General features: G+C 64.6%; 95 protein-coding genes and 3 tRNA genes (1 of these 98 cut by a window edge). 55 read left to right on the top strand and 43 right to left on the bottom strand.

Annotation, left to right across the window (positions count from 1 at the left end):
• The first annotated feature begins 15 nt into the window (after window positions 1-15).
• From ACWKV7_RS03235 to ACWKV7_RS03225, 3 genes are all read left to right on the top strand, one after another.
• The gene (locus ACWKV7_RS03235) at window positions 16-555 is read left to right on the top strand and encodes a TetR/AcrR family transcriptional regulator (RefSeq protein ID WP_483856188.1); all 540 of its coding nucleotides are present in this window, start codon (window positions 16-18) and stop codon (window positions 553-555) included.
• A gap of 12 nt (window positions 556-567) precedes the next feature.
• On the top strand, window positions 568-1,404 hold the full coding sequence (locus tag ACWKV7_RS03230; protein WP_483856187.1) for an alpha/beta fold hydrolase: 837 nt from the start codon (window positions 568-570) through the stop codon (window positions 1,402-1,404).
• Between the two features lie 184 nt (window positions 1,405-1,588).
• Complete coding sequence (locus ACWKV7_RS03225) at window positions 1,589-2,038, top strand: acyl-CoA thioesterase (RefSeq protein WP_483856186.1); 450 nt, start codon at window positions 1,589-1,591, stop codon at window positions 2,036-2,038.
• Between the two features lie 31 nt (window positions 2,039-2,069).
• Here the strand turns inward: ACWKV7_RS03225 and ACWKV7_RS03220 are convergent, their stop codons facing one another.
• A complete protein-coding gene (locus ACWKV7_RS03220) occupies window positions 2,070-2,399 on the bottom strand; it encodes a hypothetical protein (protein WP_483856185.1) in 330 nt (109 codons plus the stop codon).
• A 136-nt stretch (window positions 2,400-2,535) separates the two neighbouring features.
• Between ACWKV7_RS03220 and ACWKV7_RS03215 the strand changes: the two genes are divergently transcribed.
• Complete coding sequence (locus tag ACWKV7_RS03215) at window positions 2,536-3,504, top strand: tRNA dihydrouridine synthase (protein ID WP_483856184.1); 969 nt, start codon at window positions 2,536-2,538, stop codon at window positions 3,502-3,504.
• 129 nt (window positions 3,505-3,633) lie between these two features.
• Window positions 3,634-4,077, top strand: coding sequence for an Hsp20 family protein (locus ACWKV7_RS03210; RefSeq protein ID WP_483856183.1), 444 nt, complete (start codon window positions 3,634-3,636; stop codon window positions 4,075-4,077).
• Between the two features lie 42 nt (window positions 4,078-4,119).
• Here the strand turns inward: ACWKV7_RS03210 and ACWKV7_RS03205 are convergent, their stop codons facing one another.
• Both ACWKV7_RS03205 and ACWKV7_RS03200 read right to left on the bottom strand, forming a co-directional pair.
• Complete coding sequence (locus ACWKV7_RS03205; RefSeq protein WP_483856182.1) at window positions 4,120-7,797, bottom strand: PAS domain S-box protein; 3,678 nt, start codon at window positions 7,795-7,797, stop codon at window positions 4,120-4,122.
• 116 nt (window positions 7,798-7,913) lie between these two features.
• Entirely contained in the window at window positions 7,914-8,795 is an 882-nt protein-coding gene (locus ACWKV7_RS03200; protein WP_483856181.1) for a LysR family transcriptional regulator, read from the bottom strand.
• A gap of 185 nt (window positions 8,796-8,980) precedes the next feature.
• On the opposite strand from ACWKV7_RS03200, the gene leuC reads away from it, so the two are divergent.
• The 16 genes from leuC to ACWKV7_RS03120 all read left to right on the top strand — a co-directional run bounded on the left by leuC (window position 8,981) and on the right by ACWKV7_RS03120 (window position 31,489).
• A complete protein-coding gene (gene leuC / locus ACWKV7_RS03195; RefSeq protein WP_483856180.1) occupies window positions 8,981-10,408 on the top strand; it encodes a 3-isopropylmalate dehydratase large subunit in 1,428 nt (475 codons plus the stop codon).
• Between the two features lie 11 nt (window positions 10,409-10,419).
• Complete coding sequence (leuD, locus tag ACWKV7_RS03190; RefSeq protein WP_483856179.1) at window positions 10,420-11,067, top strand: 3-isopropylmalate dehydratase small subunit; 648 nt, start codon at window positions 10,420-10,422, stop codon at window positions 11,065-11,067.
• 84 nt (window positions 11,068-11,151) lie between these two features.
• On the top strand, window positions 11,152-12,234 hold the full coding sequence (gene leuB, locus ACWKV7_RS03185) for a 3-isopropylmalate dehydrogenase (RefSeq protein WP_483856178.1): 1,083 nt from the start codon (window positions 11,152-11,154) through the stop codon (window positions 12,232-12,234).
• Window positions 12,235-12,288: 54 nt separating this feature from the next.
• A complete protein-coding gene (gene asd, locus ACWKV7_RS03180; protein WP_483856177.1) occupies window positions 12,289-13,401 on the top strand; it encodes an aspartate-semialdehyde dehydrogenase in 1,113 nt (370 codons plus the stop codon).
• A gap of 134 nt (window positions 13,402-13,535) precedes the next feature.
• Window positions 13,536-14,546, top strand: coding sequence for an aspartate-semialdehyde dehydrogenase (locus tag ACWKV7_RS03175; RefSeq protein WP_483856176.1), 1,011 nt, complete (start codon window positions 13,536-13,538; stop codon window positions 14,544-14,546).
• Window positions 14,547-14,700: 154 nt separating this feature from the next.
• Entirely contained in the window at window positions 14,701-17,529 is a 2,829-nt protein-coding gene (locus tag ACWKV7_RS03170) for a motility hub landmark protein FimV (RefSeq protein ID WP_483856175.1), read from the top strand.
• Window positions 17,530-17,532: 3 nt separating this feature from the next.
• Window positions 17,533-18,390: a tRNA pseudouridine(38-40) synthase TruA gene (gene truA / locus ACWKV7_RS03165; protein ID WP_483856174.1), complete on the top strand. Its 858-nt coding sequence runs from the start codon at window positions 17,533-17,535 to the stop codon at window positions 18,388-18,390.
• A gap of 83 nt (window positions 18,391-18,473) precedes the next feature.
• Window positions 18,474-19,124 carry a phosphoribosylanthranilate isomerase gene (locus tag ACWKV7_RS03160; protein WP_483856173.1) on the top strand — a complete coding sequence of 217 codons (651 nt, stop codon included), beginning with the start codon at window positions 18,474-18,476 and terminating at the stop codon, window positions 19,122-19,124.
• 207 nt (window positions 19,125-19,331) lie between these two features.
• Entirely contained in the window at window positions 19,332-20,216 is an 885-nt protein-coding gene (gene accD, locus ACWKV7_RS03155; protein WP_483856172.1) for an acetyl-CoA carboxylase, carboxyltransferase subunit beta, read from the top strand.
• A complete protein-coding gene (folC, locus tag ACWKV7_RS03150; RefSeq protein ID WP_483856171.1) occupies window positions 20,213-21,508 on the top strand; it encodes a bifunctional tetrahydrofolate synthase/dihydrofolate synthase in 1,296 nt (431 codons plus the stop codon). The genes accD and folC overlap by 4 nt, the downstream gene beginning before the upstream one ends.
• Window positions 21,492-22,085, top strand: coding sequence for an SPOR domain-containing protein (locus ACWKV7_RS03145; protein ID WP_483856170.1), 594 nt, complete (start codon window positions 21,492-21,494; stop codon window positions 22,083-22,085). Before folC ends, ACWKV7_RS03145 begins: the two co-directional genes overlap by 17 nt.
• Before the next feature lie 97 nt (window positions 22,086-22,182).
• Window positions 22,183-22,695 carry a CvpA family protein gene (locus ACWKV7_RS03140; RefSeq protein ID WP_483856169.1) on the top strand — a complete coding sequence of 171 codons (513 nt, stop codon included), beginning with the start codon at window positions 22,183-22,185 and terminating at the stop codon, window positions 22,693-22,695.
• Between the two features lie 76 nt (window positions 22,696-22,771).
• A complete protein-coding gene (gene purF, locus ACWKV7_RS03135; RefSeq protein WP_483856168.1) occupies window positions 22,772-24,277 on the top strand; it encodes an amidophosphoribosyltransferase in 1,506 nt (501 codons plus the stop codon).
• 43 nt (window positions 24,278-24,320) lie between these two features.
• Window positions 24,321-25,532, top strand: coding sequence for an O-succinylhomoserine sulfhydrylase (locus tag ACWKV7_RS03130; RefSeq protein ID WP_483856167.1), 1,212 nt, complete (start codon window positions 24,321-24,323; stop codon window positions 25,530-25,532).
• Between the two features lie 458 nt (window positions 25,533-25,990).
• A complete protein-coding gene (locus tag ACWKV7_RS03125; RefSeq protein ID WP_483856166.1) occupies window positions 25,991-28,600 on the top strand; it encodes a winged helix-turn-helix domain-containing protein in 2,610 nt (869 codons plus the stop codon).
• A gap of 138 nt (window positions 28,601-28,738) precedes the next feature.
• Window positions 28,739-31,489, top strand: a complete 2,751-nt coding sequence (locus tag ACWKV7_RS03120) for a peroxidase family protein (RefSeq protein WP_483856165.1) — start codon at window positions 28,739-28,741, stop codon at window positions 31,487-31,489.
• 60 nt (window positions 31,490-31,549) lie between these two features.
• Here the strand turns inward: ACWKV7_RS03120 and gspD are convergent, their stop codons facing one another.
• Both gspD and ACWKV7_RS03110 read right to left on the bottom strand, forming a co-directional pair.
• Window positions 31,550-33,523, bottom strand: a complete 1,974-nt coding sequence (gene gspD, locus ACWKV7_RS03115; protein ID WP_483856164.1) for a type II secretion system secretin GspD — start codon at window positions 33,521-33,523, stop codon at window positions 31,550-31,552.
• A 4-nt stretch (window positions 33,524-33,527) separates the two neighbouring features.
• Window positions 33,528-34,094 carry a type II secretion system protein N gene (locus ACWKV7_RS03110; protein ID WP_483856163.1) on the bottom strand — a complete coding sequence of 189 codons (567 nt, stop codon included), beginning with the start codon at window positions 34,092-34,094 and terminating at the stop codon, window positions 33,528-33,530.
• A gap of 449 nt (window positions 34,095-34,543) precedes the next feature.
• On the opposite strand from ACWKV7_RS03110, the gene ACWKV7_RS03105 reads away from it, so the two are divergent.
• Window positions 34,544-34,619 (top strand) — tRNA-Val (locus tag ACWKV7_RS03105).
• Window positions 34,620-34,637: 18 nt separating this feature from the next.
• A tRNA-Asp gene (locus ACWKV7_RS03100) sits at window positions 34,638-34,714 on the top strand.
• A gap of 247 nt (window positions 34,715-34,961) precedes the next feature.
• On the opposite strand, the gene ACWKV7_RS03095 is transcribed toward ACWKV7_RS03100, so the two are convergent.
• A complete protein-coding gene (locus ACWKV7_RS03095; protein ID WP_483856162.1) occupies window positions 34,962-35,999 on the bottom strand; it encodes an AraC family transcriptional regulator in 1,038 nt (345 codons plus the stop codon).
• The gene (locus ACWKV7_RS03090; protein WP_483856161.1) at window positions 35,996-36,937 is read right to left on the bottom strand and encodes a hydrolase; all 942 of its coding nucleotides are present in this window, start codon (window positions 36,935-36,937) and stop codon (window positions 35,996-35,998) included. The genes ACWKV7_RS03095 and ACWKV7_RS03090 overlap by 4 nt, the downstream gene beginning before the upstream one ends.
• A 183-nt stretch (window positions 36,938-37,120) precedes the next feature.
• Here ACWKV7_RS03090 and ACWKV7_RS03085 point away from each other — a divergent pair, with 183 nt between their 5' ends.
• From ACWKV7_RS03085 to ACWKV7_RS03065, 5 genes are all read left to right on the top strand, one after another.
• The gene (locus ACWKV7_RS03085) at window positions 37,121-39,157 is read left to right on the top strand and encodes an oxidoreductase (protein WP_483856160.1); all 2,037 of its coding nucleotides are present in this window, start codon (window positions 37,121-37,123) and stop codon (window positions 39,155-39,157) included.
• A 62-nt stretch (window positions 39,158-39,219) separates the two neighbouring features.
• Window positions 39,220-39,657, top strand: coding sequence for a nuclear transport factor 2 family protein (locus ACWKV7_RS03080; protein ID WP_483856159.1), 438 nt, complete (start codon window positions 39,220-39,222; stop codon window positions 39,655-39,657).
• Window positions 39,658-39,871: 214 nt separating this feature from the next.
• Window positions 39,872-41,239 carry a zinc ribbon domain-containing protein gene (locus ACWKV7_RS03075; RefSeq protein WP_483856158.1) on the top strand — a complete coding sequence of 456 codons (1,368 nt, stop codon included), beginning with the start codon at window positions 39,872-39,874 and terminating at the stop codon, window positions 41,237-41,239.
• 13 nt (window positions 41,240-41,252) lie between these two features.
• Window positions 41,253-42,206: a 1-aminocyclopropane-1-carboxylate deaminase/D-cysteine desulfhydrase gene (locus ACWKV7_RS03070; protein ID WP_483856157.1), complete on the top strand. Its 954-nt coding sequence runs from the start codon at window positions 41,253-41,255 to the stop codon at window positions 42,204-42,206.
• 40 nt (window positions 42,207-42,246) lie between these two features.
• Window positions 42,247-43,356 carry a cyclic nucleotide-binding domain-containing protein gene (locus tag ACWKV7_RS03065; protein WP_483856156.1) on the top strand — a complete coding sequence of 370 codons (1,110 nt, stop codon included), beginning with the start codon at window positions 42,247-42,249 and terminating at the stop codon, window positions 43,354-43,356.
• Between the two features lie 30 nt (window positions 43,357-43,386).
• Here ACWKV7_RS03065 and ACWKV7_RS03060 read toward each other — a convergent pair whose 3' ends face one another.
• Window positions 43,387-44,346 carry a DUF1853 family protein gene (locus ACWKV7_RS03060; protein ID WP_483856155.1) on the bottom strand — a complete coding sequence of 320 codons (960 nt, stop codon included), beginning with the start codon at window positions 44,344-44,346 and terminating at the stop codon, window positions 43,387-43,389.
• A gap of 94 nt (window positions 44,347-44,440) precedes the next feature.
• Between ACWKV7_RS03060 and ACWKV7_RS03055 the strand changes: the two genes are divergently transcribed.
• The 6 genes from ACWKV7_RS03055 (at window position 44,441) to pepN (ending at window position 51,078) form a co-directional block, all read left to right on the top strand.
• On the top strand, window positions 44,441-45,331 hold the full coding sequence (locus ACWKV7_RS03055; protein ID WP_483856154.1) for an NAD(+) kinase: 891 nt from the start codon (window positions 44,441-44,443) through the stop codon (window positions 45,329-45,331).
• A 3-nt stretch (window positions 45,332-45,334) separates the two neighbouring features.
• Window positions 45,335-46,306, top strand: a complete 972-nt coding sequence (locus ACWKV7_RS03050; RefSeq protein ID WP_487249192.1) for a metallophosphoesterase — start codon at window positions 45,335-45,337, stop codon at window positions 46,304-46,306.
• The gene (locus ACWKV7_RS03045; RefSeq protein WP_483856152.1) at window positions 46,303-47,175 is read left to right on the top strand and encodes a rhomboid family intramembrane serine protease; all 873 of its coding nucleotides are present in this window, start codon (window positions 46,303-46,305) and stop codon (window positions 47,173-47,175) included. The genes ACWKV7_RS03050 and ACWKV7_RS03045 overlap by 4 nt, the downstream gene beginning before the upstream one ends.
• A gap of 68 nt (window positions 47,176-47,243) precedes the next feature.
• Window positions 47,244-47,507: a YeaC family protein gene (locus ACWKV7_RS03040; protein ID WP_483856151.1), complete on the top strand. Its 264-nt coding sequence runs from the start codon at window positions 47,244-47,246 to the stop codon at window positions 47,505-47,507.
• Window positions 47,507-48,334, top strand: coding sequence for a DUF2797 domain-containing protein (locus ACWKV7_RS03035; RefSeq protein ID WP_483856150.1), 828 nt, complete (start codon window positions 47,507-47,509; stop codon window positions 48,332-48,334). The genes ACWKV7_RS03040 and ACWKV7_RS03035 overlap by 1 nt, the downstream gene beginning before the upstream one ends.
• A gap of 86 nt (window positions 48,335-48,420) precedes the next feature.
• Window positions 48,421-51,078, top strand: coding sequence for an aminopeptidase N (pepN, locus tag ACWKV7_RS03030; RefSeq protein ID WP_483856149.1), 2,658 nt, complete (start codon window positions 48,421-48,423; stop codon window positions 51,076-51,078).
• Between the two features lie 283 nt (window positions 51,079-51,361).
• Here the strand turns inward: pepN and ACWKV7_RS03025 are convergent, their stop codons facing one another.
• Entirely contained in the window at window positions 51,362-51,601 is a 240-nt protein-coding gene (locus ACWKV7_RS03025) for a hypothetical protein (protein ID WP_483856148.1), read from the bottom strand.
• 12 nt (window positions 51,602-51,613) lie between these two features.
• Here ACWKV7_RS03025 and ACWKV7_RS03020 point away from each other — a divergent pair, with 12 nt between their 5' ends.
• From ACWKV7_RS03020 to ACWKV7_RS03005, 4 genes are all read left to right on the top strand, one after another.
• A complete protein-coding gene (locus ACWKV7_RS03020; protein ID WP_483856147.1) occupies window positions 51,614-53,641 on the top strand; it encodes a DUF1302 domain-containing protein in 2,028 nt (675 codons plus the stop codon).
• Between the two features lie 62 nt (window positions 53,642-53,703).
• Window positions 53,704-55,071, top strand: coding sequence for a DUF1329 domain-containing protein (locus ACWKV7_RS03015; protein ID WP_483856146.1), 1,368 nt, complete (start codon window positions 53,704-53,706; stop codon window positions 55,069-55,071).
• A gap of 195 nt (window positions 55,072-55,266) precedes the next feature.
• Entirely contained in the window at window positions 55,267-56,361 is a 1,095-nt protein-coding gene (locus tag ACWKV7_RS03010) for a WD40/YVTN/BNR-like repeat-containing protein (RefSeq protein ID WP_483856145.1), read from the top strand.
• A 15-nt stretch (window positions 56,362-56,376) separates the two neighbouring features.
• A complete protein-coding gene (locus tag ACWKV7_RS03005; protein ID WP_483856144.1) occupies window positions 56,377-58,728 on the top strand; it encodes an efflux RND transporter permease subunit in 2,352 nt (783 codons plus the stop codon).
• A 340-nt stretch (window positions 58,729-59,068) separates the two neighbouring features.
• Here the strand turns inward: ACWKV7_RS03005 and ACWKV7_RS03000 are convergent, their stop codons facing one another.
• From ACWKV7_RS03000 to ACWKV7_RS02975, 6 genes are read right to left on the bottom strand one after another with little or no spacing between them, the layout of a single operon-like run.
• Window positions 59,069-60,706, bottom strand: coding sequence for a BatD family protein (locus ACWKV7_RS03000; protein ID WP_483856143.1), 1,638 nt, complete (start codon window positions 60,704-60,706; stop codon window positions 59,069-59,071).
• Complete coding sequence (locus tag ACWKV7_RS02995) at window positions 60,703-62,514, bottom strand: VWA domain-containing protein (protein ID WP_483856142.1); 1,812 nt, start codon at window positions 62,512-62,514, stop codon at window positions 60,703-60,705. The genes ACWKV7_RS03000 and ACWKV7_RS02995 overlap by 4 nt, the downstream gene beginning before the upstream one ends.
• On the bottom strand, window positions 62,511-63,530 hold the full coding sequence (locus tag ACWKV7_RS02990; protein ID WP_483856141.1) for a vWA domain-containing protein: 1,020 nt from the start codon (window positions 63,528-63,530) through the stop codon (window positions 62,511-62,513). Before ACWKV7_RS02990 ends, ACWKV7_RS02995 begins: the two co-directional genes overlap by 4 nt.
• On the bottom strand, window positions 63,523-64,014 hold the full coding sequence (locus ACWKV7_RS02985) for a DUF4381 domain-containing protein (RefSeq protein ID WP_483856140.1): 492 nt from the start codon (window positions 64,012-64,014) through the stop codon (window positions 63,523-63,525). Before ACWKV7_RS02985 ends, ACWKV7_RS02990 begins: the two co-directional genes overlap by 8 nt.
• Window positions 64,011-64,976, bottom strand: a complete 966-nt coding sequence (locus tag ACWKV7_RS02980; RefSeq protein WP_483856139.1) for a DUF58 domain-containing protein — start codon at window positions 64,974-64,976, stop codon at window positions 64,011-64,013. The genes ACWKV7_RS02985 and ACWKV7_RS02980 overlap by 4 nt, the downstream gene beginning before the upstream one ends.
• Window positions 64,977-65,936, bottom strand: a complete 960-nt coding sequence (locus ACWKV7_RS02975; RefSeq protein ID WP_483856138.1) for an AAA family ATPase — start codon at window positions 65,934-65,936, stop codon at window positions 64,977-64,979.
• A 173-nt stretch (window positions 65,937-66,109) separates the two neighbouring features.
• Here ACWKV7_RS02975 and ACWKV7_RS02970 point away from each other — a divergent pair, with 173 nt between their 5' ends.
• A complete protein-coding gene (locus ACWKV7_RS02970) occupies window positions 66,110-70,972 on the top strand; it encodes an NAD-glutamate dehydrogenase (RefSeq protein WP_483856137.1) in 4,863 nt (1,620 codons plus the stop codon).
• Window positions 70,973-71,081: 109 nt separating this feature from the next.
• Here the strand turns inward: ACWKV7_RS02970 and ACWKV7_RS02965 are convergent, their stop codons facing one another.
• Both ACWKV7_RS02965 and ACWKV7_RS02960 read right to left on the bottom strand, forming a co-directional pair.
• The gene (locus tag ACWKV7_RS02965) at window positions 71,082-71,348 is read right to left on the bottom strand and encodes a hypothetical protein (protein ID WP_483856136.1); all 267 of its coding nucleotides are present in this window, start codon (window positions 71,346-71,348) and stop codon (window positions 71,082-71,084) included.
• Window positions 71,345-71,563 (bottom strand): DNA-binding protein, encoded by a 219-nt coding sequence (locus ACWKV7_RS02960; RefSeq protein WP_483856135.1) that lies wholly within the window; start codon window positions 71,561-71,563, stop codon window positions 71,345-71,347. The genes ACWKV7_RS02965 and ACWKV7_RS02960 overlap by 4 nt, the downstream gene beginning before the upstream one ends.
• 128 nt (window positions 71,564-71,691) lie before the next feature.
• On the opposite strand from ACWKV7_RS02960, the gene ACWKV7_RS02955 reads away from it, so the two are divergent.
• A complete protein-coding gene (locus tag ACWKV7_RS02955) occupies window positions 71,692-72,099 on the top strand; it encodes a helix-turn-helix domain-containing protein (protein WP_483856134.1) in 408 nt (135 codons plus the stop codon).
• Window positions 72,100-72,149: 50 nt separating this feature from the next.
• Here ACWKV7_RS02955 and ACWKV7_RS02950 read toward each other — a convergent pair whose 3' ends face one another.
• Window positions 72,150-73,022 (bottom strand): DUF6685 family protein, encoded by an 873-nt coding sequence (locus tag ACWKV7_RS02950; RefSeq protein WP_483856133.1) that lies wholly within the window; start codon window positions 73,020-73,022, stop codon window positions 72,150-72,152.
• Window positions 73,023-73,172: 150 nt separating this feature from the next.
• Here ACWKV7_RS02950 and ACWKV7_RS02945 point away from each other — a divergent pair, with 150 nt between their 5' ends.
• Together ACWKV7_RS02945 and ACWKV7_RS02940 are read left to right on the top strand one after the other, a co-directional pair.
• Window positions 73,173-73,394 carry a DUF2835 domain-containing protein gene (locus ACWKV7_RS02945; RefSeq protein WP_483856132.1) on the top strand — a complete coding sequence of 74 codons (222 nt, stop codon included), beginning with the start codon at window positions 73,173-73,175 and terminating at the stop codon, window positions 73,392-73,394.
• Window positions 73,395-73,479: 85 nt separating this feature from the next.
• The gene (locus ACWKV7_RS02940; RefSeq protein ID WP_483856131.1) at window positions 73,480-74,505 is read left to right on the top strand and encodes a quinone-dependent dihydroorotate dehydrogenase; all 1,026 of its coding nucleotides are present in this window, start codon (window positions 73,480-73,482) and stop codon (window positions 74,503-74,505) included.
• Window positions 74,506-74,620: 115 nt separating this feature from the next.
• Here the strand turns inward: ACWKV7_RS02940 and rmf are convergent, their stop codons facing one another.
• Window positions 74,621-74,836 carry a ribosome modulation factor gene (gene rmf, locus ACWKV7_RS02935; RefSeq protein ID WP_483856130.1) on the bottom strand — a complete coding sequence of 72 codons (216 nt, stop codon included), beginning with the start codon at window positions 74,834-74,836 and terminating at the stop codon, window positions 74,621-74,623.
• Window positions 74,837-75,303: 467 nt separating this feature from the next.
• On the opposite strand from rmf, the gene rlmKL reads away from it, so the two are divergent.
• Window positions 75,304-77,496 (top strand): bifunctional 23S rRNA (guanine(2069)-N(7))-methyltransferase RlmK/23S rRNA (guanine(2445)-N(2))-methyltransferase RlmL, encoded by a 2,193-nt coding sequence (rlmKL, locus tag ACWKV7_RS02930; protein ID WP_483856129.1) that lies wholly within the window; start codon window positions 75,304-75,306, stop codon window positions 77,494-77,496.
• 105 nt (window positions 77,497-77,601) lie between these two features.
• Here the strand turns inward: rlmKL and dacB are convergent, their stop codons facing one another.
• From dacB to ACWKV7_RS02915, 3 genes are all read right to left on the bottom strand, one after another.
• Window positions 77,602-79,068, bottom strand: coding sequence for a D-alanyl-D-alanine carboxypeptidase/D-alanyl-D-alanine endopeptidase (gene dacB, locus ACWKV7_RS02925; RefSeq protein WP_483856128.1), 1,467 nt, complete (start codon window positions 79,066-79,068; stop codon window positions 77,602-77,604).
• A 133-nt stretch (window positions 79,069-79,201) separates the two neighbouring features.
• Window positions 79,202-80,254 (bottom strand): FUSC family protein, encoded by a 1,053-nt coding sequence (locus tag ACWKV7_RS02920; RefSeq protein WP_483856127.1) that lies wholly within the window; start codon window positions 80,252-80,254, stop codon window positions 79,202-79,204.
• A 69-nt stretch (window positions 80,255-80,323) separates the two neighbouring features.
• Entirely contained in the window at window positions 80,324-81,655 is a 1,332-nt protein-coding gene (locus tag ACWKV7_RS02915) for a deoxyguanosinetriphosphate triphosphohydrolase (protein WP_483856126.1), read from the bottom strand.
• A gap of 446 nt (window positions 81,656-82,101) precedes the next feature.
• On the opposite strand from ACWKV7_RS02915, the gene ACWKV7_RS02910 reads away from it, so the two are divergent.
• The 5 genes from ACWKV7_RS02910 (at window position 82,102) to ACWKV7_RS02890 (ending at window position 87,135) form a co-directional block, all read left to right on the top strand.
• Window positions 82,102-82,674, top strand: a complete 573-nt coding sequence (locus tag ACWKV7_RS02910; protein ID WP_483856125.1) for a COG3904 family protein — start codon at window positions 82,102-82,104, stop codon at window positions 82,672-82,674.
• Window positions 82,675-82,737: 63 nt separating this feature from the next.
• Window positions 82,738-83,694: a class I SAM-dependent methyltransferase gene (locus ACWKV7_RS02905; protein WP_483856124.1), complete on the top strand. Its 957-nt coding sequence runs from the start codon at window positions 82,738-82,740 to the stop codon at window positions 83,692-83,694.
• Window positions 83,695-83,780: 86 nt separating this feature from the next.
• A complete protein-coding gene (locus ACWKV7_RS02900) occupies window positions 83,781-84,275 on the top strand; it encodes a hypothetical protein (RefSeq protein ID WP_483856123.1) in 495 nt (164 codons plus the stop codon).
• Window positions 84,276-84,367: 92 nt separating this feature from the next.
• Window positions 84,368-85,801, top strand: coding sequence for a TldD/PmbA family protein (locus tag ACWKV7_RS02895; protein ID WP_483856122.1), 1,434 nt, complete (start codon window positions 84,368-84,370; stop codon window positions 85,799-85,801).
• Complete coding sequence (locus ACWKV7_RS02890; RefSeq protein WP_483856121.1) at window positions 85,798-87,135, top strand: TldD/PmbA family protein; 1,338 nt, start codon at window positions 85,798-85,800, stop codon at window positions 87,133-87,135. Before ACWKV7_RS02895 ends, ACWKV7_RS02890 begins: the two co-directional genes overlap by 4 nt.
• 6 nt (window positions 87,136-87,141) lie before the next feature.
• Here ACWKV7_RS02890 and ACWKV7_RS02885 read toward each other — a convergent pair whose 3' ends face one another.
• The 4 genes from ACWKV7_RS02885 to ACWKV7_RS02870 all read right to left on the bottom strand — a co-directional run bounded on the left by ACWKV7_RS02885 (window position 87,142) and on the right by ACWKV7_RS02870 (window position 89,584).
• Window positions 87,142-88,347: an EAL domain-containing protein gene (locus tag ACWKV7_RS02885; RefSeq protein WP_483856281.1), complete on the bottom strand. Its 1,206-nt coding sequence runs from the start codon at window positions 88,345-88,347 to the stop codon at window positions 87,142-87,144.
• Between the two features lie 138 nt (window positions 88,348-88,485).
• Window positions 88,486-88,824, bottom strand: coding sequence for a hypothetical protein (locus ACWKV7_RS02880; RefSeq protein ID WP_483856120.1), 339 nt, complete (start codon window positions 88,822-88,824; stop codon window positions 88,486-88,488).
• A complete protein-coding gene (locus ACWKV7_RS02875) occupies window positions 88,821-89,201 on the bottom strand; it encodes a phage holin family protein (protein ID WP_483856119.1) in 381 nt (126 codons plus the stop codon). The genes ACWKV7_RS02880 and ACWKV7_RS02875 overlap by 4 nt, the downstream gene beginning before the upstream one ends.
• 11 nt (window positions 89,202-89,212) lie before the next feature.
• Window positions 89,213-89,584, bottom strand: coding sequence for an ElaB/YgaM/YqjD family protein (locus ACWKV7_RS02870; RefSeq protein WP_483856118.1), 372 nt, complete (start codon window positions 89,582-89,584; stop codon window positions 89,213-89,215).
• Between the two features lie 380 nt (window positions 89,585-89,964).
• Here ACWKV7_RS02870 and ACWKV7_RS02865 point away from each other — a divergent pair, with 380 nt between their 5' ends.
• Entirely contained in the window at window positions 89,965-91,173 is a 1,209-nt protein-coding gene (locus ACWKV7_RS02865; protein ID WP_483856117.1) for an ammonium transporter, read from the top strand.
• Window positions 91,174-91,357: 184 nt separating this feature from the next.
• Here the strand turns inward: ACWKV7_RS02865 and ACWKV7_RS02860 are convergent, their stop codons facing one another.
• The 4 genes from ACWKV7_RS02860 to ACWKV7_RS02845 form a co-directional block, all read right to left on the bottom strand.
• Window positions 91,358-92,602: an OprD family porin gene (locus ACWKV7_RS02860; protein ID WP_483856116.1), complete on the bottom strand. Its 1,245-nt coding sequence runs from the start codon at window positions 92,600-92,602 to the stop codon at window positions 91,358-91,360.
• A 115-nt stretch (window positions 92,603-92,717) separates the two neighbouring features.
• Complete coding sequence (locus ACWKV7_RS02855; RefSeq protein ID WP_483856115.1) at window positions 92,718-93,575, bottom strand: MBL fold metallo-hydrolase; 858 nt, start codon at window positions 93,573-93,575, stop codon at window positions 92,718-92,720.
• Window positions 93,576-93,577: 2 nt separating this feature from the next.
• Window positions 93,578-94,507, bottom strand: coding sequence for a flavin-nucleotide-binding protein (locus ACWKV7_RS02850; RefSeq protein WP_483856114.1), 930 nt, complete (start codon window positions 94,505-94,507; stop codon window positions 93,578-93,580).
• A gap of 24 nt (window positions 94,508-94,531) precedes the next feature.
• The gene (locus tag ACWKV7_RS02845) at window positions 94,532-95,125 is read right to left on the bottom strand and encodes a glutathione S-transferase family protein (protein ID WP_483856113.1); all 594 of its coding nucleotides are present in this window, start codon (window positions 95,123-95,125) and stop codon (window positions 94,532-94,534) included.
• Between the two features lie 152 nt (window positions 95,126-95,277).
• Here ACWKV7_RS02845 and ACWKV7_RS02840 point away from each other — a divergent pair, with 152 nt between their 5' ends.
• A complete protein-coding gene (locus tag ACWKV7_RS02840) occupies window positions 95,278-95,835 on the top strand; it encodes a TetR/AcrR family transcriptional regulator (RefSeq protein WP_483856112.1) in 558 nt (185 codons plus the stop codon).
• Window positions 95,836-95,844: 9 nt separating this feature from the next.
• Here ACWKV7_RS02840 and ACWKV7_RS02835 read toward each other — a convergent pair whose 3' ends face one another.
• Window positions 95,845-97,803, bottom strand: a complete 1,959-nt coding sequence (locus ACWKV7_RS02835) for a cation:proton antiporter domain-containing protein (RefSeq protein WP_483856111.1) — start codon at window positions 97,801-97,803, stop codon at window positions 95,845-95,847.
• Between the two features lie 171 nt (window positions 97,804-97,974).
• On the opposite strand from ACWKV7_RS02835, the gene ACWKV7_RS02830 reads away from it, so the two are divergent.
• The 3 genes from ACWKV7_RS02830 to ACWKV7_RS02820 all read left to right on the top strand — a co-directional run bounded on the left by ACWKV7_RS02830 (window position 97,975) and on the right by ACWKV7_RS02820 (window position 100,214).
• Window positions 97,975-99,123, top strand: a complete 1,149-nt coding sequence (locus ACWKV7_RS02830; protein WP_483856110.1) for a DUF5610 domain-containing protein — start codon at window positions 97,975-97,977, stop codon at window positions 99,121-99,123.
• 78 nt (window positions 99,124-99,201) lie between these two features.
• On the top strand, window positions 99,202-99,438 hold the full coding sequence (locus ACWKV7_RS02825) for a glutaredoxin family protein (RefSeq protein ID WP_483856109.1): 237 nt from the start codon (window positions 99,202-99,204) through the stop codon (window positions 99,436-99,438).
• Window positions 99,439-99,461: 23 nt separating this feature from the next.
• Window positions 99,462-100,214, top strand: coding sequence for a TIGR01458 family HAD-type hydrolase (locus tag ACWKV7_RS02820; RefSeq protein WP_483856108.1), 753 nt, complete (start codon window positions 99,462-99,464; stop codon window positions 100,212-100,214).
• A gap of 441 nt (window positions 100,215-100,655) precedes the next feature.
• Here the strand turns inward: ACWKV7_RS02820 and ACWKV7_RS02815 are convergent.
• The 3 genes from ACWKV7_RS02815 to mobA form a co-directional block, all read right to left on the bottom strand.
• Window positions 100,656-100,732: transfer RNA gene (locus ACWKV7_RS02815), tRNA-Pro, on the bottom strand.
• Window positions 100,733-100,842: 110 nt separating this feature from the next.
• Window positions 100,843-101,064: a YgdI/YgdR family lipoprotein gene (locus ACWKV7_RS02810; protein ID WP_483856107.1), complete on the bottom strand. Its 222-nt coding sequence runs from the start codon at window positions 101,062-101,064 to the stop codon at window positions 100,843-100,845.
• A 68-nt stretch (window positions 101,065-101,132) separates the two neighbouring features.
• On the bottom strand, window positions 101,133-101,735 hold the full coding sequence (mobA, locus tag ACWKV7_RS02805) for a molybdenum cofactor guanylyltransferase MobA (protein ID WP_483856106.1): 603 nt from the start codon (window positions 101,733-101,735) through the stop codon (window positions 101,133-101,135).
• Between the two features lie 66 nt (window positions 101,736-101,801).
• Here mobA and moaB point away from each other — a divergent pair, with 66 nt between their 5' ends.
• Together moaB and ACWKV7_RS02795 are read left to right on the top strand one after the other, a co-directional pair.
• Entirely contained in the window at window positions 101,802-102,341 is a 540-nt protein-coding gene (gene moaB / locus ACWKV7_RS02800; protein ID WP_483856105.1) for a molybdenum cofactor biosynthesis protein B, read from the top strand.
• Entirely contained in the window at window positions 102,338-103,543 is a 1,206-nt protein-coding gene (locus tag ACWKV7_RS02795) for a molybdopterin molybdotransferase MoeA (RefSeq protein ID WP_483856104.1), read from the top strand. Before moaB ends, ACWKV7_RS02795 begins: the two co-directional genes overlap by 4 nt.
• Before the next feature lie 170 nt (window positions 103,544-103,713).
• Here ACWKV7_RS02795 and ACWKV7_RS02790 read toward each other — a convergent pair whose 3' ends face one another.
• The 9 genes in view from ACWKV7_RS02790 to ACWKV7_RS02750 are tightly spaced (at most 30 nt apart) and all read right to left on the bottom strand, a layout consistent with a single transcriptional unit that may run on beyond the window.
• Complete coding sequence (locus ACWKV7_RS02790; protein WP_483856103.1) at window positions 103,714-104,082, bottom strand: hypothetical protein; 369 nt, start codon at window positions 104,080-104,082, stop codon at window positions 103,714-103,716.
• A 30-nt stretch (window positions 104,083-104,112) separates the two neighbouring features.
• Window positions 104,113-105,519, bottom strand: coding sequence for a lipid II flippase MurJ (locus tag ACWKV7_RS02785; protein ID WP_483856102.1), 1,407 nt, complete (start codon window positions 105,517-105,519; stop codon window positions 104,113-104,115).
• A 10-nt stretch (window positions 105,520-105,529) separates the two neighbouring features.
• Window positions 105,530-106,351 (bottom strand): acyltransferase, encoded by an 822-nt coding sequence (locus tag ACWKV7_RS02780; RefSeq protein ID WP_483856101.1) that lies wholly within the window; start codon window positions 106,349-106,351, stop codon window positions 105,530-105,532.
• Window positions 106,348-107,742: an O-antigen ligase family protein gene (locus ACWKV7_RS02775; protein WP_483856100.1), complete on the bottom strand. Its 1,395-nt coding sequence runs from the start codon at window positions 107,740-107,742 to the stop codon at window positions 106,348-106,350. Before ACWKV7_RS02775 ends, ACWKV7_RS02780 begins: the two co-directional genes overlap by 4 nt.
• Window positions 107,733-108,848: a glycosyltransferase family 4 protein gene (locus ACWKV7_RS02770; protein WP_483856099.1), complete on the bottom strand. Its 1,116-nt coding sequence runs from the start codon at window positions 108,846-108,848 to the stop codon at window positions 107,733-107,735. The genes ACWKV7_RS02775 and ACWKV7_RS02770 overlap by 10 nt, the downstream gene beginning before the upstream one ends.
• The gene (locus tag ACWKV7_RS02765) at window positions 108,839-110,053 is read right to left on the bottom strand and encodes a glycosyltransferase family 4 protein (RefSeq protein ID WP_483856098.1); all 1,215 of its coding nucleotides are present in this window, start codon (window positions 110,051-110,053) and stop codon (window positions 108,839-108,841) included. The genes ACWKV7_RS02770 and ACWKV7_RS02765 overlap by 10 nt, the downstream gene beginning before the upstream one ends.
• 8 nt (window positions 110,054-110,061) lie before the next feature.
• Complete coding sequence (locus tag ACWKV7_RS02760; RefSeq protein ID WP_483856097.1) at window positions 110,062-111,399, bottom strand: beta-galactosidase; 1,338 nt, start codon at window positions 111,397-111,399, stop codon at window positions 110,062-110,064.
• Window positions 111,389-112,567 carry a glycosyltransferase gene (locus ACWKV7_RS02755; protein ID WP_483856096.1) on the bottom strand — a complete coding sequence of 393 codons (1,179 nt, stop codon included), beginning with the start codon at window positions 112,565-112,567 and terminating at the stop codon, window positions 111,389-111,391. Before ACWKV7_RS02755 ends, ACWKV7_RS02760 begins: the two co-directional genes overlap by 11 nt.
• Window positions 112,567-113,165, bottom strand: the final stretch of a protein-coding gene (locus ACWKV7_RS02750; RefSeq protein WP_483856095.1) for a GumC family protein. It continues 1,390 nt past the right edge of the window; only the last 599 of its 1,989 coding nucleotides appear in the window; its start codon lies beyond the right edge, outside the window; the stop codon is at window positions 112,567-112,569. Before ACWKV7_RS02750 ends, ACWKV7_RS02755 begins: the two co-directional genes overlap by 1 nt.

Below are 113,165 nucleotides of genomic sequence, written 5' to 3'. Positions count from 1 at the left end.
TCCGAGGGCAGGCTCATGAGTGGCAAGAAAACCCAGACCCGAGAGCGCATTCTTTCCGCGGCCGGCGCGGCCTTGCTTCAGCGTGGTCCCGCCGAACCCAGCGTGGGAGAGGTCATGGGGGCAGCCGGCCTGACGGTCGGTGGCTTCTATGCGCATTTCGACAGCAAGGATGCGTTGATGCTGGAGGCCTTCTGCCAGTTGCTCGGGCGTCGCCGTGAGCTGTTGCGTGACGTCGATCGCAGCCTGCCGGCGACGGAGCGGCGTGCGCTGGTGGCGGCATTCTATCTCTCTCGCAAGCATCGCGACGCCAAGGTCGAGGGGTGTCCATTGCCCAGTTCCCTTGGCGAACTCGCGCGCTTGCCCGACGGGTTTCGCCAGGCGTTGGCAGAGCATCTGGAGCTGATGATGGCTGAACTGGCTGGCAGCCCCGAAGAGGCCGACAGCGTGCTGGCCGATTTTGCGTTGATGGTGGGCGGACTGGCTTTGGCGCGGGCCCTGGGTCCGAGCGAGTTGTCCGACCGCGTCCTGCGTGCCGCCAAGTCGGCGGTAATCTGAGGAGGTGCCGAAGTGAGCAATCTGACCTGGACCCGAGGAATCAACGCCACCGTTGGCCGGTTGGCTCCGCATGCGCTGGCGAGCAGGATGCGCCGGGCCTTCATGACGCCGCGCGCGCTGCCGCCGCAAGACTGGGAGCTGCCGCTGTTGGCCAATTCCGAGCGCATCACCCTGCGTTTCGGATTGTCCGCGCTGCGCTGGGGGCAGGGGCCGACCGTGTTGCTGTTGCATGGCTGGGAAGGGCGGCCGACCCAGTTTGCCGCCCTGATCGAGGCGCTGGTTGCCCATGGCTATGGTGTGGTTGCCTTGGATGCGCCAGCCCATGGGCGCTCGCCGGGGCAGGAGGCCAGCGTGGTGCAATTCGCCCGCGCCTTGTTGGAAGCGTCCAGCGAACTGCCGCCGCTGAGGGCGGTGATCGGCCACTCCCTGGGCGGCGCCAGTGCGCTACTGGCGACCCAAATGGGGTTGAAGGCCGATGCCCTGGTCACCATCGCGGCGCCGAGCCGGGTGCTGACCATGCTGCGGCGCTTCGCCAACTTCATGGGGTTGCCGCCGCAGGCGCGCTCGCATTTCATCCGCCAGGTCGAACAGTACGCCGGCATGCCGGCGGCACAGCTCGATGTGCAGCGCTACCAGCTGGACCTGCCAGGGCTCATCGTGCACGCCGAGGACGATGTGATGGTGCCGGCAAGCGAGTCGCAGATCATCCATGACGCCTGGTTCGACAGTCGCTTGCTGCGTCTGGAACAGGGTGGGCACCGGCGCGTGCTGGGCGATCCCCGGCTGGTCCAGGCGGTGCTCGAGTTGCTTGCCCGGGCACGTCAGGCGGAGCCGGCGCTGGCGTCCTAGCAGGGCTGCCCGCCCGCGATGCGCATGCGCGCGGGCGTGCGGACGATTCCGGTCAATTCATTTCGGGGATGGCAGGCAAGGGGCGATGCCTGCCGCGGTTTGCCCTAAACTCTTGCGCATTCGCGCCAGGGCGCAGCGAGAACAGGGAATCGCATATGGCACTTTCAACAGAGGCAGTCCGGGCATGAATTGGGATCTGCCTACGCCGTTCGTTATCGACATCCAGGCAGCGGACGAGCACATCGATGGACTTGGTCATGTCAACAATGCCGTCTATGTCAGTTGGCTGGAGCACTGCGCGTGGCGCCACTCCCAGTCGCTGGGCTTGGATCTGGATGACTACCGTCGTCTGGATCGCGCCATGGCGGTCCGGCGCCATGAGATCGATTACCTGGCCAGTGCCTACCGGGACGAAGCGCTGCAACTGGCGACCTGGATCGTCGAGTCCGACCAGCGGTTGAAGATGACGCGCCGCTTCCAGCTGATGCGGCCTGGCGACGGCACCACGTTGTTGCGGGCGCAGACTACGTTCGTCTGTATCGAGCTCTCCACCGGCAAGCCCAAGCGAATGCCGGTGGAGTTCATCGAGGGATACGGCAGGGCGCTGATGGAACCCTATCCGCTGCAGCTATGAGGCCACCGACTCATCGCTGCCCCCGTGCGCATCATTCGCTGGGGTTGCGCAGGTCGTTCTCCTTGCGCTCTTCGGCGTTCTTCCGCCAATCCTGCTGGATGCTCTCGCGGTCGGTGGGGTCGTTGTCCATTCGGTTACGCTGGTTGTCATAGCGGTCGTCCTGGGTGCGATTGCCGCTCGAGGTCGGGCCGTAGGGGGCCTCGTCCAGATCGTCGTTCATGTTGCGCTGATCGTTAGGGCGGTCCTGCTGCATCTGGCTGTCGCCCGTCGGCGTTCCGTAGGTTTTGTCGTCGGCTTGAACCAGGGCGGCGCTCACCAGCAGGCTGGCACCCAGCAACAGGGGAATGGAGCGAATAGTCATGTCACACCTCCAGATAATGGGCTACTGCCTCAATTCGGACCCTGCTGCACCGAAAAGGCTCACTACGTTCATCGCTTGGTTCCCCGGCGCGCGCATGGCCCTTTAGAATGACGCCCCTTTTTCCGAGGCTGGATGTATGCAGATCGCCCTGGCGCCCATGGAGGGGCTGGTCGATGAAATTCTTCGTGATGTGCTGACCCGCGTGGGCGGCATCGACTGGTGCGTGACCGAATTCATTCGCGTCTGCGATCGTCTGCTGCCGGCGCCGCATTTCCTCAAGTTGGCGCCGGAGCTGGCACAAGGTTCATGTACGCCGGCCGGAACGCCGATGCGCGTGCAGCTGCTGGGCTCCGACCCGGCGTGCCTGGCCGACAATGCGGCGTTTGCCTGCACCCTGGGGGCGCCGGTGATCGATCTGAATTTCGGTTGCCCGGCCAAGACGGTGAACAAATCCCGCGGCGGGGCTGTGTTGCTGAAGGAGCCTGAATTGCTGCATGCCATCGTGCGCGACGTGCGCCGGACGGTTCCGCCGGGCGTTCCGGTGACGGCGAAGATGCGTCTGGGCTTCGACAGTCCCGACGGCGCCCTGGATTGCGCCCGGGCGTTGGCGGAGGGTGGTGCCGCGCAGATCGTGGTGCATGCGCGTACCAAAGTGGACGGCTACAAGCCGCCCGCCCACTGGGAATGGGTAGCGCGGGTGCAGGAGGCGGTCGGGGTTCCGGTTTTCGCCAATGGCGAGGTCTGGAGCCTCGATGACTGGCGTCGTTGCCGGGAAATCAGCGGCGTGGAGGACATTATGCTCGGCCGTGGGCTGGTGTCGCGTCCCGACCTGGCCCGGCAGATCGCCGCCGCTCGGGCCGGCCTGGCGGTGCAGCCGATGAGCTGGCACGAGCTGCTGCCCCTGCTGCGCGAATTTTGGCGCCAGGCACGGGGCAAGCTGTCGCCGCGCTATGCGCCGGGGCGGTTGAAACAGTGGTTGGCGATGCTCACCCGCAGCTACCCCGAAGCGGTGCAGATGTTCGCCGAGCTGCGCCGGGAGAACGATTGCCAGCGTATCGACGCTCTGCTGGGCGCGCAGCCGCGGCAGTGCCTGGCGACAGCCTGATTGCCGCGCGTTGCACGTTCATCCAGGGTTGCCCTTGAAATCGTTTCGCCTGTCCCTATTTCGGTGAGTGTCGGGATGCCGCTAGCGGGTCCCGTCATCAACCCCTCGCTGAAAATCAGGAGAATCTTCATGACTACCGCCTTTTCCCTGGCTCCCTTGTTCCGCCACTCGGTCGGTTTCGACCGCTTCAACGATCTGTTCGAGTCCGCGCTGCGCAACGAGAGCGGCAGCAGCTACCCGCCCTACAACGTCGAGAAGCATGGTGATGCGCTGTACCGCATCGTCATCGCCGCCGCCGGCTTCCAGGACGAGGATCTCGATCTGCAGGTCGAGCGTGGGGTGCTGACCGTCACCGGCGCCAAGCGCAATGGCAACGAGGAGGTCACCTACCTGCACCAGGGCATCGCCCAGCGCTCCTTCAAACTGTCGTTCCGCCTGGCCGACCACATCGAAGTCAGGAGCGCGACCATGGCCAACGGTCTGCTGAACATCGACCTGGAGCGTGTCGTTCCGGAAGAAGCCAAGCCCAAGCGCATCCCGATCCAGGGACAACAGCCAGCGCTGCAGTCCTGAGTGATGCATAGTGAACAGGGCGCCTCCGGCGCCCTGTTTCGTTCATAGAGCCTGCGGTTTGTCCGCCGTCTCGAGCAGGCTGCGGAACCCCGCCAGCGGCAGCGGCTTGCTGAACAGGTAGCCCTGGTAGAGGTGGCAACCTTGCTGCTCGAGAAACTCGAGCTGCTCCGCATGCTCGACGCCTTCGGCGATCATCTCCAGACGCAGGCTGCGGGCCATGGCGACGATGGCGCGGATAATCTCGGCGTCGTTGGGGTCCTTGGTAGCGTCGCGTACGAAGGATTGGTCGATCTTCAGCACATCCACCGGTAGCCGCTTGAGGTAGGTCAGCGACGAATAGCCGGTGCCGAAATCGTCCATGGCGAAGCTGACGCCGAGCTTCTTCAGGCGGTTCATCTTGCCGATGGTGTCTTCCACGTTCTGGATGACGATACCTTCGGTGATCTCCAGTTTCAGCATATGCGGCGCCAGGCCGCTGCTGCGCAGGCTGTTCTCGACGCGTTCAACGAAGTCGCTCTGGCGGAACTGCCGTGGGCTGATGTTCACGCACAGGCTGAACTCCCGACTGTTGACCAGGCCATCCGCCAGCAGTCGCGCGCAGGCGTGGCAAGCCTCCGCCAGCACCCAGGCGCCGACCTCCAGGATCAGGCCGCTTTCCTCCAGCACCTGGATGAACTGCGCCGGCGATTGCGGGCCCAGCGTGGCGTGTTGCCAGCGCAACAGCGCTTCGGCGCCGATGATGCGCTGGTTGCGCGCATCCACCTGTGGCTGGAAGTGCAGCTCGAACTCGCCTCGCGCCAGCGCCAGGCGAAGGTCACTCTCCAGCCGCAGCCGCTCGCTGGCGGCCTGCTGCATGGTGCTGCGGAACAGCTGGATGGCGTTGCGGCCGGAGTCCTTGGCGCGATAGAGCGCGATGTCCGCGCGCTTGAGCAGGTCGGCGGGCGTATCGCCGTGGTCGGGAAACAACGCCATGCCGATGCTCGGCGTGACCTGCAGGCGCTGGCCGTCGAGCAGCATCGGCTCGCCGAGCAACTGGCGCAGCTTTTCCGCCACGTGGCGAATATGGCGGGTCACTTCCGAGCGTCGCCCCTCCAGCCCGGACAGCAGGACGACGAATTCGTCGCCGCCCAGGCGCGCCACGGTGTCCTCCTGGCGCACGCTGGCTTCCAGGCGCGCGGTGATCATTTTCAGTACCGCATCGCCCACCGGATGGCCGAGCGAGTCGTTGATGTTCTTGAAGTGATCGAGGTCGAGAAACAGCAGGGCTCCGCGCAGGTCGTGGCGCTTGTGCAGGGCGATCTGCTGGGTCAGGCGATCCATCAGCAGTGCGCGGTTAGGCAGGTTGGTCAGCGAGTCGTGGTAGGCCAGGTGCTGGATCTGCGCCTGGGCATCCTTCAGTTCGCTGACGTCGCGGGCGGTCAGCAGCAGGCAATCCTTGCCGTTCAGCTCGATCGGCTCTACCGACACCTCCACCACCTTGACCTGGCCGCTGCGGTGTTGGCCGAGCATTTCCATGTGCAGCACGTGACCGTCGCGGTGCAGCCGCTCGAGCAGGCGGGCCCGTTGCGCCGGCTCGGCCCAGACGTTCAGGTCCAGCGAGCTGCGGCCGATCACTTCCTCCGGGCGGTACCCGGTCAGGCGGCAGAAACCTTCGTTGACTTCGATGTAGCAGCCGCTGTCGCGCTCGGTGATGGTGATGGCGTCGGGGCTGGAGTGGAAAGCCTTGGCGAACTTCTCCTCGCTGGCCTTGAGCGCCGCCTCGGCTTCCTGGCGCTCGCTGACATCGCGGAACGTCGAAAGGATGCACAGCTGGCGCTCGACGCGGATGAAGCGGCTGGAAACCACGCAGGCCAGCTCCCGGCCATCGTGGGTGAAATAGCGCACCTCCTCGTTGTTGAGACCCTGCTGGGCGGTGAGCTTGTCGTACAGCCGGCGGCGCTCCTGCGGGTCGGCCCAGAAGCGCACCTCGGGCGCACTGCGGCCGACGATCTCCTCGGGGCGCCAGCCGAAGACTTCGCTGAAGGCGGGGTTGACCTCGATGAACACCCCGTCGCGAATACGGGAGACGCAGATGGGGTCCGGGCTGGCCTGGAACAGCGTGGAGAATTTTTCCTCGGAGGCCGCCAGGCGTTGCTCGCGGTGCACCCGCTCGGTGATGTCCATGAGAATGCCCGCCATACGCACGGGCTGGCCGTTTTCGTCCCGGTAGAGCTTGGCGGTGCTCTCCAAATGGTGGGTTTCGCCGTTGGCGAAGCGTGCCCTGTAGATGATCTGGTATTCGCGGCGCCGGCCGCTGATCAGCTCCTGGTAGGCCAGGCGCATGCGCTGCTGGTCCTCGGCAGGTACCTGGCTGAAGAAATGGCCGAAGTCGCCATGGTAGGGCTCGGCGGTCAGTCCGTGCAGGGCCGAGGCGCGCGCCGAGCCGTACAGGGTGTCGCTGGGTATGTGCCAATCCCAGTTGCCCAGGTCGGCCGATTCCAGCGCCAGGGTCAGGCGTTCCTGGCTGTCCTTCAGCGCTTGCTCCTGTGCGCGCTCGTGGGTGATGTTGCGCACGCTGAGCAGCAGGCAGGGCACGCCGTCCAGCTCGATCTCGCCGCCGTGGATCAGGTTGGTGCTCGATTGGCCGGTGCGGCTGGTCAGGCAGGCTTCGACTGGCTTGAGCGTGCCGTCGTCCTGCATGGCGTCGAGCATGCGCTGGCGATCCTCTGGGTTGGCCCATAGGCCGAGTTCCAGCGAGGTGCGGCCGACCGCCTCGGCCTGGCTCCAGCCGAACTGGCGTTCGAAGCTGGGGTTGATCTCGACGAAACGGCCGCTGGCTTTTTCAGTGATGACGATGGTGTCGGGTGAATTGCGAAAGGCCTTGGCAAACTTGTTTTCGCTCGCCCGCAGCGCCGCCTCCGCACGTTTGCGTTCGCTGGCATCGAGAAAGCTGCTGAGCAGAAACGGTTGCTCGTCCAATTCCAGGTATTGGCTGGATAGCATGCCGTCGAGAATGCGCCCGTCGCGGGTGCGCAATTGCACCTCCTGTACATGCGGCTCGCGGTGGGCGCGGGCCTGCTGGCGCAGGCGTTCGCGCTGGCCGGTGTCCACCCAGAGGCCCAGGTCGACACTGGAGCGGCCGATCACGTCCTCCGCGGGCCAGCCGAACAGGCTCTGGAAGTGCTGGTTGGCCTCGGTAATCACGTCATCGGCGAAGCGCTCCAGCAGGACCACATCCGGGCTCAGGCGGAACAGGCTGGTAAAGCGCTTTTCCGAGCTGGCCAGCTCCTGCTCGCGCTCTTGCTGTTCGGTGATTTCCCGTGCCACACCGATCATCATCGGCTTGCCGTCGCTGTCCTGCTGCAGGCAGCCGCTGATTTCCAGCCAGTGCAGGCTGCCGTCGGGCCAGCGAATCCGATGACGCAGCCAGCGGGTTTCCGGCTCGCCGTCGAGCACCGCTTGGAATGAGCGCATCACCGCCTGGCGGTCTTCCTCGGGAATCATTTCGATGTAGTTGACCGGTATGCGCACCGGTCGCTTGGGGTCCAGGCCGAAGAGCGCCTGGGCGCCGCGGGACCAACTGACTTGCCCGCTGTGGATGTCCCAGGACCAGGCGCCCAGCCGCGCTGCGTTCAGCGCCGCCAGCAGACGCGGTGCGTCCTGCCAGGACTGCTCGAACTCGACGGGGTCGAGGGCAGGAACATAGGGGAGGGGCGGGAAGCGGTCACTGGCGTTGGCCATCGGCGGCCCGTCCTGTGTGCTGAAGGGGTGGATTGCCAGCCAGGGGCTGTCCGGATCGAAGCATGCCGTACCTTCTTATTATCGTTATGGCTTCACGTTAGCCTCTGCCTCGGCGCCTACGCAAGGCTGTCGCGCTGCCGGTCGAGCAATGCCATGAAGGCTTTGGCCGCGTTCGACAGGGTGCGTTCCGTGTGCAGGATGTAACCGAGCCGGCGCTGTAGCTGGATGCCCGGCAGCGGCAGGCGGGCGACCTGCTCGTCGAGCATGGTGCGCGGCAGCACGCTCCAGGCCAGGCCGATGGAGACCATCATCTTGATGGTCTCCAGATAGTTGGTGCTCATGGCAATGTTTGGCGTCAGTCCCTCCGCCTCGAACAGCCTGCGCACGATGTGGTGGGTAAAGGTATTGCCGCCGGGAAACACCGCCGGATGCAAGGCGACATCGGCCAGCGTCACCGCCTCGTTGCGGGCCAGCGGGTGCTCGGGGGCAACGACGAAGTCCAGCGGGTCGTCCCAGACTGTCACGGCCTTGACCAGCGTTTGCTCTTCCGGCGCCAGGGTGATCACCGCCAGCTCCGCGCGCCCGTGCAGTACTTCCTCGTAAGCCACTTCCGAATCGAGGAACTGGATATCGAGGGCGACCTGCGGATAGGCGCGGGTGAAGGCGCGCAACAGCGGCGGCAGACGGTGCAGGCCGATATGGTGGCTGGTCGCGAGGGTCAGCCGGCCGCCGATCACACCGGTCAGGTTGGTCAGGGCGCGGCGGGTGTCGTCCAGCACGTTGAGAATCTGGTAGGCCCGCGGCAGCAACGCTCGTCCCGCCTCGGTCAGGCTGACCTCGCGTCCGAGGCGATCGAACAGGCGCACGTCGAGCTGCTGTTCGAGGCTGGCGATGCGCTTGCTGACCGCCGGTTGGGTCAGGTGCAGGCGCTCGGCGGCGCTGGAAAAGCTGCCGGTTTCGGCGATGGCGATAAACGCGTTGAGGTTGGCGAGGTCCACGCGGGCTCCGGGCGTTGGCATCGAGAGGGAAGATAGGCCAGGCTAGCTTAGCGGCATTCTCTGTGGGAATGCATTGAATAAAAAATATGAATTTGAGTTATCGGGGCGCAAGCCATAGCATCTTCCCCCATAAGCCAAAGGGCTATTCGCCCCCAGGCATAGAAACACCTGATGAGGGAAACCGAATGGCCGGCAGAACGCTCTACGACAAACTCTGGGATATGCATGAGGTCAAGCGCCGCGACGATGGGTCGTCGCTGATCTACATCGACCGCCACATCCTTCACGAAGTGACGTCGCCGCAAGCCTTCGAAGGCTTGCGCCTGGCCGGCCGCAAACCCTGGCGCATCGACGCCAACATCGCCACTCCGGACCACAACGTGCCGACCACGCGCAACGAGCGCCAGGGCGGCCTCGAGGCCATCGCCGACGAAGTCTCGCGCATCCAGGTGCAGACCCTCGACGAGAACTGCGACGACTTCGGCATCCTCGAATTCAAGATGAACGACGTCCGCCAGGGCATCGTGCACGTTATCGGCCCGGAGCAGGGCGCCACCCTGCCGGGCATGACCGTGGTCTGCGGCGACTCGCATACTTCCACCCATGGAGCCTTCGGTGCGCTGGCTCATGGCATCGGCACCTCTGAAGTGGAGCACGTGCTGGCCACCCAGTGTCTGGTGGCCAAGAAGATGAAGAACATGTTGGTCTCGGTCGAGGGCCAACTGCCTTTTGGCGTTACCGCCAAGGACATCGTGCTGGCGGTGATCGGCAAGATCGGCACCGCGGGCGGCAACGGCCATGCACTGGAATTCGCCGGCAGCGCGATCCGCGACCTGTCCCTCGAAGGCCGCATGACCCTCTGCAACATGGCCATCGAGGCCGGCGCCCGGGTCGGGCTGGTCGCCGTCGACGAGAAGACCATCGATTACGTGAAAGGTCGGCCCTTCGCGCCGAGCGGCGAGCATTGGGACATGGCCGTTGCCCAGTGGCGCGGGCTGGTTTCCGATGCCGACGCGCACTTCGACACCGTGGTCGAGTTGCGTGCCGAGGAGATCAAGCCGCAGGTGAGCTGGGGGACTTCGCCGGAAATGGTGCTGGCGGTCGACCAGAACGTGCCGGACCCGGCGGCCGAGGCCGATCCGGTCAAGCGCGACTCCATCGTGCGGGCCTTGAAGTACATGGGGCTCGCCGCCAACCAGCCGATCACCGACATCCGCCTGGATCGCGTGTTCATCGGTTCCTGCACCAACTCGCGTATCGAAGACCTGCGTGCCGCGGCCGAAGTCGCCAGGGGGCGCAAGGTCGCCCCGACCATCAAGCAGGCCCTGGTGGTTCCGGGTTCCGGCCTGGTGAAGGCCCAGGCGGAGAAGGAAGGGCTGGACAAGATATTCATCGAGGCCGGCTTCGAATGGCGTGAGCCGGGCTGCTCCATGTGCCTGGCGATGAACCCGGACAAGCTGGGCAGCGGCGAGCATTGCGCGTCCACCTCCAATCGCAACTTCGAAGGCCGCCAGGGTGCCGGTGGTCGTACCCACCTGGTCAGCCCGGCGATGGCCGCTGCGGCTGCGGTGACCGGTCGCTTCATCGATGTGCGCGAACTGATCCAGGCCTGAGGAGACCGAACATGAAAGCCTTTACCCAGCACACCGGTCTCGTCGCGCCGCTCGATCGCGCCAACGTCGACACCGACCAGATCATCCCCAAGCAGTTTCTCAAGTCGATCAAGCGCACCGGCTTCGGCCCCAACCTGTTCGACGAATGGCGCTACCTGGATGTCGGCCAGCCGAACCAGGATTGCTCGCAACGCCCGGTCAACCCGGAGTTCGTGCTGAACTTCCCGCGCTACCAGGGCGCCAGCGTGCTGCTTGCCCGGGAGAACTTCGGCTGCGGTTCGTCCCGCGAGCACGCGCCCTGGGCGCTGGACGAGTACGGTTTCCGGGCCATCATCGCGCCGAGCTTTGCCGACATCTTCTATAACAACAGCTTCAAGAACGGCCTGTTGCCGATCGTGCTCGACGAGCAGGATATCGACGAACTGTTCCAGCAGTGCGAGGCTGCCGAAGGCTACCAGCTGACCGTCGACCTCGCGGCGCAGACCGTGACCCGTCCGGACGGCAAGCAATACCGCTTCGAGGTAGACGCCTTCCGCAAGCACTGCCTGCTCAACGGGCTCGACGATATCGGCCTGACCTTGCAGGACGCCGAAGCGATCAAGGCCTTTGAAACCAAACACCGGCAGGGCAGCCCCTGGCTGTTCGGCGCGATCAAATAACTGGAGCGGCAAGCTACAAGCAAAGGCACCGGCTACTTGTGGCTTGCAACTCGCAGCTTGCAGCTATTTCCGAAGGAAATCCCCATGTCCAAACAGATTCTGATTCTTCCCGGCGACGGTATCGGTCCGGAGATCATGGCCGAAGCGGTCAAGGTCCTGGAGCTGGCCAACGACAAGTTCCAGCTCGGCTTCGAGCTGGCCCATGACGTGATCGGCGGGGCCGCCATCGACAAGCATGGCGTGCCGCTGGCCGACGAAACCCTGGCGCGCGCACGCCAGGCCGATGCGGTGCTGCTCGGTGCGGTCGGCGGGCCGAAGTGGGACAAGATCGAGCGCGACATCCGCCCCGAGCGCGGCCTGCTGAAGATCCGCTCGCAGCTTGGCCTGTTCGCCAACCTGCGGCCGGCGATTCTCTACCCGCAACTGGCGGCGGCGTCCAGCCTCAAGCCGGAGGTGGTGGCGGGGCTGGACATCCTCATCGTTCGCGAACTGACCGGCGGCATCTACTTCGGCCAGCCGCGCGAACAACGCGTTCTGGAAAACGGCGAGCGCCAGGCTTACGACACCTTGCCATACAGCGAGAGCGAAATCCGTCGTATCGCCCGGGTTGGCTTCGACATGGCCCGTGTACGCAACAAGAAGCTCTGCTCCGTGGACAAGGCTAACGTACTTGCTTCCAGCCAGCTGTGGCGCGAGGTGGTGGAGGAGGTGGCCAAGGACTACCCGGACGTCGAGTTGTCACACATGTACGTCGACAATGCCGCCATGCAACTGGTGCGGGCGCCCAAGCAGTTCGACGTGATGGTCACCGACAACATGTTCGGCGACATCCTGTCGGACGAGGCCTCGATGCTCACCGGCTCCATCGGCATGCTGCCGTCGGCCTCGCTGGACGCCAACAACAAGGGTATGTACGAGCCGTGCCACGGCTCGGCGCCGGACATCGCCGGGCAGGGCATTGCCAACCCGTTGGCGACCATTCTTTCGGTATCGATGATGTTGCGTTACAGCTTCAATCAGACGGCCGCGGCGGATGCCATCGAGCAGGCGGTCAGCAAGGTGCTCGACCAGGGCCTGCGTACCGGCGACATTCATTCCGAAGGCACCACCAGGGTCGGAACCCGAGCCATGGGCGATGCGGTAGTCGAGGCGCTGCGGAATCTGTAATCTCTTGGGTCCGCTGCCCGGCAGCGGTCCACTTCTTTTTTAGGGTGTGTTGCAATGAAACGTGTAGGTTTGATCGGTTGGCGCGGCATGGTGGGCTCGGTCCTGATGCAGCGGATGCTGGAAGAGCGGGATTTCGATTTGATCGAACCGATCTTCTTCACCACCTCCAATGTCGGCGGGCAGGGTCCGGACATCGGCAAGGACACCGCAGCGCTGAAGGATGCCTACAACATCGACGAGCTGAAGAGCCTCGATGTGATCCTCACCTGCCAGGGCGGCGACTACACCAACGAAGTCTTCCCCAAGTTGCGCGAAGCCGGCTGGCAAGGCTACTGGATCGATGCTGCCTCCAGCCTGCGCATGCATGACGATGCGGTGATCGTGCTGGATCCGGTCAATCGCAAGGTGATCGACCAGCAGCTGGATGCCGGCACCAAGAACTACATCGGCGGCAATTGCACCGTCAGTCTGATGCTGATGGCGCTTGGCGGCTTGTACGAGGCCGGCCTCGTCGAATGGATGAGCGCGATGACCTACCAGGCAGCGTCGGGTGCCGGCGCGCAGAACATGCGTGAGCTGATCAAGCAGATGGGCTCGATCCATGGCGCAGTGGCCGACGACCTGGCCAACCCGGCCAGTGCCATCCTCGACATCGACCGCAAGGTGGCCGAAACCATGCGCGGCGACGCCTTCCCGGTGGACAGCTTCGGCGTGCCGCTGGCCGGTAGCCTGATTCCCTATATCGACAAGGAACTGCCGAACGGGCAGAGCCGCGAGGAGTGGAAAGCCCAGGCCGAAACCAACAAGATTCTCGGCCGCTTCAAGAACCCGATCCCGGTCGATGGTATCTGCGTGCGCATCGGCGCCATGCGCTGCCACAGCCAGGCGCTGACCATCAAACTGAACAAGGATGTGCCGATCGCCGATATCGAAGGCATGATCAGCCAGCACAACCCCTGGGTGAAGCTGGTGCCGAATCAACGCGACGCCAGCATGCGCGAGCTGTCGCCGACCGTGGTCACCGGTACCCTGAGCGTTCCGGTAGGCCGCCTGCGCAAGCTGAACATGGGCTCGCAGTACCTTGGCGCGTTCACCGTCGGCGACCAATTGCTGTGGGGCGCAGCCGAGCCGCTGCGGCGCATGCTGCGCATCCTGCTGGAGCGTTGATCCACCGGTCTTGCCGGCGAAAGCGGGTTTCGCGATGTGAAAAGGGCGTGCTGTCCATCGCATTGCGGGATTCGCTTCTACCTTTTCCCTCGACTGATCTATAAAGTGCCTCTCCTTTTCGCTGAGGCAGTTTCATGAGCCAAACCTTCGATGTCGCCGTCATCGGCGCCACCGGCACCGTCGGCGAAACTCTTGTCGAGCTGATGGGCGAGCGCGACTTTCCCGTAGCCAACCTGCATCTGCTGGCCAGCGGCGAGTCCGCCGGGCGCTCCTTGCCGTTCAAGGGCAGGAATCTGCGGGTACGTGCCGTTGATGAATTCGATTTCTCCCAGGTTCAGCTGGCATTTTTCGTCGCTGGCGCGGACGTCACCCGGAATCACGCCCCCCGAGCCGCGGCAGCGGGCTGTTCGCTGATCGATCTATCCGGTGCGCTGCCGGCCGCGCAAGCGCCGTGCATCGTGCCGGAGGCCAACGCCCGTTTGCTCGATACCCTCAATGCGCCTTATCTGCTGAGCAGCCCAAGCGCTGCAGCGACCGCCCTGGCGGTGGTGCTTGCGCCACTGCGAGCGCTTCTGGAATTGAAGGCTATCTATACGACCGCTTGTCTGGCCGTTTCCAGCCAGGGTCGCGAAGGCGTCAACGAGTTGGCCCGGCAGACCGCCGAGCTGCTCAACGCGCGCCCCCTTGAGCCACGGTACTTTGACCGACAGATCGCCTTCAATTTGCTGGGGCAGGTCGGGGAAATCGACGAAAGCGGACACAGTCGACTGGAGCGACGTCTGCTCAGTGAGCTAAAGCAAATAATGGATGCTGCCGACTTGGTAGTATCCACCACCTGCGTGCAGGCTCCGGTTTTCTTTGGCGATAGTCTCAGCGTGTCGCTGCAGGCAAGCGCCGAAGTGGACCTCAAGGCGGTCAAGGCGGCCCTGGAGGCCGCGCCGGGCGTGGAGTTGGTCGAAAACGACGATTATCCGACAGCGGTCGGCGATGCGCTCGGCCAGGATGTCGTTTACGTTGGGCGGGTACGCAGCGGATTGGACGACAAGACCCAACTCAATTTGTGGATCACGTCTGATAATGTGCGAAAAGGCTCGGCGCTCAACGCTGTGCAGTTAGGTGAGTTGTTGATAAAACACTATCTGTAAAAGATACTTACCTGAAAATTTGAAGAACTATTCTAGCTTGGCAATACTGGCTTAGCTGATCGCTGACGGGGAACCACCCTTGGGTGGGAGCAGGCAGCGACGAATAAGACCCTCTCGACTATCGAGAAAAAAAGATAAAACAAGGGATAACGCTATGGTTCGGGTTCGCAAACTGGTGCTGGCAATCGCAGCTGCTTCGGCGCTGACCTCCGGTATGGCGCAAGCGCTGGGGCTGGGTGAAGTTAACCTGCAGTCTGCGCTGAATCAGCCATTGGTGGCTGAAATCGAACTGGTCGAGGTGCGCGATCTGGCCTCGAACGAGTTGATTCCGAGCCTGGCTTCGCCGGATGAGTTCAACAAGGCAGGCGTCGACCGTCCCTACTTCCTCACCGATCTGAAGTTCACTCCGGTGGTCAAGCCCAATGGCAAGAGCGTCATTCGGGTGACTTCCAGCAAGCCGGTACGTGAGCCCTACCTGAATTTCCTCGTCGAAGTGCTCTGGCCGAATGGCCGTTTGCTGCGCGAGTACACCCTGCTGCTCGATCCGCCGCTCTATTCTCCAGACGCCGCTCCGGCACCGCAGGCGCCGGTCGTTGCTGGCGCAGCTACGCGCAGCACTGCGCCGGTCACGGCAACCCGTCCTGCGACTGCGCAGCCGACCACTGCCGCGCCGCGTACCCTCGAAGGCAACGAATACAAGACCACCCGTAGCGATACGCTGTGGGAAATCGCCGAGCGTGTGCGTGGCGGCAACTCCGTTCACCAGGCCATGCTGGCGATTCAGGATCTCAACCCCGACGCCTTCATCGATAACAACATCAACCTGCTGAAGAGTGGCCAGGTCTTGCGCCTGCCCGACGAGCAGCAGATCAAGAGCCGTTCGCAGAGCGAGGCCATTGCCCAGGTCACCGCGCAGAATGCTGCATGGCGTGAAAGCCGCGGTGTAGCGGGCGGCGCTCGTCAGCTGGATGCCACCAAGCGGACCGCCGCTGGCGCTACTCCGGCGCAGAGCGCGAGCAAAGACAGTCTGCGACTGGTTTCCGGCGAAGCCGGCAAGACCACCGCAGGTAGCGACAAGGGTAACAAGGGTGACAGCAAGGTCCTGGCCGACAAGCTGGCGGTGACCCAGGAAAGCCTGGATTCGACCCGTCGCGAAAACGCCGAACTGACCAGCCGCGTCAGCGATCTGCAGAGCCAGTTGGACAAGCTGCAGCGCCTGATCCAGTTGAAAGATGCCCAGCTCGCGAAGTTGCAGGCCGATCTGGCGGCGCAGGCCGAGAAATCGGGTGAGGCGGCACCGGCTCCGGTGGTGCCGGAGCAGCCAGCGGTCGAGACTCCTGTCCAGGCGCCGGCCACGCCCGGCGAGCAGGCGGTTACGCCAGAGGTAAAGCCGGCGCAGACGCCGCCGGCTGAACCGGACTTCAACTACGAGGAGCCGGTCAAGCCCGATGCGGCGGCCGCAGCAAACCCCCAGCAGCCGGCCAGTGAGCCGGCTGGCGCCGTTAAGCCGGCAGAGAAACCTGCAGCCGCCAAGCCCGCGCAACCCGCCCCTGTTCCTCAGCCTGAGCCGACCAGCTTTCTGGACGATCTGCTGGCCAATCCGATGATGCTCGGCATCGCCGGTGGTGGCGTGCTGCTCCTGCTGTTGGTGGGGCTGATGGTGCTCTCCCGTCGCAATGCGATGAAGGAAGCCGAACTGCAGAACAGCTTGATCGCCGAGGATGAAGACGACGCTTTCTCCAGCTTGGACATGCCTACCAGTGACTTGGGCGGCCTGGAAAGCGCCAGCGAGCCCGCTGCCGCTCCGGCGGCGATGGAAGAGCGTGTATCGGCGCAAACTGGCGATGCGCTGGGTGAGGCCGATATCTATATCGCCTACGGTCGTTTCAGCCAGGCCGCGGAGTTGCTGCAGAACGCGATCAACCAGGAGCCGCAGCGCAGCGATCTGCGTCTCAAGTTGATGGAGGTCCAGGCTGAATTGGGGGACCGTGAAGGTTTCGCCCGTCAGGAAAGCGAGTTGCGCGAGATCGGCGGCTCCAACGCCCAGGTCGAGCAACTGAAGGCCAAGTACCCGGCCATGGCTACTGCCGCCGCTGCAGGGTTCGCCGGTGCAGCGGCAAGCGATGACCTGGATAGTTTCAGCCTTGATGACCTGACCCTTGATGAGCCTGCGGCCGCCCCTGCCAGCCAGGATATGGACGATGCCTTCGAACTGAGCCTGGATGACCTGGAAGCCGACTTGGATCGCGATGTCCGTGCAGCGGCTGCCAGCGATTCGACCCTCGACCTGGATGATCTGGCACTGGATAGCGACCTTGACTCGCCGGCTGTCGCCAGTGGCCCTGTCGAGGAAGATCTCGATTTCGATCTCGAACTGGCGAGCGAAACGACGGCCGAGGGAGTGGGTGACGATCTGGCTGACTTCAGCCTGGACCTGCAAGAAGAGGCTGCCCCGGCGCCCGCTGCGCCAGTGGAAGAAGACGATTTCATGCTCAGCCTGGATGAGGACCTGAGTCCCGCTCCGGCTGCCGCTGACGACTTTGCCGACCTGAGCCTTGATCTTCCGCAGGAAGAGCCGGAGCCGGTGGCTGACCTTGATCTGCCCGCGGACTTCGATCTTTCCCTGGCTGAGGAGGGCTTGTCCGAGCCTGAGGCGCCGGAGGCCGATACCTTTGGGGCCCAGCTCGATGAGGTCAGCGAAGAGTTGGATCAACTGTCCGGTAGTCTGGATCAGCCGTTCGACGAGCCTGAGCCAGCTGCTCCGGCGGCAGCGAGTGCGCCGGCTATGGCTGGCCTCGATGCGGACGACGACTTCGATTTCCTCTCCGGCACCGATGAGAGCGCGACCAAGCTGGATCTGGCTCGTGCCTACATCGACATGGGCGATACCGAGGGGGCCCGCGATATCCTCGATGAGGTGATGAACGAGGGTAACGACAGCCAGCAGCAGGAGGCGCGCGAAATGCTCGCCCGTCTTGCCTGATCCATGAGCGAAGCAGTACCCGCAGCGGCAGCCGAAACGGCTGCCGCTGGCGTTTTCAGAATCGCTCTTGGCGTCGAATACAAGGGCTCCCGTTATCGTGGTTGGCAACGCCAGCGTGCCGGCGTGCCTTCCGTGCAGGAGCATGTGGAAAGGGCGCTTTCCAAGGTTGCAGGCGGCGGCTCCGTCACCCTCAGCTGTGCCGGTCGCACCGATGCCCTGGTACATGCCAGCGGCCAGGTGGTGCATTTCGATACCCCGGTCGAGCGCAGCATGCATAGCTGGATCATGGGTGCCAACATGAACCTGCCCGGGGACATCAGCATCACCTGGGCCAAGCAGATGCCGCTGCACTTCGATGCGCGTTTCAGTGCCGTGGCACGGCGTTACCGCTATGTGATCTATAACGACCATATCCGCCCAGCGCATATGGCCGAGGAAGTCACTTGGAACCATCGGCCGCTGGATGTCGAGCGAATGCGCCTGGCGGCCAAGGCCCTGGTCGGTACCCACGATTTCAGTGCTTTTCGTGCCCGTCAGTGCCAAGCCAAGTCGCCGGTCAAGACCGTGCATCATCTGCACCTGCTCGAGCACGGACGCTTCATCGTCCTCGACATACGGGCCAATGCCTTCCTCCATCATATGGTGCGCAACATTGCTGGCGTGCTGATGACTATTGGCGCTGGCGAGCGGCCAGTGGAATGGGCCGAAGAGGTGCTCGCGAGTCGAGTTCGTCGCACTGGCGGTGTGACGGCCCATCCTTACGGGCTCTATCTGGTACGGGTCGAATACCCCGAAGAGTTCGTTCTGCCCGAGCGCTATCTGGGGCCGCACTTTCTCTCTGGGTTGCCGGAAAGCTTCTGAGACGGCATGGGAATGCCTTGCTGGCTTGCAGGTTGCATTCCTTTTGTTACCATCCAAGTCCCTATTGCGCAGGTGCCGGCACGTTGTCAGTCGTTCGCAGCAAAATCTGTGGCATTACCCGCGTCCAAGACGCTCTCTCCGCCGTGGAGGCCGGTGCGGATGCCATCGGCCTGGTGTTCTATCCGCCGAGCCCCAGAGCGCTGGGCGTGCAGCAGGCGCGGGAAATCCTGGCAGCCCTGCCGCCGTTCGTGACCGCGGTTGGCCTGTTCGTGAATGCCACTCGGTGCGAGCTGGGGGAAATCCTCGATGCGCTGCCGCTCGACCTGCTGCAATTCCACGGCGATGAGCAGCCATCGGATTGCGAGGGTCATGGCCGCCCGTTCATCAAGGCTCTGCGAGTCAAGCCGGGCGAGGACATCGCCGCTCAGGTGGCCAGCTACGCCAATGCCTCGGGCATTCTTCTCGATACCTATGTACCTGGCGTGCCTGGCGGCACCGGCGAGGCGTTCGACTGGTCGCTGATCCCGTCGGGGCTGGACAAGCCGATAATCCTGGCCGGCGGTCTCTGTGCGGAAAATGTTCGTGCGGCCATAACCCAGGTGCGGCCCTACGCCGTCGATGTCAGTGGCGGGGTGGAGGCCGGTCGGGGGATCAAGGACCCGGAAAAGATCCGCGCTTTCCTGCGCGAGGTGCGGCGTGGTCCGCTTGATCGCTCTGGAAAGGGCCAGCCTTGATCGGTCATGTGACGGGCTGTGCCCACATGCCGTCCATTAGCGTACGTCGGCGACAAGCCGGCGCCATTTCGTTGGGCCGACCGGGCTGTGGATGGGTGCAGGACCGGGACGGCCTTGGCCAAGGCCATCACCATGAATTTTTTCAAGGACTTGCGCGGGGCCCTTGGCGCAGCGCGTCTGGGTCTGACAGCTAAGGAGAACTGAAGCATGAGCAACTGGCTGGTCGACAAACTGATTCCCTCGATCATGCGTTCCGAGGTGCAGAAGAGTTCCGTGCCCGAAGGGCTCTGGCACAAGTGTCCGTCCTGCGAGGCGGTGCTGTACAAGCCGGAGCTGGAAAAGACGCTGGATGTCTGCCCGAAGTGCCACCACCACATGCGCATCGACGCCCGCAGTCGCCTGGACATCTTCCTGGATGCCGAAGGTCGCGAGGAGATCGGTGCGGATCTCGAGCCGGTGGACCGTTTGAAATTCCGCGATGGCAAGAAGTACAAGGATCGCCTCGCCGCTGCGCAAAAACAGACCGGTGAGAAGGATGCGCTGATCGCCATGCGCGGCACTCTGCAAGGCATGCCGATTGTCGCTGCCGCCTTCGAGTTTTCCTTCATGGGCGGCTCGATGGGGGCGGTGGTTGGCGAGCGCTTCGTGCGGGCCGCCAATGTCGCGCTCGAACAGCGTTGCCCGCTGGTGTGCTTCTCTGCCTCGGGGGGCGCACGCATGCAGGAGGCGTTGATTTCCCTGATGCAAATGGCCAAGACCTCCGCCGTTCTGGCGCGGCTGCGTGAGGAAGGCATTCCATTCATTTCCGTGCTGACCGACCCGGTCTATGGCGGGGTTTCCGCCAGTCTGGCCATGCTCGGCGATGTGATCCTGGCCGAGCCGCGCGCGCTGATCGGCTTCGCCGGCCCACGGGTAATCGAGCAGACCGTACGCGAGAAGCTGCCGGAAGGCTTCCAGCGCAGCGAGTTTCTCCTCGATCACGGCGCCATCGACATGATCGTGCCGCGCGCCGAAATGCGCCCACGACTGGCGCAACTGCTGGCCCAGTTGATGGGGCAGCCATCGCCGCTGCAACTGCCGGCCAGCGCATGACTTCGCGCTCCCTGGCCGACTGGCTGGCCTATCTTGAGCAGCTCCACCCCGCGGCGATCGACATGGGGCTGGAGCGCTTGCAGGTTGTTGCCGGCCGACTCGGCCTGGGACGGCCAGCACCGCTGGTGATTTCGGTCACCGGTACCAACGGCAAGGGCTCGACCTGCGCAATGCTCGCCGCGCTGCTCGAAGAGCAGGGACTGAAGGTCGGCGTCTACAGCTCTCCGCACCTGCTGCGCTACAACGAGCGGGTGCAGATCGCCGGCCAGGAAGCGAGCGATGCGGCTTTGTGCGAGGCCTTCGCTGCCGTCGAAGCGGCGCGTGGCGACGTCACCCTGACCTACTTCGAGATGGGTACCCTGGCGGCATTCTGGCTGTTCGAGCGGTCCTCACTCGATGCGGCGGTGCTGGAGGTCGGTCTTGGCGGTCGCCTGGATGCAGTCAATCTGGTCGACGCCGACCTGGCGCTGGTGACCAGCATTGGCCTGGACCACGCCGAATGGCTGGGCGACACCCGCGAATCGGTGGCCACGGAAAAGGCCGGTCTGTTCCGTGCCGGAAAGCCGGCGCTGTGCGGTGATCTGGACCCTCCGGCGCCGCTCTTGGCGCGCGTGGCGGAGCTGGCATCGCCGTTCTTCCTGCGTGGGCGCGACTATGACCTGGCCATTGGTGAACACGGCTGGCACTGGCGAGGCCTGGATCGTGCCGGGGAAATGCTGGAACTGCATGACCTGCCATTGCTCGACCTGCCGATGGAAAACGCCGCGCTGGCGCTGCAGGCCTATGCCTTGCTCGATCTGCCCTGGCAGCCGGCGCGACTCGCTGGCGCGCTGGGACGGGCGCGGGTCAGTGGGCGCCTCGAAAGACGTCGCGTGAATTGGCGCGGCAAGTCACTCACGCTGTTGCTCGATGTTGGGCATAATCCCCATGCTGCCGAGTACCTGGCGCGGCGTCTGGACGGCAAGCCATTATCGGGGCGGCGCCTGGCGGTATTCGGTCTGCTAGCCGACAAGGATCTACAGGGCGTGACCAGAGCCCTGGCCGGTACGATCCACCACTGGGCGGTTGCACCGTTGCCTACCGAGCGCAGCCGCCCCGCGGCCGAACTCGAGGCGGCGCTTCTGAATCTCGGCGCGAGCGTCAGTTCGCATGCCGACGTGGTGGCTGCTATCGAGGCGCAATGCGCCGAGGCTAGCGCCGAGGATGAGATTCTGGTGTTCGGGTCTTTCTATTGCGTGGCCGAAGCCTTGGCTTGGCTGGAGGGGGTTGCGGGGGATGGCTTTGCTGGATAAGGGGCTCAAGCAGCGAATGGTCGGCGCCTTGGTGCTGGTGGCGCTGGCAGTGATCTTTCTACCAATGTTGTTTTCCCGCGAGGATGAGACTCGGCGGGTAGTGGTGGATGCTCCGCCGATGCCGGATACCCCTGCCATGCCGGCGATCGAGTTGCAACCGGTGGCCGTGCCCGAGCCCCAGGTCCTGCTCGAGGAGCCCGTGCCGCTAGAGCCGGAGTCCAGCGCGGTGGAGCCCGCCGAGCCGCCGACCCCGCCTGAGCAGGCTACTCAAGCGCCGGTCGTCGAGCCGAGCGCCGTACCTGCGTCGGCAACGGCCAGCCGTCTTGACGAAAACAGCCTGCCCATCAGTTGGTCGGTGCAGCTTGCCAGCCTGTCCAATCGTGACAGCGCGGAAAAACTGCAGAAGACCCTGCGCAGCCAGGGCTATAACGCCTATATCCGCACTGCCGACGGCATGAACCGTGTGTTCGTCGGCCCGGTGATCGAGCGCGCCGAGGCCAATCGCCTGCGCGATGTGCTCGGTCGCCAGCACAAGCTCGACGGTTTCGTGGTGCGCTTCCAGCCGGAGCGAGGTTGAACCGCGCGGCGCCGCCGGCCCTCGCTGCAATCCCTGGCTTACCCCTCGGCAAGGGCTCTGCTAAAATGCAGCGCCTTTTCTGTCTGTAGGCTGCACCGTGACTTTCACCTGGGTCGATTGGGCATTCATTGCCATCATCGCCGTTTCCAGCCTGATCAGCTTGAAGCGTGGCTTCGTCAAGGAAGCCCTGTCGCTGGTTACCTGGATCGTTGCCGGGATCGTCGCCTGGATGTTCGGTGGCGCGCTGTCGCAGCATCTCACCGAATTCATCGAAACACCGTCTGCGCGGGTGATAGCCGCTTGCGCGATACTCTTCGTCGCTACCCTGCTGGTGGGCGCCCTGATCAATTTCCTGATCGGCGAGTTGATCCGCGTCACCGGACTTTCTGGTACCGATCGCCTGCTTGGCATGGTTTTCGGCGCGGCGCGCGGAGCCTTGCTCGTGGTGGTCCTGGTCGGCCTGCTCAGCCTGGCACCGGTACAGCAGGACCCGTGGTGGCAGCAGTCGACCCTGCTGCCGCATTTCCTCATGGTCGCAGACTGGTCGAAGAACCTGATTCTTGGGCTCTCCAGCCAATGGATCGCCAACGGTCTCGGTTCGCAGAGCTGAGGCCGCCGATAGAAGGGCGTGTGGCGTTCGCGCCAGCGTCCAGAATTAGCTGAACTACTAGCAGGGGTTGCGTCACATGTGTGGCATCGTCGGAATCGTCGGTAAGTCGAACGTCAACCAAGCGCTGTACGACGCGCTTACCGTCCTTCAGCATCGCGGCCAGGACGCTGCCGGTATCGTGACCAGCCATGACGGCCGGTTGTTCCTGCGCAAGGACAACGGCTTGGTGCGCGACGTGTTCCAGCAGCGCCACATGCAGCGCCTCGTCGGCCACATGGGCATCGGGCATGTGCGCTATCCCACCGCCGGCAGCTCCAGTTCGGCCGAGGCACAGCCGTTTTATGTGAACTCGCCTTACGGCATTACCCTGGCGCACAACGGCAACCTGACCAACGTCGAGCAGTTGGCCAAGGAAATCTACGAGTCCGACCTGCGCCATGTGAACACCAATTCCGATTCGGAAGTGCTGCTCAATGTGTTCGCCCATGAGCTGGCCCAGCGCGGCAAGCTGCAGCCGACCGAGGAAGACGTGTTCGCCGCGGTGAGCGAGGTGCACCAGCGCTGCCGGGGTGGTTACGCAGTGGTGGCGATGATCACCGGCTACGGCATCGTCGGTTTCCGCGATCCCAATGCCATTCGCCCGATCGTCTTCGGCCAGCGCCACACCGACGAAGGCGTCGAATACATGATTGCCTCGGAGAGCGTGTCCCTCGATGTGCTCGGCTTTACCCTGATCCGCGACCTGGCGCCGGGCGAGGCCGTCTACATTACCGAGGACGGCAAGCTCTATACCCGCCAGTGCTCGACCAATCCGGTCTACTCGCCGTGCATCTTCGAGCATGTCTACCTCGCTCGCCCCGACTCCATCATGGATGGCATCTCGGTATACAAGGCGCGCCTGCGCATGGGCGAGAAGCTGGCCGAGAAAATCCTGCGCGAGCGCCCCGAGCACGATATCGACGTGGTCATTCCGATTCCCGATACCAGCCGTACCTCGGCGCTGGAGCTGGCGAATCGTCTCGGCGTGAAATTTCGCGAAGGCTTCGTGAAGAACCGCTACATCGGCCGTACCTTCATCATGCCGGGGCAGGCAGCGCGGAAGAAATCCGTGCGGCAGAAACTCAATGCCATCGAACTGGAGTTCCGCGGCAAGAACGTGCTGCTGGTGGACGACTCCATCGTGCGCGGTACCACCTGCAAGCAGATCATCCAGATGGCCCGCGAAGCCGGGGCGAAGAACGTCTATTTCTGCTCGGCCGCGCCGGCGGTGCGTTATCCGAATGTCTATGGCATCGACATGCCCAGCGCCCACGAACTGATCGCCCATAACCGCAGCACCGAGGAAGTGGCCGAGCTGATCGGTGCGGACTGGCTGATCTACCAGGACATCGAGGACCTGATCGAGGCGGTGCAGGAAGGCAACCCGAACATCCAGGGCTTCGACAGCTCGGTGTTCGATGGCCGCTACATCACCGGCGACGTCAACGAAGTCTATTTGAACAAGATCGAGCAGGCGCGCAACGACGCCTCCAAGGTCAAGGCCAACGCGGTCAGCGCCATTATCGATCTGTACAACAACTGAGCCGGCAGCCAGGTGGCTTGCGGCTGGAAGCAGGGTAGGTGAGATGAGTCAAGACTGGGATGCCGGACGCCTCGACAGCGATTTAGAAGGCGCGGCCTTCGATACCCTGGCGGTACGCGCCGGCCAGCACCGCTCGCCGGAAGGCGAGCATGGCGAGCCGTTGTTCTTCACGTCCAGCTACGTGTTTCGCAGCGCTGCCGATGCGGCGGCCCGCTTCGCTGGCGAAGTGCCGGGCAATGTCTACTCGCGCTATACCAACCCGACGGTGCGGGCGTTCGAGGAACGTATCGCCGCGCTGGAAGGGGCCGAGCAGGCGGTGGCGACCGCCTCCGGCATGTCGGCGATTCTTGCCACGGTGATGAGCCTGTGCAGCGCGGGTGACCATATCCTGGTTTCCCGCAGCGTGTTCGGTGCCACGGTCACGCTGTTCGAGAAGTACTTCAAGCGCTTCGGCATCCAGGTGGACTACGTGACGCTTGGCGATCTGGGTGCCTGGGAGAAGGCCTGCAAGCCGAACACCCGATTGCTGTTCGTCGAGTCGCCCTCCAATCCGCTGGTCGAGCTGGTGGATATCGCGGCGCTGGCGGAAATCGCTCATGCCAAGGGCGTTCTGCTGGCCGTGGACAACTGCTTCTGTACCCCGGTGCTGCAGAAGCCGCTGGCCCTCGGCGCAGATATCGTCATCCACTCGGCGACCAAGTTCATCGACGGCCAGGGGCGTTGCCTCGGCGGGGTGGTGGCCGGTCGTGCCGAGCAGATGAAGGAAGTGGTCGGTTTCCTGCGCACCGCCGGTCCGACACTCAGCCCGTTCAATGCCTGGGTGTTCCTCAAGGGGCTGGAAACGCTGCGCCTGCGCATGCAGGCCCATTGCGCCAGCGCCCAGGCCCTGGCCGAGTGGCTGGAAACCCAGCCCGGCGTGGAGAGGGTCTACTATGCCGGCCTGGCCAGCCACGCCCAGCAGGAGCTGGCCAAGCGTCAGCAGAGCGGCTTCGGCGCGGTGCTCAGTTTCGAGGTGAAGGGTGGCAAGGAGGGCGCCTGGCGCTTCATCGACGCCACCCGGTTGATCTCGATCACCGCCAACCTCGGCGACAGCAAGACCACCATCACCCATCCGGCGACCACCACCCACGGCCGGCTTTCGCCGGAGGACCGGGCTGCCGCCGGCATTCGCGACAGCCTGATCCGCGTGGCGGTCGGGTTGGAGGATGTGGCGGACCTCAAGGCTGACCTGGTCCGCGGGCTCGCCGCGCTCTGAGCCCTGCCCGGCAAGCGGCTGCCGTCGTTTGCCGGATTTGCGCCGCCTGTCACATATCCCCGAGCCTGGTACTCAGCACAGGCAGTCCTTGTTGCTGAGAAATAAGGAAACACCTGTTCACTGAAAGGCCGCTCCCCGCGATGCCTGGCGTCCCTTGCGCAGCGCGTAGCCTAGACGACGTGCGCCTACCAGCCTAACGGCGACCTGCCGACCTCACTCTCCGAGCACAACGGCCGCGTGCTTCTTTTCGTACCGAGTGCCCGTTGCGGGGAACTTGGCTGCCGGCCGGAAGTTCGGCAGCGCCGGGGGAATGCCGTGGGAAATGATCTGTCCCAACTGCGTCCGGTGCCCTGGTTTCGCTGGTCCGCCGCGACGGGTTCGCCCAGGGCGTTGCAACCGTTCAGGCCCTGGCGAGAAGAGGACAAGCCTGACAGGTATCGAGTATGGATTGCCGAGACATGGCCGCCGTGCTTCCCGGCGGCATTCCACGGGAAGACCTGCTGAAACTGCTGTGCCGTGCCGAGCACTATCCGCTGACATTGCTCCTGGCCCCCGCGGGGTCGGGCAAGTCCACCCTGTTGGCGCAATGGCAGGCCCGCCATACCACCCGGGCGGTGGTGCACTATCCGGTCCAGGCGCGGGATGACGATCCGGTGCGCTTCTTCCGCCGTCTGCTGGTGCGCATTCGGGCCCAGGTAACGGACTTCGACCTGTCCTGGTTCAACCCGTTCGACAACCAGATGCCCTTGTCGCCGGTCATCGTCGGCGAATACCTGGCCGATGCGCTGGAGCGCATCGACGATGGCTTGTTCATCGTGCTCGACGACTTCCAGCACGTCCGCCAGCCGGTCATTCTGGACGTCATGGCGTCGCTGCTGGAGCGCTTGCCGCCGAACGTGCGGATGATCATCTCCAGCCGCAACCATCCGGACATCGCCCTCAGCCGCTTGAAGCTGGAGAACCGCCTGCTAAGCATCGACCAGCACGACCTGCGCATGGATGCCTCGCAAATCCGCCAACTGAATGCCCATCTGGGTGGGCCGGAGCTGACCGACGGCTACATCGACAGCCTGCTGGTGATGACCGAGGGCTGGATGACCGGTATCAAGATGGCGCTGCTGGCCTGCGCACGCTTCGGCACCATCGCGCTGGAGCGCTTCAACGGCAGCCAGCCGGAGATCGTCGACTACTTTGGCCATGTGGTGCTGAAGCGGTTGTCGCCATCGCTGCGGGACTTCTTCCTGCGCAGCGCGATATTCGAGAAATTCAACGGCGCCATCTGCGACCGTGTGCTGCAGCGCACAGGGTCTGCGCTGTTACTGGAGGACATCGCGGCACGCGAGCTATTCATGCTGCCGGTGGACAACCAGCCTGGCTGGTATCGCTATCACGCATTGCTGCACGACTTGCTCAGCAAGCGGCTGGTGGTCGAACAGCACGGGCACATCGGCGACCTGCATGCCCGCGCGGCGCACTTCTACCTGGAGCAGGGCGAGTACGACCAGGCATTGCACCATGCGCAGCTCAGCGGCGATGGCGCGCTGTTCAATCATCTGTTGGAGCGGGGCTGCGATACCTGGATTCGCTGCGGCCAGTTCAGCGAAATCCTCAAGTGGGTCGAGCCGCTGCCGGAAAGCGAGGTATTGGCCAACCCCCGACTGATCTCCCCGCTGATCGGTGCACTGACTCTCTCGCGCCGCTTCCATCAGGCCCGCTACTATCTGGATGCGCTGAAGGAGCAACCGGCGTCCCGCCTCGATGCGCCGACCCAGCAGCTCCTGTCCCTGAATCTGCAGTTGTTCCAGCAGGACACGCTGGACGAGTCATGCCATGCCTTGCTCGAGCCGGGCATGCCGAGGGAGGTGCGCGGGCCGGCGCTGACCGTCATCGCCTATCACCACCTGATGGATGCCCGCGTCGATTCCTCCATTCGCCTGGCGGTGCAGGCCAAGGACCTGCTGGCCCAGGGCGGGCACAGTTTCCTGGAAAGCTATGCCGACCTGATCATCGCCCTGTGCCATCGCAACTCCCTGCGTGCCACCAGCGCCCGCAAGGAGGTGTCGTTAGACTACGAGCGCACAGACAAGGCCAGCCCGGCCTGGGTCAACCGAGCAACGGCGATGGTCGTTGCGCTCTATGAGCAGAATCAGTTGGGCCAGGCCCAGCAACTGTGCGAGGACCTGATTGCGGTCGTCAGCTCGTCGTCGGCCACCGAGGCCATCGTTACCGTCTACATCACCCTGTCGCGGTTGCTGCACAGGCGTCAGCTGCATGTGCGTGCCGGCCGGCTGCTGGACCAGCTTTCCAGCATCCTGCAACTGGGCAGCTACGGGCGTTTCGTCAGCCAGGTCGCCCAGGAGAGCCTCAGGCAGGCCTATGTCAGTGGCAAGAGCAGCGCCATGGAGGTGATCGCCCAGCGCTATCGCATTGCTGAGATGATCGACGAAGGCTGCTGGGAAAACGCCAGGCCATACGACGAGAGCTGGGAACGCTACGGCCTGGCGGCCGCCTACTGGTTGCAGGCCCGCGGCGCGCAGGCACGAGCACGGCGGATTCTCAAGGTGCTCGCCGAGTCGCTGCGGCAGAGCGAGGTCAAGGCGCGGGCGTTGGTGGTCGAAGCCAACCTGCTGGTGATCAACGCCCCCGAGCTGGGGCGCGATGGCCAACTGCTCGCGCTGCGGCGGCTGGTGGAGGAGTACGGCATCGTCAACATCAGCCGTTCGGTGTTCGACGAGGCGCCCGGCTTCGGCGAGGGCATGCTCGGGCTGTTGCAATCCGCCCCGTTGGACATTCCCGAACGCTACCAGGAGTTCTATGCCGAATTCCTGGTCGCCGAGTCGTGCACCTCGGCTCCCCGCGACCGTCTCGATGTGGCGGCGGTCCTGACCGGCAAGGAAATCCAGATCGTCGACCACCTGCTGGGCGGCCTGTCCAACAGCGAGATCAGCGCCCGCATGGGCATTGCGCTATCCACCACCAAGTGGCACCTGAAAAACATCTACTCGAAGCTGGACGTCTCCGGGCGCACCGACGCCATTCTCTACCTGCACGCTCGCCGCCAAGCGTAGCGGCTCTGCCTTCCCTGGCCTTGGGCCATTGCCAGCCACCCCTCCGCAGGGAGGGGGGAGGGCTGGTCGCCCCCGCATAAGCTCCGAATGCCGCGACCGCGGCACCCGATCATGAACAATAAAAATGGGAGATTAGCCATGGCTGTCTGGGTAACTTGGCCGGCTTTGACCAAGCTGGGAACCTTGGGAATTCTGACTGGATTGATCACCCTGGCGGTGGAGCGCCAGGCGCTATTCGAAAACAACCTGTTCGACGTGGAGGATTATTCGCGCTACAACCCGGACATTGTCTGCGACGAGCGCAGCCTCACCGCTCGTACCGAGGATGGCACCTGCAACATCCTCGAAAACCCCGCCGAGGGGTCGGCGCTGCGCCGCTTCGGGCGCAACGTCGATACCGCCATCACCCACGGGGAAACCGAGGCCGACACGTTGCTCACACCCAACCCACGGGACGTCAGCAACAGCCTGATGGCACGCAAGGAATTCAAGCCGGCCACCAGTCTCAACTTCATCGCCGCGGCCTGGATCCAGTTCATGATCCACGACTGGGTCGACCACGGCCCGAGCGTCGCCGACAACCCGATCCAGGTCCCGCTGCCGTCGGGCGACCCTCTGGGCAGCGGCAGCCTGGCCGTGCGCCGTACCCAGCCGGACCCGACCCGCACCGCCGGGGAGAGCGGTAAGCCGCAGACCTATCGCAACATCAACACCCACTGGTGGGACGGCTCGCAGCTGTATGGCAGCAGCAAGGAGGTCAACGATGAGATCCGCGCCTTCGTCGACGGAAAGCTAAAGATCAATCCGGACAACAGCCTGCCTACCGAGCTGCTCAGCGGCAAGCCGATCACCGGCTTCAGCGAGAACTGGTGGCTGGGCCTGAGCATGCTGCACCAGTTGTTCACCCTCGAGCACAACGCCATCGCCAGCATGCTCAAGCAGAAGTACCCCGGGCGGAGCGACCAGTGGCTCTACGACCGCGCGCGACTGATCAACTCGGCGCTGATGGCCAAGATCCATACGGTGGAATGGACCCCGGCGATCATTGCCAATCCAATCACCGAGCGCGCCATGTACGCCAACTGGTGGGGCATTCTCGGCGCCGGCGGGCCTCGGGATCAGTACCAGGCCGAAGTGCGCATGTTGCTGGAGGACCTGGAGCGCTCCGACTCCTTCGTCAAGCGCATCCTCGGTTTCGACCCGAATCTCTCCGACGGCGTCGGCGGCTCGGCCATCGACCATGCCTTCGCTGGCATCGTCGGCTCGGCCAAACCGAACAACTACGGCGTGCCGTACTCGCTGACCGAGGAGTTCGTCGCGGTCTATCGCATGCATCCGTTGATGCGCGACAACGTCGAGGTCTACGACATCGGTTCCAACAGCGTGGCGCGCTCCATTGCGCTGCAGGACACCCGTGACCGCAATGCGGAGAACATCCTGCACGATGAGCGCCCCGAGCGCCTGTGGTACTCCTTCGGCATTACCAATCCGGGCTCGCTGACGCTGCACAACTACCCGGAGTTCCTGCGCAACCTGTCGATTCCGCTGGTGGGCAATATCGACCTGGCGACCATCGACGTGCTGCGCGATCGCGAACGGGGCGTGCCACGCTACAACGAGTTCCGCCGTGCGATCGGCCTGAACCCGATCACCCGCTTCGAAGACCTGACCAAGGACCCGGAGACCCTGGCCCAGCTCAAGCGGCTGTACAACAACGATGTGGAACTGATCGACGCGCTGGTCGGGCAGCTCGCCGAAACGGTGCGCCCGGATGGCTTCGGCTTCGGCGAGACCGCGTTCCAGATCTTCATCATGAACGCCTCGCGCCGCCTGATGACCGACCGCTTCTATACCAAGGACTATCGGCCGGAGGTCTACACCCAGGAGGGAATCGACTGGGTAGAGAACAACGGCATGGTGCAGGTGCTTGAGCGCCACTATCCGCAACTGGCCAGCACCCTCGTTGGCGTCGATAACGCCTTCAAGCCCTGGGGGCTGAACATTCCCGAGGACTACGAAAGCTGGCCGGCAGCCGCCAAACAGGAAAACCTGTGGGTCAACGGCGCGGTGCGCACCCAGTACGGCAATGATCAGTTGCCGGCCCTGGCGCCGGTGGATGTGGGCGGCTTGATCGGTTCGATCCTGTGGAGCAAGGTCAAGGACCGCAAGGATGTGGCGCCGGAAGGCTACGCCAAGCCGATTCATGCCCATGGTGCGCTGGCCAAGGTCAAGTTCGTGCCGGTTGCCGGCAATGGCTATTCCGGCCTGTTCGAAGGCGCGGACAACGGCCTGCTGCGCCTCTCGCTGACCGGCGATCCAGCCGATCGCGGCTTCGCCCCCGGGCTGGCCTGGAAGCTGTTCGTCGATGGCAAGCCGTCGGAGAACGTATCGGCGCTGTATACCCTGTCAGGACAGGGTGGCAACCATGACTTCTTCGCCAACGAGCTGACCCAGTATGTGCTGCCGGAGGTGAACGATACCTTGGGCACCACGTTGCTGTTCTCGGCGGTCAGCTTGCGGCCCACCCAGCTGCGTCTGGACGATCTGGCCGAAGTGCGCCAGGACGGCACGCCGGTAACCCAGGTCAAGGCACCGACGCAGATCTATTTCGTGCCGCGCACGGAAGTGAAGAATCGCTTCACCAGCGCCCCGCACGATTTCCGCCAGGATTTGCTGTCGCTCGAGGCGGGAACCAAGCTGTACGACGTGTATGCCACCTCGGCGAAGATCAAGCTGTCGATCATTCCCTCGATCAGCCAGAGCTACGCAAGCCAGCGCCGCGCCAGTGCCACCAAGATCGGTGAGCTGGAGCTGACGTCGCCCTTCATAGCCTCGACCTTTGGCGACAACGGCATCTTCTTCAAACACCAGCGCTACGAAGACAAGTAAGTCGACAAACGAAAAGCCCCGGCCTTTGCGGGCCGGGGCTTTTTCATGCGAGTCGCACCGTTACGGCGCGGGGGCTTGATCGCGCAGGTCGATGGCCGGCTCGCCCTGGCCATCGAACAGTTGCATCGGCGTCTGCGGCAGGATGCTCGGCCGCTGGTCGGTGGTCTGCTCCTCGATCACCCGGATATCGCTGTACTTCTTCCCGGACAAGGCAGCCAGGCCGGCGCCGTCGCGGACCACGGTGGGCCGCAGGAACACCATCAGGTTGCGCTTGACGTGGGTGTCCTTGGTCGAGCGGAACAGGCCGCCAATCAGCGGCAGGTCGCCCAGCAGCGGGACCTTGGAGTTGCTCTTGGTCACGTCATCCTGAATCAGACCGCCGAGCACGATCACCTGGCCGTCCTGGGCGAGGATGGTGCTCTTGATCGAGCGCTTGTTGGTGATCAGGTCCACGGCTCCCAATCCCTGGGTCTGGGCGCTGGGAGCGATGGAAGAAATCTCCTGCTCGATCTCCAGGCGCAGGGTGGCGCCCTCGTTGATGTGCGGGGTGACCTTGAGGGTTACGCCGATGTCCTGGCGTTCGATGGTGGTGAACGGATTGTTCGCGCCATCGGTGTTGGTGGTATAGGAGCCAGTCTGGAACGGCACGTTCTGGCCCACCAGGATTTCTGCTTCCTGGTTGTCCAGGGTCAGCAGGCTCGGGGTAGAGAGCAGGTTGCTGCGGCTGTTGGCGGACAGTGCGGTGATCAGCATGCCGAACTTGTCGGTGCCGACGCCGATGATGGCGCCGTCCGGGAGTTGCTCCGGCACTTTCGGATCGTCATCCAGCAGGGTGCTGAGTACCGTGCCCACTGACAGGTTGGTGCCGCTGAAATTGGTTCCGCCGAGGCCGCCCTTGCCTTTGCCACGGCCGTCGATGGCCCATTGCACGCCGAGGGCGTCGGTGATGTCGCCGGAAATCTCGACGATGGCCGCCTCGACCATGACCTGGGCGCGCGGCACGTCGAGCTGGCGCACGATGTCTTCGAGGGTCGCCACCAGATCGGGCTCGGCCAGCAACACCAGGGCGTTGAGGCTTTCGTCGGCGCGAATCAGGATGTTCTGCGGCTTGCCGCCGGCCTGGCCTTCGCCGCTGCCGGCGGCAGTCTTGAGGTTCTCGGAAATGTCGCCGAGGGTCTCGGCCAGGGTCTTGGCGTCGTTGTGGCGCAGACGGATCACTCGGGTATTGGCCGAGCGGGTGGTCGGCGTGTCCAGCGCCTGGGCCAGTGAAACCAGCTTGGCGCGCGCGTCCGGCGGGCCGAGGATGATCAGCCGGTTGGTGCGCGCGTCGGCGATCACCTGGGTGCTCGATCCCGCGCCCTTGCCCTGGCCGCGGGCAATGGCGTTGTTCAGCACTTCGGCGGCGTCCATCACCCAGGCGTGTTGCAGATTGAGCACGCTGTAGTCATGCGCACCCTTGCGGTCCAGCTGCTTGAGCAGGTCTTCGATGCGCTCGATATTGGCGCTGCGGTCGCTGATGATCAGCGCGTTCGCCGACGGCACGGCGGCCAGATGGCCGTATTGCGGCACCAACGGCCGAATCAGCGGGATCAGCTCGGCCACCGGGCTGTGCTGGACTTGCAGCAGGCGGGTTTCCAATCTGTCCGGCGCGGTGCGGCCGGCGGCGCCTCCTTCGGCCTTGGCCTCGGCATTGGGCACGATGCGCGCCTGTTCGCCATGAGTGACGATGCTGAAGCCATGGGTGGCCATCACCGACATGAACAACTGGTAGACCTCGCTCAGGGTCAGCGGCGTACTGGAGACGACGCTCACCTGGCCCTTGACCCGAGGGTCGATGATGAAGGTCTCGCCGGTGATGTCGGCGATCTGCTCGATGAAGACGCGAATGTCCGCATCCTTGAGGTTGATGGTCCAGCGTTCCTGCTGCTGGTCGCCCTGGCTGGCGGGTACCGGCTCGACGGCGGCGGACAGCGGTAGCGGGGCGACGGCCAGGCCGGCGATCAGGAGGGCAAAAGTCAGACGCGAGAGGGTCATCAGTTCATTCGCTTTCCATAGACGGTTCGAGAGGGGAGTCGTCGGGCAGGGTGCCGGCCGCCTCCATCTGTTGGTACAGCTCCTTCATTCTTTCGCGCAGCAGTTCGGCGTTCTCTTCTTCGAGTTCGTCGAGCTGGCCGACCGGGTCGACGGTTTGCGGAGCGATGCCGTAGCTGCTGTTGCCGCGGCTGCTGGAACGGGGGAAGGGCAGGGTTTCCAGCCGACCGTTGCGTTCCAGCTCGATGCGGTCGGGATAGATGGCATGCAGGCGAATGCCATCGCTCAGTTCGCTGCCCAGCGTATAGCGCTGCGGCTTGCCGCCTTCCTGCTGGATGATCGCGCTGGAGCGTTTGGGGTCTTCGCGTACGAAGCTGCCGAGCAGGGTCAGGCGCAGGTTGGTGGGGGGCGGGGGAGCGTCGTCGCGGCCGCGAACGGTGGGACCGAACAGCGGTGCGATGCGATCCAGTTCAGGTGCGGCGAGCGAGGTCGGAGCGCTGCTGTCGCCGACTTGCGCCGGAGCGCGGACCAGGCGCAACCAGTCTGCGGTTTGCCAGGCCAAGCTGGCACTCATGACGAGAATCAGCGCTGCGCCTGCCAACAGCGGGGCCTGCCGCCGCAACTGGTCTGAGGCGCCTGGGATGGACAAGGGTGCTTACTCCATGAATTTCTATAGTAATAATTGTGATCAGGTAAGACCGCGCGTCGATCATAACAGTTCGAGTGCGCCATTCCGCAACCGCTGCAGTCGTTTCCGCTAGTGCAAATTTCCAAGTCATACAGAGAGTTGCTTCACGAACTTAAGGAGCACTCGGCGACATGGCAATCCTGGCCATTTGCTTTCATGGGGCGTGACTGCGGGCTGCTCTGCGATGGCGCCCAGGGCGGGGCACTGCACCCGGATGGGACAACCTCGGAGACCTCCTCATCTCCTGCCAAAAAACGGCGAGCGAAGAAAAAATTCAAGCAGGGTGTTGACTTAGCGCAGGCGCCTGCGTAAATTGCGCGCCTCGCAAGGCGATCGGCTGATTAGCTCAGCTGGGAGAGCACCTGCATCACACGCAGGGGGTCGGCGGTTCGATCCCGTCATCAGCCACCACTCTTGCGAGACCGACGCGCAGCGGTAGTTCAGTCGGTTAGAATACCGGCCTGTCACGCCGGGGGTCGCGGGTTCGAGTCCCGTCCGCTGCGCCATATTCGAAAGCCCTCAGGTAGCGATACCTGAGGGCTTTTTCGTTGGCGGTGTTTTTCATTTTCTCGTCATCTGGGAAATTTACGCTCCCTGGCATGGTCTTTGTTTGGGCTCGCATGTCAGCCAGGAGGATTGCCTATGGACGAGTATCAAGAAGAGCTGCTCGAGTACCATGCCTACGAGCAGGACCCGGTAGAGCCCGCGGAGGACGCTACCGAGCTATAGCCGGCAGGAGTCGCGCCTGGCTGTCTAGCCGGTCTGGCGCTGGGTGCGGCGAAACTCTCCGGGTGTCTGCCCGCTCCAGCGCTTGAAGGCGCGCTGGAAGGCTTCCGCCGAGGCGAAGCCGAGCAGGAAGGCGATCTCGCCGAAGGCCAGCTCGGTATCGCGGATGTAGGTCATCGCCAGGTCGCGCCGCGTGTCGTTGAGGATGCTGCGGAATTGCGTGCCTTCTTCGGCCAGCTTGCGTCGCAGCGTCCAGGTCGGTAGCTGCAGGCGGGCGGCCACTTCTTCCAGGTCCGGTTCGCGGCCATTGAGCAGCGGTCCCAAGAGTTGGGTGATGCGTTCCCGCAGGCTGCGGGTGCGGGTCAGCTGCTCCAGTTCCCGCTCGCAGATTTCCAGCAGATGGCGCCAGGTGCTCGGGCAGTGCTCCGGGTTGCGCTTGGCCAGGGTTGCCTGGTTCAGGCGCAACTGGTTGGTGCTGGCGGCGAACTCCACCGGGCAGGCGAACAGCTCTCCATAATGCTGCGCGTAGTCAGGCGCCTCGAATTCGATCTCCACCTTTTCCAGGGCAAGCGGCTCGCCGACCAGCGTGCCGAGCTGGCAGAGCCAACTGGCCAGCACCGAGTCCACCACGAAGCGGTTGTAGGCGTTGTACGGGCTAATCGAATAGAAGCGCAGCCAGGCCCCTCGCGCGTCCTCATGAAAGCTCGAATGACCGCGATAGTTGGCGGCATACAACGGCTCGTAGCGAATCAGCGCGCGTGCCGCTTCTCGCACGTTGGGTGCCTGGGCCGCCGTGATGCCGGCCAGCCCGACCTGGCTGAGGCGGGCCTGGCGCCCCATGTGCAGGCCCAACGCCGGCTCGCCGGTCAGTTGGATGGCGGCATGGCCAAGGCGCATGTAGCGCGGGATCGACAATCGCGCCCGTGGCTCGGCGAGGCGCTCGGGGTCCAGTTCGTACTGGTCGAGCAGGTCGGCGGGGTCCTGGCCCAGGCTGCGTACCGCATCGGCCAGGCAGTGGACGAAGCCCACCGACAGATCGCCGAGGCGCACGCGCTTGGGGTTCACTGAGGCACGATCCAGGTGTTCAACAGATGGCTGCCCGGCGCGTCGCTGTCTTGCTCGACCCGCTGCGGAGTCAGTTCGATATCCCGCGAGGCGCCGCCGATCGGCCAGCTCAACTTGCCGCGCAGGAACAGCGGGGCGCTGCTGCGGCCATCGGGCAGGCGTACCCAGCTCTGGGGATAGCCGGGGCGCCAGTCGCGCTCGACTATATAGTCCTGGCCATCGAGCGATAGATGCTGCTCCTGGGCGGCGCTCAAGCGCCAGGGCCAGCGGCCGCTGTAAGGCTCGCCGGCGATCGAACCGTCGGGAGAGAACACCAGGCTGATATTGCGCAGCGCGCCGGTGCCGCTGTGCAGTTGCCCTGCTTTTACGGAGGGCTCCGGCAGCAGGATCGAGCCGGCGAGCAGGGTGACGCGGTATTCCTTGGCGAGCCCGCCGAACAGCTGCTGGTAGTCCTTGGCCATCTGCTCGGCCTTCATGCGCAGCAGCGCTTCATCGAGCCGGTCGGCATCCAGGTTGCGCAGCAGCACGCGGATCGCCAACAGCGGGTTGCCGAGCAGCAGCCAGTCGCGCACCTCCTGGCGGCTGCGTGCCTGGTAGAACTCGACCTTTTCGCCATTGGCCAGCAGCCAGGTGCCAATGTGGTCCGGCAATACCACCAGTGTGCGCGGCCCAAGCAACCCGGCCTGCCCGGCGTGATCCAGCGCGGCGGCTAGCTTCAGCCGCAGGTGGGCCGGGCTCTGGTAATCCAGTGGATACAGTTGCGGGCGGACCAGCAAGACGTTGCCTTGCGCATCGTCCGGTGCGGGCTCGCTGCTGATGTGGCTGCGCAAATCGGACAGGTAGTGGGCTGGTGGACGCCGTTCGGCCCAGATCAGAAAGGCCGCCAGGCAACCGGCGGCCAGCAGCAGGACGGAAAGAATCGAGAATCTACGCATCATGGTCGACAGGGTAGGCAGGTGCGGGTTCGTTGCCAAGGGTTAGCTGCGCGATTCGATCAATAAGTTGTCACTTCTGATCATTGAGCGCGCTGCGGCAGCTCTTTATCGTCGCCACATAACCGATCGCGGTCCGCTTCGAGGCCGCGACATATCCGTGAATCAGCGCCTGCTGTGGAGAACCCCATGACCGCCTCCCCCTATCCGCATCTGCTCGCCCCGCTGGACCTGGGCTTTACCACCCTGCGCAACCGCACCCTGATGGGGTCGATGCATACCGGTCTGGAAGAGAAGCCCAACGGCTTCGAGCGCATGGCCGCGTACTTTGCCGAGCGTGCCCGTGGCGGCGTCGGCCTGATGGTGACCGGCGGCATCGGCCCGAACGAGGAGGGTGGCGTCTATTCCGGCGCCGCCAAGCTAACCACCGCCGAAGAAGCCGAGAAGCACCGGATCGTCACCCAGGCCGTGCATGAGGCGGGTGGCAAGATCTGCATGCAGATCCTGCATGCCGGCCGCTATGCCTACAGTCCCAAATCGGTCGCACCCAGCGCCATCCAGGCGCCGATCAACCCGTTCAAGCCGAAAGAGCTGGACGAAGACGGCATCGAGAAGCAGATCCAGGATTTCATCAACTGCTCCGTGCTGGCCCAGCAGGCCGAGTACGACGGCGTCGAAATCATGGGTTCGGAAGGCTACTTCATCAACCAGTTCCTCGTGGCCCACACCAATCACCGCACCGATCGCTGGGGCGGCAGCTACGAGAACCGCATGCGCCTGCCGGTGGAAATCGTACGCCGCGTGCGCGAGGCGGTGGGACCGAACTTCATCATCATCTATCGCCTGTCGATGCTCGACCTGGTGGAAGGCGGCAGCACCTGGGACGAAATCGTCACCCTGGCCAAGGCCATCGAGAAAGCCGGTGCGACCCTGATCAACACCGGTATCGGCTGGCACGAAGCGCGCATCCCCACCATCGCCACCAAGGTACCGCGCGCCGCCTTCACCAAGGTCACCGCCAAGTTGCGCGGCGAGATCGGCATTCCGCTGATCACCACCAACCGCATCAATACCCCGGAAATCGCCGAGCAGGTGCTCGCCGAGGGGGACGCCGACATGGTGTCCATGGCCCGTCCGTTCCTTGCCGACCCGGATTTCGTCAACAAGGCCGCCGAAGGGCGCAGCGATGAGATCAACACCTGCATCGGCTGCAACCAGGCCTGCCTGGACCACACCTTCGGCGGCAAGCTGACCAGTTGCCTGGTCAACCCGCGTGCCTGCCACGAGACCGAGCTGAACTACATCCCGACCGCCACCGTGAAGAAGATCGCCGTGGTCGGCGCCGGCCCGGCGGGCCTGTCTGCCGCCACCGTGGCCGCCGAGCGAGGCCACAGCGTGACCCTGTTCGATTCGGCCGGCGAGATCGGCGGTCAGTTCAACGTGGCCAAGCGTGTGCCGGGCAAGGAAGAGTTCTACGAGACGTTGCGCTACTTCAAGCGCAAGCTGGAAACCACCGGCGTCGATGTGCGCCTGAACAGCCGTGTTGGCGTCGATGAGCTGGTCCAAGGCGGCTTTGATGAAATCATCCTGGCCACCGGTATCGCTCCGCGCACCCCGGCGATTCCGGGTATCGACCATCCCAAGGTGATCGGTTACCTGGATGCCATTCTCGAGCGCAAGCCGGTCGGCCAGCAGGTGGCGGTGATCGGCGCCGGCGGCATCGGTTTCGACGTCTCCGAGTTCATCACTCATCAGGGCGAGGCCACCAGTCTCAATCGCGAGGCGTTCTGGAAGGAGTGGGGCATCGATACCCGGCTGGAAGCCCGCGGCGGCATCGCCGGCATCAAAGCCGAGCCCCATGCGCCGGCGCGCCAGGTGTTCCTGCTGCAGCGCAAGAAATCCAAGGTCGGCGACGGGCTGGGCAAGACCACTGGCTGGATTCACCGCACCGGGCTGAAGAACAAGAACGTGCAGATGCTCAACAGTGTCGAGTATCTGAAGATCGACGACGCCGGCCTGCATATCCGCATCGCCGAGGGTGAGCCGCAGGTGTTGCCGGTTGACACCGTGATCGTCTGCGCCGGCCAGGACCCGCTGCGCGAGCTGCACGATGGACTGGTCAGCGCCGGGCAGAGCGTGCATCTGATCGGCGGTGCCGATGTCGCCGCCGAGCTGGATGCCAAGCGCGCGATCAACCAGGGATCACGCCTGGCGGCGGAACTCTGATAGACGACGCCCCGCCTTGTGCGGGGCGTTTGCTATGGGCCGACAAAAACAAGGAGAACCCCATGTCCACCAATCTTCGCTTGCAGCCGGCAGCGGCTGCTACCTTGCAACGCTGGCATCAATTCGTCGCTGCCAAGGACCTGCGCCAGTTGCCCGATCTGCTGCACCCGCAGGCAGTGTTCCGCTCGCCGATGGCGCATAAACCGTATCCTGGTGCGCCGATGGTCAATGTCATCCTCAATACCGTGCTGCAGGTGTTCCAGGACTTCGCCTATCACCGCGAACTGGCCAGTGCCGATGGGCTCAGCGTGGTGCTGGAATTCAGCGCGAGGGTGGGTGAGCGGGACCTCAAGGGCATCGACATGATTCGCTTCGACGAGACCGGCAAGATCGTCGAGTTCGAGGTCATGATTCGCCCCATGAGCGGCTTGCAGGCCCTGGGAGCCCAGATGGCCGAGCGCCTGGCCCCATTCCTGGCAGCCGCCCAGGCCAAATTCTGAGACGAAGCACCAAGCGCATCACAGTTTGATTCGGCTTTCACTGATCAAGCGGGGCGGAAAGGGTGTCTGCCAACCCGGTCACATTGCCCGCCTCGCTTTTTCCCCTAGACTTGATTTGAACTAGGGTAAGCGCCTGTTATCCCCCAGGCTCCGCGGTCCAGCGGGTCGCGCCTCCCAGTGAATCCCATACCCCTGTCGGCCTAGAGGGAACCCGATGAGCATGCAGAACAAAGCGCAGATGGTCGAGGCCGTCATGTTTTTCAATGAGCGCGGCATCTGCAAGGAAATGCTCTTCGCCGAGTTCGAGGCATTGCTCGACGGTGTAGTGAACCTGCCGGAATTCGCCGATCAGCAGATGCGTCTCGCCTATGTGCTGATCAATCCTCGGCTGATGCTGCGCGCCGCAGTCTTCTTCTACCTGGATTTCGACGAGAACGGCGCGACCGACAGCGGCTGGAACCTGCCGCTGCGCCATCTGGCCGATCGCGCCGGCCGTGGTCCCGATCTGGGCGCCGGGCCGATCCGCCTGGCTTGTCGTAGCCAATGCCCCGTGTCCTGGCACCAGATGCACCTCTGGGACCCGAATCTGGCGCCCGGTCAAAACGATCTGGCGCTGCTGCGCGATGCGGCCAAGCGCAACCACCTGGGCTTGCTGGTCGAGGATGACACGCCGCAAGCGGTGGCCCCCGAGCGCCTGCAGATGGCGGCCGAGGACAAGTGGTACGCCGCCGACCCGTCGAAAGAAGTCGCCGACAAGCTCGCCGAGAAAATGGATCAGGAGCATCGGCTGAAAACGGCCCAACTGATCAAGCAGCAGCGTCTGCGTCTCAGCAGCCTGGCCAAGCAGCATGAAGACGAACTGGCCAAGCTCAAGCTGGACTATGCGGAACAAGGCAAGGCCCGCCAGGCCGAAGTCCAGAAGCTCCAGCAAGCCCTGCGCCAGCAGGAGGCCCTGAATGCCAGCCTGAAGGCGGAGATGGCTGCCCAGGCTCTGAGCTTGCAGAAGGCTCGCGAGGACATGGCCAAGCAACTGCGCACGTTGGAAAGCCACGGGCGAACCGAGTCGGACATTCTGCGGGCGCAAATGGATAGCGAGCTGAACGCTCGGGTGGCCGCCGCGGTGGCCGAATACAAGGAACAGGTCGCCATCCGCGATGTCGAGCTGGCCTACCGCAACGAGCATGAGGCCCAGCTGCATCGCGATATCGAGCGCCTGAAGCAGGAACGCGACCAGTACGCCAGCCATGGCGGCGACCAGATTCTCGACCGGTTGTCGAAGCTGGGCGTGGTGTTCGTGGTCTACCATCCGGGCGCCGGTCACCTGACCATCCCCCTGCAGGACATCGCCAGCTACCAGGACAACCCCATGGCCTATGCCGCGGCCAAGTGCTTCGTCTCCGAGGGGCAATACCGCGAGTGGCTGGCCCACTACCAGCAGCCGACCTGCAACGCGCCGCTGTCCAATGGGGAGCGTTGCGCCATGCCGATCGACCGGGTCGATACGCCGAGCCGCTTCGTGATTGGCGAGTCCAACTGCTGTGCCCGCCACAAGGCTGGCAGTCGCCTGCGCACAGTCAGCTAGGCCCGACCTACCTTTGCCGTTCGCTGCTCCTGCCTGGACGCCGGAAGCGCCGCTCCATCGGTTGCATTTCGACTGGCTGGAGCGTGCCGGCGTGCACCTCGCAGCCTTGCGCCTCGATCTCATCGATCCCCTGGTTTCCGGCAACAAGTGGTTCAAGCTCGCGCCGTACCTGGCGCTGGCCGCCGAGCAGGGTGCCGAAGGGGTGATCAGCCTCGGCGGTTCCCATTCCAATCATCTGCATGCCCTCGCTGCCGCCGGCCAGCGCTTCGCTTTCGCGACGGTCGGCCTGTTGCGCGGCGAAGCTCAGGATACCCCCACCGTTCGTGACTTACGGCGGTTCGGCATGCAACTGCACTGGCTCGGCTACGGCGGCTATCGAGCCCGTCACCACGCTGGCTTCTGGGAGCCCTGGCAAATGCGATATCCGGACTTTTACCCAGTGGCCGAGGGCGGCGGCGGGTTGCCGGGGGCGCAGGGCTGTGGCGTGCTGGTGCAGCAGGCGCGCCGGCAGCTGGCCGCGATAGGTTGGCCTGACTACGAGGGCTGGTGGCTTGCCGCCGGGACTGGTACGACCCTGGCCGGCTTGGTCCTGGCCGAGGCAGGCGCCCGTCCGGTGTTCGGTGCCATGGCGGTACCCGACACTCATGGTGTCGCTCGACGCGTAGGTGAGGTGCTGGACCAGGCAGGCGTGGCCGATACCGGCTACTGTCTGCTGGATGCCAGTCGTGGCGGCTTCGGCAAGCTCGACGCTGACCTGGCGCGGTTTGCACAAGGGTGCGAACGCGACAGTGATTTGCCACTCGAACCCTTGTATACCGCCAAAGCGTTAATGGCGTTGCGCTATCATGTCGAGGCCGGTTACTTTGCGCCCGGCACGCGCCTGCTGTTCGTCCACACCGGTGGTTTGCAGGGTTGCCGGGCCATGCTGCCGCGCTTGCAAAGCCTGATGGCCAGCGGTAGCAGCTAGAGTGAGAATTGACGTTGGGCCGGCGGAGCCGCAAGACAGCATGAATGAACCCCTGAACCCCGAGCAATTGCGCAGCCTGACTCCGCTCAACGTGCTGTCCGAGCCGCAGTGGCGCGAGCTGCGCGGGCAACTGGTGCCGCAGCCGCTGCTGGCGGGACAGTTGTTGTTTCGCCATGGCGATCAGGCCCGCCTGACCTACTACCTGCTCTCCGGCGAGTTGCTGTTGCGCTCGGCCGATGGCCAGCAGCAGCGACTGGTGGCTGGAACCGAGGCCAGCTGCCATCCTCTGTCTCCGAGCTTGCCGCGTTTGCACGCGGCAACGGCGGTGAGTGACTCCAGCGTGCTGGCGATAGACAGCGCCGTGCTGGCACGCCTGCTCACCTGGCGGCTGACCTACCAGGATCTGTTGCTGGAACTGGAGCGCAGCGGCGAAGACGTTGAGTGGGTCGGCCGCCTGCTGGAAAACCCATTGTTCGCCAAGGTGCCGCCTTCCAATGTGCGGGCCATGCTCGAACGCCTGCAATGCCTTGAGCTACCCGCGGGCAGTACCGTGCTGCGCGAGGGTGAGGAGGGCGATTGCTGCTATTTCCTCAAGACCGGCCGAGCCGAGGTCATCCGTGGTGCCGGCAGTGCCCAGCAGGTGCTGGCGGAGCTGGAGGTGGGAGCCTGCTTCGGCGAGGAGGCGCTGCTGGCCGATCGCCCGCGCAATGCCACGGTGACCATGCTGGAGGCAGGCACGGTGCTGCGCCTGGCGCGCCAGGACTTTTTCTCCCTGCTCAAGGCACCGGTGGTAAACGAGGTTTCCCTTGGTGAGGCTTCGCGGCTGCTGGCCCATGGTGCGCAGTGGCTGGATGTGCGGCTACAGGATGAGTACGAGCGCGGTCATGCCTTGCAGGCACTGAACATGCCGCTGCACCTGCTGCGGCTCAAGGCCCGTCTGCTTGACAAGACGCGCACCTATCTCTGCTATTGCGATGCTGGCAAGCGCAGTGCCAGCGCCGTGTTCCTGCTCTCCCAACTTGGCTTCAGCGCCTACGTCTTGCGCGACGGATTGGATGCCCTGCCGGTGGTGCAGCGCGATGCGTTGCTCTGCGAAAGCGGTTCGGGCTACCTGGCGCGTTCCGGTGGTCGGGTCGAGCGCAGTCGCTAGTCGCCTGGCCCCGCCCGCCCAGCGGCGGCATCAGGTGGATGCTACCGTGTCCGTCAGGAGCGGCCATCGATCGCCGACCAGGAACACCCGCTCGGCTTCCTGCCAATCCCCCGTGCCATCAGGTGCGAACCTGACCAACAGGTGCGCCGGAGCGTCGATCGGTAGGGCGCACAGCCATTCCTCTAGTTGGGTTTTCGACCAGACCTCCTCCGCGCGAGCACACGCAGGTGCCAGCCAGGCATGGCGGGGCAAGGGCTGCCAGCGTCCGTCGCCACGCATGGCGGAAAAGGCCCGCCAATCCCCATGGCGCAACCAGCGTCCGCGCAAGTGCTGCGGGTTGCTGCCAAGCGGCGCCGCGCATTCGGTCGGCCACGGGTAGAACAGATAGCCGCCGAGCCAGAGGGCGGCCCGAGGCGGCGGCAGGTCGAGAGCGGCCAGCGCTGCTTCGGCTTGCGGGCGGGATGACAGCGGCAGTTGATGATGACCCAGGTGGCTCAGCTTGAGATCGAGTCGGTCATGACAGCCGGGACCGAGCCAGCCCGATGACTGGTTGCCGTCACTCTCGCTCGGCCCCAGGTAAAGCTTGATGGCCAGCTCCAGATGGTGCACGCCCTCGCCATCACGCAGCAGCAGGTCTAGTTCGCCCAGCGTATGCCCACCCTGGCGGATCGGCAGGTTGGCGGCGAGCAGCTCGATGCCTGGCGCCTGGCTCAAGGCGAATTGCCAGAGTCGCTCGTAGTACAGGCCCAGCCGGCGAACCGGCGACCGGGCCAGCCAGGCGTGCAAGGCATCGCCATGCTCGTCGAGAGCGAGCAGCCAGTCGGCCAGCTGTCCCGGTCGTCGCGACCAGTCACAGGCGACCAGCGGATGGCGCTGCGGCCAGGGCGTGCTGCTGAGTAGCGGCGGCGACAATAGTGCCCAGGCCAGATCGCGCACCGGTGGCTGGCGCAGGCGGCGGGGCAGGTCGGCGAGTTCGGCTAAGGGCATCATCCTGCGAGCATAGCGTCTTGCCGGGTCATGGTTTGCCGCTGCCGTCGGCTTTCGCCCATAATCGCCCCATTCCGCCCGCCGCAGAGCCCGCCCCATGGAGCAATTCCGCAATATCGGTATCATCGGCCGCCTCGGCAGTACCCAGGTGGTCGACACCATTCGCCGGCTGAAGCGATTCCTGCTAGACCGCCACCTGCATGTGATTCTCGAGGACAGCATTTCCGAGGTGCTGCCCGGCCATGGCCTGCAAACCTCTTCACGCAAGCTGCTCGGCGAAGTCTGCGACCTGGTGATCGTGGTCGGCGGCGACGGCAGCATGCTCGGCGCCGCGCGCGCGCTGGCCAAGCACAAGGTGCCGGTGCTGGGCATCAATCGGGGCAGCCTGGGCTTTCTCACCGATGTGCGCCCGGACGAACTGGAGATCAAGGTCGCCGAGGTGCTCGACGGGCAATACAGCGTCGAGAGTCGCTTCCTGCTGGAGGCCCAGGTGCGCCGCGAGCAGGAGTCCATCGGCCAGGGCGATGCGTTGAACGACGTGGTGCTGCACCCCGGCAAGTCGACACGCATGATCGAGTTCGAGCTGTATATCGACGGCCATTTCGTCTGCAGCCAGAAGGCCGACGGCCTGATCGTCGCCACGCCCACCGGCTCGACGGCCTATGCGCTGTCCGCCGGCGGGCCGATCATGCATCCGAAGCTGGATGCCATCGTCATCGTGCCGATGTATCCGCACACGCTGTCCAGCCGGCCGATCGTGGTCGATGGCAACAGTGAGCTGAAGATCGTCGTGTCGCCGAACATGCAGATCTACCCGCAGGTCTCCTGCGACGGGCAGAACCACTTCACCTGCGCCCCCGGCGATACCGTGATGATTCACAAGAAGCCGCTGAAGCTGCAGCTGATCCATCCGCTGGACCACAATTACTACGAAGTCTGCCGGACCAAGCTCGGCTGGGGCAGCCGTCTCGGTGGCGGGGGCGACTGAATGCTGCTCGACCCAGCCCGTAGCTATGACCTGATCGGCGACATCCACGGCTGCGCCCATACCCTGGAGCGGTTGCTGGATCAGCTTGGCTATCGGCAGCAGGAAGGCGTCTGGCGCCACGCCCGACGGCAAGCGGTATTCCTCGGCGACATCGTCGACCGCGGCCCGCGCATTCGCGAGGCACTGAACCTGGTGCACGACATGGTCGAGCACGGCCAGGCGTATTGCATCATGGGCAACCACGAGTTCTATGCCCTCGGCTGGAGCATCCCGGCCCCGCCTGGCAGCGGCCGGCAGTTCGTCCGCGAACACACGCCGCGCCATGGGCGGTTGATCAAGGAAACCCTGGAGCAGTTCGAACGACATCCCGGCGAATGGCATGACTTCCTCGCCTGGTTCAGGGAGTTGCCGCTGTTCATCGATGCGGGGCGTTTTCGCGTCGTGCATGCCTGTTGGGACGAGCGCCTGATCGCCCCGCTGCGCAGCCTGTTCCCCGACGGTCGGGTCGACGAACACTTTTTCCAGGCCGCGGCGGTGCCCGGCAGTTTCGCCGCCACCGTGTTCAATCGGCTGTTGCGCGGCACCGACATGCGCCTGCCCGATGGCCTGACCCTGACCAGCGAAGAGGGCTTCCCCCGCGCGTTCTTCCGCACCAAGTTCTGGGAAGAGAATCCGCAGACCTACGGCGACATCGTCTTCCAACCGGACGCGCTGCCCGATCACGTCGCCCAGACCCCACTCAGCGAAGACCAGAAGGGCCTGCTGCTGCGCTATGGCACGGATGAGCCCTTGCTCTTCGTTGGCCATTACTGGCGCCGTGGCAAGCCGGCGCCCATCCGCCCGAACCTGGCCTGTCTGGACTACAGCGCGGTGAAATACGGCAAGCTGGTGGCCTATCGGCTAGACCAGGAGATCCGCCTGCAGCCCGACAAGTTCGTCTGGGTCAGGGTCGAGCGGCCGGAGGAGTCGCGATGAGTTCGGTGGAGGCCCTGCGTTTTCCACTGTCTGTCGACCTCGGCGGATTCGTCCAGCTGTTGCGGCGGCTGCATGTTCCCCATCGGGTAGTCGAGCAGGGTGGCGAACAGGTGTTGTGGGTGCCCAGCGCCGCCTTGGCGGAGCAGGTGCGCGAGCTTTACGCACACTATCCCCAGGGCGATGCCGAGCTGACCCTGACTCCGAAGCCGCGCATCGGCCCCGGTTTCGCCCGCCAGTTGCGTACCCATCCAATGACGGCAGCGGTGTTGCTGCTGACCTTTTTCGTCGCGCTCGTCACCTTGCTCGGCGACAACCTGGCGATGGTGCGTTGGCTGACCTTCCAGGATTTCCAGATCCAGGGCGAGTACCTGTCTTTCAGCTCCGTCTCGGACGGCCTGGCCGCCGGACAGTGGTGGCGGTTGCTGACGCCGATGCTGCTGCATTTCTGGATACCCGGTCTCGGTCCGATGCATCTGTTGTTCAATGCGCTCTGGTACTGGGAGCTGGGACGGCGCATCGAAGCCCGGCAGGGGCGCTTCACGTTGCTCGGGCTGACCCTGCTGTTCGGCCTGGTTGCCAACGTGGCGCAGTACCTGTTCTCAGGGCCGGGCATCTTTGGCGGACTCTCCGGCGTGCTCTATGGTCTGCTCGGGCATTGCTGGTTGTTCCAGCTGCTGGCGCCGCAGGTCGATTTCCGCCTTCCCAAGGGCGTGATCGCGCTCATGCTGATCTGGTTGGTGATCTGCCTGACCGGCGTGTTCTCTAGTCTCGGGATTGTTTCCATCGCCAACGCGGCCCACGTCGGCGGTCTGCTTGCCGGATGTGCGACCGGTCTGCTCGGCGGGCTGTGGGTCCGGCTGCGCAGATGAAACCGTCGTGCCTACTGTTCCGCCGCCATGGCCGTTAGAATGCACCGCTGTTTTTTCTGGAGTCGCCCATGTCGTCCTTCGCTGAAATGATCGAAAACATCACCCCCGAGATCTACCGGAGCCTCAAGCTGGCGGTGGAAATCGGCAAGTGGCCGGATGGCCGAGCGCTGACCCAGGAACAGAAAGAACTGAGCCTGCAGGCGATGATCGCCTGGGAGGTGCAGAACCTGCCCGAGGAAGAGCGCACCGGTTACATGGGCGAGCAGGCGTGCGAGTCCAAGCATGAGCCGATCCCCAATCTGCTGTTCAAGTCCTCGGATACCCTGCACTGATGGCCGAACTCGCGAGGGGCGCGCTGAACAAGATGTCGGCGCGCCTGGAGGACACGGTGCAATACGCCTTTCGACTCGATGAAGCCGAGGTGCCGGTCAATCCACTGATCGGGCAGCACCTGCGGCTGGAGTACCTGGGCGCAATCTATTGCAGCCACTGCGGTCGCAAGACCAAGAAGAGCTTCAGCCAGGGCTACTGTTACCCGTGCTTCACCAAATTGCCGCAGTGCGACAGCTGCATCATGAGCCCGGAAAAGTGTCATCACGAACTCGGCACCTGTCGCGACCCAAGCTGGGGCGAGCAGTTCTGCATGACCGACCACGTGGTCTACCTGGCCAACTCGTCGGGGGTCAAGGTGGGCATCACCCGGGCCACTCAGCTGCCGACCCGCTGGCTGGACCAGGGTGCCAGCCAGGCGCTGCCGATCCTGCGGGTTGCCACTCGCCAGCAGTCCGGGCTGGTGGAAGACCTGTTGCGCAGCCAAGTGGCCGATCGCACCAACTGGCGTGCATTGCTCAAGGGTGATGCGGTGCCGGTGGATCTGGCCCATGTGCGCGAGCAACTGTTCGATGCCTGCGCCGAGGGGTTGAGTGCGTTGCAGCAGCGCTTCGGCCTGCAGGCTGTGCAGCCGCTGGCGGACGCCGAGCCGGTGGAAATCCGCTATCCGGTCGCGACCTATCCGGCCAAGATCACCAGTTTCGACCTGGAGAAGACTCCGGTGGTCGAAGGCATCCTGCAGGGGATCAAGGGGCAATACCTGATCTTCGACACCGGGGTGATCAATATCCGCAAGTACACGGCTTACCAGATCGCCGTGCATGGTTGAGAAGCGGGCACGCCTGTGCCTACGCTTTATCCGAACTCGCCAATCCGCGACCTGACCAGGGGCGCATCAGACAAGGGCCACAAGCCATGCGTACCGAACAACCGAAGATGATCTACCTGAAGGACTACCAGGCTCCCGACTACCTGATCGACGAGACCAACCTGACCTTCGAACTGTACGAGGACCGCACGCTGGTCCATGCGCAACTGGTCATGCGCCGCAACCCGGCGCGCGGGCCCGGCCTGCCGCCGTTGACGCTGGATGGCCAGGACCTGGAGCTGCTGTCCCTGGCCATGGACGACCGTCCCCTGCAGGCGGACGAGTACGAGGTGAGCGACAGCCACCTGACCCTGCAACCCAAGGCCGAGCGTTTCGTCATCGACAGCAGCGTATGCATCCACCCGGAAAGCAATACCGCGCTGGAAGGCCTGTACAAGTCCGGCGGCATGTTCTGCACCCAATGCGAGGCCGAGGGCTTTCGCAAGATCACCTACTACCTCGACCGCCCGGACGTGATGAGCAAGTTCACCACCACGCTGTCGGCGGCGCAGAAGGACTACCCGGTGCTGCTCTCCAACGGCAACCCGGTGGCCAGCGGCTCGGAGGAGGGTGGGCGGCACTGGGCGACCTGGCAGGACCCATTCATGAAACCGGCCTACCTGTTCGCCCTGGTGGCCGGCGATCTCTGGTGCGTCGAGGACAGCTTCATCACCATGAGCGATCGCGAGGTGACCCTGCGCATCTATGTCGAGCCGGAGAACATCGACAAGTGCCAGCACGCGATGGACAGCCTGAAGAAATCCATGCGCTGGGACGAAGAAGTCTATGGCCGCGAATACGACCTGGACATCTTCATGATCGTCGCGGTCAACGACTTCAACATGGGCGCCATGGAGAACAAGGGGCTCAACATCTTCAACTCCAGCTGTGTGCTGGCCAAGGCCGAAACCGCCACCGATGCCGCCCACCAGCGGGTCGAGGCGGTGGTCGCCCACGAATATTTCCACAACTGGTCGGGTAACCGCGTCACCTGTCGCGACTGGTTTCAGCTGTCGCTCAAGGAAGGCTTCACGGTGTTCCGCGACGCGGAGTTTTCCGCCGACATGAATTCGCGCACGGTCAAGCGCATCGAGGACGTCGCCTACCTGCGCACCCATCAGTTCGCCGAAGATGCCGGTCCGATGGCCCACCCGGTGCGCCCGGATGCCTTCATCGAGATTTCCAACTTCTACACCCTGACCGTCTACGAGAAGGGCGCGGAAGTGGTGCGCATGATCCACACCCTGCTCGGTGCGGAGGGTTTCCGCAAGGGCACCGACCTGTACTTCGAACGCCATGATGGCCAGGCGGTGACCTGTGACGACTTCGTCAAGGCCATGGAAGACGCGAACGGCGTGGACCTCACCCAGTTCAAGCGCTGGTACAGCCAGGCCGGCACCCCGCGCCTGGCCGTCAGCCAAGCCTATGATGCACAGGCCAGGACCTATACGCTGACCTTCCGCCAGAGCTGCCCGGCAACACCCGGGCAGGTGAGCAAGGAGCCTTTCGTCATTCCGGTGGCCATCGGAATGCTGGACGATCAGGGCGCCGAATTGCCGCTGCGCCTGCAGGGTGAGGAGCAGGCGCTGGGTACCAACCGGGTGCTCTCGGTCACCGAGGCCGAGCAGTCGTTCACCTTTGTCGACATCGCCACGCAACCGTTGCCCTCGCTGCTGCGCGGTTACTCCGCGCCGGTCAAGCTGAACTTCCCCTATAGTCGCGACCAACTGATGTTCCTCATGCAGCACGATCGCGATGGCTTCAATCGCTGGGAGGCCGGTCAGCAGCTTTCCGTGCAGGTTTTGCAGGAGCTGATCGGCCAGCAACAGCGTGGCGAGCCGCTGGCGCTCGACCCGCGGCTGCCCAGCGCCTTGCGCAGCGTGTTGGAAAACGAGGCGCTGGACCAGGCGATGGTGGCGGAGATGCTGTCCTTGCCAGGCGAGGCCTATCTCATCGAGATCAGCGAAGAGGCCGATGTCGAGGCGATCCACGCCGCCCGCGAGTTCGCTCGTCGGCGATTGGCTGACGAATTGTTCGAGCCGCTCTGGCGGCGCTACCAGGCCAACCGCGAAGCGTCCCGGAACAGCCCTTATGTCGCCTCTGCCGAGCATTTCGCCCGGCGTGGGCTGCAGAACATCGCGCTGTCCTACCTGATGCTCAGCGAGAAGCCGGACGTGCTGGCCGCCTGCCTGGAGCAGTACGATGCCGCAGACAACATGACCGAGCGGCTGGCCGCCCTGGCGGTGCTGGTCAATTCTCCGTTCGAGGCGGAAAAGACCAAGGCGCTCGACGTGTTTGCCAGCTATTTCCGCGACAACCCGCTGGTCATGGACCAGTGGTTCAGCGTGCAGGCCGGTTGCCCGTTGCCTGGCGGCCTGGAGCGCGTGCAGCACCTGATGCAGCACCCGGCGTTCACCCTGAAGAACCCCAACAAGGTCCGGGCGCTGATCGGTGCCTTCGCCAGCCAGAACCTGGTCAATTTCCATCGCGCAGATGGTGCCGGATACCGCTTCCTCGCCGACCAGGTGATCATGCTCAACGCGCTCAACCCGCAGATCGCTTCACGGCAACTGGCGCCGCTGACCCGCTGGCGCAAGTACGATGCGAGTCGCCAGGCACTGATGCGCGCGGAACTGGAGCGCATCCTGGCGTCGGGCGAGTTGTCCAGCGATGTCTATGAAGTGGTCAGCAAGAGCCTGGCGTGAGCAATGTCAGTCGCTTGTGAAACAGGCTGCTGACGAACTTCTGTTTCATCTCCTCGACAAGTGTTACCGATCTCTGGTCGGTAACACTTTTTTGTTACTCACCTCGGTAGACCCGTATTGATGGCTTTGGCCCAGCCTAAAGTTTGCCTAACTTGCTTGACTAGATAGTGTCCGGCTGAGTTCCTGCTCACCCGTTCAGGTGATTTGACTGACTCATTGGGCCAGATCGTAGGACAGGATTAATTCCTTCGCGCCAGTTTTCTGTTATTTGCTCGGTGGCTGATCAGTCATAAATAGAACGATTTAGTGGGTGGTAAAATTCACTTACTTTTTCCCAATAAATCCATTGCTTGGCACTTTGGTTGCAAAGGCAGGCCGGGCCTCGGTCTCTGCGCTGCTGCATGGCGCGCCTGGGAATGCCGAGTGCATGGGATGTTTTCCCGCTGCCGACATGAAGTCGCCAATATGCGACCGAATCGCCACCGACCACCGGCTGGCAATAAAGAAGAATGATCTGCCCCACGGAGTAGTCTCGATGGAAATCAAGTCCCGCAAGCCTCTGCTGCGCTTTGCGCCAGCCAAGGCCGGTTATGCGTTTGCCGGTATTCTGCCCTTGCTGGTTGCCGCTCATGTTCAGGCGGTCGAGTTCAGTTTCGCCGATGACGAGATCACCGGCTCCATCGATACCACTGTTTCCTACGGCCAGCTTTGGCGCGTCCAGGGTCGCGACAAGACCAACGACGACATCAATACCAACGACGGCAACCGCAACTTCGATACCGGCCTGGTATCCGAGGTCTACAAGATCACTTCCGATATGGAAGTGACCTACCAGAACTACGGCGCTTTCATTCGCGGTACTGCGTCCTATGACACGCAGATCATGGACAAGCGCAACGACTACTACGACAACAACAATCCTGCACAGCCGAGCCAGAGTTACCCGAACGACGACCGTTTCACTTACGAGACCCGTCACAAGGCCGGGCGCAACGCGGAAATTCTCGATGCCTACCTGTATGGCAACTGGGATATCGGCGATATGCCGATCACCGGCCGTATCGGCCGCCAGGTATTCAACTGGGGCGAGGGCATCTTCTACCGCGGTGGCGTCAATACCACCAATCCGGTCGATGCTGCCAAGTTCCGCCTGCCGGGTGCTGAGCTGAAGGAAGTGTTGGTGCCGGTCGAGGCGCTCAGCTTCAATATCGGCCTGACCGATAACCTGTCGATGGAAGCTTTCTACCAGTGGAACTGGAAGGAAAGCGCGGTCGATCCGGTGGGTACATATTTCTCCGAGACTGATCTGTTTGCGGCGGGTGGGAATACTGCATACAACAATTATTCTGGTACCTCTCTTGCTAGTGATTTAAGCCCTGCTCCAGGTGTTCAGTCAGTGATCAGCACTTATGGGGCGTTGTTTCCTCTGATCAATGGTGTGGGTGGAATTGGGCAGAAGGGTCAGAACTTTGCTTTCGCTGATGGTACAACCCTCAAGGTTGCTGATATTTCGTCGGATCTCAACGCCAAGAATGACGGGCAGTATGGTTTTGCATTTCGCTATATTGCTGAGGAGTTAAATAGCACGGAGTTTGGGTTCTACTTCGTAAACTATCACTCTAAAGAGCCGTCGATTTATGCGGATTTGAATGGCTATAGTGGCGTTGATGTCGCCGCATTGGCTGGTAGCGCTCCGGTGCAAGCAGCCTGCGGTGGGGGTGGTCTCAATGCTGCTTGTTTGGGTTTGGCAGGCGGTCTGGCGACAGTCGATGCGCTTGGAAGTGTTCAGGGTAAGCGCGAATATGCTGAAGATATTCGAATGTTTGGCCTTAGCTTCAATACTACCCTAAATGAAACATCGGTTTTTGGTGAGCTTACTTATCGGCCTAACCTGCCGGTTGGTATTTCGGCCACTAATGACCTTCTTGGGGATCTGACGGCTCAAGCCGCCAAGCTGGTTAACACGAATCCTGTGCTGGCAAATCCAGCGTTCGGCGGTCTTAATGGTACTGCCATTCTGGCAGGGCAGGACGTTACCCGTGCTGGTTCGGTAAGTAATTATGAGCGAGTCGAGGCTTTCAATATGTCTCTTGGCGCGATTCATAACTTCGGTCCAAGCTTGGGTTTTGATTCTTTAATTGGTGTTGCTGAGCTAGCATCGGAGCATTTGCGTGGCAGTGACCTCCAGTACACGGCATATAACGGCAGCACTCGTTATTTTGCCGGTCGCCCCAACGGCTCCTATGTTTCCAACTACGGCCGCGACGCCCAGATCAACAAGAACGCCTACGGCTACACCCTGGCCGTCAACGGCACCTGGAACGACGTCTATGCCGGCGTCAACCTGAGCCCGTTCGCCGTGTTCAAGCATGATTTCGAAGGCAACTCGCACCAGACCGGTAACTTCATCGAAGGGCGCATGGCTTATACCGTGGGTCTGCGTGCCAGCTACCTGAGCAGCCTGGAAGCGGAAATCCAGTACACCGAGTTCTACGGCGCCGGCCAGAACAACTCCGGCCGCGACCGCGACAACATCGGCGTCAACGTCAAGTACTCCTTCTAAGTCCATTACAAAAATGCCGGGCGCCGATGAGCGCCCGGTCTGTTAGATCACGGAGAAGCATCATGCTGAAAAAGCACAGGCTGATCGGCGCCGCAGTCGCACTGGCGCTATCCACCGGCGCGTTCGCCTCGGTTTCGTCGCAAGAAGCGGCCAAGCTGGGCAACACCCTGACGCCGTTCGGCGCCGAAAAGGCCGCCAACGCCGCGGGCACCATTCCTGCGTGGACCGGGGGTATCACCCAGCCCCCGGCCGAGTACAAGAAGGCCGGCCAGCACCATCCGGACCCGTTCCCGGGCGACAAACCGTTGTTCACCATCACCAAGGCGAACCTGGAGCAGTACAAGGCTAACCTGACGCCGGGCCAGATCGCGCTGTTCAACGCTTACCCGACTACCTACCAGATGCCGGTGTATCAGACTCGCCGCTCCGGCTCCGCGCCGCAGTGGGTGTACGACAACACCATCAAGAACGCCACCAGCGCCAAGCTGCTGGACGGCGGCAACGGCTTCTCCGATGCCTATGGCGGTATTCCGTTCCCGATGCCGCAGAACGGCGTCGAAGCCCTGTGGAACCACATCGCGCGCTATCGCGGCAGCTACATCGTGCGTCGCGCCTCGGAAGTGGCGGTGCAGCGCAACGGCGCCTACAACCTGGTGACCTCCCAGCAGGAAGCCCTGTTCAAGTTCTACGATCCGAAGGGCTCGTACGCCGACCTGAACAACATCATGTTCTACTACCTGTCCTTCACCAAGAGCCCGGCGCGTCTGGCCGGTGGTGCGGTGCTGGTACACGAGACCCTGGACCAGGTGAAGGAACCGCGGCAGGCCTGGGGCTACAACGCCGGCCAGCGTCGCGTGCGCCGCGCGCCGAACCTTGCCTATGACACGCCGATCGCTGCCGCCGACGGCCTGCGTACCGCCGACGACACCGATATGTTCAACGGTGCCCCCGATCGCTACGACTGGAAACTGATCGGCAAGAAGGAAATCTACATTCCCTACAACAACTACAAGCTGACCAGCCCCGAGGTGAAGTACGAAGACCTGCTGCAGGTCGGCCACCTGAATCCGGCGTTCACCCGCAATGAACTGCACCGCGTTTGGGTCGTCGAAGGCACGTTGAAGTCCGGTGCCCGTCATATCTATTCCAAGCGCACCCTGTACCTCGACGAGGATAGCTGGCAGGCTGCCGTGGTCGATCAGTACGACGGTCGTGGCGAACTGTGGCGCGTGTCTATGGCCTACCTGAAGAACTACTACGACCTGCCGACCACCTGGTCCGCGCTGGACGTGTTCCATGACCTTCAGGCTCGCCGCTACCACGTGCAGAACCTGGACAACGAAGAGTCGAGCACCATCGACTTCAGTCAGCCGGTTCCGGACGATGGCTACTTCAAGCCGTCCGCGCTGCGCCGTCGCGGAACTCGTTAATCCTTGTAGTCCTGCGAAAAGGCCGCTACACAGGTAGCGGCCTTTTGCATTGGGGGACTGAATGAAGGCTCAATCATGCGGGTTTGCCTTAACAAAACATAACGTCGTGCCGATTGTCAGGTCTTTTGAAAGCTGGATAGCATAGGAAGTCTGCCACCTGGCAGGCCCACCTATAACAATAAAGGGGGAAGGTGTATGAGTGAGCCCGTCATGCGGCGCACCCAGGTCGACCAAGCCGCGGAATTCCACCGCGCGCCGGCGTTCCGCTTCAACTCGCCGCTGGCTAAAGCGCTCTCGCTATGCAGTGTGCTTTCCGTACTGGCCTTTGCAGGCTCGCCCCTCCAGGCGCACGCCGCCAGCGAATCCGCCACGCTGTACGCCATCGAATCGCCCAGGGCCGTGAGTCGCCTGTTGCTCGACGTGAGCCGGGTCGGCAAGCGCCTGGTGGCTGTCGGTGATCGCGGCCATATCCTTTATTCCGACGACAACGGCAAGCAGTGGAGTCAGGCCAAGGTGCCGACCCGGCAGATGCTGACGTCCGTATTCTTCGCCGATGACAAGCATGGCTGGGCCGTCGGTCACGATGCGCTGATCCTGGCCACCACCGACGGCGGACAGACCTGGACCCGGCAGTTCCAGGACCTCGAGCGCGAGGCGCCGTTGCTGGATGTCTGGTTCCGCGATGCCAGCACCGGTTTCGCCGTCGGCGCCTATGGCGCGTTGCTGGAAACCACCGATGGCGGCCAGAACTGGGAAGACGTCAGCGACCGCATGGATAACGAAGATGGCTATCACCTCAACGCCATCATCGCGGTCAAGGATTCCGGGCTGTTCGTCGTCGGCGAGCAGGGCAGCATGTTCCGTTCGGCGGACTGGGGGCAAACCTGGGAATCCGTGAAAGGCCCCTACAAGGGCTCCCTGTTCGGTGCCGTGGGCACCGAGGAAGCCGGCACCCTGCTGGTCTATGGTTTGCGCGGGCACCTGTTCCGTTCCACGGACTTTGGCGATAGCTGGCAGCAGATCGAGCTGAACAGCGAGCACAACGGCCCGCTGGAGTTCGGTCTGGCGGACGGCAATCTACTGGCCGACGGCTCCATCGTGGTGGTCGGGCATGGCGGCAGCGTACTGAAGAGTACCGACCATGGCCGCAGCTTCAGCGTGATCAACCGACCCGACCGGCTCTCGCTGGCGGGAGTCACCGCGTCCGAGGATGGCAACCTGATCCTGGTGGGGCAGGGCGGCGTGCACGTCGCTTCGCCGACTGGCGCCGATCTGGGCCAAAAACAATAAGCCGGGAGCCTTTGCATGAGTAAGCATCAACAAGTACCCGCTTCCTTTCTCGAGCGGCTGATTTTCAACAACCGCCCGGCGGTTATCCTGCTGTGTCTGCTGATCAGCATTTTCCTCTTCTACCAAGCATCCCAGGTCCGCCCGCAGACCAGCTTCGAGAAGATGATTCCGCTGGGGCATCCATACATCCAGAAGATGCTGGAGCACCGCAACGACCTGGCCAACCTCGGCAACACCGTGCGTATTTCGGTGGAAGCGGTGGACGGTGACATCTTCACCAAGGAATACATGGAGACGCTGCGGCAGATCCATGACGAGGTGTTCTACATCCCCGGCGTCGATCGTTCCGGCCTGAAGTCGCTCTGGAGTCCCAGCGTGCGCTGGACCGAAGTGACCGAGGAGGGCTTCGCCGGCGGCGAGGTCATCCCGCAGACCTACGACGGCTCCGAAGATAGCCTCGAAGAGTTGCGCAGCAACATCCTCAAGTCCGGCCAGATCGGCCGCCTGGTGGCGAACAACTTCAAGTCGAGCATCATCGACGTGCCGTTGCTCGAGTCCTACCCCGACCCGAACGACCAGAGCCAGCAGATCAAGCTGGACTACCAGAAGTTCTCCCACGAACTGGAAGAGAAGATCCGCGACAAGTACCAGGCGCAAAATCCCAACGTGAAGGTGCACATCATCGGTTTCGCCAAGAAAGTCGGCGACCTGATCGATGGCCTGATCGGCGTGGCGCTGTTCTTCGCCGTCGCCATCGGCATCACCCTGGTGCTGCTGCTGTGGTTCACCCGCTGCTTCAAGAGCACGCTGGCGGTGGTCTTCACCACTCTGGTGGCTGTGGTCTGGCAGCTTGGTCTGCTGCATACCTTCGGTTTCGGCCTGGACCCGTACTCGATGCTGGTGCCGTTCCTGGTATTCGCCATCGGTATTTCCCACGGGGTGCAGAAGATCAACGGCATCGCCATGGCCTCGGGTGAGGCGACCGACGCCCTGTCCGCGGCACGCATGGCCTTCCGCCAGTTGTTCATTCCCGGCCTGGTGGCCTTGCTGTCCGACGCGGTGGGCTTCATCACCCTGCTGCTGATCGACATCGGGGTGATCCGTGAGCTGGCCATCGGCGCGTCGATGGGCGTGGCGGTCATCATCCTGACCAACCTGATTCTGTTGCCGGTGACCATTTCCTATGTCGGCATCAGCAAGCGTGCGGTGGAAAGGAGCCGCGAAGAGGCGGCGCGCGAGCATCCGTTCTGGCGCACGATCTCCAACTTCGCCCATCCGGTCGTGGCGCCGCTTTCGGTGGTCATCGCCCTGGCAGCCTTCGGTGGCGGCCTGTGGTATGGCCAGAACCTGAAGATCGGCGACCTCGACCAGGGTGCGCCGGAGCTGCACCCGGACTCGCGCTACAACCTCGACAACGACTTCGTCATTCGCAACTACTCGACCAGTTCCGATGTGCTGGTGGTGATGGTCAAGACCGGGCCGGAAGGGTGCTCGAGCTATCAGACCCTGGCGGCGATGGACCAGTTGATGTGGAAGATGGAGAACACGCCGGGCGTGCAGTCGGCGATCTCCATGGTCACCGTGTCCAAGCAGGTGATCAAGGGCATGAACGAGGGCAACCTGAAATGGGAAACCCTATCGCGCAACCAGTATGTGTTGAACAACTCCATTTCCCGCGCGGAAGGGCTGTACAACACCGATTGCTCGCTGGCCCCGGTGCTGGTCTTCCTCAATGACCACAAGGCCGAGACACTGGAACGTGCCATCGATGCCGTCGAGGAATTCTCCAAGGAGAACGACACCCAGGACATGCAGTTCCTGCTGGCGGCCGGTAACGCCGGTATCGAGGCGGCTACCAACGAGGTGATCGAGGCCTCCGAGCGCACCATGCTGATCGCGGTCTATGCCGCCGTGAGCATCATGTGCCTGCTGACCTTCCGCTCGCTGGCAGCGACGCTCTGCGTGATCCTGCCGCTGGTGTTGACTTCGGTGCTCGGCAACGCGCTGATGGCGTTCCTCGGCATCGGCGTGAAGGTCGCGACTCTCCCGGTGATCGCCCTCGGGGTGGGTATCGGTGTCGACTACGGCATCTATATCTACAGCCGCCTGGAAACCTACCTGCGCCAAGGAATGACCTTGCAGGACGCCTACTACGAGACCCTCAAGTCCACCGGTAAGGCGGTACTGTTCACCGGCGTCTGCCTGGCCATCGGTGTGGCCACCTGGATCTTCTCGGCGATCAAGTTCCAGGCCGACATGGGTGTGATGCTGACCTTCATGTTCCTGTGGAACATGGTCGGTGCGATCTGGCTGCTGCCAGCCCTGGCCCGCTTCCTGATCAAGCCAGAGAAGCTGCGCCAGGCCTGAGCCTGATTGCAAAGTGAGCAACACCGAACCGCGGCCCCTGGGCCGCGGTTTTTTATGCCTGGCGATCGAGCGTTAGCGGAGCAGGACGCAGTGCTTATCCGAGAAATGCAGGCAGATTCATGTTGTTTTTCGAAGAGCAGCAGCGCATGGTTTTGCGCCCGGGGCGCCAATCGTAGGTTGCGGTTGAGGAGCGTAGCGACGAAGCCTAACGAGCGGGCCTGTCGGTGATCAGTGAAGTGCAGGTCGGCACCGCAGGAGCCCTTCGCGCTCCGTGTTGGGCTTCGCTGCGCTCAGCGCCAACCTACGGTGTCAGGCAATCGGTACATCGATGTGGTTGTCTTCAGCGAGGATACAGCGGCGGTAGCGGGCTGGGCTCCTGGGCGCCGCTGGGTGTCTCGGCACCTGGCAGGCTGCGCACCGCCTGCCACAGTGCCTCGCCTTGCCAGTGCTGGCCGCTTTCGCTGTAGAGCGCACCGTTGAGCCCGTCCAGGGCGTCGGACAGCGGCACGAAGCGAGCGGCCATGTCGGCCAGGGTTTCCGGCTGCTGGCGGGCCCAGGCGTCCAGTGCCTGGCGCGTCGCCTGGGGGTCGTTGGCGAGGCAGGCGCGCTTCAGGTCGTCCAGCAGCGTGCGCGGGCTCGGCCCGCTCTGCGCTGCGCGCAGCACCGCCGGCTGCTGGCGTGCACGCCACCAGAGGGCAAAGCCGAGCAGGGTGGTGCAGGCGAGCAGGGCGCTGCTCAGTTGCCAGGGCCAGAGCGGCGGGCCTTCGGCAATCACTGTGGTGGGTTCCACGTTGATCGGTGCTTCGACGGCCAGTGCCGGGTTCTCCACCACCTCCAAGGGGTGGGCGGGCAGGCTGGTACGTTCCAGGTGATCAGTCACGGTGTTCCACCAGACCACTTCCACCGGAGGCAGCTCGATTCGGCCACTGCGCGTGGGTACCAGTGCTTCGCGCTCTTCGCGGCTGCCGATCAGGCCGTTCTCGCTGACTCGATTGTCCAACTGGGGCTGGTCGGGATAGCGGCGTACGGCGTCGAGTTGGGCAGTCGGCAGGGGGGGAAGCTGGGCGCTGGCCAGCCCGATGGCCTTGAGCGTCAAGCTGCGGGTCAGCGAGTCGCCGACCTGCAGTCGTCCGGATTCCGGGTTCCACGACTCGCTCAGCGCCACCGAGCGGGCCGGCAGCCAGGGGGCATCGGCCGGGTATTCGGCCGGCTTCGGTTTGACCTGCAGGGGGATTTCCGGCGACTTGACCCGGGTCAGCTTGCCTGGACGCGGGCCGAACGGCATGAAGGTCTCGCTCTGCGAGCGGTCCACCAGGGTGGCGCTGAATACCTGGGAAGGAATCAGCAATTCGCCGCTCTTCTGCGGATAGATCGCATAGCGCAGTTCAATCACGCCGTGGCGAATCCCGTTGATTACCTTCTCGTAGGTGCGAGGTTTGCCCAGTTGCTCGACGCGTGCGTCGGGTATCTGCAGGGCGGAAAGGCTGCTGTCGTCGAACAGCGAAACGGAGTGATGGATACGCAGGGTCAGGATGGCCTGGGCCTGCACGTAGACGCTGTCCTGGTCCAGGCTGGCGTCGATGAATACCGGCGCCAGCTCCGTCGCATTGCCGCTGCCGCCGCTTTCCTGCACATGCAGGGTGATGGGCTGGGTCTCGGCATCGTCCAGGCGCAGCGGGGGTATGACCAGATCGCCGGTGTGCTTGGGTTGCAGGGTGATGATCCAGCGGGTGCTGGTGCGGGACTCGCCGTTGCTGGTGACCAGGCGGTTGACCTGGCGGGTGCCGACGATCTCGAACAACTCGGCGAGCGGGCTCAGGTCGGGCTTGCCGAAGCGTGTGCTATCGGTGGATTCGAGGGTCAGCTCGACGGTCTCACCCTCGCTCAAGCGGGTGCGGTCGACACTGGCGGAAAAATCCGCGGCGCTGCAATGCAGGGCCAGCAGGCCGAGCAGGAATGCGCATAACAGACGGGTCATCGGGGGTTTTCCTGACGCTGTTGCTGTTCATACCAGAATTTGCGCCGCAGCAGTTCACCCGGGTCGTCCGGGATCTGCCGCAGCCATTGCTCCAGGGCCTGGCGCCGCTCTTCGCCGAGCGGTTCCTCGTTGGCCTTGGCCAAGGTCTCGCCGGGCGTTCCTTCGGAGGGCGCTTGCTGTTCGCCGCGGCGCTGTTCCTGGCCGGGCAGGGCATCGGCCTGCTGCTCGGCTTCGCCAGGTTTTGCCTGCTGCTGTGCGTCGGTCTGCTTGCCGGGTTCAGCATCGGGCTCGCCGGCCTGCGGGTTGGCTTGGCCAGAGGGGGCATCCTGTCCCGTCGAGCGCTGTTGTGCCCCGGACGACTGCCCCTGTTGCCCGCTCGAATCATCCTGTTGCTGTTGCTGTTGCTGTTGCTGTTGCTGTTGCTGTTGCTGTTGCTGTTGCTGTTGCTGTTGCTGGCGCAGCAGCTCCTCTACCAGCGCCTTGTTCTTCAGTGCCGGTTGCAGGTCCGGTTGGCGTTCCAGGGCCTGCTCGTAGGCGTCCAGCGCCGCCTCCAGTTCGCCGCCCTTGGCCAGGGCATTGCCCCTGTTGTAGTTATCGCTGGCCGTCGAGCCCTGGGCGAAGAGCCGGGCTGCGCCGGCGTAGTCGCCGCTCTGGTAGCGCGCCAGGCCTCGCCAGCGTGGGTCGTCGAAATGCCTGGCGGCGTCCGCCGGGCGCTGAGCCTCCAGCAGGCGCTGGCCCTGTTGGTCGGGGCGCAGCCACAGGTCGTTGAATTCGACGGCGTGGCTGGGCTGCGGCAGCACCATCAGCAACGGCAGGCAGAACAACCAGCCGCGGCGACCGGCACAGGCAGCGAGCAACAGCAGCGGCAACAACAGCCAGTAACCCTGGTCGGCCCAGGTGCTGAGGTGGGCGGTTTCGCCGCGCTCGCGAAATTCACCCTTGTCGCCAAGCAGGTCGAGGGCCTGCAGGTCGCGATCATCCAGGCGCGCCTGCATGTAGCGTCCGCCGAGAGATTTGGCGAAGCTGGCGAGGCCCGCACTGTCGAGGCGGGGCAGCAGGATGGTGCCGCTCTCGTCCTTGAGGAAGCCGCCGCCTTCCTGGGCAATCGGCGCGCCCTCTGCCGTGCCGATGCCGAGAATATTCAGACGCTCGCCATGCTCTTCCAGGGCCTGGCGAATACCTTCGCGCTCTCGCTCGTCCAGGCTGCTGCCGATCAGCAGCAAACGCCCGCGTCCCTGGGCGCCCTGTTTCAGCAGCTCCAGGGCCCTGACGACCGCGAGGTCGGCGCGGTGGCCCGGCTCGGGCATGATCGAGGGCTTGAGCGCTTCGAGCAGGTTGCGTGCGGTGGCGAGGTCGTCGGAAAGCGGCACCAGGGTATGGGCGCTGCCGGCGAAGACGACCATGGCGGTCTGCGCGTCGCCGCGGGCTTCCAACAGGTCCAGCACTTTGCGCTTGGCATGTTCGAGGCGGTTGGGAGTTGCATCGCCGGCGAGCATGGCCGGTGTGAGTTCGAGCATGACCACCAGGGGGTCTACGCGCTTCAGGCTGGATTGCTCGACGCGTTGCCAGCTGGGGCCGAGCAGCGCCAGCAGAGCTAGCAGCCAGGCAAGCCCCAGGGCCAGCCAGGGCAGGCGTTTGCCGCGGCCGGCGGCGCCGCTGAGCAGTACGCCCTGGAAGGCGGCCGGCAGCAGGAGTTGCCAGCGCCCGCTGCGCCGCTCGCGATGCCAGAGCTGCCACAACAGCCAGAGCAGCAGCGGGAACAGCAGCAGCCAGAATGGCCGTAGCCAGTGGGGCCATAACTCGCTCATGAGCGCCTCCCGCTCCAGCGCGCCGGTGCCAGCCAGGCGTGCGGCCACAGTTCCCGGACCACCAGCAGCAGGCTGAGCAACAGGGACAGGCCCAGCGGCCAGCCATACAGCTCCAGGGCCGGCCGCGCCTGGGTAGCCTGCTGGGCGACCGGCTCCAGTCGGTCGAGGGTCTCGCCGATGGTCGCCAGTTCTTCGCTGGAGCGGGCGCGGAAGTAGTGCCCACCGGTCAGCTCGGCGATTTCCTTGAGGGTCGGCTCGTCCAGGTCGAGCCCCGGGTTGAGGCCGAAGAAGCCCAGCAGGCCGCCTTGCTGGGGATCGGCGCCGATACCGATCGGGTAGATGGTCACCGCTTCGCTGGCGGCCAGGCGTGCGGCCGTGAGCGGGTCGATCTCGCCGCCGGTATTGGCGCCATCGGTGACCAGCACCAGCACGCGGCTTTCCGCCGGCCGCTCCCGCAGGCGCTTGACTGCCAGGCCGATGGCGTCGCCGATCGCGGTGTTCTTGCCGGCGATGCCGATCAGTGCCTCGTCCAGCCAGGTCCGCACCGTGACGCGATCGAAGGTCAGCGGTGCTTGCAGGTAGGCCTGGCTGCCGAACAGGATCAGCCCGACGCGATCGCCACGGCGTCCTTCGATGAAGTCGCCGAGCAGGTGTTTGACCAGGGCCAGGCGGCTGACGTCCTCGCCTTCCCAGCGCATGTCCTCGTACTCCATGGAGCCTGAGACATCCACTGCGATCAACAGGTCGCGGCCGCTGGTGGGCAGCGGTAGCGGCTCGCCGACCCACTGCGGGCGCGCCGAGGCAGCGAGCAGCAGCAGCCACAGCAGGGCGAACGGCAATTGCTGGCGCCAGGTCGGGAGGCTGACGCGGGCGCGGCGGCCGGCGAGGGCTTCGAGGTCGTCGAGAAAACTGACCTTGAGCGCTGGTTCGCTGCTTTCCGCCGCCGGAAGCAGGAGGCGCAGCAGCCAGGGCAGCGGCGCAAGCAGGAAGATCCAGGCCCAGGCGAACTCAAACATGCTTGCGAATCCAGGTATCGATGGCCTGATGGAGGCCGTTCACTGCCTTGTCGTCAAGCACGCAGTTGGCGCGATAGGCGCCTTCCACCAGCACCATCCAGCGAGTCAGGCCGGCGGCCGGGCAGCGGTTGTCGAGAAAAGCCAGCCAGGCCCGGCCACTCAGGGTGTGGCAGTTGTCCTGCGGATATTGGCTCATGCACAGGCGCTTGAGCAGGGCATTGAGTTGTTGCAGCCAGGGGCCGGCGGGCACGCCGTCGTAGGGTTTCTGCAAGCGGGCCAGCTCGGCCAGGGCCGCCAGGCGTTGCGGGTCGAGCGGTTGCTCGGCGGCTTTCGCACGCCTGAGCGGCAGTCGTGCGCGCAGGCGCCACAGGCCCCAGAGCAGCAACGGCAGCAGGACGGCGAGCAACCACCAGCCGGGCGCCGGTGGCCACCAGGCCACAGGGGGCGGTGCGATCAGCGGTTCCAGTTGATCGAGCGGGTTCATCGTGGGCGTTTCCCCGGTCGCTGGCCATCGAGGTGCGCGCGCAGTTGTTCGACCAGTTCGCCCTGGGTGCTCAGGGACAGCAGCGGCACCCCCAGCTTCTGCGCCAGGCGCTGCCAGCGCTCGCGACGTGCCTCGCCCTTTTCCCGATAGGCGCGGCGCAGCTCGCTGCTGTGGGTGTCCAAGTCCAGCAGCGCGTCCGCGTCGGTGAAGCGCAGCAGGCCGGCGGCGGGCAGGGCGTGGTCGAGCGGATCGGACAGCGGCAACAGCAGTAGGTCGCAATGACGGGCCAGCAGCCTGAGCTGCTGCTCGGCGCTGTCGCCAAGGGTGCGCTCGTCGCACAGGATGATCGCCAGGCTGCCGGGGCGCAGCACCTCGCGGGCGCGACGCAAGGCAAGGCCGAAGGCGTCGCGGTCGGGCTGCATCTCGGTGGTCAGCGCCTGGTTGGCGCGTGCCAGCCGGTTGAGCAGTTGCAGCAGGCTTTGCTTGCTGCGCCTTGGCTTGATCTCGTGATGGTCGTTGCCGCCGAATACCAGGCCGCCGATGCGGTCGTTGTGCCCCAGCGCGGCCCAGCCGATCAGTGCCGCGGCCTTGGCGGCGAGCACCGACTTGAAGCATTGGGCGGAGCCGAAGAACAGCCGTCGGCTCTGCTCGACGACGATGAATACCGGGCGTTCGCGCTCCTCATGGAACAGCTTGGTATGCGGCTCCAGGGTGCGTGCGGTGACGCGCCAGTCGATGGTGCGCACGTCATCGCCGGGTTGGTAGATGCGCACCTGGTCGAAGTCCACGCCGCGCCCGCGCAGCTTGGAGTGGTGCAGGCCGATCAGCGGGCTACGCCGGTTCGGGGTCGAAAACAGCTGCACCTCGCGCACCCGGTGGCGCATTTCGATCAGCTCGGCCAGGCAGACGCGAATGCCGTCGCCGCCGGGATGAAGCCCTGGGTCCGACGCATGGGGCTGCATTCAGGCCACCGCCACCACATCGAGAATGCGCTGGATCACTCGATCCTGGTCGACGCCCGCGGCTTCTGCCTCGAACGACAGGATCAACCGGTGGCGCAGCACGTCGAACAATACCGCCTGGATATCCTCTGGGCTGACGAAGTCGCGACCGGCCAGCCAGGCATGGGCGCGGGCGCAGCGATCGAGGCCGATGGAGCCGCGCGGGCTGGCGCCGTAGGCGATCCACTCCGCCAGCTCCGCGTCGAACTTGGCCGGGGTGCGCGAGGCCATCACCAGTTGCACCAGGTATTCCTCCACCGCATCGGCCATGTACAGCCCGAGGATTTCCTTGCGCGCGGCGAAGATCGCCTGCTGGCTGACCTTGTGCAGCGGCTTGGTTTCGCCATGCAGCGCCTCGCCGCGGGCCTGCAGCAGGATCTTGCGCTCCACCGCAGCATCCGGAAAGCCGATGCGCACGTGCATCAGGAAACGGTCGAGCTGGGCTTCTGGCAGGGGGTAGGTACCTTCCTGTTCGATGGGGTTCTGCGTCGCCATGACCAGGAACAGCGGCGACAGATCGTAGGTGCTTCGGCCGATGCTCACCTGGCGTTCGGCCATGGCTTCGAGCAGCGCGGACTGCACCTTGGCCGGCGCTCGGTTGATCTCGTCGGCCAGCACCAGGTTGTGGAAGATCGGCCCTTGCTGGAAGACGAAGCTGCCGGTTTCCGGTCGATAGATTTCGGTGCCGGTAATGTCTGCCGGCAGCAGGTCGGGAGTGAACTGGATGCGATGGAACTCGCCTTCGATGCCCTCGGCCAGTTCCTTGATCGCCTTGGTCTTGGCCAGGCCGGGAGCCCCTTCGACCAGCAGGTGACCGTCCGCGAGCAGCGCGATCAGCAGTCTTTCGATGAGTTTTTCCTGGCCAAGGATTTGTGTTGAAAGAAAATGTCGCAGCGCGACAAGCGCTTCACGGTGTTCCATCGTTAAGCTCTTCCGGAAAGATGACTGGCGGGTCGAGGTCGCCTGGAGTCTGGGTGGGCCACTTTAATGCAAGTCGGTCCGCCTAGACTAACGTTGAACAACAGCGTTGTGGCGTCGTCATCATCACCCGCAACAACTTTGCCTCGAATAACAAGCCAAGCGGAGCACAACTCATGGCGTTCTTTACGGCGGCCAGCAAAGCCGACTTTCAGCAACAACTGCAAGCGGCCCTGGCGCAGCACGTCAGTGAACAGGCACTACCCCAGATCAGTCTGTTCGCCGAGCAATTCTTCGGCATCATCGCCCTCGACGAACTGACCCAACGCCGGCTTTCCGATCTGGTCGGCTCGACCCTGTCGGCCTGGCGCCTGCTGGAACGCTTCGACTCCGCCCAGCCCGAGGTGCGCGTCTTCAACCCCGACTACGAAAAGCACGGCTGGCAATCCACCCATACCGCCATCGAAGTGCTGCATCGCGACCTGCCGTTTCTGGTCGACTCGGTGCGCATGGAACTGAACCGCCGCGGCTATAACATTCATACGCTGCAGAACAGCGTGCTGCCGGTGCGCCGCAGCGCCTCCGGCGAATTGCAGGAGCTGTTGCCCAAGGGCAGCAAGGGCAAGGACGTACAGCTCGAGGCCCTGATATTCCTGGAGATCGACCGCTGCGCCGACCAGGCCGAACTGCGCCGGCTGGAAGCCGCACTGCTCGAAGTGCTCGAAGAAGTGCGCCTGGCGGTGTGCGACTTCGAACCGATGAAGGCCAAGGCCCAGGAGCTGCTGAGCTGGCTGGACAAGGCCAAGCTCAAGGTGGACGGGGCGGAGCTGGCGGAGATCAAGGTCTTCCTGTCCTGGCTGATGGACAACCACTTCACCTTCCTTGGCTACGAGGAATTCACCGTCGCCAGCGATGCCGGCGGCGACTGCATCGTGTATGACGAGAAGTCCCTGCTCGGCCTGTCCAAGCGCCTGCGCACCGGGCTGTCCAACGAGGAGCTGCGCATCGAGCCGGAAGCCGTGAGCTACCTGCGCGAGCCGCTGCTGCTGTCCTTCGCCAAGGCCTCGGTGCCGAGCCGCGTACATCGTCCCGCCTACCCGGATTTCGTTTCCATCCGCGAGCTGGACAGCAAGGGCAAGGTGGTCAAGGAGTGCCGCTTCATGGGGCTGTACACCTCCACGGTGTATACCGAGAGCGTGCACCACATCCCCTACATTCGCCGCAAGGTCGCCGAGATCACCCAGCGCTCCGGCTTCGACAACAGCGCTCACCTGGGCAAGGAACTGGCCCAGGTGCTCGAGGTGCTGCCGCGCGACGACCTGTTCCAGACCTCGGTGGATGAACTGTTCAATACCGCCATCGCCATCGTGCAGATCCAGGAACGCAACAAGCTGCGGTTGTTCCTGCGCACCGACCCCTATGGACGTTTCGCCTACTGCCTGGCCTATGTGCCGCGCGATGTCTACTCCACCGAGATTCGCCTGAAGATCCAACAGGTTCTGATGGAGCGCCTGCAGGCCAGCGACTGCGAGTTCTGGACTTACTTCTCCGAGTCGGTGCTGGCCCGCGTGCAGTTCATCCTGCGTATCGATCCGAAGAACCGCGTGCAGATCGACCCGGTGCGACTGGAAAAGGAAGTCATCCAGGCCTGCCGTTCCTGGAAGGACGACTACGCCAGCCTGGTGGTCGAGAGCCTGGGCGAGGCCAAGGGCACCGTGGTGCTCAGCGAGTTCCCCGATGGCTTCCCGGCCGGCTACCGCGAGCGCTTCGCGCCGCATTCGGCGGTGGTGGACATGCAGCATCTGCTCAGCCTGTCCGACCAGCATCCGCTGGTGATGAGCTTCTACCAGCCGCTGGCCCAGGCCGAGAAACAGTTGCACTGCAAGCTCTACCACGCCGATACGCCGCTGCCGCTGTCCGACGTGCTGCCGATCCTGGAAAACCTCGGCCTGCGCGTGCTCGGCGAATTCCCCTACCGCATGCGCCATCGCAGCGGTCGCGAGTACTGGATCCATGACTTCGCCTTCACTTATGCCGAAGGCCTGGACATAGACCTGCACGAACTGAACGACACCCTGCAGGACGCCTTCATCCACATCAGCAACGGCGCGGCGGAAAACGATGCGTTCAACCGCCTGGTGCTGACCGCCGGCCTGGCCTGGCGCGACGTGGCGCTGCTGCGTGCCTACGCCCGCTACATGAAGCAGATTCGCCTGGGCTTCGACCACGGCTACATCGCCAATACGCTGATCAACCACGTGGACATCGCCCGCGAACTGGTGCGGCTGTTCAAGACCCGTTTCTACCTGGCGCGCAAGCTGTCCGCCGACGACCTGGAAGACAAGCAGCAGAAGCTCGAGCAGGCCATCGTCGCTGCGCTGGACGACGTTGCGGTGCTCAACGAAGACCGCATCCTGCGCCGCTACCTCGACCTGATCAAAGCGACCCTGCGCACCAACTTCTACCAGCCGGCGGCCGACGGCAAGGCCAAGGACTACTTCAGCTTCAAGTTCAACCCACGGGCGATCCCGGAGATGCCGCGCCCGGTTCCCAAGTTCGAAATCTTCGTCTACTCGCCGCGCGTCGAGGGTGTGCATCTGCGTGGTGGCAAGGTGGCGCGTGGCGGTCTGCGCTGGTCCGATCGCGAGGAAGACTTCCGCACCGAAGTGCTCGGCCTGGTCAAGGCCCAGCAGGTGAAGAACGCGGTGATCGTGCCGGTCGGCGCCAAGGGCGGTTTCGTGCCGCGCCGCCTGCCGACAGGTGGCAGCCGCGACGATATCCAGGCCGAGGCCATCGCCTGCTACCGCATCTTCATTTCCGGTCTGCTGGACATCACCGACAACCTGAAGGAAGGCGAGGTGGTGCCGCCGGCGGGCGTGGTTCGCCATGACGAGGACGATCCTTACCTGGTGGTCGCTGCCGACAAGGGCACTGCGACCTTCTCCGACATCGCCAACGGCATCGCCGCCGAGTATGGCTTCTGGTTGGGCGATGCCTTCGCCTCCGGCGGTTCGGCCGGTTACGACCACAAGGCCATGGGCATCACCGCCAAGGGCGGCTGGGTGTCGGTGCAGCGCCACTTCCGCGAGCGCGGCGTCAACGTGCAGGAAGACCCGACCACGGTCATCGGCATCGGCGACATGGCCGGCGACGTGTTCGGCAACGGCCTGCTGCTCTCCGACAAGCTGCAGCTGGTGGCGGCCTTCAATCATCTGCACATCTTCATCGATCCGAACCCGGACCCGGCCAAGAGCTATGCCGAGCGTCAGCGCCTGTTCAACCTGCCGCGCTCGTCCTGGGCCGATTACGACGCCAGCCTGATCTCCGCCGGCGGCGGGGTGTTCCTGCGCAGCGCCAAGAGCATCGCCATCAGCAAGGAAATGAAGGCGCGCTTCGACATCAGCGCCGATAAACTGACCCCCACCGAGCTGCTCAATGCCCTGCTCAAGGCGCCGGTCGACCTGCTGTGGAACGGCGGCATCGGTACCTACGTGAAGGCCAGTTCGGAAAGCCATGCCGACATCGGCGACAAGGCCAACGATGCGCTGCGGGTCAACGGCAACGAGCTGCGCGCCAAGGTGGTGGGCGAGGGCGGTAACCTCGGCATGAGCCAGCTCGGCCGCGTCGAGTACGGCCTCAACGGCGGCGCCAGCAACACCGACTTCATCGACAATGCCGGTGGCGTGGACTGCTCCGACCATGAAGTCAACATCAAGATCCTGCTCAACGAAGTGGTGCAGGCCGGCGACATGACCGAGAAACAGCGCAACAAGTTGCTGGCGGAAATGACCGACGCGGTCGGCAACCTGGTGCTCGGCAACAACTACAAGCAGACCCAGGCGCTGTCCCTGGCGCAGCGTCGCGCTCGTGAGCGCATGGCCGAATACCGCCGCCTGATGAACGATCTGGAGGCCCGCGGCAAACTGGACCGCGCACTGGAATTCCTGCCCAGCGACGAGCAATTGCTGGAGCGCGCGGCCAACGGCCAGGGCCTGACCCGTGCCGAGCTGTCGGTACTGATCTCCTACAGCAAGATCGATCTCAAGGAAGCCCTGCTCAAGTCCCAGGTACCGGACGACGACTACCTCGCTCGCGAGATGGAGACTGCCTTCCCGCCGCTGCTCACCGAAAAGTTCGGCGAGGCGATGCGGCGCCATCGCCTGAAGCGCGAGATCGTCAGCACCCAGATCGCCAACGACCTGGTCAACCATATGGGCATCACCTTCGTGCAGCGCCTGAAGGAGTCCACCGGTATGAGTCCGGCCAACGTCGCCGGGGCCTATGTCATCGTGCGCGACCTGTTCCGCCTGCCGCACTGGTGGCAGCAGATCGAGGCGCTGGACTACAAGGTGCCGGCCGAACTGCAGCTGCAGCTGATGGACGAGTTGATGCGCCTGGGCCGCCGAGCCACCCGCTGGTTCCTGCGCAGCCGCCGCAACGAGCTGGACGCGGCGCGCGACGTCGGCCACTTTGCACCGCGTATCGCCGACCTCACCGGTCGCCTGGACGAGCTGCTCGAAGGCCCGGCCCGCGAGCAGTGGCTGGCGCGCTTCCAGGCCTATGTCGAAGCGGGTGTGCCGGAAGAGCTGGCCCGCGTCGTCGCTGGCACCAGCCACCTGTACACCCTGCTGCCGATCATCGAAGCGGCCGACGTCACCGCCCAGGAGCCGGCCGAGGTGGCTTCCGCCTACTTCATCGTCGGCGGCGCGCTGGAGCTGACCTGGTACCTGCAGCAGATCACCAACCTGCCGGTGGAAAACAACTGGCAGGCCCTGGCGCGCGAAGCCTTCCGTGACGACCTGGACTGGCAGCAGCGCGGCATCGTCGTCTCGGTTCTGCAGATGACCGACGGCCCAGCGGAAATCGAGGCGCGGGTGGAATACTGGCTGGAACAGCACCGCCCGCTGGTGGAGCGCTGGCGCGCCATGCTCGCCGAACTGCGCGCGGCGACCGGTACCGACTATGCCATGTACGCGGTCGCCAACCGCGAGCTGCTCGATCTGGCCCAGAGCGGCCAGCATGGTGTCTGCATCCCCTGATTCATCTGCGTCGTGTTTTACCCTCCTCAGCCCCGCCTCGTGCGGGGCTTTTTTTGCCTGCGGGGAGGGGCCGCATCCAGCGGAACGTCGGCGAACCTGCGAAGGACGGTCAGCCGTTCTCCGCCACGCGTTGCGGACGGAAGCGGCGGTGGTGCTCAGGCAGCCAGCGGTAGTAGAAGTGGAACTCGAAGAGCGCGGCATGGGTGCACGTGCAGAGCATGACCGAATCGCTATGGGGCTGGGCTTGGAAGCGGATATAGCCGAGGTCCGCGAGGGTGGCGAAGGCTTCGCGTTCCTCGGCATTCATCTGTACCGATTTGCCGCGTGCCAGATCGACCGCATGGCGACAGAGTTGTGAAAGGCAGACTTGAGTCATTCCTTGGCTCTCGGTTGGTTCAGCTGGGTTTCCAGGGTCCGCAGATCGACCAGCAGTTGCTCTCCGATTCGGCGGACAGGGAGTTCGCCTGCGTCGATCCAGCGCATCAGGCGCTGATGGTCGTCGCCCAGGCCGGTCAGTTCCGCGAAGCGTTGCAGGCCTATGTAGCGCGGGTAGCCAATGAATTGCTCGGAGTCGAGTTCTTCCACTTTCATTGAGCTTCCTGCACCATGAGCGCCACTTTCTCTGGCTGACGAACAGCAGAGATCCATGAATGCCATTTTTAGTTACTAATATTTAGTAAGTCAATGCTTTCAGTCGTTCCGCCTGGGATAGCACCGCCATGATCAAGAAGCGCTTTCTCTTCAGCGCGGGCGAGCGTCTGCGCGGTTTGCGCGAGTTGACCGGGCTAAGCCGGCCGGCGTTTGCGGAAGTCGTCGGGATGTCGCCCAAGCGCCTGGAGAACATCGAAAACGGTTGGCAGCGCATGCACGACGAGGACTTTCAGAAGGTCTGCAGTGTCTTCGAGGATTTCAGTCGCTGGATCACCTATGAGGGGCCCATCGACCGCAAGCCGCTGGAACTGAAGGTCGCCGACTCGGCGCAGAAGGCGGCGGTCTATCTGGTCAAGCGCCATCCCGAGCTGCTCGAAGGCAGCGGGTTGAGCTTCGAGGAGTGGCAGCGTCGCCACCAGGATGTGCTGGCCGAACTGCAGGTTACCGACGCCGAGCCGGACCCGGCAGCAGAGTAGGGCAAGGCCACGGCCAGAGGGCTGCTACCCGTCGGTGGGAGACCTTGCAGTCAGCCCAGGTTCTTCAGGTAGGTCACCACGTCCGGGGCGCCGGCCAGGCGCAGGCCTTCGCCGAGTGCGGTGGCCTCAGGGCTGTCTTTCGGCAGCAGCAGAAACTCGGGAGCGCCCTGGGTTCGCAACAGCGAGAGGCGCGCGTAGGGAATGCCGTTCTCCAGCAGGAGGCCCATGAAGCTCGGATCGCTCCAGGCCTCTCCCGGCATCGCCAGCACGTGGTATTGCGCCTGCAGCTCGGCAAGGCCGCTGCCGCTCAGGCGATACACCGTGAGGTCGGCTGGCAGGGTCGCCTCCAGACCGCGGCGGCGGGCATAGGCCACGGCGCAGGCGAATGCCTCGATATTCTGTTCCCCGGCCCAGAATAGCCGTTCGCCATGCCAGGTCGCCTGGCGCAGGTGGATCTGCTCACCGGCGAGAAAGCGTGGCAGCGCCATACTGATGGCGCGCACGAAATCCTTGTAGCTGATGATGCGCACGCTGCGGCAACGCTGCGTGGCGGCATAGTCTTCCAGGGCCTTGAATGGTTGCTCGTCGGCGTTGCTGCCGGAGATGCCATCGACCAGGCGCAGATCGCAGGAACTGATCGGGTGATGCTGTTGCTCGATCACCCGGACCAGCACCGCGTGGGCCCGGGCCTTGTCTTCCTGTACCGGACCGGATAGCGCGCCGCGAGGTAGGTCAACCAGGCGATGCAGGGGTGGATCGGTCTGCCACCAGATGCTGTCGACCGGGGCGGCCAGTGGCTGGAACGGCAACTGCAGGTGGCTGGCGCGCTCGAGTACCTGGCGTGGCGCACGGCCAACCAGGCCCAGGCGCTGGGCGAGGGCGGCGAGACGAGAGGTCAGCGTTGTTTGCTCGGGCAGACTCATGGCCGGCTCGCAACTCCTAAGGCATGTTTGCCAGTTTGGCAGACCGATGTCCGCCGCGCACGGTCTTTGCGCAAACGGCAAAGCCGCCTGGCAGAGGCGTGGGGAGCCGATTGTGGCAGAATTTCGCTGTACATTCGCGAGGAAGCCTCCATGCCCAGCTTGGTGCTGGATATTGCCTTATCCGCAGAGCAACTGCTCGCGGTTTATCAGGGTCGCGCCAATCGAGTCCTGCTGCGTAGCCGCGACGGCCGTCGTGTCAGTTTGCCAGCTCATCATTTGCGACCCTTTCTGACCCACGAAGGCGTTTTCGGTTCCTTCGAGCTGAAGTTTAGTGCCGAAGGGGAATTGCTCAGCCTGCATCGCCTGGGCTGAATGGCCCATTCGCCTCGCTGACGAGCCGGCGCGGGGCTATAATCGCCGGCTTGTCTATCTGCCTACGAGCGAGCTAAGCCTGCCCATGTATAACCTGGCCCGCGAGCTGTTGTTCAAGCTATCCCCGGAAACGTCCCACGAACTGTCCATCGACCTCATCGGCGCAGGTGGCCGGCTGGGCCTCAATGGCCTGCTGCACAAGGCCCCGGCGAGCCTGCCGGTTTCGGTAATGGGGCTGCAGTTTCCCAACCCGGTGGGGCTTGCCGCCGGCCTGGACAAGAACGGCGACGCCATCGACGGCTTCGCCCAGCTCGGCTTTGGCTTCATCGAGATCGGTACCGTGACCCCGCGGGCCCAGCCCGGCAACGCCAAGCCGCGCCTGTTCCGCTTGCCGGAGGCGGAGGCGATCATCAATCGCATGGGCTTCAACAACCACGGCGTCGACCACTTGGTGGAGCGGGTCAAGGCGGCCAGGTTCAAGGGCGTACTCGGCATCAACATCGGCAAGAACGTCGATACTCCGGTCGAGCGCGCGGTGGACGACTACCTGCTGTGCCTGGACAAGGCCTACGCCCACGCCAGCTATGTCACGGTGAACCTCAGTTCGCCGAATACTCCCGGTCTGCGCAGCCTGCAGTTCGGCGATTCGCTCAAGCAACTGCTCGAGGCCTTGCGCCTGCGCCGCGAAGACCTCGCCGAGCAGCACGGCAAGCGCGTGCCGCTGGCCATCAAGATCGCCCCGGACATGAGCGACGAAGAAATTGTATTGGTGGCCGCGGCGCTGATGGAGGCGGGCATGGATGCGGTAATCGCCACCAACACCACCCTGGGGCGAGAGGGCGTCGAAGGCATGCGCCATGCCGACGAGGCCGGTGGCCTGTCGGGTGCGCCCGTGCGCGAGAAGAGCACGCATACCGTGCGAGTGCTGGCGGCGGAACTGGCCGGGCGCTTGCCGATCATTGCGGTGGGCGGTATCACCGAGGGGCGCCACGCGGCTGAGAAGATCGCCGCCGGGGCCAGCCTGGTGCAGCTCTATTCGGGTTTCATCTATAAGGGCCCGACGCTGATCCGCGAGTCGGTGGATGCGATAGCGGGACTTGCCGGCAAGTAAGAGAGGCCGGCATCGGATGGGGGGCTGGGTAATGAAAAGGGCTCCTTCAAGGAGCCCTTGGGCTAGTGCCCGCCGCCCGGATGGGGCGTGCCTGACGAAGTCGGGGTGATCCTGTTCAGCCGACGGCGTGAAGTTCGTTGAGTCGATGGATACCGGCGGTGCCGGTCAGACCATCCCAGTTATCGCCGCGGCCTTCGCGCCAGCCATTGATCCAGGCTTGGCGAACGGAGGGATGGGTAAAAGGACAGAGGTCGCGGGACTTGCCATGAATGCCGTGCTGATAACCGCGCAAAAAAGCTCGTTCCATCGGATCACGCTTAAGTCTTCTCATAGGGTGGTGCCCTCACTTGTTGACTGTTATGTCCTGTAGGCCTCTGGAGGCCAGGCAGAAACTACTGCCGGTGGAGCCCGTTGCCGGCGTGACGGGCTCCTGCCCACCGCCGTTGCTGCGATGGACTACGTTGATTTCTATCCAATGCCCGACGGCATGGGAATGATCGTTTTGTAATAAGGATTTAACGATTTTCTGGTTGAGACCATAAGGCGCGGAGCGGAAATTCCATGCCTGGCCGTCAACCCCCCGCCATACGGGCCCCCTGGACGCTTTTCGATTGCCCTGGCATTGCGAATGCATCGCGATTGCGTAGAGGAATTAAATCCGACGAAGGGGGTCATTGCGGCGTTTTGTCACAGAATTGTCCTGAATGAACAGGACCGAGAATTCCAGGGGGCCTTTTGCCACCCTTCATTGCCGCGCCGATGGCGGGTGCGGTACTCAACGAATACACGAGAATGCCCATGTCGGACCGTTATGAATTCGTGCTCACCTGCCCCAAGGGGCTCGAGGGCCTGCTCGCCGAAGAAGCGAAGGGCCTCGGCCTGGAGGAGGTGCGCGAGCAGACCTCGGCGGTGCGTGGCTGCGCCGAACTGGAAACCGCTTACCGCCTGTGCCTCTGGTCGCGCCTGGCCAACCGCGTGCTGCTGGTGCTCAAGCGCTTTCCGATGAGCAATGCCGAAGCGCTTTACGACGGTGTACACGCTGTCGACTGGCGGGAGCATCTGGAACCCACCGGCAGCCTGGCAGTGGAATTCAGCGGTCATGGTTCCGGCATCGACAACAGTCATTTCGGTGCGCTGAAGGTGAAGGACGCCATCGTCGATCGCCTGCGCAATGCCCAGGGTGAGCGGCCGAGCATCGACAAGGTCAACCCGGACCTGCGCGTTCACTTGCGCCTGGACAAAGGCGAGGCGGTGCTGTCGCTCGACCTCTCCGGACACAGCCTGCACCAGCGTGGCTACCGCCTGCAGCAGGGCGCCGCGCCCTTGAAGGAAAACCTCGCCGCCGCGCTGCTGATCCGCAGCGGCTGGCCGCGCATTGCCGCCGCTGGCGGCGCGCTGGCCGACCCCATGTGCGGCGTCGGCACCTTCCTGGTGGAGGCGGCGATGATGGCAGCGGACATCGCACCGAATCTCAAGCGCGAAACCTGGGGCTTTTCCAACTGGCTGGGGCATGTGCCGGCGCTCTGGAAGAAACTGCACGGCGAGGCGCAGGCGCGCGCGGCTGCCGGCCTGAGCAAGCAGCCGCTGTGGATTCGCGGCTACGAGGCCGACCCCCGGCTGATCCAGCCGGCACGCAACAACATCGAGCGCGCCGGGCTAGCCGATTGGGTGAAGATCTACCAGGGCGAAGTGGCCACCTTCGAACCGCGCCCGGACCAGAACCAGACCGGCCTGGTGATCTGTAACCCCCCCTACGGCGAGCGCCTCGGCGACGAGGCGAGCCTGCTCTATCTCTACCAGAATCTTGGTGAGCGTCTGCGCCAGGCGTGCCTGAACTGGGAGGCGGCGGTCTTCACCGGCGCACCGGAGCTGGGTAAGCGCATGGGCATTCGCAGCCACAAGCAATATGCCTTCTGGAACGGTGCGCTGCCGTGCAAGCTGCTGCTGTTCAAGGTGCTGCCGGCCCAGTTCGTCACCGGCGAGCGGCGCCAGGGCCAGGACGATCGCCCCCGCACCGAGCGGGAGCCGGCACAGGCCATGGCGCCCGCGCGGTTGTCCGAGGGTGGGCAGATGTTCGCCAATCGCTTGCAGAAGAACTTCAAGCAACTCGGCAAGTGGGCGCGGCGCGACGGCATCGAGTGCTATCGCCTGTACGATGCCGACATGCCGGAATACGCCCTGGCGATCGACCTCTACCGCGATTGGGTACATGTGCAGGAGTACGCACCGCCGCGCTCGATCGATCCGGAAAAGGCACAGACCCGCCTGCTCGATGCCTTGGCGGCGATCCCTGCGGCCCTCGACGTCGACCCCGGCAAGGTGGTGGTCAAGCGCCGCGAGCGGCAGACCGGCACCAAGCAGTACGAGCGCCAGGCGGCGAAGGGGGAGTTCCTCGAAGTCAGCGAAGGCGGGGTGAAGCTGTTGGTGAATCTCACCGACTATCTCGATACCGGCCTGTTTCTCGACCACCGCCCGATGCGCCTGCGCCTCCAGCGCGAAGCGGCCGGCAAGCGCTTCCTCAACCTGTTCTGCTACACCGCCACGGCCACCGTGCATGCGGCCAAGGGCGGGGCCCGCAGCACCACCAGTGTCGACCTGTCGAAGACCTACCTGGACTGGGCGCGGCGCAACCTGCTGCTCAACGGCTTCTCCGACAAGCAGCGTCTGGAACAGGGCGATGTGATGAGCTGGCTGGCGGCCGACCACGGGGAATACGACCTGATCTTCATCGACCCGCCGACCTTCTCCAACTCCAAGCGCATGGAAGGCGTGTTCGATGTGCAGCGCGATCACGTGGCGCTGCTGGATGCCGCCATGGCCCGCCTGGCGGCCCACGGCGTGCTGTATTTCTCCAACAACTTCCGCAAGTTCCAGCTGGACCAGAGCCTGGCTGAACGCTATGCGGTGGAAGAAATCAGCGCCGATACCCTGGACCCGGATTTCGCCCGCAACCCGAAAATCCACCGCGTCTGGCGGCTGGCTGCGCGCTGAGGCGACTGGCAGCGCGAGGGTTCGCGGGTGTGGCCCGCTCCTGTTGTCGAGAAAGGTCCGCCCGGAGGAATAGGCAGAAGGCGGGGGCGGTGAGCCCCCTTCCGGTTACCGCTGGGCGGTATTGCTGGTCTGCTTGGGTTGGCGATAGAGGTCCACCAGCACCTGGTCGAGAATCGACGAGGCGCCCCAGGGGCGCGGGTGGTTGAGAATCGCCACCACTGCCCAGGTGTTGCCATTCACGTCGCGGCTGTAGCCGGCGATGGCGCGCACGTTGTTGAGGGTGCCGGTCTTGATGTGCGCCTCGCCGACCAATGCGGAGCGGCGCAGGCGCTTGCGCATGGTGCCGTCCATTGCCACCAGCGGCATCGACGAGATGTATTCCGCGGCGTAGGGGCTTTGCCAGGCAGCCTTGAGCAGGCTGGCCAGTTCGTGGGCGCTGACGCGCTCCTGGCGAGAGAGGCCGGACCCGTTTTCCATCACCAGGTTCGGTGCGGTGATGCCCTTGCGTGCCATCCACTGGCGGATTACGCGCTGCGCGGCCATGGCATCGTCGCGGTCGACCGGGTCGCGAAATTGAGCGCCGATGCTGAGGAACAGCTGCTGGGCCATGGTGTTGTTGCTGTACTTGTTGATGTCGCGAATGATCTCCACCAGGTCCGGCGAGAAGGCGCGGGCCAGCAGACGGGCATTCTGCGGTACGGTGTCGACGCGGTCCTTGCCCTTGATGCTGCCGCCCAGTTCCTGCCAGATGGCGCGCACGGCACCGGCAGCGTAGGTCTGGTGGTCGAGCAGCGACAGGTAGGTCTGCGAGCTGCAGCCCTCGGCCAGCTTGCCGCTGACGATCACAGTGACGCCGTCGAATTCCTTCACCGGGCTGTAGCGCACATCGGGCCAACCGGGGCACTTGGCCGCCGGCAGGGCCTTCACACGGTTGTCCACGCGCACGCTGGCGATGGGGGGTTCTACCGCGATGCTGACCTTGCCGCCTTCGCTGCGGGCAACGAAACGCAAGGCCTTGAGGTTCACCAGGAGGGCGTCGGGCTTGACCAGGAACGGCTTGTTGGAGTCGCCGCCATCGTCGTCGAACGCCGGCAGTTGCGGCTGGTTGAAGTGGCTGCGGTCGAGCACCAGGTCGCCATTGACCTGGCGCACGCCATTGGCCCGCAGGTCGCGCAGCAACAGCCAGAGCTTCTCCATGTTCAGCTTGGGATCGCCGCCGCCCTTCAGGTACAGGTTGCCTTGCAGCACGCCGTCCTTCAGCGGACCGTCGGTATAGAACTCGGTCTTCCACTGATAGGTGGGGCCGAGCAGTTCGAGCGCGGCGTAGGTGGTGATCAGCTTCATCGTCGAAGCCGGGTTGACCGGGACGTTGGAATTGATATCGGTCGGGGTACCAGGGCCGTTCAGCGGCAGCATCACCACCGACAGCGCATCGCGTTCCAGCTTGTTGGCTTTCAGGGCCTGCTGGACATTGCTGGGCAGGCTGGAATTCACCGCTTGAGCGGCGCCGACGGGAAGGGCGAAGGGTAGCAGCAGGCCGGCGAGGGCGAGTGAGCGGAACGTGGTGATCATGGGCAGCGCCCCTCCAGACAAGGGCGAGAAAATAAGAGCATGGCAGATTCCCATAGCGACTCGGGAAGTGGTTCACAGTATGCAGCAAGCGTAGCCCGCTTGCGCCCCCGTTCGACGGACGCGCGCGGCGGATTCAACGTTGCTGCGGCTGCTCACGGGCACCGGCGAGGCGTCGGGCGAGCAGATGACGCAGCCCCTTCAGCAGCAGTGCCGCCAGCAGCGCCAGCGCGGCTCCCAGCAGGACATTGAGCAGGCGAACCTGGAGCTGCTGCCAGTCGGTCGCCAGGCTTTCCGCCAGCAACACCAGGCAGAAGCTGGTTTGCAGCAGGAACAGCCCGTAGCGGCGGAACTGGAATGCCCGGCACAGCACGATCAGCGGCAGCAGCAGCGCCACCAGCAGCGGCGGGCTTTGCAGGCCGTGGCCGATGGCCGCCAGCACCACCGCGGCTCCCAGCGCCAGCAGGCAGGCCTGCAGGGTGCGCAGCACGCTGCCGCGGAATTCCAGATGCAGGGCGGCGAGCACTGTCAGGGTCAGCCAATAGCCGCGCGGCAGGGTGGACATGTTCACCAGCATGCCGGCCGGAGCGAGAGCCAGCACGCACCCCAGGGCATGCAGGCGCCATTGCCGGCGCGGCAGCCGCCTGGCATGGCGCCGCAGCACCTTGAACAGCCGCACCAGGCGCGGCATGTGCGGCCAGGTGCGCAGGCCATGCATGCCGCGCAGAACGAACGCCAGCAGGCAGACCCAGAGCCCGCCCAGGGCGAACAGCATGGCCACCGCGCTGGCATTGCTCAGGTTGTCGCTGCCGAATTGCCCCTGGCCAAGGCACAGGCACAGCGCCAGGCCGGCGCCGAGCTTGCCGGCTTCGCTGCCCAGGCGCTGCAGCCAGGCCAGCAGCAAGGCGAAGGCGGCGAACGACAGCAGGCTGATCAAGGGATCGGTGGCAGCCCAGAAGCCGATTCCGGCGCAGCAAGCGCCAAGGCTGGTGAGCAGCAGCATGCGCAGCATGCCGGCACGGTGCAGCGGATTGACCTGGGCGGCCTGGAAGGCGCCCACCGAGGCCCAGAGGAAGCCCGGGTGGCCGCTGATCAGGCCCAGCGACAGCGGCAGGGCGCAACCGAGACCGGCGATCGCTGCCGGCCCCCAGTTCGCCGGGCCGGCATGCCACCTGTTCGGCCGTGTCATCGGGACTTGGCTCCCGTAGCGGGCAGGGCGTGGTTGAGCGGGTGACGGCTGTTCAAAACGACGGGGTCCTCATACGGGGCTCGATCTTCCTGTCATTTCGCTGGCCATTTCGGTGGCGTAGCTGTCGGTCATCCCGGCGATGAAATCGATCATGCGCATAAAGGCCTGGTATAGCGGCCAGTTGGGGTCGGGTGCGTTGTTGCCGAGCAGATCGAGGATGCGCCGATGCTTGAACGAGGGCGTGCGCCCGCCGTGCTGTTCGAGCGCTGCGCCGCAGAAGGCGTTGAGCAGTACTTCCAGCGTGGTGTAGGCGCCGATTTCGTGCAGCGTCTTGCGTTTGTCCTGGAAGATCTTTTCCCGCGCCATGCCCTTGGCCTGCAACACGCAGCGCTTGGCCGGGCCGTGCATGTGCTCGACGAGATCGCCACTGAGCTTGCCGGCGAGCAGGGCGTCCTGCTGCTCGACGAAGGCCCGGGCGGCGGCGTTGGTCAGATGCTCGATGGCCTTGCCACGCAGGATCGCCAGCTTGCGCCGGCGGGAGTCCTGCGGGCCGAGTTGGCGATAGGTTTCCGGCAGATCGTCGCCCACCAGGCCGAGCAGCAGCGACTCCACCTCGCCGTAGCCGAGCAGATCCATTTCCAGGCCGTCTTCCAGGTCGATCAGGGCGTAGCAGATGTCATCCGCCGCTTCCATCAGGTACACCAGCGGATGGCGCGCCCAGCGCTGGTCTTCCAGTTGCGGTATGCCCAGCTTGCGGGCGATCTGCTCCAGCAGCGGCAACTCGCTCTGGTAGCAACCGAACTTGTGCTTCTTGTAGCCCAGCGCCTCGGCATGGCGAGAGGTCCATGGGTACTTCAGGTAAGTGCCCAGGGTGGCGTAGGTCAGGCGGGTGCCGCCGTCGAACTGGTGGTACTCCAGCTGGGTCAGCACCCGGAAACCCTGGGCGTTGCCTTCGAAGTTGAGGAAGTCGGCGCGCTCGGCATCGCTCATCGCGTCCAGCCAGCCGCGTCCGGCCGCTTGCTGGAACCAGTAGCGAATGGCGTCCTCGCCGGAATGGCCATACGGCGGATTGCCGATGTCATGGGCCAGGCAGGCCGACTGCACGATCATGCCCATGTCCGCCGGGCTGCACCAATCCGGCAGGGCGTCGCGCAAGACCTCGCCGACACGCATGCCCAGCGAGCGGCCGACGCAGCTGACCTCCAGCGAGTGGGTCAGGCGCGTATGGATATGGTCGTTGCTGGAAACCGGATGCACCTGGGTCTTGCGCCCCAGTCGGCGAAAGGCGCCGGAGAAGATGATGCGGTCGTGGTCTTTGTGAAATGGCGTGCGTCCCAGTTCGTCGGTGCTGTGCACCGGCTTGCCGAGGCGCTCGCGGGTAAGCAGGGTATGCCAATCCAAGGCTGACTCCTCGCCGATCAGTGGCAGATGGGTTCTAGCTTCCCGGTTCGGGAAGCCGACTGCAAGGTCAGCTTCACTATAACGTTCGCCACCGTGAAGGGCTTGGCATGGCGGCAGTCGCCGCAGCGAAGGAAGCTCTGCGTTAGGCTGCCCACCTTTCGATTGGTTCGCTGGTGCCCGCCTGGCAAGATGATGTCATGGTGCTACTATTCTCGGCGTAATGTCCAACAGGCATACAACCTTCCTTGGCCTCGCTTGCGAGGCCTTTTTATTGCCTGCGATTTGCACCCGGTCTAGGCCCGCGAGGTGTGGATGCCCGTTGCCTGGGTAGCGCGTTGATTGCGGGCTGCTCGTGCTGCAAGCGAGGGGCAGATTCGCGAGGGATGCGGCGGCCCTCCGTTTCAGCGTATCTTTGCGCCGTTCTCTCCAATCGTAAGGCCCGTTTCATGTGTAGCGCTCCTCTCCGTACCCTTGCCGCTTTCCTGGCCGCGTTCTGGTCGGCCATGGTGTTCGCCAAGGTCGAGGTGCAGGCGGTGCCGCACAAGAAGGTCGGCCTGATCCTGGCGGCGCGGGTGTCGGAAGACATCGCGCCGGGGGATTACGAGCGGCTGCTGAAGGGCATCAAGGCCAATCCAGGCACGTTCGCCAGGAAGATCGTGCTGCTCGACAGCATTGGCGGCAGTGTGCCGGAGGCGATCCGGATGGGGCGGCTACTGCGAGAGACCGGTTTCGATGCGCTGGTGCCTTCCGATGGCGTGTGCCAGGGCACCTGCATCTACTTGCTGGCAGCCGGCCGGGAGAAGACGGTGAAGGGGTATGTCGGCTTGCACCGTCCCTATTTCGCCAACGGCGACTCGGCGTTGTCCCGCTTGCCCTATAGCGGCAGCCGCTACAGCCCGGCGGCCTATTTCAAGGAAATGGACGTACCCCTGAGCCTGTACGAGGCGATGCAGCGCATCGAGCCGAGCAGGATGCGTGTGCTGTCTCCCCAGGACCTCGCGCGCTATCGCCTCGACTAGCGCGCCGTGCCGCGGCGCGGCACTGGTCTAGAATGCGTGGCTTCTTTCCAGCAGTCGTGTCCCATGAACCCAGCCGCCGTCGAAACCCTGCACCAGCATTTGCTCGCCGCTTTGAATTCCCCGCCCGATGAAACCCGCCGGCTCTTCCATGGCCGCGGGCGGCGTTGGCCGGGGCTGGAGCAGATCACGGTCGACTGGCTACAAGGGGTATTGCTGGTGGCGTTGTTTCGCGATCCCGGCGCGGATGGGGTGGCGGCCTTGAAGGCGATGTTGCTGGCTGTCGCGCAGACACCTGCCTGGCAACATAGCGGTGCCCATAGCCTGCTGCTGCAGCACCGCTACTTGCCGGATAGCGCGACCGAATGGTTGCTGGGCGAAGCGTCCAGTGAGTGGACCATCGACGAGGGCGGCCTGCGTTTTGGCCTGGAACTGGGGCGCAACCAGAACATCGGTCTGTTCCTCGACATGCGCTACGGGCGCGACTGGGTGCGCGCCCACTCGGCCGGCAAGCGCGTGCTGAACCTGTTCGCCTACACCTGCGGCTTCTCGGTGGCGGCGATTGCCGGCGGCGCCGACCACGTGGTGAACCTGGACATGGCCAGGGCGCCGCTGAGCCGTGGGCGGGACAACCATCGGCTGAACGGGCATGACCTCGACCGGGTGACCTTTCTCGGCCACGAGCTGTTCAAATCCTGGGGCAAGGTGAGGAAGTGCGGCCCCTATGACCTGGTCATCATCGATCCGCCATCCTTTCAGAAGGGCAGCTTCGCGCTGACCAAGGACTATCGGAAGATCCTCCGCCGCTTGCCCGAACTGCTGACCGAGCACGGCGCAGTGCTGGCCTGCGTCAACGATCCGGATATCGGCCCCGATTTCCTGATCGAGGGCATGGCCGCCGAGGCGCCGAGCCTGAGCTTCGAACAGCGACTGGAGAATCCGCCCGAGTTCGCCGATATCGATCCCGATAGCGGGCTGAAGGCGCTGGTATTTCGCATCGGGGAGCGCGCCAGCGTCATCTGAGTCTCGCGCCGGTTGCTCTGGCGGCTTGTTCGCGCTGCAGTCGGCCGGCAAGCTGGCTTTCCGGTCTGTATAGGAGGAACTGATGAATGGAGTGCTCGGAGAGCGGGGCGGTGCTGAGGCGAATCCTGGCCTTTCTCGACTCGATTGGCCTGGCCTGCGAGATGGCGCAGTTGCAGGGGGTGACCTTCCTGCCTGGCATCCGGGTCGAGGGCGGGCGGCTGTTGTATGACCCCGCGCGCCTGGCCCATCCCGGCGACCTGCTGCACGAGGCGGGCCATCTGGCCGTGGTGGCGTCTTGGGAGCGGCCGCGGCTGAGCGGCAACGTCGACCGTGGTGGCGGCGACGAGATGGCAGCCATCGCCTGGTCGTGGGCTGCGCTGACGCACCTGGAGCTGGCGCCGGAGGTAGTGTTCCATCCGGAGGGCTATCGCGGCGAGTCGGCGGTGATCATCGAGAACTTCTGCGCCGGGCGCTTCTTCGGGGTACCGCTGTTACAGTGGTTCGGCATGAGCCTTGAGCCCGCCCAGGCCAAGGGGGGCAGCGAACCGTTCCCGGCGATGCGCAAATGGTTGCGCGATTGAGTCGACGGGCAGTCGATCACGGCGGCTGTCTGGCTCTGCCGTCCGGGCCGCCGGGCGAGCTTGCCGCCATATTCCGGAGGAAGTGCTAGCCCATGTCCGAAGTGTTCTCGTCTTTGCGGCAGTTCTTTGCCGACAGCGCCAGCGACCCGGCGCTGCATTCCCTGCGCTTCGTGCGCCAGCAGGGACTGGTGTTATCGGTCACTCGCAATCTGGTCGATCCGCCCACGCGGTGGCAGAGCATGGGTGCGATGCTGTGCGTGCGGCTCGACGGCGTGGAGGCGTTCGCCGCCACCAGCGATGTCGGCCCGGACGGTTTGCGGCAGGCCCTGCAACGGGCCAAGCACCTGGCACGGGGCGTGGGCGAGCGGGCGTTGCTCAAGGTCGACTCCGTCGGTGGCAGCGGCATCCATTCCCGCTATGCCACCCCTGAATGGCAGCAGGCCCAGCCCTCGACCGCGGAGTGGCTGGAGCTGCTGGTGGAGGAGTGCGCGCGGGTACCGAAGGATTCTCGCATCGTGCACTGGGCCAGTGGCCTGCGCATCGTCGAGCAGGAACAGTTGTACCTCGACCGCTATGGCAATGATCTCCTGCGTAGCCAGCGGCTGCTGTATCCCGCGCTGGAGGTGACCGCCTTCGATGGACAGCAGAGCCAGCGGCGCACCTATGACCTGAACCAGCAAGGAGGTGCCGGGATTGTGCTGGGTCCCTCGTTCGTCGGCCGTGCGGCGCAGGTGGCCGACGAGGCGCTGCAACTGCTGGCGGCGCCGAATACTCCCGAAGGACCGCGCGACCTGCTGCTGATGCCGGACCAGATGCTGCTGCAGATCCACGAGTCCATCGGCCACCCCCTGGAGCTGGATCGCATTCTCGGCGACGAGCGCAACTATGCAGGGACCAGTTTCGTGACGCCGGAGATGTTCGGCAGCTATCGCTATGGCTCGCCCCTGCTCAACGTCAGCTTCGACCCGGACGTGCCGACGGAGTTGGCCAGCTATGCCTTCGACGACGAGGGCAGCCCGGCGCAGAAGCAGTGGCTGATCCGCGAGGGCATCCTGCAGCGCCCCCTCGGCGGTGCGTTGTCCCAGGCCCGCAGCGGTTTGCCGGGCGTGGCCAATAGCCGGGCATGCAACTGGAACCGCGCGCCCATCGACCGCATGGCCAATCTCAACGTGGAGCCGGGCGATCGCACGTTCGACGAGCTGATCGCCGGCACCGAGCACGGCATCCTGATGGCGACCAACCGCTCGTGGTCGATCGACCAGGCGCGCAACAAGTTCCAGTTCGGTTGCGAGTGGGGCCAACTGATCGAGCACGGCCGGCTGACCCAGGTTGTGAAGAATCCCAACTACCGCGGGGTGTCCTCCGTGTTCTGGCGCAATCTGCGGGCGGTGGGCGATGCCTCTACCTTCCAGGTCATGGGCACCGCCAACTGCGGCAAGGGCGAACCGAACCAGGCGATCACCGTCGGCCATGCATCGCCGGCTTGCGTGTTCAGCCAGGTGGACGTGTTCGGAGGGCAGTCATGAGAGACGAGTCATTCTTCGCCGCCGGCTTCGCGGCGCTGCGCCAATGGCTTTCGGGGCAGTTGCTGGCCGACGAGCATTTCACCCTCTGGTATGCCGCCGAGGACTCCGACTTCATCCGCTTCAACCATGCACGGGTGCGACAGGCCACCCAGGTCCGGCAGATCGACGCCACGCTGCGGCTGATTCGCGAGGGGAGACACGCCAGCCAGCACGTCAGCCTGTGCGGCGAACACTCGGAGGATTGCCGACGCCTCGGTGAGGCCCTGCTGGGGCTGCGCGCGCTGCTGGGCGATCTGCCGGTCGATCCGTACCTGCTGGTCAACGACGAGGCCTGGAGCAGCGAACGACGTATCCGGGGGAGTGTGCCGGCGACGGACGAGCTGATCGAGCAGGTCGCTACCCTGGGTGCGGCGACCGATCTGGTCGGGATTTACGCCGGTGGGCCGCTGTATCGGGGCTTTGCCAGCTCCTGGGGCGCCTACGGCTGGCATGCGGCCCTCAGCGCCAGCCTGGACTGGAGCCTGTTCGCCAGCTCCGGCGAGGCGGTGAAGAGCACCTATGCCGCCAGCGAATGGAGTGCGGCGGCCCTGCAGGACGAGTTCCAGCGTGCCCGCGAGCAATTGGTGCACCTGGACAAGCCGAGCAAGACGCTGGCGCCGGGCCGCTATCGCGTGTACCTGGCGCCCGCCGCCATGGAGGAGATCATCGGCCTGCTCGACTGGGGCGGTTTCTCTGCGCGTGCCCTGGCCACCCGCCAGAGCCCGTTGCAGCAGATGCAACTGCAGCGCGCGCGATTGTCGCCGTTGGTGGGGCTGACCGAGCAGGCGTCGCAGGGGCTGGAGCCTGCCTTCAACGCCGACGGCTTCCGCCGCCAGGACCAAGTGCTGGTGCGCGCCGGCGAACTGGTCGGGCAACTGGTCAGTGCGCGCTCGTCCCGTGAATACGACCTGCCCGGCAACGGCGCCAGCCAGTGGGAGGCACCGGCCTCGTTGGACATGCAGGCGGGCGACCTGCCGTCCGCCGAAGTGCTGGCCGCGCTCGGCACCGGCATCTATATCGGCAACCTCTGGTACCTGAACTGGTCGGATATCGGCTCGGCGCGCATGACCGGCATGACGCGCTTCGCCTCGTTCTGGGTGGAAGAGGGCCGGATAGTCGCGCCGATCGACGCCATGCGTTTCGACGACAGCCTTTACAGCCTGCTCGGCGATCACCTGCTGGCGCTGACCCGCGAGCGCCAACTGTGCGTCAGCACCAGTACCTACGGCTATCGCCATGCGGACAGCAAGCTGCTGCCGGGCGCGCTGGTCGAGCGGCTGACCTTCACCTTGTAGCCGTCGCTACAGGCCGGCCGCGTCGACGTCCAACAGCAGCAGGCGCCGGCCGTTGTCGATGAACTGGCCGGCGGTCAGGCAATACTGGTTGGTGGTGGCGTCGCGGTAGGTGCGCGAGAGGGTCAGGCGACGCTCCTCCCAGCCCTCGGCGAGCAACTGGTAGAAGTAGGGACGCCACGACCAGTTATGGCCGAGGTAGCGAGCGTCCTCCTGCCAGGTGCCGTTGCGCCATTCCAGGTTGGGGGTGAGCTGGGTGCCGTGGCGGTCGCACTGGTAAAGGCGCAGCAGCCGTGGGGCGTTGCTAGGTGCTGGGAGCTGGCTCGGCAATGCGCCGGCCTCGGCCCAGGGGCGCAGGGTATTCATCAGTTCCGCCAATTGCCGGCGCAGCGTCATCAGGTGGGCGCGTTCGGCCAGCTTGCTTTGCACGTAGCGGTCGCGCAGCGCGGCGAAGCGCTCGACGAATGCATCGCTAGGGGAGAACTGCAGCTCCGGCTTGGCGAACAGATAGCCCTGCACGTAGCGAGCGCCGCATTCCAGGGCGAAGTCCAGTTCGGCCTCGGTTTCTACGCCTTCTGCGATGATCCAGCAGCCGGTCTTCTCGGCCATCTGTGCCAGCGCCCTCACCACCTCGCCGCTGGGTCCACCGCGCGCGGCTTCCTGGAACAGGCGCATGTCCAGCTTGAGAATGTCCGGTTGCAGTGCCAGCACGCGGTCGAGTTGCGAGTAGCCGGCGCCGAAGTCGTCGATGGCGATGCGCGCGCCCGCGTCGCGGTAGCGCGCCACCACCTCGGCCAGGCGATGGCTGGCGCCGCCCAGCTCGGTAATCTCGAAGACGATGCGTTGCGGCGGCACGCCCTGGCGCTCCAGCTGCTTGAGACTGGGCAGTGGCTGGTTGGGGCGCAGGCGGCTGATCCAGCGCGGCGAGATGTTCAGGCTGAGGAACCAGTCGGCCGGCGCCTCGGGCAGGCGGCGCAGGGCATCGTCGCGGATGTGTCGGTCGAGCCGGCGCAGGGCGGCGAGGGACACCTTGGGGTCGACGAACAAGGGGCCGACCGACAGCAAGCTACCGTCGGGCTGGCGCAGCCGGCCCAGCGCCTCGATGCCGGCGATGCGACCGGTGGCGGTATCGATGAAGGGCTGGAAGCTGGCCAGGGCCTGCCCGCGGAGCGCCGGATCGGCCTGGTTCGGCGCGTGGGCGCGGGGTTCACTTATCAACTGGCACGCCATCGTACGGTGCTCGACTACTGAATAAGAGCCTTCGTCGAGTGCAAGAATGCGGCCAGCTGGATACGGCTGTCGTTGCGACCCTGGTCTGGATTGACTCGCGGGTCGCCTTCTGCCGGCAGCCGGTCAGCGAGCGTATTCCCGATAGGCTTCGCGCTCGATCCGGTGCTTCTTGCGTTGCGCCTGGATGACCGGATAGAGCGTCAGGCCGATTCGGGCCAGCGTGCCGAGCTTTCCCATGCGCCGGCCGAACAGCGCCAGCAGCACGGCGCCACCGATCAACAGCGGGGTCTTGTTGGCGGTGAGCGTGCTGCGGCCGTTGTCGAACATCTGCACGAACTGCTCCAGCGGGTGGCGCAGCGGTTGCGAATGATAGTGCAACTGCTGGCGATGCATTTCCAGGCGCAGGCGCACCAGGTCCTTGCGCATGGCGCGCTCGGCCGACGTGGATAGCGGTAGGCTCATGGGCGTAGTTGCTCCCGGCTGCGGGCCAGCTCTTCGATGGTGGCTTGGAAGGGTGATGCGGCCTGGTGAGCGAGCTGCAGGGCCTTGCTCGCACAGACCAGCAATGCCACGCCATAGACGGCGCACAGACCCAGGGTGACGGTCAGGCGATATTCGTCCCAGAAGGCGATGATCAATGCGGTGGACAACCCGATCAGCACCATCAGGCCAAAGATCAGACACATGCCGGAAAGGACGAACAATCGGAAGGTCCGCGACTTCTCTTCCTGGACCTCGATGTTGATCAGCTCCAGATGGTTCTGCAGCAGGCCGACGAAGGCGCCGCCGAGGCGTTTCAGCGATGGCTTCGGGGCGTCGTTGGAAAGCATGTCATCCATGGTTTCGAGCCTTAGCGGCGAGCCAGCAGTCCGACGAGAAAACCGACGCCAGCGGCAATACCGATGGATTGCCAGGGGTGGGTGTGCACGTATTCTTCGGTCGCCTGCATGGCAGCGCGGCCCTGCTCGCGCAGGCTCTCCTCGTTTTCCTTGAGCATCTGCCGGGCGCGTCCGATGTTTTCGTTGATCTTGATGCGCAGCTCTTCGGCCTGCCCGCCGGCAACGTCTGCGGTGTGCTTGAGCAATTTCTCGGTATCGCCGATGAGGGTGTGGAACTCATCGATCAAGGCACTCTGCGCTTGCTGCAGGTTGCGCTTGTGCTCTTCCTTGTCGATGGGGGCGCCTTGGGAATTGCCGGGTATGGTCGGGTTCGGTGCAGTCATGATGCTTCTCCTTCTCCGCTGCTGGCCCGCGAGAATGCAGGCGGGTGTGACACTGCTTACTTTTTTCGAGCCCCTTGGCTTGGCAAGGTTCCCGACTAATTTACCCTCCATCTGGTACAGCCATTGCATCGCCTTGGTGCGCGCCATCTTGGCCATGCCCCGTATAGAGGCATTGGAAGGGGCGTGCGGACTGTCTGTTTCCAGCCGTGCCGCTTGAGCAGAAGGGGAAAAATTCGTTTCGGTGAAATTTCTCCGGGCCGTCGTGCCCCTTGAGCGTGCAAGTGAGCGCCCGAAGAGGAAAAGCGACTGCTTTCTTTTGGTGCGCAAACAGGCGGCGGGAACTGTTTTGGTGCTTTTCTGCCTTGGGGACGAAAATCCTGATGGAAAATCTCAGTAGTGCCGTAGAAACCCTGATCCACGGCTCCAACACGCTGTTCATCCTGCTGGGCGCCGTCATGGTGCTGGCTATGCATGCCGGCTTCGCCTTTCTCGAAGTGGGCACGGTGCGGTTGAAAAACCAGGTCAATGCGCTCTCGAAGATCATCACCGACTTCGCCGTGTCGACCCTGGCGTATTTCTTCGTCGGCTACTGGGTGGCCTATGGCGTGACCTTCCTGGAGCCTGCGTCGGCGCTGACCGCCGACCATGGCTATGGCCTGGTCAAGTTCTTCTTCCTGCTGACCTTCGCCGCGGCGATCCCGGCGATCATCTCCGGCGGCATCGCCGAGCGCGCCAAGTTCGGTCCGCAGCTCTGCGCCACGGCGCTGATCGTGGCGTTCGTCTATCCCTTCTTCGAAGGCATGGTGTGGAACGGTAGCTACGGCTTCCAGGCCTGGCTGGAGGAGCGGTTCGGTGCCGGCTTCCATGACTTCGCCGGCTCCGTGGTGGTGCACGCGATGGGCGGCTGGCTGGCGCTGGCGGCGGTATTGCTGCTGGGACGCCGCAACGGACGCTATCGCGACGGCCGGCTGGTGGCGTTCGCGCCGTCCAACATTCCGTTCCTGGCGCTGGGCTCGTGGATCCTGATCGTCGGCTGGTTCGGCTTCAACGTCATGAGTGCGCAGACGGTCGAGGGCATCAGCGGCCTGGTGGCGGTCAACTCGTTGATGGCGATGGTGGGCGGCACCGTTGCGGCCCTGCTGATCGGCCGCAACGACCCAGGCTTCCTGCACAACGGCCCGTTGGCCGGCCTGGTGGCGGTGTGCGCCGGTTCCGACCTGATGCACCCGGTTGGTGCGCTGGCCACCGGCGCGGTCGCCGGGGCCCTGTTCGTCTGGGCGTTCACTGCGACTCAGGTGACCTGGAAGATCGACGACGTGCTCGGCGTTTGGCCGCTGCACGGCCTTTGCGGCGTCTGGGGCGGCATCGCCTGCGGCATCTTCGGCCAGCAGGCGCTTGGCGGTATTGGCGGCGTGAGCCTGGCCAGCCAATTGATCGGCACCGGCCTCGGCGTGGTGGTGGCACTGCTCGGCGGCTTTGCCGTGTATGGCCTGATCAAGGCGCTGCTGGGTATCCGCTTGAGCCAGGAAGAGGAATACAACGGCGCCGACCTGTCGGTGCACAAGATCGGTGCGATCAGCCAGGACTAAAGCGGTACCTACTCCTGATTCGCTGGGGCGCTGCCAAGGTCGGCACAGTGGGGCTCACTCGGCTCCGCTGGCTGGGCTTCGGGAAAAGCGCCCTCAACCCAACCTACCGAACCGGCACGGTTCTCGGGCCGTAGGTTGTTCCGAGTCGAGCCCGCTCCGTGGAGCGGGCTTTTCGTTTCCGCGGTTACATCAGAGGGATGGTGTAGGACACGATGAAGCGGTTTTCGTCAATATCACGGGTGGCGTCGGAGCGCACCATGGCGTTGCGCAGGCGGAAGCCGAGGTTCTTCAGCGGGCCTTCCTGCAGGGTGTAGCTGATGTCGATGTCGCGTTCCCACTCTTCGCCGTCGCTACCGCCGACCTGGAAGTCGTCGCCCTTCACGTAGCGCACGAAGGCCAACAGGCCCGGCACGCCGAGCTTGCCGAAGTCGACGTCGTAGCGGGCTTGCCAGGAGCGCTCCTCGGCGCGGGTGAAGTCGAGGATCTGCAGGTAGTTGACGATGTACGGATCGCTCTCTTGCAGGAACGGGAAGGCGCTGTCGCCGCCGTTGCGCTGGTAGCCGAGGCGGAAGGTGTGGGCATCGTAGCCGGCCCACAGGTTGACCGAGGTCAGGTTGCTGTCGATGCCGCCGGCGAGGTGCCGGCCGTTGTCGTTGGAGTCGAAGTAGGCCAGGTTGGCGCCCAGTTTCCAGTCGCCCAGCGGCTGGATGTGGACCAGGTTGTAGAGCTTCTGGTCGTAGATGTCTTGCAGTTCCGCATACCACAGACCGACGGTGGTGTTGCCGCCGTTGAACTTGTAGTCGCCGCCGGCGTAGTTGAAGCGATCGCTCTCTGCCGCGCCGTAGTTGGAGGCGCGCATATCCTGGTAGTCGGTGGAGTTGCGGAAATTGACCTGGCGCAACTGGCCGCCGTTGAGGCTGAGGCCGTCGAACTCCTGGGAGCTGAGCATGCCGCCGGTGAACGTCTGCGGCAGCAGGCGCGAATCGCCGGAGGAGGCGATCGGCAGCTTGGGCATCAGGCCACCGATCTTGAGCTCGGTCTTCGACGCCTTGAATTTCACCGCACCGGTGATTTCGCCGTACTGGTCCTGGGAGCCGCCGGAATTGTCGTTGGGCAGCAGGCCGGTGCCGCGTCGAGCGTCCGACGAGTCGAGCTTCAGGCCGAGGCCTGCGTAGACGTCGACGCCCACGCCGACCGTGCCCTCGGTGTAGCCGGACTCCGCCTTGAAGATGAAGCCCTGTGCCCATTCCTCGGCCTTGCTTTGCTGGGCCGAGGTGCCCTGGCGGAAGTCGCGGTTCATGTAGAAGTTGCGCAGTTGCAAGCTGGCTTTGCTGTCGTCGATGAAGTCGGCTCGGGCCAGGTCCGGCAGGGTGAGGCTGGCGCCCAGCGTGGCGAGAGCCACGGCACGGGCGAGGGGAGTCTTGCTCATTATTGTTGTCTCCTCGTGTGTGGGCTGGCGGCCGGCCACTTTGTGACCGGCCGGTTACGGCGCAGCGAATAAACCACGGGAGGGACGATGGTGGCCTTTAGACCTTAGTCGGGCGTTATTCGACCCACTGCGGGTAGAAGGCCAGCCCTGCATGTACGCGGGCGTCGTGGGCGGGCACCACCGTGAGGTCGGGCTCCTTGGCCAGCAGTTCATGGACCTGTTCGAGCACCTGGCGGGTGGCTTCGCGGTCGTTGTCGACCATGCGCCGGCTGAACCAGAATTTTTCCTTCGGCCCGGTGAAGCCCTCCAGGCGCCAGCTGGCATCCCCGGTGAAGAAGAATCGCCGACCGTCGGCGAAGGTGAGGAACAGGCCGACCGAGCCCGGCGTATGGCCGGTCAGCGGCACCAGGACCAGGCTGCCGTCGCCGAACAGATCGTGGCTGCTGGCAAAGCCCATGAAGGGTTCGCCGGTCATCGGCAGCGGGACCCACTTCACGCCATGCTTGAACTGGCTGGGAAGCACCGCGGGTGGGGCGGCTATCTGGCTGAACTCGATTTCTTCATATGGCGCCCAGACCGGCACCTCGGGGAAGTCCGCCAGGCCGGAGGCGTGGTCCCAGTGCGCATGGGACAGCAGGATGCGGTCGACGCGGATACCGTCGCGGTCCAGCTGGTCGCGGGTGGGAACCACCGGGCCATAGCGCAGCAAGGGCTTGTCCAGCCACGGCATTTCGCTGTCGAACTGCGCATCGACCTGGCGCCCCAGGCCGGTGTCGAACAGCAGCGTGGCGGCGTGATGCTCGATCAGGACCGCGACGTGGTTGGCGGTGGCCTTTTCGGTCCACTGGCCACCCTCCACGGTGAAGGCGTCCAGGGTTTCGGTTGAGGAAGTCTTTACCAGGCTGAAGCGCAGGTCGGCGGCGAGACCGGGCAGGCTCAGCAGGGCAAGCAGGAGGCTGGCGAGCAAACGCATGGTCAGTGTCCTTGAACGGGTAGAAAAGGAGAGGCAACGGGCGCACCAAAGGCCAGGGGCAGGCGTGCGCGACGCAAGCGCCAGTGGCCGACGCTGAGGGCGATCAGCCGTTCCGCACCGGCGGGTAGCGGTTCGCCGACGGAGTGCAGTTGGTCCGGCCAGTACAGCTGCGCGTGGGCCTGCAGGTGCAGCAGGTCGCCCGTCGCGAAGTCGACGAACAGCAGCCCGCAACGCGGTTCCAGCAGCAGGTTGCCCAGGGTGTTGAACATGAAGTTGCCGCTGTAGTCGGGTAGCCAGAGCCGGCCGTCTTCGCCCAGGCGCACGAAGCCCCGCGGGCCGCCGCGGTGGGAGATGTCCACCCCGCCGGCCTGCGGGTCGAGGTGCTGGCTGGCGATGAAGCAGGTGTCGGCGGCCGCCACTTGGCCCAGCCAACGCGGATCGTGGCCCTGGCCTTGCTCCAGTGGACCTTTGCTGCGCGACGCCGCCTGCCAGTCGCGTGCCTGGATGTATTTCGGGCAGTTGCCGAAGGACTGCTCGACCTCCAGGGTGAAGCCGCCGGCGTCACTTTCCACCAGGCGGCCATTGAGCCGGTTGCGCCGCCGGGTCGGCAGTTCCAGGCCGAGCACACCCAGGCGATTGCCCGTCTGCAGCCGGCCGCAGAGCGGGTCGTCGGCCTGGGGCAGGGCGTTGACGCGCAACAGCGTCGGTTCCGGTGAGCGCGCGAAGCCCGGCTCGCCCCAGAGCATGGAGGCCAGTGGCTGGCCGTCGGCATCCATGCTGCCGACCAACAGGCACGGCAGCGTCTGGAAGAACTCGCGGTGTTGCTCGGGCATGTACGGGCGAATCGCCCGGCTGCCAAAGGCTTCGACCTTGTCGCGAACGCCGACGCGGGTCTGGATCGCCTGCTCTCCGGCGTGGAAGGGGCTGTGCATGGGGGGCTCCTTGCGCGTTCGGGTCTACAGACCCGGCATGGCGATGTAGCCGGGCAGCTCGCGCAGGCGGCCGAACCAGGCGTGCAGGTGCGGATAGGGGGCTAGGTCGATACCGCCATCACCGGCCAGCGCCGCATAAGGGTAGACCGCCAGATCGGCAATGCTCGGTAGCTCGCCCTGGGCCAGCCAGCGATGCTGCGCCAAGTGGGACTCGAGCTGTTCCAGGGCCTGGAGGGCGCGGGCCTCGGTGTCCGGGGCGACGGGCCTGCCGAACAGCTTGCCGACCCGTGCCATGGCGGGGCCGTGTTGCATCTCGTTGGCGGCGAAGCTCAGCCAGCTGGCGATACGGCCCTGGCTTTCGGCGTCCAGCGGGTACCAGTTGTCCGCGCCATAGCGTCGGGCGAGGTAGACGAGGATCGCCTGAGAATCGCCCAGGCGCATCTCGCCGTCGTCCAGGGTCGGCACCTGGCCACGCGGGTTGAGCGCGAGGAAGTCGGGGCGCTTCTGTTCGCCACCTCGCAGGTCGACCTGGCGAATCTCGGCCGGTAGCTTCAGCAGGCTGAGGAACAGGCGGACCTTGTAGCTGTTGCCGGACAGGGTGAAATCGTGAAGGCGCATGGTGACTCTCCTTGGCGGTTGGGGGCGATCTGGGCTGGATAATAGACAGACCGGTCTGTATATTTCAAGTGCGAATTTTGCGACGCCCAGGCGCATCGACTTGGGGCTTCGGCGGGGCTTCTCGCATAATGGCTGCCTTCAGGAGGCTCCAGATGGCACACAGCAAGCGCGAACAACTGCTGCAGACGGCATTACAGCTGTTCTCCCGCGAGGGTTACCACGCCACCGGCATCGACCGCATCCTCGCCGAGTCGGGCGTGGCGAAGATGACCCTGTACAAGCACTTCAAGTCCAAGGACGAACTGATCGAGGCGGTACTGGAAGCGCAGCATGAGGAAGTGGCCGAGCGCTTGCGCCAGGCCCAGCAGTTGCTGCCGCCGCGGGAGGCCATCCTGCGTACCTTCGATGGCTTGCATGCCTGGCTGCATGACGGCAGCTTCAATGGCTGCATGTTTATCAACGCGTCCGCGGAGTTCCATGACCGCAACCATGCGATCCACCGCCAGGCCGCGCGGCACAAGCTGTTCATGCAGGCGCATTTCCAGCGCATGCTCGAAAGCCTGGCCGCACCCCAGCCGGAGCAGCTGGCGCGACAGCTGCAGTTTCTCTTCGAAGGTGCCATTACCATGGCTCACATGGAGGGGCCGGCGGAACAGGCCCGCGACGCCAGGCAGGCCGCCGAGGTGCTGTTGCAGGCCGCCGGCGTCTGAGTTGCGGCGCTATCGTCCCGCCAGGACCCGCGCCTCGCAGGCTTCGATGGCCTCCAGCGGCCCGGCGACCAGCACTGCGTCGCCTTCCAGCAGGCGCGTGCCGGGCTCCAGGGGCAGGTCCTCGCCATCGCGGCGCACCGCCTGGATTTCCACCCCCAGCGCTTCGAGCCGCAAATCCCCCAGGCGGCGTCCGCAGGCGAACGCGTTCGGGCTGAGATTCACTGCGTGCATCAGTAGCCGCGCGCGGCCCTGGGCATCCAGCAGATTGGCCTGGGCACCATGATAGAAGCCGTGCAGCAGCCGATAGCGGCCGCGCCGCACCACCTCGACGTGGGCCTGCACCTGGTGTGGTGGCAGGCCGAGCATGATCAGCGCGTGGGAGGCCAGCATCAGGCTCGACTCCAGCAGCTCCGGCACCACTTCGGTGGCCCCGGCGGCCTGGAGTTCGGCGAGCCGGCTGTCGTCACGGGTGCGCACCAGGATGGGCAGCTCCGCACTCAGGCGGCGCGCCTGCTCTACGATCGGCAGGGCCACCTCGGCCTTGTCCACTGCCACCACCAGGAGTCGTGCCCGCGCGGTGCCGACAGCCGCCAGCAGGTCGTAGCGGCGCGAGTCGCCGTAGTGAACGCTTTCCTCGCCAGCGGCAGCTTCCTGCACGCGCACCGGGTCGTCGTCGAGGGCGATGAATTCCACCTGCTCCCGGCGCAGGAAACGCCCGATGGACTGGCCGACCCGGCCGTAGCCGCAGATCACCACGTGGGCGTTCAGCTCGGCACTAGCCGCGGCGATCTCCTCGACCAGGGCCTCCTTGCGCGCCCGCGGCCGCAGGCGAGCTGCCAGTGCCGGAGCGGAGCGCAGCAGCAACGGGGTAAGCGCCATCGAGCAGAAGGTGGCAGCCAGTAACAGGCCGCCGATATCTCCCGGCAGCAAGCGGGCCTGCTGCACCTGGGCGACCAGGGCGAAGCAGAACTCGCCGCCCTGGGCCAGGGCCAGCCCGCTGCGCCAGGCGGTTTCGCTGTCATCCCCGCGTAGCCTCACCAGCATGGCCACCAGACTGCCTTTGAACAGCAGCAGGAACAGGGCCAGGCCGACGATCAGCCAGCCATGGCTGGCGAACAGGTGCACGTCGATCAGCATGCCGACGCTGACGAAGAACAGACCGAGGAGAATGTCGCGAAACGGACGGATGTCCGCTTCGATCTGGTGGCGATAATGGCTCTCGCCCAGCAGCATGCCGGCGAGGAACGCCCCCAGCGCCATGGACAACCCGAGCAGGTGGGTCAGCCAGGCGGTGAGCAATACCAGCACCAGTGCCAGCAGCACGAACAGCTCGGCTGAGTGCGCCGCCGCCACTTCCTGGAACAACCGGGGCAGCAGCCAGCGGCTACTCAGCAGCAGGCCGACGAACAGCAGTAGAGTCTTGCCCAGGGTCAAGGGCACGGCCCAGTACCAGGCCTGGCCCTCGCTGCCTGTGAACACCGGCACCAGAGTCAGCAGCAGCACCGCCACCAGGTCCTGGAACAGCAGCACGCCAATGGCGTTCTGCCCATGGCCGCTGAAAATCTCGCCGAGGCTGCCCAGCTCCTTGCTGACGATCGCGGTGGAGGACAGCGCCAGGCCGCCGCCGAGCAGCAGCGCCACTTCCAGCGGCAGGCCGAAAAAATACAGCAGGCCGCCCAGAGGCAACGCGCAGGCCAGTACCTGCATGCTGCCGAGGCCGAATACCACCCGGCGCAGGGCGAGCATGCGCGGCAAGGAAAACTCCAGGCCGAGGGTAAACAGCAGAAATACCACGCCCAGTTCGGCCAGATAGGATAGATCGCCGCCGTGATCAACCCAGTTCAGCGCTGTCGGCCCGATCGCCAGGCCCACGCAGAGGTAGCCCAGCACCGGCGGCAGGCGCAGATGGCGGAACAGCGCGATGACCACCAGGGACGAAGCGAGAATGATCAGCAGGTTGGCAAACAAAGCGATTCTCCGGAAAAGCACGGCAAGCATGCTAAGCCTAGTGGCAACAGGCAGCCTCGGGGCTGAGCGAGGTCAAGCCACTTGCCGTTTATCGGCCGATGGCGGCAAGACCCTCAACTTTTCCGCTTTTCGGCCGCCAGCCTGGCAGATGCCTCGTCACGGTACACCGCCATGAACTCGCCGCTCGCTCTGCCTAACAGCTTCCGTCCCTCGCCGCTGCATAGTCTGACTGGTGCGCGTCCCGGCGCCGTGGATGGCCAGCAGGCGCTGGCCAATCGGCTGGCTGATCGTCTGGGGTTGCAGCCCGGCGCGTTGGATGGCAGACACGACGATTTCACTCCGGAGAAGGTCGCAGATCGGGTGCTCGGTTTCATCGGTGGCCGCTTGCAGAGCGAGGCCGCTGCCGGAGCCGACAGCGCCCAGCTGCAAAAGCTGATGGCCCAGGCCCGCGAAGGCGTGGAGAAGGGTTTCGCCGAAGCCCGCAAGATCCTCGATGGCATGGGCTTGCTGCAGGGTCAGGTGGCCGCCGATATCGACGATACCTACCAGCGCATTCAGCAAGGCCTGGGCGATCTCGACAAGCGCTTCGCTCCCGTCCAGCCGGCAACCGGCGACAGCCTGGCGGTGGCGGCCTTTAGCGAGCGGTTCGCCGCCCAGGCCGAAACCTTCGAACTCTCCGTGACCACTCGCGAAGGCGATCGCCTGCGCATTTCCGTCGCCCAGGCGTCGGCGAACTGGTCGCAAAGCAGCGTGGCGGCTGCCAGCAATGGCAACGGCAGCGCATTGATGGCCAGCAACCGGTCCGGCAGCTTGCAGATCGGTGCCTGGCAGGTGCAGGTGGAAGGCGATCTCAACGAGCAGGAACGCGCCGCGCTCGAGAATCTGTTCGGCCAGGTGCAGGAGTTGTCGAACAAGTTCTACTCCGGCGATATGGCCGGGGCCTTCGATCGGGCCATGGCGTTGCAGATGGATGGCGAGCAGCTGGCTTCGATGTCGCTGCATCTGACCCAGACCCGCGTGCGCCAGGCCACCGATGCCTATGGCGCGGTTGCCCAGCAGGGTGGCCAGGCGTCGAGCGCGGTGAATGGCGCGTTGCTCGACTATGCCCAGACCCTGCTCGATGCACTGCGCAGTGCCAACGAAGTGGCCACCGAAGGCAAGGACGTGCTCGAGCAATTGCTGCAAGGTGGCTTCTCCCTCGACGAGCGTTTCGATCCGGTGCGGCTGGACAAGGCCGAGCGCTTCAACGGCAAGCTGCTCGACGGCCTGCAGGGCCTGCTGGCACCCAAGGGCGACAAGGCGTCGGCCGAGGCCGCCTGAGCACGGCTACCGCTTGGCTCGCACAGAGCGGTCGAGAGGGCCTAGACTGCGTGTCTGACGCTTTCGCGAGACACGCCCATGATTCCCGAGTGCCAACTGTTCAGCACCCTCGGCTGCCACCTGTGCGAGCAGGCCGAGTCGGTGCTCATGCCCTTTGTCGAGCACGGCCTGATGGTCGAGCTGGTGGACATCGTCGACCGTTCCGACTGGGTCGAGCGCTATGCTCTGCGCATCCCGGTGCTGCGACGGCTGGATACCGGGGCGGAACTCGACTGGCCGTTCGAGGCAGACCAGGTCGTCACCTTTTTGCGCTGACGCCGCTCGCAATGGTGGACGACATGGGGTTCAAGGCGGTTCTGCTCGATATCAGCGGGGTGTTGTACCAGGACGCCCGCGCGCTGCCGGGGGCGGTGGATGCCCTCGAAGCGCTGCAAGCCAAAGGCTATCCGCTGCGGTTGGTGACCAATACCTCGCGCCTGACCGCCAGGGAAATCCATCGGCAACTGGTGGCCATGGGCTTCGTGATCGAACCCGAGCAGATTTTCAGCGCACCGCAGGCCGTGCGCCGGCATATCCAGGCCAGTGGGCTGCGTCCCTATTGCCTGATCCACCGCAATCTCGAAGAAGAGTTCGCCGATCTGCTCGATTTGCCCGAGCCGAACGCCGTGGTCGTCGGCGATGCCGAGGAGCGTTTCGATTACCCGCACCTTGAGCGTGCTTTCCACCTGCTGCTCGATGGCGCGCCGCTGATCGCCATGGGCGACAACCGCTATTTCCGCTACCGCGACGCATTGCGCCTGGATGTCGGCCCGTTCGTGCGTGCGTTGGAATACGCTGCCGGAGTGCAGGCGTTGGTACTTGGCAAGCCTTCGCCGGACTTCTTCGCCGGAGCCCTGGCCGAGCTCGGCGTCAGTCCCGACCAGGCGTTGATGATCGGCGACGACGTCGAGGGCGACGTGCTCGGCGCCCAGCACGCGGGGCTGCAGGGGTGTTTGGTGCGCACCGGCAAATATCGGCCCGGCGACGAAGCGCGGGCGCCGGATGCCCGCCTGGCCAAAGACCTGGCAGATGCGGTGCGGCGTTTTACCTAGAGATCGTTGGGCCCCGCCCAGGGATTGGCCCCCGCACGTCGGTCTCCGCAGGCCCGGCGATCATCCTGGAAACGTATGGCGCTGCGGCGATCCCCATGGGTGCGTCGGTCCACCTTGTGCCGGGTATCGATCTTGGGTTTCGTTTGCATCGGGGGCGCGGCTACCGCATTCGGCTCTTCCATGGGCACGAGGCTCAGCGTTTCCAAGCTGAGTTCGAGTCTATCGTTGGGCTCCATGGCATGCTCCCAGCTTCGGTTGCATAGGAAGACGAGCGATCTGATGGCAGATCGCTACCTGACAGGTTAGCTGCTGCCGGTACGAGCAGAGATTTGGCTGACGAACTGCGTGGCGGGGCGAGGGAAGGGGAAGCTGAAACGAAAAAACCGGCCAAGGGCCGGTTTTTGCTTTCAAGCCCGAGAGACTGGGCTTGAAACGGGAAGTTGGTCGGAGCGACTGGATTCGAACCAGCGACCTTCTCGTCCCGAACGAGACGCGCTACCAAGCTGCGCTACGCTCCGAAGATGGCGCGCATTGTACCGAAAAAGTTTTGTCACACAAGGGGTTAGGGGGAAAGAATTTTCCTGGCGGGTAATTCGCGCCGGCCATGTCGGGCCGGCGCGGGCAGGCCTTACATCGGCTGGATGGTGCGTACCTGATCCTTGTTGACCTTGACGCGCTTGCCATCCAACTGCTCGAACTCGTAGAAGCCGGTGTCGTCGTCATACTCGGGCTTGTCGAGAGACTGGAGTTCGCGCCCGTCGTTGAGCGTGATCAGCGAAGGGGTGGAGCAGCCGGCCAGGGCGGCGAGGCCGAAGGCGAGCAGCAGGGCGGGAAGAGTCCGTTGCTTCATCGAAGTTCTCCTGAGCGGATGTGCGGTACCTGTTCTGACGGGCCAGGACAGGGCAAGTTCCGCTGCGTTCAGGCAATCGGCCGTGAGTCGGCCGCCAGCAACTCGGGGGTGTTCAGATTGGCCAGGCGTGCATCGTCCTGTTCGCAGTCCAGAGCCTGGATGCCGAGGGCGAGCAGGGCATGACGCGGGCTGCGCTCGCCCGCCTGCCAGGCCTGTTCCAACGCACCGGCCAGGGACGTTGGCAACAGGCAGAACAGCGGCTGCCATTGCTCGCCCTGGCGCAGCATCAATGGCTTGTCCGGCTGTTGCGCCGCCGCTCGTCGCATGGCCTGCAGCAGGGGCGCATCCACCAGGGGCGCATCGCAGGGCAGGATCAACAGCCAGGGGTGGCGGGCCACGGCGAGACCGGCGCGAATGCCGGCCAGTGGGCCGGGAAAATCGCCACAGTCATCGTGCACCAGATGGTCGGCATAGGCCGCGTAGCGCTCGGCGTTACGGTTGCAGGAAATGATCAGATCGTCGGTCAGCGGGCGTACCGTTGCGTGCAGGTGGGCGATCAGCGGTTGTCCCTGCCATTCGACCAGGCCCTTGTCCTGGCCACCCATGCGCTGGCCGCGGCCACCGGCGAGCAGCAGCACGGAACAGGCGGGCAGGTGGGTCGGGTCGGTCATGGCGGCGCTCCAGTCGGGGCCTGTGATATAACACCGGCCTGCCTCTGCCACAACCGGATCGAGCCCATGAACCACAAGGCTGACGCGGCTTTCGTGCCGCTGAATATCGCTGTTCTCACCGTCAGCGATACCCGCACCTTCGAAACCGACACTTCCGGGCAACTATTCGTCGACCGCCTCTTGGCCGCCGGCCATAACCTCGCCGCCCGCGTGCTGCTCAAGGACGACCTGTACAAGATCCGCGCCCAGGTCGCCACCTGGATCGCGGAATACGCGGTGCAGGTCGTGCTGATCACCGGCGGCACCGGCTTCACCGGCCGCGACAGCACCCCGGAAGCCGTCGCCTGCCTGCTGGACAAGCAGGTCGATGGGTTCGGCGAGTTGTTCCGGCAGATTTCGGTTGCCGACATCGGCACCTCCACCATCCAGTCCCGTGCCCTGGCCGGCCTCGCCAACGGCACCCTGGTCTGTTGCCTGCCGGGCTCCACCAACGCCTGCCGCACCGCATGGGACGGCATCCTCGCCGAGCAACTGGACGCCCGGCATCGCCCGTGTAATTTCGTCGCCCACCTGAAGCAGGCGCCCGCCTGCGAGAGCCGCGGATGAGCGGGCCGGGCCTGCTGCCGGTCGAGCAGGCACTGGAACGCCTGCTGGCCATGGCCGAGGCGTCGCCTATCGGTGAGACCGAGACCGTGACCCTGGCGCAGGCCGAAGGACGTGTGCTGGCCGAGGCGTTGGTCGCGGGGCTGGACCTGCCGCCGTGGCCGAACAGCGCCATGGATGGCTATGCGTTGCGACTGGGCGATTGGACCGGCGAGCCTTTGCAGGTCAGTCAGCGCATCTTTGCCGGGCAGGCGCCAGAGCCATTGCAATCCGGCACCTGTGCACGCATCTTCACCGGTGCGCCAGTTCCCGAAGGCGCCGACTGCGTGGAGATGCAGGAAAACACCGAGGTGCTGGGCGATGGTCGGGTACGCTTTCGCGAGGCCCTAAAAGCCGGCCAGCATATTCGTCCGCAGGGCCAGGAAACCCGCCGGGGCGAAACCGTGCTGGATGCGGGCACTCGCCTGACTCCGGTGGAACTGGGCCTGGCCGCGACCCTTGGCGTCGCCGAGCTGACGGTGCGCCGACAACCTCGTGTGGCGGTCGTTTCCACGGGTGACGAACTGATCGAGCCGGGGCAGGTGCTCGGTCCTGGGCAGATCTACAACAGCAACCGCACCTTGCTCTGCGCCTGGCTCCGCCGGTTGGGCTGTGAAGTGCACGATGCTGGCATCCTGCCAGACGACCTGGGCAAGACCCGCACACAGCTCGCCGCGTTGACCGGTGTCGACCTGATCCTCAGCACCGGCGGCGTGTCGGTCGGCGAGGCCGATTTCCTCGGCCAGGCGCTGCGCGAAGACGGCGAACTGGCGCTGTGGAAACTGGCGATCAAGCCCGGCAAGCCGCTCACCTGTGGGCACTATCGCGGCACCCCCGTTATCGGCCTGCCCGGCAACCCGGCGTCCACCCTGGTCACCTTCGCGCTATTGGCCCGACCCTATCTGCTGCGTCGTCTCGGCGTAGTCAAGGTCGAACCGCTCAGGTTCTCCGTTCCGGCCGGCTTCGCCTGGCCCAAGCCCGGCACCCGCCGCGAATACTTGCGGGCTCGCCTGGAACAGGGGCAGGCCGTGCTCTATCCCAACCAGAGTTCCGGGGTATTGCGCGGCGTGGCCTGGGCCGATGGCCTGGCGGAAGTGCGGGAGGGAGCGACGCTGGCGAAGGGAGATTCGATTGGCTTCATACCGCTCAGCGAAGTGCTGGGCTGAGCGGCGGGGTTTCCCCCTCGATCTGTTGTGCAAAAGTCATCGTAGGTTGGGTGGAGCGCAGCGATACCCAACAAGCGGTCCGTCAGTCGTTGCTGAGTGTGGCGAATCTCACCGAAGGGTATCGCTGCGCTCAATCCGTCCTACGTGCCGCAGTCGCGGCACAAGCGTTACTACGACAGTAGCTTTAGGCTGGCGAGCGCGATGAGCAGGACGATCGCCTGAACGGCGGCTCTCCGGCGTGCCAGACGAATCTCGTCCGGTCCGATGGCCTTGAGTGCCCGGCGACGATAGAACCAGCCGATGAAGACGATCCAGCCTAGCGGTATCAGGACCAGTGGCCACCATGCTCGAAAGGCCAACGCAGTCAGAATGCCTCCCCAGAACAGGGCGTCGCCGACCAGGACCGCCGTAGCATGGGCCCACCCGGAAACATAGGCGCGCCCGCCACAACGCGGGCAACTGAGGGGGCGCAGGTCCGAGGCGGCAGATTTGCGCCAATGGCTGATGCTTTGCTCACCGCAGTGTGGGCAGCTATCCATCGTTCCCTCTTGCTCGGCTATCACCGCTGTTCAGGTTTTCCAGGGTCGCAGCCATGCCGCCAGCGCGGCCATCAACATGGCTCCCGCCAGAGTGCTGACCCCCAGTTGCAGTCCGACGCCAGCGAGAGGGTGCAGGAGCAGGGCCGCCAGCCCGAGGCACAGCAGCCCCAGTGCCCATTGGCTGCGCCAGGGCAAGGCACCGAGCAGGCGCTGGCGCTGCAGCAGCAGGAACCCGGTGCAAATGACTCCGCCGAGGGCGGCGAGGGCGATGCCCGGCAGGCCCAGGTAGAAGGGCAGCATCCCCAGCAACAGGGCGTTGAGCAGGCTGCCGGCCAGTTCGCAGCCAAGCGGCAGGCGGGTGTCGCCGGCGGCGTAGGCGTAGCGGGCGAGCAGGGCGTTCCAGGCGCCGAACAGCAGGGGCACGGCGAACCAGGCCAGCAGGGTGGGCAGCGGCCCGTGGTCCAGTTGATCGGGCAATAGCAGGTTCACCAGTGCCGGCGCCGCGCCCACCAGGCCGAATGCGGCGGGCAGCGTGAGCAGGGTCGAGATGGCCAGGCCGCGACGCAGCAAGGCGAGGCGTTGCTCGCCCGCGCTGCCGCTCATCAGACCGAGCAGTACCTGGTTCAGGCTCATCAGGGCGATCAGCGGCAGGTTGATCAGCTTTCGCGCGAGGTTCAGCCAGGTCACCGCGCCTTCGCCGAGCAGCGAGGCGACGATGCGTTCCAGCCAGGCCAGGCCCTGGCTGGCCAGGTTGCTGGCCAGCAGCGGACCGAGCCGCTGCAACAGCTCGCGTCCTGCACCGGCCTCCGTTCGTTCAGACCAGGGTCTCCAGCCGAGGCGTAGCAAGGCCGGGAACAGCAGGGCGGGCATCAGCAGGCTGCCGAGCAGGCAGGCCAGGGACAAGCCCTCGGTCGTGGCGGCCTGCCGTTCGAGGGCCAGGTAGATGACCGGCGGCAGGTTGAACAGCAGCGAGCCGAGGCCGGCGAGCAGGAAGCGCGACTGGGCTTGCAAGGGGACGCAGAACAATGCATGCAGCAGGAAGCCCGGCGCACACCAGGCCAGCAGGCGCAGGCTGGCGCTGGCTTGCGCGAGGGCGTCGGCGGCGAGGCCGGGGCCGACCACGCGGACCCACAGTGGTGCGGCCAGGGCCAGCAGGCCAGCGAGCAGCAGGCCGGTGAGCATGATCCGGGGGCTCAGCGTGGTCAGCCAGAGGCGCTGCGCGTCGCCCTGGCGAGCCTGGTAGAGCGGCAGTGCCGCGGCGCTGAGCAGGCCGGCGGCCAGCGTCATGCGCAGGGCCTCGGGCAGGAACAGCGCGACCAGGAAGGCGTCGCTGCGGCTGCCGGCGCCCCAGGCGGCTACCAGCAGCCACTCGCGGGCGAAGCCGGCGGCGAGGCCAGCGAGAGTGGCCAGGGTCAGCCAGAGGGTGCTGCCGAACATGAACGACCTTTCAATGGAAGAGGGTGAACAGGCCCTTGCCGCCGACCCGATAGTTCAGCCCGCGCGGCCGCTCGCCCATGGGCTTGGCGCCGCTGCCGCCGACGATCTTGTAGGGCGCGATCGCCTTGCTGACCACCGTATTGGCGGTAACCACGGCACCTTCGCCGATGTGGGCGCCGTGGCCGATCAGCGCCCGGGTGGCGATCCAGGCATAGTCGTCGATGCGGATCGGCGCGGATACCGACCAGAACTCCGGCGCCTCCAGGTCATGGCTGCCGGCGATGATCAGCACGTGGGAAGCAATTGCCACATGGTTGCCGATGACCAGCCCGGCGCGCGCGTCCACCTGGCAATGCCAGGCGATGACGCTGTCGTCGCCCATGCGCAGATTTTCGATGCCGAGGATCTCGGTGTTGCGCCAGATCGACGAGCCCTTGCCGATCTTCGCCCCACCCAGGCGCAACCAGGCCAGGCGCACATGATGGCTGGGAATCTTGTTGATGAGGATGTTGTAGGCCTGCTCCCAGGCGCGCAGCCAGCGGTCCTTGAGGGTCGGCCAGTTAAGGCCGTAGAGCGGGACGAAGGTCGCCGGGATGTCGTGCTTCAAGCGCGCGAAAAAGCGGCGGGCGACGGGGTGCTCGATGCGGGATTCCAAGTCCAGGGACGACATGCTGTAGCGAGTCTGGTCGCGCTCGGCCTCTTCGAACAGCACCTCATGTTGCAGCATCCAGGCGTAGGCCTCGGTCAGTTGGTCGGCATCGAGCGTCAACTCGGCGGCGTATTCCGGCAGGCGGTCGCGCAGGTCGTAGGAATGGAATACGCGATGTTTCATTGGAGCATCCTTTTCTGGGTGGCGCTGTGCGGTATGTTGGGATCGAGTCGGACCTGCTGCAGGCCAAGGCCCATCAGCAGCCAGAACAGGGCAATCAGCACGAAGGTAAAGCTGTAGTAGTGGTCGAACAGGCCGGTGAGCAAGGCCGCGAGCACGCCGGCGGAAGAGCCCAGCCACAGAGCGTTGTCGTGGGTGACCCTGCGCACCGCGCCATGTGGCCTGACCTCGCGCCACCAGAGCACGGTGACCAGGACGAATAGCAACATGCCGGGTATGCCGATTTTGTAGATGAAGTTCAGCCACAGGTTGGAGATACCCAGCAGGCCGCTGCCGGGTACCGGTGGATCGATCTTGAAGCCGATGCCCAGCGGGTAGCGGACCATGGCTTCGGGGAACATGCGGTACTCGTCCATGCGAATTTCGGTGCTCGCGTTGCTCGCCGAGAACATGCTCAGCAGACGCTCCTGTAGCGGTGGATAGAACAGGACCAAGGCGAGGCCCAGGGCTACGCCGAGGCCGAGGATGCGCCCGCTGTAGGGCAGGCGCTTGTACGTGAGCCACAGCAGGACAAGCGCCAAAGAGACAATGGCGCCGCGGGAAATGCTGAACAGCAAGCCGGCGCAGCCCAGCACCGCCACCGCCAGGCCGAGCCAGCGGCGCCAGCCTGGGCGGGTCCAGCCGTAGAACAGCGCCAAGGGAATGAACAGGGCAAGCACTCCGCCGGTGAGGTTGGGATGAACCCAGGGCGACGCCATGCGCTGGTAGTTGGCGGAGAAGATGTCCTGCACCGCCTCGGGGTGGGCGTATTTCAGATCGGTGAGAATGGGGATCATGGTCATCGCGTTGCGGTCTTTGAGAAACATGAAGACCGACAGCAGGAGCATCGCCAGATTGCCCACCAGCAGGGCGACGATCAGTTGGTCCCGGCTGCGTTCGTCTCGCAGCAGCAGCGGTACCAGAAACAGCAGCGACAGGTTGAGCAGCCAGCGTACCCAGTTGACCGGACCGCTGCCTTCTGCGGCGATGGTCAATTGCCCGACGACGAAAGGCAGCATACTGAACAACATCAGCCAGGCCAGTGCGCGTTCGGTGGGATACCACAGCAGCAGGCCGCGGTTCTTGCCGATGAACCCCTGCCAGAAGACGCCCAGCCAGGTGAGGCCGAGCACAGCCTCGCAGATGGTGGTTCGGATGCCGACCTGCACGGTGGTGTAGGGAATGCTGGTGGCCAGGACGGCGAAGATCAGCAAACCCCATAGCGGCCGGCGCAGCAAGGCGATGGTCAGCGCGGTGCCCACCAGCAGGATGCCCAGCTTCAAGGGCGACAGCACCCAGAGCAACGCCCCGAACAACGTGCCGCACAACAGCGCGAGGGTCAGTCCTAGCGGCATTGCGGCCTCAGTTCGGCGAGCAGTTCGTTCAGGCGCTCTCGGTAGGCGGTGACGCCATAGCGATTCGCCCAGGCCACCAGCGCAGCTTTGTCCTCTGCGGCGGGGGCATCGGCCAGGCGGCGCATGAGATCACGTAGGGCTGCCTGGTCCTGCGCATCGAACCGTGGCGCGTCGGCGGGGGCGACCTCCTCCAGCGCGGAGCCGCGGGCAACCGCCACGGGGGTGCCGAGGCTCAACGCTTCCACCACCGGCAAGCCGAACCCTTCGGCATAGGAGGGTTGCCAGAGGCGTTCTGCACCTTGGTAGAGCGCCTGGAGTTCGGCATCCCGAAGGTTCTGCACCAGGTGCAGTCCAGGCAGATCGCGTAGCGCCTCCGGCAGGTCCGCGGCGGAACCCACTAGCACCAGCGAGGGAATGTTCGGTGTGCCGGTGCGGGCATGCCGCCAGGCTTCGACGAACCAGGGCATGTTCTTGCGTGGTTCGCGGGTGCCGACGGCCAGCCAGTAGCGTTCGGGCAGTTCCAAGTGGCTGAGGTCAGCCGGTTGGCCGGCGAAGCCAGGTACCAGATTGGGCAGTACCCGCACCTTGTGGGCGGCTCTCGGGAACAGGCGGCCGACTTCGCCAGCGGTGAAGGCCGAGGGGGTCCAGATGCGCGTTGCCACCCAGATCGAATAGCCGATCGACAGCCAGTCGATCAGGCGATAGGCGAGGGCCTTGAAGCGCGAGCGATGGTGGTTGCGCTCGGTCAGTTGAAACAGGTCATGCAACAGCAGGACGTAGCGTCGATGATTCGGGCGCCGGTCGAGGGGCAGCCCCATGTTGGCGGTGGCGATGTACAGGTCGATGTTCTGATCGCGCAAGGCGCTCGGTAGAAACCGTGCCTCGAAACGCAAACGCACCTGGGGTCGCTGCAAGCCCTCGAGAGGGCTCGGCCACGCCGGACAATGGGCGGAGTCCCGCTGCGGATGAGCCAGGGGCGCCTCGCTGAACAGTTCCAGTTGTACGTCATCGTCGGCGCGCAGAGCGTTCTCCAGGGCAATGACCTGGCGAGCGATGCCCGACTGGGGCGCGACGGTGGCGGGCCGATAATCCAGGCCTACACGCATGCGGGTACCTCGTCCTGGCGGGGCAGGGCCTGGTAGGCCTGCTCCAGTTGCTGGGCGGCCGCCTGCCAGTCGTGCTGCCCCAGGGTATAGGCGCGCCCCGCCTCGCCCAGGCGCTGGGCTTGCACAGGGTCTTGCAGCAGCTCGGCGAGAATGTCCGCCAACGCATCGGGCTGCTCGGCCAGCCGGCAGTGCACCTGGTTTTCCAGCTGCAGGCCGGACGCGCCCTGAGCGGTGCTGACCAGGGGCAGGCCGGCGGCGAGGGCTTCCAGCACTTTGAGCTTGGAGCCGCCGCCGTGCCGCAGGGGCGCGAGGAAGCTCGCACAGCGCTGTTGCAGCGCAGTGAGATCGGGCACGAAACCGTGCCACTCGATACGAGGGTCCGGCCAGCGCTGTGCCCACTCGGCGGGCAAGGCATAGCCGCAGACGGCGAAGCGCGCCTGCGGGCAGCGTTGCCAGAGACGCGGAAGGATTTCGTCCAATGCCCATTCGATGGCATCGACATTGGGGGCGTATTCGTAGTTGCCGACGAACAGGATGCGCTGGCTGGCCAGGTCCGGCTGCACCTGGGCGAACCCTCGGGTATCCACGCCGTTGACCACGACCTGGATCGGCCGTCGGGTGAGCGCGGCCAGCACATCGGCATCCTCGCGGGTTACGGCGACCACCTGGCTGGCCATGCCCAGCACGCGGCGCTCCCAGCGCCGATAGCGCCATTGGTCGAACAGAATGAAGGACTTCGCCCAGGCGGGCAGGCGGTCATAGGTAGCCGCTCCCAGGCTGGACTCGACGTTGTGCTCGGTCAACAGAAACGGTCTTCGGCTGCGGGCCAGCGAGCGGGCATAGGGTTGAAAGCCATAGCTGTGCTCGATCTGAATCACGTCCCAGGGCTCTTCGAGCAGGCGCTCGAACGTGTCGCTCAGCTTGCGCCCCAGGCCGTTGACGCTGACAAGCAGTGGCCATGGGGCGAAGAGTGCGGCGAGCAGGGTCAGCGGATGCCGCAGCGGTCGCCGTGGCAGCACGATCAGGCGCTCCAGCAGCGGTTCCAGGGCGGCGCGGGTCTCGCCGTCGAGCGGCGTTTTCGACTGCACCAGCAACGTAATCCGGTGCCCCCTGGCGGCCAGGCTGCGCAGCAGATGAAACTGGCGCGTCTTGCCGCCGCTGGTCGTAGGCCAAGGCAGGTAGGGCAGGGTCCACAGAATGCGCATCGCTGGTTCTATTCCCAAAGCAACATCTGGAGGCTGGAGGCGACGACTACGCGAATGCCTTTGGCATCCTCGAGGCGTTTGCTCTGGCCGCTCAACGGATCGAGCAAGCGGCCGCGAGTGATCGTCGGCAGGTGCATGGTGCCGCCTTCCGCGGCCCAGAACAGCAACAGCTTGCGACCATCGGGGCGGCGCCAGGCAATGTTGATCAGGCCGGGCGGGGCGTTGTCGATGCGCGGAGGGTCCGCCGGCTCCAGGCGGGCCCCGGTGGTGGCGAGGAAACGCCGCAAGGCGTGAAAGACCGGCTTGGGTTTGCCCTGGAGGTCGAGCAGGCCGTATTCCTGATCGCGAGCGCTGGCGCGCTGGTCCAGGTCGCTAAGGGCGAACAGGAACACCTTGTCGTAGTCCAGAGCGCTCATCAGCGCCAGGCGACGCAAGACGTAGTCAGCCTGGCCCTCGAGGCCGATGATGTCCTGCATCTCCTTCGGCCCGTCGTAGCTCGACCAACCCCATTCGGTCGCCCAGATCGCCGGCGGTTGTGCGCTGCGAAGGGTGGCGTTGAGTTGCCGGGCACGCAGGATGAAGTCGCGTTCGGCGGTCACGTCGCCTTCGGGCTTCTGCGAATATGGGTGGTAAGCCAGCACCGTTTTGAGCTGCTGCACGCCGAGCTTGCCCAGCGCCTCCAGCATCAGGCCGCCTACAACCGGCATCTGGCTGTAGTAGGCCATGCCCCCGATAACCACCGGTTTGTCGGGGTCCACTGCGCGCAGCGCTTGGGTACTGGCCAGCAGCAGGCGCCCGTAGTTGGCGGGGTCTTCGTGAGGGCGCCAGAAGGAGGGGAGGTTCGGCTCGTTCCAGACTTGCCAGGCGCTGACCGCCGGGTAACGCGTGGCGAACAGGGCCAGGCGGCTGGCATAGACCGCCGGGTCGCGTGGTGGGTATTGGTCCGGGGTCGGAGAGCCGGGCGGAGCGCTGCTGATGAACGGCGCGGAGCCGACCAGGTAGAACACGGATTTCAGCTGGTGGGACTCGATCGCATCGACCACGCCATCCAGCTCCGTGAACCGGTATTGGCCTTCTTGCGGCTCATGGCGGTCCCAGTGCAGGTCCACGCGTACCCAGTTCAAGCCCAGCTCGCGCAGGCGCTCCATCTGCTTCTGATAGCGCTCGGGTGGGAACCAGAGAAAGTGCGCATTGACCCCGAGGAAGTCTTGCCAGACCACTGGGCGCGGGGCCTTGAGGTTGAGGGGCTCGGCCTGGGCAGGGCGGCCCCAGGGCAGCACGGCCGAGAGCAGGACAACGCTGGCAGCGGCAGCTGCGAGCAGGACGGCGGAATGTTTACGCGACATGTTCAACCTCCTGTGCGAACAGGTTACGGAACCGCTCGGCGGTTGCCGACCAGTTGCGCGCGAGGCCGATACGAGACGCTTGCTCCGCCCATTGCAGAACGCGCTCCGGCTGGTTGGCCAGTTCGCTCAAGCGCTGCGACAACGCATTCACATCGCCCTGCGGATAGAGGGCGCCATTGCCGTGGGCGACTTCCTCGGCGAAGGACCGAGCATCCGAGGTGATGGCGCCGCGGCCACAGGCGGCAGCCCAGGACAGGGCACCGCTGGTGCCGCGCATGGCACCCAGTAAGGACAACTTCTTCGATTCGCGGTAGGGCAGCACCATCACGTGATGGTCCTGGATCAGCCGTGGGATCTCACTGGCCGGCAGGTCCAGCTGCCAATCCACGCAATCGCTCAGCTGCAGACGATTCAGGCGTGCGCGCAATTCATCAAGGTAGCTGCCCGCAGGGCCGAAGGCCACGTCGGGCGCGGTGCCGCCAGCCAGCGTCAGCCGCAGGCGGCCCCGTAGTTCCGGTTGTCGGGCCAGGCTCTGGGCAAAGGCATCGAGCAGGTCCTCGATGCCCTTGCCGCGGTAGATGAAGCCGAAATACAGCAGGCGGATGGGCAGCAAGGCGGGTAATGGCACCGGCTCGATGGGCAGGTTGCCGTGGGGAATGACCGCGAGGCGTTCGGCGGGCACCCCCATGCGCTGGCCAAGGCAGTCGCCGCCCAGCCGGGTAAGGGTGATCAGCCGGTTCATCGAGCGGGCCAAGCGGCGCTCGCGACGCAGGGTGAACGGGTCGGCCAACAGCGCGGCGGCTTGCGGCAACGGCCGCGGCAGCCGCTCGGCCAGGTGCAGCGGGCCCGGCAGGCGCAGCCGCCAGACCAGACGCTCCGGATCGTGCACGGTGGCGGTCAGCGGCAGCCCGGGGTAGCGCTGGCGCAGCAGGTCCAGCGCGTGGAACTCGCCGAGACGACCACCGCCGAGTTCGGCGTGCACCAGGTCCACGCTGCGCCAATCGAAGGCGTCCAGGCGTTCTCGCACTGCGCGTTCATCGCTGCCGCAACCAGCCAGTGGGGTATGCACCTCGACACCCAGGGCTTCCAGCGCCCGGCGAAAATGCGCGGCGTAGTCGGCTATGCCGGTTTGCTCCGGTGGCAGTGGCGCAAGCAAGGCGATGCGCATCAGATCACGCTCCGCCAGCGGGCGACCCGCTGCAACACGCTGGCGGGAATTTCGAAGCGACGTCGGTTGACGATGATGCCGTCAACCTTCTTGAAGGCCGTGGTGAGAATTCCCAGGGTGTGTTCCACCATGGGGACCGTGCTGCGCTGCGCTTCCACCAGCAGCAGGATGAGATCGGCGCGGCGCAGATCGATGAACGCTTCCTGGCTGGACAGCAAGGCGGAGCCGTCGATCAGCACGATTTCGCCGGGCGCTGCCGCCTCTCCTCCCAGGCGAACGCGATGGTTGCGCTCCTCGAGCAGGCGGGACAGATGGCCGAGCGTAAAGCTCACGCCTTCGCCCGGATGGGCAGAACTGATGCCCAGGGTCAGGCCCTGGGCTTCCACCTGTTCCAGTGGCAGCAGCCCGTAGAGTCGGTAGATACCGGCGATGAAGGTGCTGCCGGGCTGCTCGGGGGTGTCGCCGAGGTCGGGCAGGGTGGTCCACAGCGGGACCTGGAAGATCTCCTCGATCCGCCCGCCGTCGTGTATGCGCTGATCCAACAGGTAGCACAGGTACAGGGTAAGCAGCCCGACGGCGATGCCTGCGGGCAATGCCA

The sequence above is a fragment of the Zestomonas ipomoeae genome, from assembly GCF_057128665.1.
This window is presented reverse-complemented; position numbering and strand designations above follow the sequence as displayed.

What these genes read in the sequence shown, in the direction of transcription:
- ACWKV7_RS02990 (WP_483856141.1), bottom strand. Translation starts at nt 63,530, where the DNA reads ATGTTTGAGTTCGCCTGGGCCTGGATCTTCCTGCTTGCGCCGCTGCCC.
- rlmKL (WP_483856129.1), top strand. Translation starts at nt 75,304, where the DNA reads ATGTCGGACCGTTATGAATTCGTGCTCACCTGCCCCAAGGGGCTCGAG.
- ACWKV7_RS02775 (WP_483856100.1), bottom strand. Translation starts at nt 107,742, where the DNA reads ATGCCGCTAGGACTGACCCTCGCGCTGTTGTGCGGCACGTTGTTCGGG.
- ACWKV7_RS02940 (WP_483856131.1), top strand. Translation starts at nt 73,480, where the DNA reads ATGTATAACCTGGCCCGCGAGCTGTTGTTCAAGCTATCCCCGGAAACG.
- ACWKV7_RS03045 (WP_483856152.1), top strand. Translation starts at nt 46,303, where the DNA reads ATGAGTTCGGTGGAGGCCCTGCGTTTTCCACTGTCTGTCGACCTCGGC.
- purF (WP_483856168.1), top strand. Translation starts at nt 22,772, where the DNA reads ATGTGTGGCATCGTCGGAATCGTCGGTAAGTCGAACGTCAACCAAGCG.
- accD (WP_483856172.1), top strand. Translation starts at nt 19,332, where the DNA reads ATGAGCAACTGGCTGGTCGACAAACTGATTCCCTCGATCATGCGTTCC.
- pepN (WP_483856149.1), top strand. Translation starts at nt 48,421, where the DNA reads ATGCGTACCGAACAACCGAAGATGATCTACCTGAAGGACTACCAGGCT.
- ACWKV7_RS02780 (WP_483856101.1), bottom strand. Translation starts at nt 106,351, where the DNA reads ATGAAACATCGCGTATTCCATTCCTACGACCTGCGCGACCGCCTGCCG.
- ACWKV7_RS02880 (WP_483856120.1), bottom strand. Translation starts at nt 88,824, where the DNA reads ATGAGCCTACCGCTATCCACGTCGGCCGAGCGCGCCATGCGCAAGGAC.
- ACWKV7_RS02895 (WP_483856122.1), top strand. Translation starts at nt 84,368, where the DNA reads ATGTCCGAAGTGTTCTCGTCTTTGCGGCAGTTCTTTGCCGACAGCGCC.
- ACWKV7_RS02820 (WP_483856108.1), top strand. Translation starts at nt 99,462, where the DNA reads ATGGGGTTCAAGGCGGTTCTGCTCGATATCAGCGGGGTGTTGTACCAG.
- ACWKV7_RS02760 (WP_483856097.1), bottom strand. Translation starts at nt 111,399, where the DNA reads ATGTCGCGTAAACATTCCGCCGTCCTGCTCGCAGCTGCCGCTGCCAGC.
- ACWKV7_RS02980 (WP_483856139.1), bottom strand. Translation starts at nt 64,976, where the DNA reads ATGCAGCCCCATGCGTCGGACCCAGGGCTTCATCCCGGCGGCGACGGC.
- ACWKV7_RS02955 (WP_483856134.1), top strand. Translation starts at nt 71,692, where the DNA reads ATGATCAAGAAGCGCTTTCTCTTCAGCGCGGGCGAGCGTCTGCGCGGT.
- ACWKV7_RS03235 (WP_483856188.1), top strand. Translation starts at nt 16, where the DNA reads ATGAGTGGCAAGAAAACCCAGACCCGAGAGCGCATTCTTTCCGCGGCC.
- ACWKV7_RS02960 (WP_483856135.1), bottom strand. Translation starts at nt 71,563, where the DNA reads ATGAAAGTGGAAGAACTCGACTCCGAGCAATTCATTGGCTACCCGCGC.
- ACWKV7_RS02790 (WP_483856103.1), bottom strand. Translation starts at nt 104,082, where the DNA reads ATGGATAGCTGCCCACACTGCGGTGAGCAAAGCATCAGCCATTGGCGC.
- ACWKV7_RS03220 (WP_483856185.1), bottom strand. Translation starts at nt 2,399, where the DNA reads ATGACTATTCGCTCCATTCCCCTGTTGCTGGGTGCCAGCCTGCTGGTG.
- truA (WP_483856174.1), top strand. Translation starts at nt 17,533, where the DNA reads ATGAGCGAAGCAGTACCCGCAGCGGCAGCCGAAACGGCTGCCGCTGGC.
- ACWKV7_RS02870 (WP_483856118.1), bottom strand. Translation starts at nt 89,584, where the DNA reads ATGACTGCACCGAACCCGACCATACCCGGCAATTCCCAAGGCGCCCCC.
- ACWKV7_RS02900 (WP_483856123.1), top strand. Translation starts at nt 83,781, where the DNA reads ATGGAGTGCTCGGAGAGCGGGGCGGTGCTGAGGCGAATCCTGGCCTTT.
- ACWKV7_RS03215 (WP_483856184.1), top strand. Translation starts at nt 2,536, where the DNA reads ATGCAGATCGCCCTGGCGCCCATGGAGGGGCTGGTCGATGAAATTCTT.
- ACWKV7_RS03210 (WP_483856183.1), top strand. Translation starts at nt 3,634, where the DNA reads ATGACTACCGCCTTTTCCCTGGCTCCCTTGTTCCGCCACTCGGTCGGT.
- ACWKV7_RS03090 (WP_483856161.1), bottom strand. Translation starts at nt 36,937, where the DNA reads ATGATGCGTAGATTCTCGATTCTTTCCGTCCTGCTGCTGGCCGCCGGT.
- ACWKV7_RS02985 (WP_483856140.1), bottom strand. Translation starts at nt 64,014, where the DNA reads ATGAACCCGCTCGATCAACTGGAACCGCTGATCGCACCGCCCCCTGTG.
- ACWKV7_RS03000 (WP_483856143.1), bottom strand. Translation starts at nt 60,706, where the DNA reads ATGACCCGTCTGTTATGCGCATTCCTGCTCGGCCTGCTGGCCCTGCAT.
- ACWKV7_RS03205 (WP_483856182.1), bottom strand. Translation starts at nt 7,797, where the DNA reads ATGGCCAACGCCAGTGACCGCTTCCCGCCCCTCCCCTATGTTCCTGCC.
- ACWKV7_RS02845 (WP_483856113.1), bottom strand. Translation starts at nt 95,125, where the DNA reads ATGCGCCTTCACGATTTCACCCTGTCCGGCAACAGCTACAAGGTCCGC.
- ACWKV7_RS02860 (WP_483856116.1), bottom strand. Translation starts at nt 92,602, where the DNA reads ATGAGCAAGACTCCCCTCGCCCGTGCCGTGGCTCTCGCCACGCTGGGC.
- mobA (WP_483856106.1), bottom strand. Translation starts at nt 101,735, where the DNA reads ATGACCGACCCGACCCACCTGCCCGCCTGTTCCGTGCTGCTGCTCGCC.
- ACWKV7_RS02890 (WP_483856121.1), top strand. Translation starts at nt 85,798, where the DNA reads ATGAGAGACGAGTCATTCTTCGCCGCCGGCTTCGCGGCGCTGCGCCAA.
- leuB (WP_483856178.1), top strand. Translation starts at nt 11,152, where the DNA reads ATGTCCAAACAGATTCTGATTCTTCCCGGCGACGGTATCGGTCCGGAG.
- asd (WP_483856177.1), top strand. Translation starts at nt 12,289, where the DNA reads ATGAAACGTGTAGGTTTGATCGGTTGGCGCGGCATGGTGGGCTCGGTC.
- ACWKV7_RS03005 (WP_483856144.1), top strand. Translation starts at nt 56,377, where the DNA reads ATGAGTAAGCATCAACAAGTACCCGCTTCCTTTCTCGAGCGGCTGATT.
- ACWKV7_RS03040 (WP_483856151.1), top strand. Translation starts at nt 47,244, where the DNA reads ATGTCGTCCTTCGCTGAAATGATCGAAAACATCACCCCCGAGATCTAC.
- ACWKV7_RS02795 (WP_483856104.1), top strand. Translation starts at nt 102,338, where the DNA reads ATGAGCGGGCCGGGCCTGCTGCCGGTCGAGCAGGCACTGGAACGCCTG.
- ACWKV7_RS02905 (WP_483856124.1), top strand. Translation starts at nt 82,738, where the DNA reads ATGAACCCAGCCGCCGTCGAAACCCTGCACCAGCATTTGCTCGCCGCT.
- ACWKV7_RS02865 (WP_483856117.1), top strand. Translation starts at nt 89,965, where the DNA reads ATGGAAAATCTCAGTAGTGCCGTAGAAACCCTGATCCACGGCTCCAAC.
- ACWKV7_RS03120 (WP_483856165.1), top strand. Translation starts at nt 28,739, where the DNA reads ATGGCTGTCTGGGTAACTTGGCCGGCTTTGACCAAGCTGGGAACCTTG.
- ACWKV7_RS03055 (WP_483856154.1), top strand. Translation starts at nt 44,441, where the DNA reads ATGGAGCAATTCCGCAATATCGGTATCATCGGCCGCCTCGGCAGTACC.
- folC (WP_483856171.1), top strand. Translation starts at nt 20,213, where the DNA reads ATGACTTCGCGCTCCCTGGCCGACTGGCTGGCCTATCTTGAGCAGCTC.
- ACWKV7_RS02910 (WP_483856125.1), top strand. Translation starts at nt 82,102, where the DNA reads ATGTGTAGCGCTCCTCTCCGTACCCTTGCCGCTTTCCTGGCCGCGTTC.
- ACWKV7_RS03060 (WP_483856155.1), bottom strand. Translation starts at nt 44,346, where the DNA reads ATGATGCCCTTAGCCGAACTCGCCGACCTGCCCCGCCGCCTGCGCCAG.
- ACWKV7_RS02810 (WP_483856107.1), bottom strand. Translation starts at nt 101,064, where the DNA reads ATGAAGCAACGGACTCTTCCCGCCCTGCTGCTCGCCTTCGGCCTCGCC.
- ACWKV7_RS02755 (WP_483856096.1), bottom strand. Translation starts at nt 112,567, where the DNA reads ATGCGCATCGCCTTGCTTGCGCCACTGCCACCGGAGCAAACCGGCATA.
- ACWKV7_RS03130 (WP_483856167.1), top strand. Translation starts at nt 24,321, where the DNA reads ATGAGTCAAGACTGGGATGCCGGACGCCTCGACAGCGATTTAGAAGGC.
- ACWKV7_RS03075 (WP_483856158.1), top strand. Translation starts at nt 39,872, where the DNA reads ATGAGCATGCAGAACAAAGCGCAGATGGTCGAGGCCGTCATGTTTTTC.
- ACWKV7_RS02995 (WP_483856142.1), bottom strand. Translation starts at nt 62,514, where the DNA reads ATGAGCGAGTTATGGCCCCACTGGCTACGGCCATTCTGGCTGCTGCTG.
- dacB (WP_483856128.1), bottom strand. Translation starts at nt 79,068, where the DNA reads ATGATCACCACGTTCCGCTCACTCGCCCTCGCCGGCCTGCTGCTACCC.
- ACWKV7_RS02920 (WP_483856127.1), bottom strand. Translation starts at nt 80,254, where the DNA reads ATGACACGGCCGAACAGGTGGCATGCCGGCCCGGCGAACTGGGGGCCG.
- ACWKV7_RS02945 (WP_483856132.1), top strand. Translation starts at nt 73,173, where the DNA reads ATGCCCAGCTTGGTGCTGGATATTGCCTTATCCGCAGAGCAACTGCTC.
- ACWKV7_RS03085 (WP_483856160.1), top strand. Translation starts at nt 37,121, where the DNA reads ATGACCGCCTCCCCCTATCCGCATCTGCTCGCCCCGCTGGACCTGGGC.
- ACWKV7_RS03175 (WP_483856176.1), top strand. Translation starts at nt 13,536, where the DNA reads ATGAGCCAAACCTTCGATGTCGCCGTCATCGGCGCCACCGGCACCGTC.
- ACWKV7_RS03125 (WP_483856166.1), top strand. Translation starts at nt 25,991, where the DNA reads ATGGCCGCCGTGCTTCCCGGCGGCATTCCACGGGAAGACCTGCTGAAA.
- ACWKV7_RS02770 (WP_483856099.1), bottom strand. Translation starts at nt 108,848, where the DNA reads ATGCGTGTAGGCCTGGATTATCGGCCCGCCACCGTCGCGCCCCAGTCG.
- ACWKV7_RS02950 (WP_483856133.1), bottom strand. Translation starts at nt 73,022, where the DNA reads ATGAGTCTGCCCGAGCAAACAACGCTGACCTCTCGTCTCGCCGCCCTC.
- ACWKV7_RS02855 (WP_483856115.1), bottom strand. Translation starts at nt 93,575, where the DNA reads ATGCGTTTGCTCGCCAGCCTCCTGCTTGCCCTGCTGAGCCTGCCCGGT.
- ACWKV7_RS03170 (WP_483856175.1), top strand. Translation starts at nt 14,701, where the DNA reads ATGGTTCGGGTTCGCAAACTGGTGCTGGCAATCGCAGCTGCTTCGGCG.
- ACWKV7_RS02850 (WP_483856114.1), bottom strand. Translation starts at nt 94,507, where the DNA reads ATGCACAGCCCCTTCCACGCCGGAGAGCAGGCGATCCAGACCCGCGTC.
- ACWKV7_RS02840 (WP_483856112.1), top strand. Translation starts at nt 95,278, where the DNA reads ATGGCACACAGCAAGCGCGAACAACTGCTGCAGACGGCATTACAGCTG.
- ACWKV7_RS02965 (WP_483856136.1), bottom strand. Translation starts at nt 71,348, where the DNA reads ATGACTCAAGTCTGCCTTTCACAACTCTGTCGCCATGCGGTCGATCTG.
- ACWKV7_RS03015 (WP_483856146.1), top strand. Translation starts at nt 53,704, where the DNA reads ATGCTGAAAAAGCACAGGCTGATCGGCGCCGCAGTCGCACTGGCGCTA.
- ACWKV7_RS03225 (WP_483856186.1), top strand. Translation starts at nt 1,589, where the DNA reads ATGAATTGGGATCTGCCTACGCCGTTCGTTATCGACATCCAGGCAGCG.
- ACWKV7_RS03145 (WP_483856170.1), top strand. Translation starts at nt 21,492, where the DNA reads ATGGCTTTGCTGGATAAGGGGCTCAAGCAGCGAATGGTCGGCGCCTTG.
- leuD (WP_483856179.1), top strand. Translation starts at nt 10,420, where the DNA reads ATGAAAGCCTTTACCCAGCACACCGGTCTCGTCGCGCCGCTCGATCGC.
- ACWKV7_RS03010 (WP_483856145.1), top strand. Translation starts at nt 55,267, where the DNA reads ATGAGTGAGCCCGTCATGCGGCGCACCCAGGTCGACCAAGCCGCGGAA.
- ACWKV7_RS02875 (WP_483856119.1), bottom strand. Translation starts at nt 89,201, where the DNA reads ATGGATGACATGCTTTCCAACGACGCCCCGAAGCCATCGCTGAAACGC.
- ACWKV7_RS03065 (WP_483856156.1), top strand. Translation starts at nt 42,247, where the DNA reads ATGAATGAACCCCTGAACCCCGAGCAATTGCGCAGCCTGACTCCGCTC.
- ACWKV7_RS02970 (WP_483856137.1), top strand. Translation starts at nt 66,110, where the DNA reads ATGGCGTTCTTTACGGCGGCCAGCAAAGCCGACTTTCAGCAACAACTG.
- rmf (WP_483856130.1), bottom strand. Translation starts at nt 74,836, where the DNA reads ATGAGAAGACTTAAGCGTGATCCGATGGAACGAGCTTTTTTGCGCGGT.
- ACWKV7_RS03035 (WP_483856150.1), top strand. Translation starts at nt 47,507, where the DNA reads ATGGCCGAACTCGCGAGGGGCGCGCTGAACAAGATGTCGGCGCGCCTG.
- ACWKV7_RS02765 (WP_483856098.1), bottom strand. Translation starts at nt 110,053, where the DNA reads ATGCGCATTCTGTGGACCCTGCCCTACCTGCCTTGGCCTACGACCAGC.
- ACWKV7_RS02825 (WP_483856109.1), top strand. Translation starts at nt 99,202, where the DNA reads ATGATTCCCGAGTGCCAACTGTTCAGCACCCTCGGCTGCCACCTGTGC.
- ACWKV7_RS03020 (WP_483856147.1), top strand. Translation starts at nt 51,614, where the DNA reads ATGGAAATCAAGTCCCGCAAGCCTCTGCTGCGCTTTGCGCCAGCCAAG.
- ACWKV7_RS02785 (WP_483856102.1), bottom strand. Translation starts at nt 105,519, where the DNA reads ATGTTCGGCAGCACCCTCTGGCTGACCCTGGCCACTCTCGCTGGCCTC.
- ACWKV7_RS03110 (WP_483856163.1), bottom strand. Translation starts at nt 34,094, where the DNA reads ATGAGTGCCAGCTTGGCCTGGCAAACCGCAGACTGGTTGCGCCTGGTC.
- gspD (WP_483856164.1), bottom strand. Translation starts at nt 33,523, where the DNA reads ATGACCCTCTCGCGTCTGACTTTTGCCCTCCTGATCGCCGGCCTGGCC.
- ACWKV7_RS02830 (WP_483856110.1), top strand. Translation starts at nt 97,975, where the DNA reads ATGAACTCGCCGCTCGCTCTGCCTAACAGCTTCCGTCCCTCGCCGCTG.
- ACWKV7_RS03080 (WP_483856159.1), top strand. Translation starts at nt 39,220, where the DNA reads ATGTCCACCAATCTTCGCTTGCAGCCGGCAGCGGCTGCTACCTTGCAA.
- ACWKV7_RS02975 (WP_483856138.1), bottom strand. Translation starts at nt 65,936, where the DNA reads ATGGAACACCGTGAAGCGCTTGTCGCGCTGCGACATTTTCTTTCAACA.
- leuC (WP_483856180.1), top strand. Translation starts at nt 8,981, where the DNA reads ATGGCCGGCAGAACGCTCTACGACAAACTCTGGGATATGCATGAGGTC.
- moaB (WP_483856105.1), top strand. Translation starts at nt 101,802, where the DNA reads ATGAACCACAAGGCTGACGCGGCTTTCGTGCCGCTGAATATCGCTGTT.